96 protein-coding genes and 1 pseudogene (1 of these 97 cut by a window edge) are annotated in these 99,437 nt (G+C 74.5%); 45 read left to right on the top strand and 52 right to left on the bottom strand.

Annotated features, from left to right (window positions below; translation table 11 throughout):
• The 4 genes from AQJ30_RS02670 to AQJ30_RS02655 all read left to right on the top strand — a co-directional run.
• Nucleotides 1-566: alpha-glucosidase C-terminal domain-containing protein (locus AQJ30_RS02670; RefSeq protein WP_079083733.1), on the top strand; the 566-nt coding region annotated here is incomplete at its 5' end.
• Between the two features lie 28 nt (nt 567-594).
• On the top strand, nt 595-1,959 hold the full coding sequence (locus AQJ30_RS02665; protein WP_067228160.1) for a maltokinase N-terminal cap-like domain-containing protein: 1,365 nt from the start codon (nt 595-597) through the stop codon (nt 1,957-1,959).
• Between the two features lie 3 nt (nt 1,960-1,962).
• Complete coding sequence (gene glgB, locus AQJ30_RS02660; RefSeq protein ID WP_067228158.1) at nt 1,963-4,164, top strand: 1,4-alpha-glucan branching enzyme; 2,202 nt, start codon at nt 1,963-1,965, stop codon at nt 4,162-4,164.
• Between the two features lie 57 nt (nt 4,165-4,221).
• Nucleotides 4,222-5,373 (top strand): glutamate--cysteine ligase 2, encoded by a 1,152-nt coding sequence (locus AQJ30_RS02655; protein WP_067228157.1) that lies wholly within the window; start codon nt 4,222-4,224, stop codon nt 5,371-5,373.
• A gap of 46 nt (nt 5,374-5,419) precedes the next feature.
• Here AQJ30_RS02655 and AQJ30_RS02650 read toward each other — a convergent pair whose 3' ends face one another.
• Complete coding sequence (locus AQJ30_RS02650; protein WP_067228907.1) at nt 5,420-5,653, bottom strand: DUF6480 family protein; 234 nt, start codon at nt 5,651-5,653, stop codon at nt 5,420-5,422.
• 165 nt (nt 5,654-5,818) lie between these two features.
• On the opposite strand from AQJ30_RS02650, the gene AQJ30_RS02645 reads away from it, so the two are divergent.
• Together AQJ30_RS02645 and AQJ30_RS02640 are read left to right on the top strand one after the other, a co-directional pair.
• A complete protein-coding gene (locus tag AQJ30_RS02645) occupies nt 5,819-7,720 on the top strand; it encodes an AMP-dependent synthetase/ligase (RefSeq protein ID WP_067228155.1) in 1,902 nt (633 codons plus the stop codon).
• A 199-nt stretch (nt 7,721-7,919) separates the two neighbouring features.
• The gene (locus tag AQJ30_RS02640; RefSeq protein WP_067228154.1) at nt 7,920-8,354 is read left to right on the top strand and encodes an ATP-binding protein; all 435 of its coding nucleotides are present in this window, start codon (nt 7,920-7,922) and stop codon (nt 8,352-8,354) included.
• A gap of 47 nt (nt 8,355-8,401) precedes the next feature.
• Here the strand turns inward: AQJ30_RS02640 and AQJ30_RS02635 are convergent, their stop codons facing one another.
• Entirely contained in the window at nt 8,402-8,962 is a 561-nt protein-coding gene (locus tag AQJ30_RS02635) for an ATP-binding protein (RefSeq protein ID WP_067228152.1), read from the bottom strand.
• Nucleotides 8,959-9,324, bottom strand: a complete 366-nt coding sequence (locus AQJ30_RS02630) for a PRC-barrel domain containing protein (RefSeq protein ID WP_425424124.1) — start codon at nt 9,322-9,324, stop codon at nt 8,959-8,961. The genes AQJ30_RS02635 and AQJ30_RS02630 overlap by 4 nt, the downstream gene beginning before the upstream one ends.
• A gap of 423 nt (nt 9,325-9,747) precedes the next feature.
• Here AQJ30_RS02630 and AQJ30_RS02625 point away from each other — a divergent pair, with 423 nt between their 5' ends.
• From AQJ30_RS02625 to AQJ30_RS02615, 3 genes are all read left to right on the top strand, one after another.
• Entirely contained in the window at nt 9,748-14,034 is a 4,287-nt protein-coding gene (locus tag AQJ30_RS02625) for a HAMP domain-containing protein (RefSeq protein WP_067228149.1), read from the top strand.
• Between the two features lie 58 nt (nt 14,035-14,092).
• Entirely contained in the window at nt 14,093-16,684 is a 2,592-nt protein-coding gene (locus tag AQJ30_RS02620; RefSeq protein ID WP_245726809.1) for a SpoIIE family protein phosphatase, read from the top strand.
• Nucleotides 16,685-16,834: 150 nt separating this feature from the next.
• A complete protein-coding gene (locus AQJ30_RS02615; RefSeq protein WP_067228147.1) occupies nt 16,835-17,227 on the top strand; it encodes an STAS domain-containing protein in 393 nt (130 codons plus the stop codon).
• Nucleotides 17,228-17,415: 188 nt separating this feature from the next.
• Here the strand turns inward: AQJ30_RS02615 and AQJ30_RS02610 are convergent, their stop codons facing one another.
• The gene (locus AQJ30_RS02610) at nt 17,416-17,892 is read right to left on the bottom strand and encodes a MarR family winged helix-turn-helix transcriptional regulator (RefSeq protein WP_245726775.1); all 477 of its coding nucleotides are present in this window, start codon (nt 17,890-17,892) and stop codon (nt 17,416-17,418) included.
• A gap of 96 nt (nt 17,893-17,988) precedes the next feature.
• Between AQJ30_RS02610 and AQJ30_RS02605 the strand changes: the two genes are divergently transcribed.
• The 6 genes from AQJ30_RS02605 to AQJ30_RS02580 all read left to right on the top strand — a co-directional run bounded on the left by AQJ30_RS02605 (nt 17,989) and on the right by AQJ30_RS02580 (nt 23,898).
• Nucleotides 17,989-19,164 (top strand): PP2C family protein-serine/threonine phosphatase, encoded by a 1,176-nt coding sequence (locus AQJ30_RS02605; RefSeq protein WP_245726774.1) that lies wholly within the window; start codon nt 17,989-17,991, stop codon nt 19,162-19,164.
• 217 nt (nt 19,165-19,381) lie between these two features.
• Nucleotides 19,382-20,278: an STAS domain-containing protein gene (locus AQJ30_RS02600; RefSeq protein ID WP_067228144.1), complete on the top strand. Its 897-nt coding sequence runs from the start codon at nt 19,382-19,384 to the stop codon at nt 20,276-20,278.
• A complete protein-coding gene (locus tag AQJ30_RS02595) occupies nt 20,275-20,691 on the top strand; it encodes an STAS domain-containing protein (protein WP_067228142.1) in 417 nt (138 codons plus the stop codon). Before AQJ30_RS02600 ends, AQJ30_RS02595 begins: the two co-directional genes overlap by 4 nt.
• Nucleotides 20,688-21,134: an anti-sigma regulatory factor gene (locus AQJ30_RS02590; protein ID WP_067228140.1), complete on the top strand. Its 447-nt coding sequence runs from the start codon at nt 20,688-20,690 to the stop codon at nt 21,132-21,134. The genes AQJ30_RS02595 and AQJ30_RS02590 overlap by 4 nt, the downstream gene beginning before the upstream one ends.
• Nucleotides 21,131-22,171 (top strand): ATP-binding SpoIIE family protein phosphatase, encoded by a 1,041-nt coding sequence (locus AQJ30_RS02585; RefSeq protein WP_067228901.1) that lies wholly within the window; start codon nt 21,131-21,133, stop codon nt 22,169-22,171. The genes AQJ30_RS02590 and AQJ30_RS02585 overlap by 4 nt, the downstream gene beginning before the upstream one ends.
• A gap of 2 nt (nt 22,172-22,173) precedes the next feature.
• A complete protein-coding gene (locus AQJ30_RS02580) occupies nt 22,174-23,898 on the top strand; it encodes a PP2C family protein-serine/threonine phosphatase (protein WP_067228139.1) in 1,725 nt (574 codons plus the stop codon).
• A 24-nt stretch (nt 23,899-23,922) separates the two neighbouring features.
• On the opposite strand, the gene AQJ30_RS02575 is transcribed toward AQJ30_RS02580, so the two are convergent.
• On the bottom strand, nt 23,923-24,429 hold the full coding sequence (locus AQJ30_RS02575; RefSeq protein ID WP_067228137.1) for a MarR family winged helix-turn-helix transcriptional regulator: 507 nt from the start codon (nt 24,427-24,429) through the stop codon (nt 23,923-23,925).
• Between the two features lie 245 nt (nt 24,430-24,674).
• On the opposite strand from AQJ30_RS02575, the gene AQJ30_RS02570 reads away from it, so the two are divergent.
• Both AQJ30_RS02570 and AQJ30_RS02565 read left to right on the top strand, forming a co-directional pair.
• A complete protein-coding gene (locus AQJ30_RS02570) occupies nt 24,675-26,042 on the top strand; it encodes an NAD(P)/FAD-dependent oxidoreductase (protein WP_169808451.1) in 1,368 nt (455 codons plus the stop codon).
• 60 nt (nt 26,043-26,102) lie between these two features.
• A complete protein-coding gene (locus tag AQJ30_RS02565) occupies nt 26,103-28,352 on the top strand; it encodes an FUSC family protein (protein WP_079083730.1) in 2,250 nt (749 codons plus the stop codon).
• A gap of 52 nt (nt 28,353-28,404) precedes the next feature.
• Here AQJ30_RS02565 and AQJ30_RS02560 read toward each other — a convergent pair whose 3' ends face one another.
• The 5 genes from AQJ30_RS02560 to AQJ30_RS02540 all read right to left on the bottom strand — a co-directional run bounded on the left by AQJ30_RS02560 (nt 28,405) and on the right by AQJ30_RS02540 (nt 31,640).
• Nucleotides 28,405-28,836 (bottom strand): hypothetical protein, encoded by a 432-nt coding sequence (locus tag AQJ30_RS02560; protein WP_067228134.1) that lies wholly within the window; start codon nt 28,834-28,836, stop codon nt 28,405-28,407.
• Nucleotides 28,837-28,864: 28 nt separating this feature from the next.
• Nucleotides 28,865-29,707, bottom strand: a complete 843-nt coding sequence (locus AQJ30_RS02555; RefSeq protein ID WP_067228132.1) for a DUF1206 domain-containing protein — start codon at nt 29,705-29,707, stop codon at nt 28,865-28,867.
• Nucleotides 29,708-29,811: 104 nt separating this feature from the next.
• Nucleotides 29,812-30,063, bottom strand: coding sequence for a DUF5133 domain-containing protein (locus AQJ30_RS02550; protein ID WP_067228130.1), 252 nt, complete (start codon nt 30,061-30,063; stop codon nt 29,812-29,814).
• A 48-nt stretch (nt 30,064-30,111) separates the two neighbouring features.
• Nucleotides 30,112-30,996 carry a SigB/SigF/SigG family RNA polymerase sigma factor gene (locus AQJ30_RS02545; RefSeq protein WP_067228128.1) on the bottom strand — a complete coding sequence of 295 codons (885 nt, stop codon included), beginning with the start codon at nt 30,994-30,996 and terminating at the stop codon, nt 30,112-30,114.
• Nucleotides 30,997-31,205: 209 nt separating this feature from the next.
• A complete protein-coding gene (locus tag AQJ30_RS02540) occupies nt 31,206-31,640 on the bottom strand; it encodes an ATP-binding protein (protein WP_067228126.1) in 435 nt (144 codons plus the stop codon).
• A gap of 172 nt (nt 31,641-31,812) precedes the next feature.
• Between AQJ30_RS02540 and AQJ30_RS02535 the strand changes: the two genes are divergently transcribed.
• Together AQJ30_RS02535 and AQJ30_RS02530 are read left to right on the top strand one after the other, a co-directional pair.
• Entirely contained in the window at nt 31,813-32,061 is a 249-nt protein-coding gene (locus AQJ30_RS02535; RefSeq protein ID WP_067228125.1) for a hypothetical protein, read from the top strand.
• Nucleotides 32,062-32,400: 339 nt separating this feature from the next.
• Nucleotides 32,401-32,856 (top strand): cyclic nucleotide-binding domain-containing protein, encoded by a 456-nt coding sequence (locus AQJ30_RS02530; RefSeq protein ID WP_067228123.1) that lies wholly within the window; start codon nt 32,401-32,403, stop codon nt 32,854-32,856.
• 66 nt (nt 32,857-32,922) lie between these two features.
• On the opposite strand, the gene AQJ30_RS02525 is transcribed toward AQJ30_RS02530, so the two are convergent.
• Nucleotides 32,923-34,227, bottom strand: coding sequence for an MFS transporter (locus AQJ30_RS02525; protein WP_067228122.1), 1,305 nt, complete (start codon nt 34,225-34,227; stop codon nt 32,923-32,925).
• 73 nt (nt 34,228-34,300) lie between these two features.
• The gene (locus AQJ30_RS02520) at nt 34,301-34,915 is read right to left on the bottom strand and encodes a LysE/ArgO family amino acid transporter (protein ID WP_067228120.1); all 615 of its coding nucleotides are present in this window, start codon (nt 34,913-34,915) and stop codon (nt 34,301-34,303) included.
• A 69-nt stretch (nt 34,916-34,984) separates the two neighbouring features.
• Here AQJ30_RS02520 and AQJ30_RS02515 point away from each other — a divergent pair, with 69 nt between their 5' ends.
• Nucleotides 34,985-35,878: a LysR family transcriptional regulator ArgP gene (locus tag AQJ30_RS02515; protein WP_067228119.1), complete on the top strand. Its 894-nt coding sequence runs from the start codon at nt 34,985-34,987 to the stop codon at nt 35,876-35,878.
• Between the two features lie 137 nt (nt 35,879-36,015).
• On the opposite strand, the gene AQJ30_RS02510 is transcribed toward AQJ30_RS02515, so the two are convergent.
• The gene (locus AQJ30_RS02510; RefSeq protein WP_067228117.1) at nt 36,016-36,744 is read right to left on the bottom strand and encodes a TetR/AcrR family transcriptional regulator; all 729 of its coding nucleotides are present in this window, start codon (nt 36,742-36,744) and stop codon (nt 36,016-36,018) included.
• Nucleotides 36,745-36,890: 146 nt separating this feature from the next.
• Here AQJ30_RS02510 and AQJ30_RS02505 point away from each other — a divergent pair, with 146 nt between their 5' ends.
• Nucleotides 36,891-38,108 (top strand): saccharopine dehydrogenase family protein, encoded by a 1,218-nt coding sequence (locus tag AQJ30_RS02505; RefSeq protein ID WP_067228115.1) that lies wholly within the window; start codon nt 36,891-36,893, stop codon nt 38,106-38,108.
• 33 nt (nt 38,109-38,141) lie between these two features.
• Here the strand turns inward: AQJ30_RS02505 and AQJ30_RS02500 are convergent, their stop codons facing one another.
• From AQJ30_RS02500 to AQJ30_RS02480, 5 genes are all read right to left on the bottom strand, one after another.
• Nucleotides 38,142-38,600 (bottom strand): DUF6098 family protein, encoded by a 459-nt coding sequence (locus tag AQJ30_RS02500; protein WP_067228114.1) that lies wholly within the window; start codon nt 38,598-38,600, stop codon nt 38,142-38,144.
• Nucleotides 38,601-38,657: 57 nt separating this feature from the next.
• Nucleotides 38,658-40,460: a sensor histidine kinase gene (locus AQJ30_RS02495; protein ID WP_107119481.1), complete on the bottom strand. Its 1,803-nt coding sequence runs from the start codon at nt 40,458-40,460 to the stop codon at nt 38,658-38,660.
• A 65-nt stretch (nt 40,461-40,525) separates the two neighbouring features.
• Complete coding sequence (locus AQJ30_RS02490; protein WP_067228110.1) at nt 40,526-41,221, bottom strand: response regulator transcription factor; 696 nt, start codon at nt 41,219-41,221, stop codon at nt 40,526-40,528.
• Nucleotides 41,222-41,262: 41 nt separating this feature from the next.
• Entirely contained in the window at nt 41,263-42,000 is a 738-nt protein-coding gene (locus tag AQJ30_RS02485) for a L,D-transpeptidase family protein (protein ID WP_067228108.1), read from the bottom strand.
• 160 nt (nt 42,001-42,160) lie between these two features.
• Entirely contained in the window at nt 42,161-43,510 is a 1,350-nt protein-coding gene (locus AQJ30_RS02480; RefSeq protein ID WP_245726808.1) for a M1 family metallopeptidase, read from the bottom strand.
• A gap of 342 nt (nt 43,511-43,852) precedes the next feature.
• On the opposite strand from AQJ30_RS02480, the gene AQJ30_RS02475 reads away from it, so the two are divergent.
• Entirely contained in the window at nt 43,853-44,206 is a 354-nt protein-coding gene (locus AQJ30_RS02475; protein WP_067228105.1) for a DUF488 domain-containing protein, read from the top strand.
• A 53-nt stretch (nt 44,207-44,259) separates the two neighbouring features.
• On the opposite strand, the gene AQJ30_RS02470 is transcribed toward AQJ30_RS02475, so the two are convergent.
• Nucleotides 44,260-45,933 carry an FAD-binding dehydrogenase gene (locus tag AQJ30_RS02470; protein WP_067228103.1) on the bottom strand — a complete coding sequence of 558 codons (1,674 nt, stop codon included), beginning with the start codon at nt 45,931-45,933 and terminating at the stop codon, nt 44,260-44,262.
• 70 nt (nt 45,934-46,003) lie between these two features.
• The gene (locus AQJ30_RS02465) at nt 46,004-46,684 is read right to left on the bottom strand and encodes a TetR/AcrR family transcriptional regulator (protein WP_079083726.1); all 681 of its coding nucleotides are present in this window, start codon (nt 46,682-46,684) and stop codon (nt 46,004-46,006) included.
• Between the two features lie 157 nt (nt 46,685-46,841).
• Between AQJ30_RS02465 and AQJ30_RS02460 the strand changes: the two genes are divergently transcribed.
• The 3 genes from AQJ30_RS02460 to AQJ30_RS02450 all read left to right on the top strand — a co-directional run bounded on the left by AQJ30_RS02460 (nt 46,842) and on the right by AQJ30_RS02450 (nt 49,634).
• Nucleotides 46,842-47,474: an alpha-ketoglutarate-dependent dioxygenase AlkB gene (locus AQJ30_RS02460; RefSeq protein ID WP_067228101.1), complete on the top strand. Its 633-nt coding sequence runs from the start codon at nt 46,842-46,844 to the stop codon at nt 47,472-47,474.
• A gap of 138 nt (nt 47,475-47,612) precedes the next feature.
• Entirely contained in the window at nt 47,613-48,377 is a 765-nt protein-coding gene (locus AQJ30_RS02455; protein WP_067228099.1) for an MBL fold metallo-hydrolase, read from the top strand.
• A gap of 9 nt (nt 48,378-48,386) precedes the next feature.
• Nucleotides 48,387-49,634, top strand: coding sequence for a DUF4032 domain-containing protein (locus AQJ30_RS02450; protein ID WP_067228097.1), 1,248 nt, complete (start codon nt 48,387-48,389; stop codon nt 49,632-49,634).
• A gap of 25 nt (nt 49,635-49,659) precedes the next feature.
• On the opposite strand, the gene AQJ30_RS02445 is transcribed toward AQJ30_RS02450, so the two are convergent.
• A complete protein-coding gene (locus tag AQJ30_RS02445; RefSeq protein ID WP_067228095.1) occupies nt 49,660-50,532 on the bottom strand; it encodes a universal stress protein in 873 nt (290 codons plus the stop codon).
• Between the two features lie 103 nt (nt 50,533-50,635).
• Between AQJ30_RS02445 and AQJ30_RS02440 the strand changes: the two genes are divergently transcribed.
• The 7 genes from AQJ30_RS02440 to AQJ30_RS02410 all read left to right on the top strand — a co-directional run bounded on the left by AQJ30_RS02440 (nt 50,636) and on the right by AQJ30_RS02410 (nt 60,578).
• Complete coding sequence (locus AQJ30_RS02440) at nt 50,636-50,995, top strand: VOC family protein (RefSeq protein ID WP_067228896.1); 360 nt, start codon at nt 50,636-50,638, stop codon at nt 50,993-50,995.
• Nucleotides 50,996-51,124: 129 nt separating this feature from the next.
• Nucleotides 51,125-52,801, top strand: coding sequence for an NAD(P)/FAD-dependent oxidoreductase (locus tag AQJ30_RS02435; protein ID WP_067228093.1), 1,677 nt, complete (start codon nt 51,125-51,127; stop codon nt 52,799-52,801).
• Nucleotides 52,798-54,297, top strand: coding sequence for an ATP-binding protein (locus tag AQJ30_RS02430; protein WP_067228091.1), 1,500 nt, complete (start codon nt 52,798-52,800; stop codon nt 54,295-54,297). The genes AQJ30_RS02435 and AQJ30_RS02430 overlap by 4 nt, the downstream gene beginning before the upstream one ends.
• On the top strand, nt 54,294-54,647 hold the full coding sequence (locus AQJ30_RS02425) for a UBP-type zinc finger domain-containing protein (RefSeq protein WP_067228089.1): 354 nt from the start codon (nt 54,294-54,296) through the stop codon (nt 54,645-54,647). The genes AQJ30_RS02430 and AQJ30_RS02425 overlap by 4 nt, the downstream gene beginning before the upstream one ends.
• Nucleotides 54,648-54,739: 92 nt before the next feature.
• Nucleotides 54,740-57,700, top strand: coding sequence for a helix-turn-helix transcriptional regulator (locus AQJ30_RS02420; protein WP_067228087.1), 2,961 nt, complete (start codon nt 54,740-54,742; stop codon nt 57,698-57,700).
• Nucleotides 57,701-57,813: 113 nt separating this feature from the next.
• A complete protein-coding gene (locus AQJ30_RS02415) occupies nt 57,814-58,773 on the top strand; it encodes a threonine/serine dehydratase family protein (RefSeq protein WP_067228085.1) in 960 nt (319 codons plus the stop codon).
• 152 nt (nt 58,774-58,925) lie between these two features.
• Nucleotides 58,926-60,578 carry a serine/threonine protein kinase gene (locus AQJ30_RS02410; RefSeq protein WP_067228084.1) on the top strand — a complete coding sequence of 551 codons (1,653 nt, stop codon included), beginning with the start codon at nt 58,926-58,928 and terminating at the stop codon, nt 60,576-60,578.
• 24 nt (nt 60,579-60,602) lie between these two features.
• On the opposite strand, the gene AQJ30_RS02405 is transcribed toward AQJ30_RS02410, so the two are convergent.
• Nucleotides 60,603-62,036, bottom strand: a complete 1,434-nt coding sequence (locus AQJ30_RS02405) for a serine hydrolase domain-containing protein (protein WP_067228082.1) — start codon at nt 62,034-62,036, stop codon at nt 60,603-60,605.
• A gap of 116 nt (nt 62,037-62,152) precedes the next feature.
• Here AQJ30_RS02405 and AQJ30_RS02400 point away from each other — a divergent pair, with 116 nt between their 5' ends.
• Nucleotides 62,153-63,124 carry an LLM class F420-dependent oxidoreductase gene (locus AQJ30_RS02400; RefSeq protein WP_067228081.1) on the top strand — a complete coding sequence of 324 codons (972 nt, stop codon included), beginning with the start codon at nt 62,153-62,155 and terminating at the stop codon, nt 63,122-63,124.
• A 184-nt stretch (nt 63,125-63,308) separates the two neighbouring features.
• On the opposite strand, the gene AQJ30_RS02395 is transcribed toward AQJ30_RS02400, so the two are convergent.
• The 5 genes from AQJ30_RS02395 to AQJ30_RS02375 form a co-directional block, all read right to left on the bottom strand.
• Nucleotides 63,309-63,806, bottom strand: a complete 498-nt coding sequence (locus tag AQJ30_RS02395) for a DUF6328 family protein (RefSeq protein WP_211278913.1) — start codon at nt 63,804-63,806, stop codon at nt 63,309-63,311.
• A gap of 109 nt (nt 63,807-63,915) precedes the next feature.
• On the bottom strand, nt 63,916-64,899 hold the full coding sequence (locus tag AQJ30_RS02390; RefSeq protein WP_067228078.1) for an aldo/keto reductase: 984 nt from the start codon (nt 64,897-64,899) through the stop codon (nt 63,916-63,918).
• Nucleotides 64,900-64,911: 12 nt separating this feature from the next.
• On the bottom strand, nt 64,912-65,598 hold the full coding sequence (locus tag AQJ30_RS02385) for a TetR/AcrR family transcriptional regulator (protein ID WP_067228076.1): 687 nt from the start codon (nt 65,596-65,598) through the stop codon (nt 64,912-64,914).
• Entirely contained in the window at nt 65,595-67,079 is a 1,485-nt protein-coding gene (locus tag AQJ30_RS02380) for an MFS transporter (protein WP_067228074.1), read from the bottom strand. The genes AQJ30_RS02385 and AQJ30_RS02380 overlap by 4 nt, the downstream gene beginning before the upstream one ends.
• A gap of 79 nt (nt 67,080-67,158) precedes the next feature.
• Nucleotides 67,159-68,349 (bottom strand): FAD-dependent monooxygenase, encoded by a 1,191-nt coding sequence (locus AQJ30_RS02375; protein WP_211278912.1) that lies wholly within the window; start codon nt 68,347-68,349, stop codon nt 67,159-67,161.
• 324 nt (nt 68,350-68,673) lie between these two features.
• Here AQJ30_RS02375 and melC1 point away from each other — a divergent pair, with 324 nt between their 5' ends.
• The 3 genes from melC1 to AQJ30_RS02360 all read left to right on the top strand — a co-directional run bounded on the left by melC1 (nt 68,674) and on the right by AQJ30_RS02360 (nt 70,611).
• Complete coding sequence (gene melC1, locus AQJ30_RS02370; protein WP_067228070.1) at nt 68,674-69,093, top strand: apotyrosinase chaperone MelC1; 420 nt, start codon at nt 68,674-68,676, stop codon at nt 69,091-69,093.
• Between the two features lie 148 nt (nt 69,094-69,241).
• Entirely contained in the window at nt 69,242-70,066 is an 825-nt protein-coding gene (gene melC2 / locus AQJ30_RS02365; RefSeq protein WP_067228068.1) for a tyrosinase MelC2, read from the top strand.
• A gap of 92 nt (nt 70,067-70,158) precedes the next feature.
• The gene (locus AQJ30_RS02360) at nt 70,159-70,611 is read left to right on the top strand and encodes an SRPBCC family protein (protein WP_067228067.1); all 453 of its coding nucleotides are present in this window, start codon (nt 70,159-70,161) and stop codon (nt 70,609-70,611) included.
• A gap of 13 nt (nt 70,612-70,624) precedes the next feature.
• Here the strand turns inward: AQJ30_RS02360 and AQJ30_RS02355 are convergent, their stop codons facing one another.
• Complete coding sequence (locus AQJ30_RS02355) at nt 70,625-71,335, bottom strand: ribonuclease H family protein (protein ID WP_067228065.1); 711 nt, start codon at nt 71,333-71,335, stop codon at nt 70,625-70,627.
• 132 nt (nt 71,336-71,467) lie between these two features.
• The gene (locus AQJ30_RS02350) at nt 71,468-72,265 is read right to left on the bottom strand and encodes a VOC family protein (protein WP_067228063.1); all 798 of its coding nucleotides are present in this window, start codon (nt 72,263-72,265) and stop codon (nt 71,468-71,470) included.
• A 235-nt stretch (nt 72,266-72,500) separates the two neighbouring features.
• On the opposite strand from AQJ30_RS02350, the gene AQJ30_RS02345 reads away from it, so the two are divergent.
• Entirely contained in the window at nt 72,501-73,376 is an 876-nt protein-coding gene (locus tag AQJ30_RS02345; RefSeq protein WP_245726773.1) for an aminoglycoside phosphotransferase family protein, read from the top strand.
• 21 nt (nt 73,377-73,397) lie between these two features.
• Here AQJ30_RS02345 and AQJ30_RS02340 read toward each other — a convergent pair whose 3' ends face one another.
• Nucleotides 73,398-73,880, bottom strand: a complete 483-nt coding sequence (locus tag AQJ30_RS02340; RefSeq protein ID WP_067228062.1) for a VOC family protein — start codon at nt 73,878-73,880, stop codon at nt 73,398-73,400.
• A 234-nt stretch (nt 73,881-74,114) separates the two neighbouring features.
• On the opposite strand from AQJ30_RS02340, the gene AQJ30_RS02335 reads away from it, so the two are divergent.
• On the top strand, nt 74,115-74,768 hold the full coding sequence (locus AQJ30_RS02335) for an ATP-dependent Clp protease proteolytic subunit (protein ID WP_067228060.1): 654 nt from the start codon (nt 74,115-74,117) through the stop codon (nt 74,766-74,768).
• Between the two features lies 1 nt (nt 74,769).
• Nucleotides 74,770-75,372, top strand: coding sequence for a ClpP family protease (locus tag AQJ30_RS02330; protein WP_067228058.1), 603 nt, complete (start codon nt 74,770-74,772; stop codon nt 75,370-75,372).
• A gap of 72 nt (nt 75,373-75,444) precedes the next feature.
• Here the strand turns inward: AQJ30_RS02330 and AQJ30_RS02325 are convergent, their stop codons facing one another.
• The 3 genes and pseudogenes from AQJ30_RS02325 to AQJ30_RS02315 all read right to left on the bottom strand — a co-directional run bounded on the left by AQJ30_RS02325 (nt 75,445) and on the right by AQJ30_RS02315 (nt 77,790).
• A complete protein-coding gene (locus tag AQJ30_RS02325; RefSeq protein WP_067228057.1) occupies nt 75,445-75,822 on the bottom strand; it encodes a helix-turn-helix domain-containing protein in 378 nt (125 codons plus the stop codon).
• Between the two features lie 138 nt (nt 75,823-75,960).
• A pseudogene (locus AQJ30_RS02320) lies at nt 75,961-76,410 on the bottom strand (ATP-binding protein); the annotation flags it as partial.
• 153 nt (nt 76,411-76,563) lie between these two features.
• A complete protein-coding gene (locus AQJ30_RS02315; RefSeq protein WP_079083724.1) occupies nt 76,564-77,790 on the bottom strand; it encodes a DUF6777 domain-containing protein in 1,227 nt (408 codons plus the stop codon).
• A gap of 180 nt (nt 77,791-77,970) precedes the next feature.
• On the opposite strand from AQJ30_RS02315, the gene AQJ30_RS02310 reads away from it, so the two are divergent.
• Nucleotides 77,971-79,233 (top strand): streptophobe family protein, encoded by a 1,263-nt coding sequence (locus AQJ30_RS02310; RefSeq protein WP_067228892.1) that lies wholly within the window; start codon nt 77,971-77,973, stop codon nt 79,231-79,233.
• Nucleotides 79,234-79,250: 17 nt separating this feature from the next.
• Here the strand turns inward: AQJ30_RS02310 and AQJ30_RS02305 are convergent, their stop codons facing one another.
• The 4 genes from AQJ30_RS02305 to AQJ30_RS02290 form a co-directional block, all read right to left on the bottom strand.
• Nucleotides 79,251-80,237 (bottom strand): serine/threonine-protein kinase, encoded by a 987-nt coding sequence (locus tag AQJ30_RS02305; protein ID WP_067228054.1) that lies wholly within the window; start codon nt 80,235-80,237, stop codon nt 79,251-79,253.
• Between the two features lie 85 nt (nt 80,238-80,322).
• Complete coding sequence (locus tag AQJ30_RS02300) at nt 80,323-80,871, bottom strand: SH3 domain-containing protein (protein ID WP_067228889.1); 549 nt, start codon at nt 80,869-80,871, stop codon at nt 80,323-80,325.
• Between the two features lie 15 nt (nt 80,872-80,886).
• Entirely contained in the window at nt 80,887-83,226 is a 2,340-nt protein-coding gene (locus AQJ30_RS02295) for an ABC transporter ATP-binding protein/permease (RefSeq protein WP_067228052.1), read from the bottom strand.
• Between the two features lie 72 nt (nt 83,227-83,298).
• Nucleotides 83,299-83,709 (bottom strand): hypothetical protein, encoded by a 411-nt coding sequence (locus tag AQJ30_RS02290; RefSeq protein ID WP_067228051.1) that lies wholly within the window; start codon nt 83,707-83,709, stop codon nt 83,299-83,301.
• A 303-nt stretch (nt 83,710-84,012) separates the two neighbouring features.
• Here AQJ30_RS02290 and AQJ30_RS02285 point away from each other — a divergent pair, with 303 nt between their 5' ends.
• Nucleotides 84,013-84,426 carry a nuclear transport factor 2 family protein gene (locus AQJ30_RS02285; protein WP_067228049.1) on the top strand — a complete coding sequence of 138 codons (414 nt, stop codon included), beginning with the start codon at nt 84,013-84,015 and terminating at the stop codon, nt 84,424-84,426.
• A 102-nt stretch (nt 84,427-84,528) separates the two neighbouring features.
• Here AQJ30_RS02285 and mgrA read toward each other — a convergent pair whose 3' ends face one another.
• Nucleotides 84,529-85,521 carry an L-glyceraldehyde 3-phosphate reductase gene (gene mgrA, locus AQJ30_RS02280; RefSeq protein ID WP_067228047.1) on the bottom strand — a complete coding sequence of 331 codons (993 nt, stop codon included), beginning with the start codon at nt 85,519-85,521 and terminating at the stop codon, nt 84,529-84,531.
• A gap of 115 nt (nt 85,522-85,636) precedes the next feature.
• On the opposite strand from mgrA, the gene AQJ30_RS02275 reads away from it, so the two are divergent.
• Together AQJ30_RS02275 and AQJ30_RS02270 are read left to right on the top strand one after the other, a co-directional pair.
• Nucleotides 85,637-86,518, top strand: coding sequence for a LysR family transcriptional regulator (locus AQJ30_RS02275; protein ID WP_067228046.1), 882 nt, complete (start codon nt 85,637-85,639; stop codon nt 86,516-86,518).
• A gap of 225 nt (nt 86,519-86,743) precedes the next feature.
• The gene (locus AQJ30_RS02270) at nt 86,744-87,259 is read left to right on the top strand and encodes a mycothiol transferase (RefSeq protein ID WP_067228044.1); all 516 of its coding nucleotides are present in this window, start codon (nt 86,744-86,746) and stop codon (nt 87,257-87,259) included.
• On the opposite strand, the gene AQJ30_RS02265 is transcribed toward AQJ30_RS02270, so the two are convergent.
• From AQJ30_RS02265 to AQJ30_RS02245, 6 genes are all read right to left on the bottom strand, one after another.
• The gene (locus AQJ30_RS02265; RefSeq protein WP_067228042.1) at nt 87,241-88,311 is read right to left on the bottom strand and encodes an adenosine deaminase; all 1,071 of its coding nucleotides are present in this window, start codon (nt 88,309-88,311) and stop codon (nt 87,241-87,243) included. The two genes, AQJ30_RS02270 and AQJ30_RS02265, sit on opposite strands and share 19 nt — an antisense overlap.
• 46 nt (nt 88,312-88,357) lie before the next feature.
• Complete coding sequence (locus AQJ30_RS02260) at nt 88,358-88,756, bottom strand: VOC family protein (RefSeq protein ID WP_067228041.1); 399 nt, start codon at nt 88,754-88,756, stop codon at nt 88,358-88,360.
• Nucleotides 88,757-88,893: 137 nt separating this feature from the next.
• Nucleotides 88,894-89,760 carry a hypothetical protein gene (locus AQJ30_RS02255; protein ID WP_067228039.1) on the bottom strand — a complete coding sequence of 289 codons (867 nt, stop codon included), beginning with the start codon at nt 89,758-89,760 and terminating at the stop codon, nt 88,894-88,896.
• Nucleotides 89,757-90,260 (bottom strand): sigma-70 family RNA polymerase sigma factor, encoded by a 504-nt coding sequence (locus AQJ30_RS02250; protein ID WP_245726772.1) that lies wholly within the window; start codon nt 90,258-90,260, stop codon nt 89,757-89,759. Before AQJ30_RS02250 ends, AQJ30_RS02255 begins: the two co-directional genes overlap by 4 nt.
• Before the next feature lie 59 nt (nt 90,261-90,319).
• Nucleotides 90,320-90,484, bottom strand: coding sequence for a hypothetical protein (locus AQJ30_RS38300; protein WP_159052284.1), 165 nt, complete (start codon nt 90,482-90,484; stop codon nt 90,320-90,322).
• A gap of 386 nt (nt 90,485-90,870) precedes the next feature.
• The gene (locus AQJ30_RS02245; protein ID WP_067228038.1) at nt 90,871-91,221 is read right to left on the bottom strand and encodes a YciI family protein; all 351 of its coding nucleotides are present in this window, start codon (nt 91,219-91,221) and stop codon (nt 90,871-90,873) included.
• A gap of 99 nt (nt 91,222-91,320) precedes the next feature.
• Here AQJ30_RS02245 and AQJ30_RS02240 point away from each other — a divergent pair, with 99 nt between their 5' ends.
• Nucleotides 91,321-92,403: an acyl-CoA dehydrogenase family protein gene (locus tag AQJ30_RS02240; protein WP_079083722.1), complete on the top strand. Its 1,083-nt coding sequence runs from the start codon at nt 91,321-91,323 to the stop codon at nt 92,401-92,403.
• 57 nt (nt 92,404-92,460) lie between these two features.
• On the opposite strand, the gene AQJ30_RS02235 is transcribed toward AQJ30_RS02240, so the two are convergent.
• The 5 genes from AQJ30_RS02235 to AQJ30_RS40010 all read right to left on the bottom strand — a co-directional run bounded on the left by AQJ30_RS02235 (nt 92,461) and on the right by AQJ30_RS40010 (nt 96,861).
• On the bottom strand, nt 92,461-93,603 hold the full coding sequence (locus AQJ30_RS02235; protein WP_067228036.1) for an LLM class flavin-dependent oxidoreductase: 1,143 nt from the start codon (nt 93,601-93,603) through the stop codon (nt 92,461-92,463).
• A gap of 80 nt (nt 93,604-93,683) precedes the next feature.
• Entirely contained in the window at nt 93,684-94,868 is a 1,185-nt protein-coding gene (locus AQJ30_RS02230; protein WP_067228035.1) for an SfnB family sulfur acquisition oxidoreductase, read from the bottom strand.
• Nucleotides 94,869-94,870: 2 nt separating this feature from the next.
• The gene (gene ssuE, locus AQJ30_RS02225) at nt 94,871-95,425 is read right to left on the bottom strand and encodes an NADPH-dependent FMN reductase (protein WP_067228033.1); all 555 of its coding nucleotides are present in this window, start codon (nt 95,423-95,425) and stop codon (nt 94,871-94,873) included.
• A 59-nt stretch (nt 95,426-95,484) separates the two neighbouring features.
• Entirely contained in the window at nt 95,485-96,618 is a 1,134-nt protein-coding gene (sfnG, locus tag AQJ30_RS02220) for a dimethylsulfone monooxygenase SfnG (protein ID WP_067228031.1), read from the bottom strand.
• Between the two features lie 159 nt (nt 96,619-96,777).
• Nucleotides 96,778-96,861 carry a putative leader peptide gene (locus tag AQJ30_RS40010; RefSeq protein WP_356391390.1) on the bottom strand — a complete coding sequence of 28 codons (84 nt, stop codon included), beginning with the start codon at nt 96,859-96,861 and terminating at the stop codon, nt 96,778-96,780.
• A gap of 136 nt (nt 96,862-96,997) precedes the next feature.
• On the opposite strand from AQJ30_RS40010, the gene AQJ30_RS02215 reads away from it, so the two are divergent.
• Entirely contained in the window at nt 96,998-97,930 is a 933-nt protein-coding gene (locus tag AQJ30_RS02215; protein WP_067228029.1) for a LysR family transcriptional regulator, read from the top strand.
• Nucleotides 97,931-98,044: 114 nt separating this feature from the next.
• Here AQJ30_RS02215 and AQJ30_RS38630 read toward each other — a convergent pair whose 3' ends face one another.
• The 3 genes from AQJ30_RS38630 to AQJ30_RS02200 form a co-directional block, all read right to left on the bottom strand.
• Nucleotides 98,045-98,212 (bottom strand): hypothetical protein, encoded by a 168-nt coding sequence (locus AQJ30_RS38630; RefSeq protein ID WP_169808450.1) that lies wholly within the window; start codon nt 98,210-98,212, stop codon nt 98,045-98,047.
• Nucleotides 98,213-98,300: 88 nt separating this feature from the next.
• Nucleotides 98,301-99,134 (bottom strand): SGNH/GDSL hydrolase family protein, encoded by an 834-nt coding sequence (locus AQJ30_RS02205; protein WP_067228026.1) that lies wholly within the window; start codon nt 99,132-99,134, stop codon nt 98,301-98,303.
• Nucleotides 99,135-99,272: 138 nt separating this feature from the next.
• Nucleotides 99,273-99,437, bottom strand: the final stretch of a protein-coding gene (locus AQJ30_RS02200) for a LysR family transcriptional regulator (protein ID WP_067228025.1). It continues 774 nt past the right edge of the window; only the last 165 of its 939 coding nucleotides appear in the window; its start codon lies off the right edge, out of view; it ends in the stop codon at nt 99,273-99,275.

The raw sequence follows: 99,437 nt of genomic DNA, 5'->3' as shown, positions 1-99,437 counted from the left end.
CCCTGCCCGGCTCGCCGATCCTCTACTACGGCGACGAGATCGGCATGGGCGACAACATCTGGCTCGGCGACCGCGACGCGGTGCGCACCCCGATGCAGTGGACCCCCGACCGCAACGCCGGCTTCTCCTCGTGCGATCCCGGCCGCCTCTACCTGCCCACGATCATGGACCCGGTCCACGGCTACCAGGTCACCAACGTCGAGGCGTCCATGAGCAGCCCCTCCTCGCTGCTGCACTGGACCCGCCGCATGATCGAGATCCGCAAGCAGAACCCCGCCTTCGGCCTCGGCAGCTACACGGAACTGCACTCCTCCAACGCCGCGGTGCTGGCCTTCCTGCGCGAGTACGAGGACGACCTCGTGCTGTGCGTGCACAACTTCTCCCGCTTCGCCCAGCCCACCGAACTCGACCTGCGCCGCTTCGACGGCCGCCACCCGGTCGAGCTGTTCGGCGGGGTGCGCTTCCCCGCCATCGGTGAGCTGCCCTACCTGCTCACCCTGGCGGGCCACGGCTTCTACTGGTTCCGGCTCGCCCGAGTCGCATCCCGCACCGGCCGGCGCGTGTGAGCGTGCGCCGGGGAAAGGACGCGTCACCATGCCGAAGACCACACCGCTGATGACGAGAACGCCCGTCGGTACCCGTACCATCGGGCCGCTGGGCGCCTTGCTGCGCGAGTGGCTGCCGGGTCAGCGCTGGTTCGCCGGCAAGGACCGGCCGGTCACCGACCTGCGGCTGCTGTCCATGACGGAGCTGTACCCGGGCTGTCTGCACGTGCTGATCCAGGCCGGGCACCAGAGCGTCCCGCCGCCCGTCGGGGCCGCCCCCACCGGGGACTGCTACCAGCTGCTGCTGGGCCTGCAACAACACCTGTCGCCGCGGCTGGGGCGGGCGATGATCGGCCGCGTGGCCGAGGGACCGCTCGCCGGGTACACGGTGTACGACGCGCTCCAGGACCCGCGCTCCACCCAGCTCCTGCTGGAGCGGATGCGGCACCCGGGCGCCCTCGGCCCGCTGGTGTTCGAGGCGCACCCCGAGGCGCCGCCGGTGCCCGCCGGCCTCGCGCCGCGGCTGCTGGAGGCCGAGCAGTCCAACACCTCCCTGGTGTACGGGGACGCGTTCATCCTGAAGGTGTTCCGGCGGATCCAGGCGGGGGTGAACCCCGACCTGGAGGTGCCGGTCGCGCTGGCCGGGCAGGGCTGCGCCCAGGTGCCCGCGCCGGTCGCCTGGTTCCGCACGACGCACCCGCAGGAGGCGACGCTGGGCGTGCTCCAGCCGTTCCTGCCGGACGCCTCGGACGGGTGGACGCTGGCGCTCGACGCGCTCGGCCGCGGGGACGACTTCACCACCGAGGCGCACGCCCTCGGCCGGGCCACGGCCGAGGTGCACCTCGCGCTGGCGGCCGCCTTCCCGCTCGGCCCCGAGGGCGAGAACGGGCCGCTGGCGGCCGCGATGACCGAACGGCTGGAGGCCGCCGCGCACCACGTGGCGGCCCTGCGGCCCTACGTGCCCGGACTGAGGACCGCGTTCGCGGCGCTCGGCTCCTGCGACCCGGGCCCGCCCGCCCAGCGCATCCACGGCGACCTGCACCTGGGACAGGTGCTGCGCGCCGGACGCGAGTGGTTCGTCATCGACTTCGAGGGCGAGCCGTCCCGCCCGCTGGCCGAGCGGTGCAGCGCCCACTCCCCCGTGCGGGACATCGCCGGGATGCTGCGCTCCTTCGACTACGCGGCCCGGCAGCGGCGTCCCTGGCGCCCGGAGTGGGCCCGCCGCTGCCGGGAGGCGTTCTGCGCCGGCTACGCCGCCCGGGCCGGCTGGGACCCGCGCAAGAAGCACGCCCTGCTGCGCGCCCACGAGACCGACCGGGCGGTCTACGAAGTGCTGTACGAGGCCCGGCACCGGCCCGACTGGCTGGCGGTGCCGATGGCCGCGATCGAACGACTCGCCGTCCGAGGAGGATGACCCGTGGCTCTGCGTGACACGTCCCCGCCCGAGGGCGCCGGCCCGGTCCCGACCCGGACCGCGCCGCTTGACCCGACCGGCCGTGCCCGCCTCCTGGCGGGCGAGCACCACGATCCGCACGCCGTGCTGGGCGCCCACCCGGTGCCCGGCGGGGTCGTCTTCCGGGCGCTGCGCCCGTTCGCGCGGGCGGTGAGCGTCGTCGTCGACGGCGCGCCCGTGCCGCTCGCCTCCGAGGGCGACGGCTTCTTCTCCGTCGTCCTGCCGCTGGACGCAGTGCCCGCCTACACCCTGCGGGTGGCGTACGACGGCCCGGAGCAGGAGACGCACGACCCGTACCGCTTCCTGCCCGCACTGGGCGAGCTCGACCTGCACCTGGTCCGCGAGGGGCGGCACGAGCAGCTGTGGACGGCGCTCGGCGCCCAGCCGATGACCCACCAGGGGGTGACCGGCACCCGGTTCACCGTGTGGGCGCCCAACGCCCGCGGGGTCCGGGTCACCGGCGACTTCTGCTGCTGGGACGGGACCGCGTTCCCGATGCGCTCGATGGGCGCCTCCGGCGTCTGGGAGCTGTTCCTGCCGGGGATCGGCGAGGGCACCCGGTACAAGTTCGAGATCACCTCCCGCCACGGGGGCCGGTTCCTCAAGGCGGACCCGATGGCGCGGCGCGCGGAGGTGCCGCCGGACACGGCGTCGATCGTGCACGTCTCGCGCTACGAGTGGGGCGACGCCGACTGGCTGGCGCACCGCGGCCAGGTGCCCGTGCACGAGGCCCCGTTCTCCGTGTACGAGGTCCACCTGCCGTCCTGGCGTCCCGGTCTGACGTACCGCGAACTCGCCGAGGAGCTGCCCGCGTACGTCAGGGAACTCGGCTTCACGCACGTGGAGTTCATGCCGGTCGCCCACCACCCCTTCAGCGGCTCCTGGGGCTACCAGATCACCGGCTTCTACGCGCCGACGGCCCGCCTGGGCTCCCCGGACGACCTGAAGTTCCTGATCGACGCCCTGCACCGGGAGGGCATCGGCGTGATCATGGACTGGGTGCCGGCCCACTTCCCCAAGGACGACTGGGCGCTGGCCCGCTTCGACGGGGACCCGCTGTACGAGCCCGGGGACGAGCGGCGGGCCGAGCACCCGGACTGGGGCACCTTCGAGTTCGACTTCGGGCGCACCGAGGTGCGCAACTTCCTGGTCGCGAACGCCACGTACTGGTGCGAGGAGTTCCACATCGACGGGCTGCGCGTGGACGCGGTCGCCTCGATGCTCTACCTCGACTACTCGCGCGACTCCGGCCAGTGGTCCCCGAACGTGTTCGGCGGCCGCGAGGACCTGGACGCGGTGGCGTTCCTGCAGGAGATGAACGCCACGGTGTACCGGCGCAACCCGGGCGTGGTGACCATCGCGGAGGAGTCCACCGCGTGGGACGGGGTGACCCGGCCGACGGACGGCGGCGGGCTGGGCTTCGGGCTGAAGTGGAACATGGGCTGGATGCACGACTCGCTCCAGTACATGAGCCACGAGCCGGTGCACCGCAAGTACCACCACCACGAGATGACCTTCGCGATGGTGTACGCGTACAGCGAGAACTACGTGCTGCCCATCAGCCACGACGAGGTGGTCCACGGCAAGCAGGCCCTGGTGTCGAAGATGCCCGGCGACTGGTGGCAGCAGCGCGCCAACCACCGCGCCTACCTCGGCTTCATGTGGTCCCACCCGGGCAAGCAACTGCTTTTCATGGGGCAGGAGTTCGCCCAGGGCGCCGAGTGGTCCGAGGCGCACGGCCCGGACTGGTGGCTGCTCGACCCGGCCTACGGCGCCGAGGCCGACCACCGCGGCGTACGGGACCTGGTCCGCGACCTCAACGCGCTGTACCGGGCCACCCCGGCCCTGTGGCAGCGCGACACCGACCCGGCGGGCTTCCGCTGGGTGGCCTGCGACGCCGCCGAGGACAACGTGTACGCCTTCCTGCGCTTCGCCGCCGACGGGGCGCCGCTGCTGGCGGTCAGCAACTTCTCGCCCGTCGTGCGCCACGACTACGCCCTGCCCGTGGGGGACGAGGTCACCGCGTGGCAGGAGGTGCTGAATACCGACGCGGCCCGCTACGGCGGCGGCGACGTCACCTGCCCCGACCCGGTGAAGCCGGAGGACGGACGCATCCGGCTCACCCTGCCGCCGCTGGCGACGGTGTGGCTGGCGCCCGCCGTGTGAACGCGGCCCGGGCGGGAAGGCGGGTGCGTACGACCAGCGGGAGAAAGGCTGCAACGCGTGCGCACCGTCGGAGTGGAGGAGGAGCTCCTCCTGGTGGACCCGGACAGCGGCGATCCGAGGGCGATGTCCGCCGCCGTCCTGGCCCGGGCCGCCCGGGCAGCCGGGGACCAGGAGGAGAACGGCACCGAGGGCAACGACAGCGACAGCGGTGAGGCCGCCGGGGACGCCGACGACGTCTTCGAGAAGGAACTCCACGAGCAGATGCTGGAGTTCGCCACCCAGCCGCAGTCCTCGATGGCCGAGCTGGCGGCGGAGATCGTCCGGTGCCGCGCCGAGGCGTCCCGGCTCGCGCGGGAGACCGGGTGCGAGGTGGCCGCGCTGGCCTCGTCCCCGCTGCCGGTGCAGCCGTCGGTGGCCATGGGGCGGCGCTACCGGTGGATGGAGGAGCAGTACGGCATCGCCACCCGGGAGCAGATGGTGTGCGGCTGCCACGTCCACGTGTCCGTGGACTCCGACGAGGAGGGCGTGGCGGTCGTGGACCGCATCCGGCCCTGGCTGTCGGTGCTGACCGCGCTCAGCGCGAACTCGCCGTTCTGGCAGGGCAAGGAGACCGGCTACCAGAGCTACCGCAGCCGGGTCTGGCAGCGGTGGCCCTCGGCCGGACCGACCGAGCTGTTCGGCACGCCGGAGCGCTACCACCGCCGGGTGGCCGACATGGTGGCCACGGGCACGATCCTCGACGACGGCATGATCTACTTCGACGCCCGGCTGTCCCCGCGCTACCCCACGGTGGAGGTCCGGGTGTCCGACGTCTGCCTGGAGCCCGGCACCCCCGTGCTGATCGCCGCCCTGGTCCGGGGGCTCGTGGAGACGGCCGCGCGCGAGTGGCGGGCCGGCCGCGAGCCGGTGGACCACAGCGTGAGCCTGCTGCGCCTCGCCGGCTGGCAGGCGGCCCGCTCCGGGCTGACCGGCGAGCTGCTGCACCCGGCCACCATGCGCCGCGCCCCGGTGAAGACGGTCGTACGGGCGCTGCTGGACCACGTCGGGGAGGCACTGTCCGACCACGGCGACCTCGACCGGGTGGAGTCCTCCTGCGCCGAGCTGCTCGCGCACGGCAACGGTGCCCAGGTGCAGCGGGAGGTGTGGGAGCGCACCGGCGGCAACCTGCGCGAGGTGGTCGCCGAGTGCGTGCGGCGCACCCAGGGCTGAGCGCGCGGCACGCCCCCCGCCGGCCGGCGCGGCGGACGACGGCTGCTCAGAGGGCCAGGACGAGGGCGTAGGCGAGGAAGAACGCGGCGACCAGCACGCACAGCCCGATGATGATCACCAGCGGGCCCTTGGCCCAGCCCGTGGTCGGGTTGTGCGTCTCCAGCGGGCCCGCCTCCGGCATGCTGCTCTCGGCCGGCGGGGTCTCGCCCGGGGGCACGCCGCCACCGGGTTCCAGTCCGGTGGTGCGCTCGGGCTCGGGGTCGGGGTTGATGTGCGTCATGCGGTCCGAGTCCCCCGATCCGGGCAGGATCACCGCCCCCGGATCATCCGCTCGGATTACTTGTCCGTTCCCGGCCACAAGTGGTCCCACCTCGGCTACATTCGACCAGCGCCGACAACGGTCCAGGTCGGCCGCGTGCCACCCCGTTCCCGTCAGGAGCACCGCATGCGCGACACCGCGATGGCTCCCCCAGCCGCCCCGCCCCTGACGGCGGGTCTCGCCGACAGCGTGTTCGAGACGGCGGCCCGCACGCCCACGCTCCCGGTCCTCGCCCGCCGGCGCCCGGGGACGGCGGGGTGGCAGGAGGTGACCGCCGTCGAGCTGCGCGACGAGGTGGTCGACCTCGCCAAGGGGTTCGTCGCCTCGGGGATCTCGCCCGGCCACCGTGTCGCCATCATGGCCCGCACCCGGTACGAGTGGACGGTGCTCAGCTACGCCCTGTGGGCCCTGGGCGCCGAGATCGTGCCGATCTACCCGACGTCCTCGCGCGACCAGGTCGCCCACATCCTGCGCGACTCCGGCTGCGTCGGAGTGGTCGTGGAGGACGAGCAGAGCGTGATGACGGTCGGCTCGGTGTGCGCCTCGCTGCCCGCGCTGCGGCACGTGTGGCAGCTGGACTCCGGCGCCCTCGAGGAGCTCGCCCGGCGCGGTGAGCACATCCCGCTCACCACGGTGGACTCGCTGCGCCGGATCGTGCTGCCGGACTCCACCGCCGCGGTGGCCTACACCTCCGGCACCTCCGGCCGCCCCCTGGGCTGTGCGCTGAGCCACCGCGGACTGGCGAGCCCCTGCGACACCCTGCTCGCGGGCTGGGGGCACACCGCGGCGCCGCCCGGCGAGCAGCCGTCGGTCCTCGCCTTCCTGCCGTTCTCGCACGTCTACGGGCTGATGATCCAGGGGCTGTGCGTGCGCGGCGGCATCCTCATGGGCCACGAGCCCGACCTCGGCCAGGAGGCGCTGGTCGCGGCGCTGGCGTCGTTCCGGCCGACCTACCTGTACGCCGTGCCGTCGGTCTACGAGAAGATCTACAAGAACTTCCTGCGCGCCGCCCAGCAGGCCGGCCGGGGCGCGCTGTTCGAGCGGGCCGCGCAGACCGCGCGGGACTTCGCCACCGCCGTCGAGCGGCAGCGCCTGGGCCGCGGCTCGGGACCGGGGCTCGACCTGCGGCTGCAGCACGCCGTGTTCGAGCGGACGGTGTACCGCAAGCTGCGCGCCGCGCTCGGCGGGCGGGTGCACCGCGCCACGTCCGGCGGCTCACCGCTGCACCGGGACCTGTCCCTGTTCTACGAGGGCATCGGCATCTACGTCCATGACGGCTACGGGCTCACCGAGACCAGCGGCGGCGTCACCATGCAGCCGCTGGGCCGGGAGCGGTCCGGGACGGTCGGGCAGGCGCTGCCGGGCACGGAGATCCGGGTGGCCGACGACGGGGAGATCCTGGTGCGCGGCCCGTCGGTGTTCCAGGGCTACGTCAACGACGACGGCGCCACCCGGGCCGCACTGCGCGGCGGCTGGCTGGCCACCGGGGACCTCGGGCACCTGGACGGGGACGGCTACCTGACGATCACCGGCCGCAAGAAGGACGTCATCATCACCAGCAGCGGCAAGAGCGTCTCGCCGGCCCTGCTGGAGCAGCGGCTGCGCATGCACCCCCTGGTGCACCAGGCGGTCGTCGTGGGCGACAACCGGCCCTGCGTCGGCGCGCTGATCACCCTGGACCCGGACTTCCTGGCGCACTGGCGCGGAGGGCTGATGCTCCAGGGCGACGCGCCGAGCCGCGAGGCCCGCGAGGAGAACGCGCTGCGCGACGAGCTGGGCCGGGCCGTCGCCGCCGCCAACAGCGCGGTGTCCCGCTCGGAGTCGATCCGGGTCTTCCGGGTGCTGCCCCAGCCGTTCGACCAGGCCAACGGCCTGCTGACCCCGTCGATGAAGCTGCGCCGCGACTCGATCGTCCAGCACTACGCCGGCGAGATCGACGCGATGTACGCGGTCCGCCGTCCACTGCCCCGGCAGGGCCCGCCGGAGGAGGTCCTCGCCTGGGACGACGCGGACGACGTGTTCCGCTGAGTCCGGGCCGGTCGGTGCCCCTCACGTCCCGGGCGCACTCCGTCGGCGTACGCCCGGGTGTGGCGCCCGGGGCGGCTGGTGTACGGTGCCGCCCTCGTACAGGACGCGTAGGCCACGCGGGCCCGGGAACCCTGAAGGTGGTCACGGACAGTTCTGTAGGAGAAAGGACGCCGGCCCGCCCCGCGGGCCGCACCACGACATGGCGATCGAGCCGAACAGGGGAGACGAACTGACCTCCTGGGGACCGCAGCCCCGTACGGTACGTTTCGCGGGCGAGCCGCACGACGTGACGGGCGCGCGGATGGCCGCGGAGGAGTTCCTGCACGACCTGACGCGGGCCGTGCCGCCCTCCGCCGAGGAGTACTGGCACGACATCCTGCTGATCGTGGACGAGCTGACGTCGAACGCGGTCCAGTACGCGCCGGGTCCCTTCGAACTGCACCTGCGCCGGACGTTCGACGGGGTGCACGTCACGGTCCACGACACGAGCCCCACGCTTCCCGCGCCGCGGCCCTTCCGGCCGGACAGCGGGGCGGGCGGCATCGGCTGGCACCTGGTGCACACGCTGTGCCGGCAGGTCAGCGTGGTGCCCACCGACGGGGGCAAGGACATCCACGTGTTCCTGCCGTGGTGAGAGCCGGCCTGGGGACGGCGAGTGGGGGTGACGGCCGGGCGCGCCGCTCAGGCGTGTCCGGCCGAGGCGTCCTCGGAGGCGGACGAGGACCCGGCGGAGCCGCCGCGGGCGCGTGCCGGCCCGGTCGGGTCCTGGGCCAGGGCCGGGCGCAGCGGCACGCGCACGGTGATCGTCTTCCCGCCCCTCGGCCGGTGCCGGACGGTGACCTCTTCGGCGAGGCGGTTGATCAACGGCCAGCCGTAGCCGTTGCCACCGTGGGTGCTGGGGAAGCCGCCGACGCCGTACGCGCCGTCGGGGACGGCGTCGCTGCGGTCGCCCACCGCCAGCCGGACACCGTCCCGCTCGACCGTCACCTCGAAGTCCGTCAGTCCCCCGCCGTGGCGGACGGCGTTCGTGACCATCTCGGAGACGACGAGCGACAGGTCGATCAGGTCCTCCTCGCGGGGCCGCTCACCGGCCGCGCCCCACGCCTCCTCCACCACCGCCCGCGCGTGGGCGCGGGCGGACGCGGCGGTCGCTCCGGTCGGCGGGACGGGCGAGGGCACCCGGGCCGTGAGGTCGCCCGGGCCCCTGCCGCCCTCGTCCCGCGGACGCGTCGCGCGGGTCACGCGGGTGTGGTTCCGCGCGCCGCCAGCCGGGCGTAGTACTCACCGACCGCCGACAGGTAGTCCTGGTTCCTGGTCTCGCTGTCGGTACGGAACCGCGGGGCGTCCTTGACCTGGTCCCTGGTGCAGGCCAGGGTCACGCGCCGCTCCGCCGGGTCGACGGAGGTGACCGCGCCCACCGGCACCACGGCGCTGCGGCCGAACACCCAGACGCCGGTGTCGACGACCAGGTGGCGCATGCCGTGGGGCGCCGCCTCCCGGTCCACGTGGCCGACGGTGCCGTCGGCGGCCTCGACCGTCCAGCCCGTCAGGTCCTGCTCCTCGGTCCGGCCGCTGTCCACCGTGTACGACCACAGTGCGAGCATCGTCACGCTGCTCCCTCCTCGCGTCTCTCAGCACCAAATACCCTGACACGGCTGGCCCATTCGGCTCCGGGCGCCCGTGGCGCCCCGGGCCCGGGCGGCCCCGTGCCCAGTTCCCGCAGGGCGCGGGGCGGCTGGACGGCCCCTTCGGGTGGCTTTGTCGGGTACACGCGCGAAACCCCGTCGCATACCCTGTTCCTGTCTCCGTATGCACGGCGTCCACCTCCCGGTCCAGCGCGGTCCGGAAGGTGACGCGCGGCTTTGTTCCGGGCCCGATCCGCGGGTTAGCCTGCGGCGTATTTCTCTCATCGGCGAGGCCGTCACCGGCGGTTTCGTCACACGGCAGGCGGGCTCGTCCGTCCTCACGGGCGGCCCGGTTCCGAGTCCCCGGGGCGGGGGCTCCTGGGGAGCGGAACGAGGCTGCGCATGACCAGCAAGAGGACCGAGGTCGTCGAATCGGCACCGGGCGACCAGGAGCTCAGACAGCTCCTCGCCGGGCTGACGGCCGTACGGGACGGCGACTTCGGCATCCGGCTGCCCGAGGAGGGCGAGGGCCTGGTCCGGGACATCGCCACCGTCTTCAACGGCATGGTCGACCAGCTGTCGGTGTTCACGTCCGAGGTCACCCGCGTGGCCCGCGAGGTCGGCACCGAGGGCACTCTCGGCGGGCAGGCGGAGGTGCCCGGGGTGTCCGGCACCTGGGCCGACCTGACCGACTCGGTCAACGCGATGGCGGGCAACCTCACCACCCAGGTCCGCGACATCGCCCAGGTGGCGACGGCGGTGGCCAAGGGCGACCTGTCGCAGAAGATCGACGTGCCGGCCCGGGGCGAGATCCTGCAGCTGAAGGAGACCGTCAACACGATGGTCGACCAGCTGTCCGCCTTCGCCGACGAGGTCACCCGCGTCGCCCGCGAGGTCGGCACCGAGGGACGCCTCGGCGGCCAGGCCCAGGTGGGCGGCGTGGCCGGGGTGTGGCGCGACCTCACCGACTCGGTGAACTTCATGGCGGGCAACCTCACCGCCCAGGTCCGCAACATCGCCCAGGTGACGACGGCGGTCGCCCAGGGCGACCTCTCCCAGAAGATCACCGTCGACGCCCGCGGCGAGATCCTGGAACTGAAGAACACCATCAACACGATGGTCGACCAGCTCTCCGCCTTCGGAGACGAGGTCACCCGCGTCGCCCGCGAGGTGGGCACCGAGGGACGCCTGGGGGGCCAGGCCGACGTGAAGGGCGTCAAGGGCACCTGGCGTGACCTCACCGACTCGGTGAACTTCATGGCGGGCAACCTCACCGCCCAGGTCCGCAACGTCGCCCAGGTGGCGACCGCGGTCGCCCAGGGCGACCTCTCCCAGAAGATCACCGTCGACGCCCGCGGCGAGATCCTGGAACTGAAGAACACCATCAACACGATGGTCGACCAGCTCTCCGCCTTCGCCGACGAGGTCACCCGCGTCGCCCGCGAGGTCGGCACGGCCGGCAACCTCGGTGGCCAGGCCACCGTGCGGGGTGTCTCGGGCACCTGGAAGGACCTCACCGACAACGTCAACGTGATGGCGTCGAACCTCACGGGGCAGGTGCGGTCCATCGCCCAGGTGGCCACCGCCGTGGCCCGGGGCGACCTGTCGCAGAAGATCACCGTCGAGGCCAAGGGCGAGGTCGCCGCGCTCGCCGACGTGATCAACACGATGGTCGACACGCTGTCCGCGTTCGCCGACGAGGTCACCCGCGTGGCCCGCGAGGTCGGCACCGAGGGACGCCTCGGCGGCCAGGCGCACGTGCCCAACGTGGCCGGCACCTGGAAGGACCTCACCGACAACGTCAACTCGATGGCCAACAACCTCACCGGCCAGGTGCGCAACATCGCGCTGGTGACGACCGCCGTGGCCAAGGGTGACCTGTCGAAGAAGATCGACGTCGACGCGCGCGGCGAGATCCTGGAGCTGAAGACGACCATCAACACGATGGTCGACCAGCTCTCCGCGTTCGCCGACGAGGTGACGCGTGTGGCCCGCGAGGTCGGCACCGAGGGACGCCTGGGCGGCCAGGCCGAGGTGGAGGGCGTCTCCGGCACCTGGAAGCGCCTGACGGAGAACGTCAACGAGCTGGCCGGGAACCTGACCCGGCAGGTGCGGGCCATCGCCGAGGTGGCGAGCGCCGTGGCCGAGGGCGACCTGACCCGCTCCATCACCGTGGAGGCCTCCGGTGAGGTCGCCGAGCTCAAGGACAACATCAACTCCATGGTGGAGTCCCTGCGCGACACCACCCAGGCCAACCAGGAACAGGACTGGCTCAAGACCAACCTGGCGCGCATCGCCGGCCTGATGCAGGGCCACCGCGACCTCCCGGTGGTCGCCGAGCTGATCATGGACGAGCTGGTGCCGCTGGTGGCGGCCCAGTACGGCGCGTTCTACCTCGCCGAGGACGGGGAGAGCAGGCCGGAGCTGCGGCTGGTCGGGGCGTACGGCTACCCCGACGACGACCGCCGCCCGACCCGGATCCCGTTCGGCCGCTCGCTGGTCGGCCAGGCCGCGCGCAGCCGCCGTACGATCGTCGTCGACGAGCTGCCGGCCGGGTACGTGACCATCTCCTCCGGGCTCGGCCAGGTCGAGCCCAGCGCGCTGGTGCTGCTGCCGATCGTGTTCGAGGGACAGGTCCTCGGCGTGATCGAGCTGGCGTCGGTCACCGCGTTCACCGAGATCCACATGGACTTCCTGGAGCAGCTGCGGGAGACCATCGGGGTCAACGTCAACACCATCGTGGCCAACGCGCGCACCGACGAGCTGCTCGACGAGTCGCAGCGGCTGACCGCCGAGCTCCAGGCGCGCTCCGCCGAGCTGCAGTCGCAGCAGGAGGAGCTCCAGCGCTCCAACGCGGAGCTGGAGGAGAAGGCCTCGCTGCTGGTCGCGCAGAACCGCGACATCGAGGCGAAGAACCTCCAGATCGAGCAGGCCCGGCAGGAACTGGAGGCCCGCGCGCAGCAGCTGTCGCTGGCGTCCAAGTACAAGTCGGAGTTCCTGGCGAACATGAGCCACGAGCTGCGCACCCCGCTGAACAGCCTGCTGATCCTGGCCCAGCTGCTCGCGCAGAACCCGTCCCGCAACCTCACCCCCAAGCAGGTCGAGTACGCCGGGATCATCCACTCCGCCGGTTCCGACCTGCTCCAGCTGATCAACGACATCCTCGACCTGTCCAAGGTGGAGGCCGGCAAGATGGACATCTCGCCGGAGCGGGTGTCCCTCAAGCAGCTGATCGACTACGTCGAGGCGACGTTCCGTCCGCTGACGACGCAGAAGAGCCTCGACTTCGAGGTGCGCACCGCGCCGGGGGCGCCCGCCGACCTGCTGACCGACGACTCCCGGCTGCGGCAGATCCTGCGCAACCTGCTGTCCAACGCGGTGAAGTTCACCGAGCAGGGCGGTGTGGAGCTGATCGTGGAGCCGGTGGGCGACGACGAGGTGCCCGCGGGCGTGATCCGGGGCGGCACCATCGTGGCGTTCCGGGTGAAGGACACCGGAATCGGCATCTCCGAGCAGCACCTGGAGAGCATCTTCGGCGCCTTCCAGCAGGCGGACGGCACCACCAGCCGCAAGTACGGCGGCACCGGCCTGGGCCTGTCGATCACCAAGGAGATCGCCCACCTGCTGGGCGGCGCCGTGACGGTGGACAGCACGCCCGGGCACGGCAGCACCTTCACGCTCTACCTGCCCGTCGCCCGGCGGGACTTCGAGGAGCTGCACGCGGGCGGCCGGGTGCTGGAGCGGAGCGGGGACGGCGCGGAGAGCGCCGACAGCGCCCCGGCCGGGATCCCGGTGGGTCCGCTCCCGGTGTCCGTGGCGGCCCGGCCGCGTCCGCGCCGGCTGCTCGTGGTCGAGGAGCGGCCGCGCGGGCTGCTCACCCTGGTCTCCGAGAGCGTGGCCGCCGATCTGAGCCGCGGCCGGGACGAGGGCGCGATGCCGCTCCCGGTGGACCTGGTCACCGCGGTGGGCGCGCAGGAGGCGGCCGGGGCGCTGGCCGCCGAGCCGTGCCACTGCGTGGTCCTGGACCTGACGATGCCGGGCGGTGAGGCCTCCCGCTTCCTGGAGGCGCTGGAGGGCGACTCGGCGCTCGCGAGCGTGCCGGTGCTCGTGCACACCGGCCACCGGGTGGAGCTGGCGCAGGAGGAGACCCTGCGGGCGCGGGCCGCCGGCCGGCCGCTGGAGTTCCTGTCCAGCCTGGACGAGCTGCGCGAGCGCATCACCCTGCACCTGTCCGCCGAGGAGCCGGGCGACGTGCTCGCCCTGGTCCGCGCCGACGAGCCGCACCACATCGCCCCCGAGGTGGTCGACGACGCGGTGGTGGGGCGCACGGTGCTCGTGGTGGACGACGACGCGCGCAACCTGTACGCCCTCAGCGGCATCCTGGAGCTGCACGGGCTGCGGGTGCTGCACGCGGAGAACGGCCGCGAGGGCATCGAGACCCTGCGCAACAACCCGGAGATCGCGCTCGTGCTGATGGACGTGATGATGCCGGAGATGGACGGGTACACGGCCACGGCCGAGATCCGCAAGCTGCCCGAGTACGCGGAGCTCCCCATCGTCGCGGTCACCGCCAAGGCGATGCCCGGGGACCGGGAGAAGAGCCTCGCCTCGGGTGCGAGCGATTACGTCACCAAGCCCGTGGACACTCATGACCTGATGTCCTGCGTCCGCCGCTGGCTGACCGCCTGAGCGAGCCGTGATTCCCGGGCGACCGGGCGTCCAGGCCGAGGAGTAGCGCACTGTGACCATGTCCCGACCGCCGTACGAGGACGCGGCGTCGCCCGAGCGGCCCGCGCCGCTCGGCGACGCGCCGTCCGACGGCCCGCCCGACGACGGCCCGCCCCCCGACACCGTGTCCGTCACCGCCGCGGACACCCCCGTGGCCGCTCCCCCGCCCGCCGGCAGCGGCGGGACGGCCGGGAGCGAGCCGTCCGGCGACCTCAGTCCCGTCGGCCGGCTCGCCGCCACCGTGGAGCGCCTGCGGCGCGAGGTGCGCGCCGCGCAGGCGGAGGCGGAGGGCCGCGCCCTGGTGGAGCTGGCCAAGGGCGTCCTGGTGGAGCGGCTGGGCTGCGGCCCCGCCGCCGCGGCCCGCCACCTCACCGAACTGGCCGAGCAGGCGGGCGTGACCCCGCTCGAGCTGGCGGTGGACGTGATCAACCAGTCCGCCCAGGACCGGCTGTCCGAGGTGACGCTCGGCTTCCTCGACACCGTCGCCGGGCGGGCCCGGGCCGCGGAGGACGCCGAGGCGGCCGTACGGCTGCGCACCGCGGAGAGCGGGGCGCTGGCGGCGCAGGACACCCAGGCCGTCGCCGACTCGCTGCTCCAGCACGCGCTCGGCCCCCTCGGCGCCGTGGCCGTGGCGATCTGGGCGGCGGGACCCGACGGCTCCCTGACCCTGGCGGGCAGCGCCGGCTTCGCCCCCGGCGAGTCCGCCCGCTGGCACTACGTACCGCCGGACGTGGCGACCGTGGCCCGCCGCGGGCTGACCGAGCGCACCGGCCACTGGGTCGAGTCGCTCGCCCGGACCAGCCTGCCCTCCATCGGCCGGCACCTCTTCCCGGACGGCGGCCGGGTGGCGCTGCCCGCCGGGACCGGCGGCCGGATCCACGGCGTCCTGGAGATCGTCTGGCCCGCCCCGCTCGTCCCGCAGCCGCCCCAGGTGGTCCGGCAGATGGAGGCGCTGGCCGAGCTGTGCGCCCACACCCTGGAGACGTCACGGCCGCCGCAGGCGTCCGAGCGCCCGCCCGGCCCCCTGCCCGACGCCACCGAGCTGATGGACCTCGCGGAGGGCCTGCACGACCCGGCACTGGTGCTCGTGCCGCACCTGGACAGCGCGGGCGGGCTCGCCGACTTCCGCATCCAGCACGTCAACAGCCGCTTCCTCGACCCCGCGGGCCGGCCCCGGGCCGTCGTCAACGGCGCGCTGCTGCTGGAGGCCTACCCGATGGCCGCCGGGGAGAGCGAGCTGTTCCAGCGCGTCGAGCGCGTCTACGCCACCGGGGAGCCGTTCCGCGCCCGGCGCATGGCGCTGACCGCGCTGGTGGACGAGGTGGCGCTCGCGGCGACCGCCGACATCAGCATCAGCCGGCACGGCAGCTGCGTGCTGCTCATCTGGCGCATCGAGGACGAGACGGCCCGGCTGGCCAGCCTGCTGCAGAACGCCCAGCGCCTGGGCCGCATCGGCGGCTTCGAGGAGAACCTGCTCACGGGCGAGATCACCTGGAACGGCCAGATGTTCGCCCTGTACGGCCGTCCCGAGTCCAGCCCGCCGGTGCCGCTGGAGCGGCTGGCCGCGCACGCCCACCCCGACGACGCGGTCACCATCGGCCGCTTCCTGCGCACCCTGCTGCACCACCGGCGCCCGGCGTCGGCGGCGTTCCGGCTCCAGCGGCCCGACGGGGTGACCCGGCACATGCGGGTCGTCGCCGAGCCGGTCCTGGACACCGACGACCGCCCCGTCGCGCTGCGCGGCGCCTACCAGGACATCTCCTCCCAGCACTGGACGGAGGTGGCGCTCGCCGCGACCCGCGACCAGCTGGCGCACACCGAGCAGCAGGCGCACGAGCGCAACCGGCTCACCCTCCAGCTCCAGCACGCGATCATGCCGCCGACGCACAACACACCGCTGGAGGTCCCCGGTCTCCAGGTGGCCGTGCGCTACCGGCCCGCCGAGGAGGAGCAGCTGGTCGGCGGCGACTGGTACGACGCCGTACGGCTGCCCTCGGGGCTGGTGATGCTCTGCGTGGGCGACGTGGCCGGCCACGGCATAGAGGCGGCGACCAGCATGGTGGTGCTGCGCAACGCGCTGCGCGGGCTGGCGGTGACCGGCGCCGGACCGGGCCAGCTGCTGTCCTGGCTGAACATGGTGGCCCACCACCTCACCGGTGCCGTGACGGCGACCGCGGTGTGCGGGCTGTACGACCCCGCCCGGGGCACCCTGCGCTGGGCGCGGGCCGGGCACCTGCCGCCGGTCCTGGTCAACGGGGAGGCGGCGGTCCCGCTGCCGCTCGTGAAGGGGCTGCTGCTGGGCGCCGTACCGGAGACGCGGTACGAGGAGGGCGAGCTGGACCTGGCGACCGGGGACACGCTGCTGATGTACACCGACGGCCTGATCGAGCGGCGCGACCGGTCGGTGGAGGAGTCGCTGAGCCACCTGCTCAGCACGGCCCGGACCGTCCCGCCGACGCTGGACCAGCAGCTGGACCGGCTGCTGGTGCACAGCCGGTCGGACACGGACGACGACACCTGCATCGTCGGCATCCGGGTCGGACCGCGCACGTCGGACGACGGGGAGCCCCGCGACGAGGAGTCCCGCGCCGGGGAATCCCTGCACGCATGAGCCGCCCGTTCGGGGGTATCCGCTGGTGCGCGGTGACAGGCCGGGACCGCGGGAGGACAGAGGTGGCGTACGGCCTCCCCGTCCTCCCCCGGGTCGCATCGGAGCGACCTCCCGGGAGTCACCCGAGACCGTCTGTAATCGGAGGTTTTCGTGGCCATCGCCCACAACCCGCTGTCCGTCGAGGTGTCCCTGCCCCGTGAGGACGTCGCCCTGGTCCGGGTGGAGGGCCATCTCGATCTGGACACCGCCACCGAGTTCCAGGCCCATCTGGCCAACCAGCTCCACCACGGCCGCAAGCACTTCCTGCTGGACCTGTCGGAGGTGCCCTTCATGGACTCCTCCGGCATGAACATCATCCTGCGGGTGTACCAGGAGGCCCGTGAGCTGCCCGGCAGCGTCCACGTGATCAATCCGACAGCGCCCGTCCGGCGGGTCCTGGACCTGACCGGGGTGAGTCTGACGGTGCCGATCTCCGAGAAGGTGGACGAGGCACTGGCCCTGATCGACCAGGGGCTGCCGCAGGTCGAGGCCCCCGACAGCTGAGGTCCGGGGCGGCCCGTGCGGCCGCCCGGACACGGCGGTGCGGTGGTGGGTGGGCGCTCCGTGGTGCCCGTCGGCCCGACACTTGCCGTCCGGCAACTGTGTGGCAGGGGCAACGAAGTGAGGCGAGTCGTGCGCGAGGAAACAGGGATGTGCCGGTGGCCCGGACGGGGCCGCGCCCGGGCCGTGGGTCAGGCGGTCCGGGCGTCGGAGGCGGCGTCGCCCTCGTCGAGCTGGTCGGTCGCGGCGAGGCAGAACGCCTCCAGCCCGTGCAGCAGCGCGGCACGCCGGGCGGCCGGCAGCTGCGCGAGCACCGACTCCAGCGCACTCTCCCGGCGCCCGCGCAGGACGGTCAGGAACGACCGCCCGCGGTGGCTGAGGTACAGCTCGACCTCCCGGCGGCTGCCGGCGGCGGAGCGGCGCTCCACGAAGCCCACCGCCTGGAGCCGGTCGCACAGCCGGCTCGTGGACGACGGCGAGGACCCCAGGGTCTCGGCGAGCGTGCGCAGGTTGATGCCCCCGTGGTGTTCCAGGACGAACAGCACCCGCAGCTGCGAGGCGGAGACGGGCGCCGTGGAGGCGCGGCCCCACAGGACGCCGAGCAGCTCGGCCGCCTCCGAGGTCACACGGGCCACCTGGTCGGGTTCCGGAGAGGAGGGGGACGTCACGGTGACACTTTGGCAGGGTTCCCCGGGCCTGTCAGCCCGCACGTCCCCGCGGCCCGCGTGCCGCGCCCCGCGCGCGAGATCCGTGCGCCCGGTCTCGTGACCGGACTCGTGGCCGCCGGGCACGCACTGCGCTCCGCGGCACCGCACCGGCTCCCGGCCGCCCTGCGCGCCGTCCTGCGGGCGGAGTACGGCGCCGAGTCGGCCGACCTGCTGCTGGCCGACTACGGACTCACCGCGCTGCTGCCGGTGCCCGACGACCCGTCGTCCGCGGGGGAACCGGTGGCGCTGCACTCCGGCCCGGCCGGGCGCGCCTTCGGCGCGCAGGAGCCGCAGCGCGAGGACCTGGCCGGCGGCCGGACGCGCCTGCACCTGCCGGTGACGGTGCGAGGCGACCGGCAGGGCGTGCTGGCGGTCGTGCTGCCCCGGGAGGCCGCCACCGAGGACGCCGTGGCGGAGCTGACCGAGCTGGCGGGGATGCTGGGCCACGAGCTGGTGGTCGCCGGGCGCGACACCGACGTCTACGCGCGGGCCCGCCGCACGGACCGCCTCACCCTGGCGGCGGAGATGCAGTGGGAGCTGCTCCCGGCCCGCTCCTGCGCCAGGCCCGAGTACGCGCTGGGTGCCCAGCTGGAGCCCGCCTACTCGGTCTTCGGCGACAATTTCGACTGGTCCGCCGACGGCGGCCACCTGACGCTCTGCGTCACCAACGGCATGGGCGAGGGCATCGAGGCCGCCCTGCTCACCAACCTGGGGATCAACGCGCTGCGCAACGCCCGCCGGGCCGGTGTGCCGCTCGCCGACCAGGCGTGCCTGGCCGACCAGGCGATCCACGCCCAGTACCGCGGGGCATCCCACCTGTCCGTGCTGCTGGTGGACGTCGAGCTCGCCACCGGCCGCGCCCAGGTGGTCGACGCGGGTTCGCCGCGGCTGCTGCTCCAGCGCGACCGGACGCTGACCACCGTGGAGCTGGAGGCCCAGTTGCCCCTCGGCATGTTCGAGGAGACGGACTACGTCGCCCAGGAGCTGCTCCTGCGGCCCGGCGACCGTCTGCTGTTCGTCAGCGACGGGGTGCACGCCGTCGCCGGACCGGAAGGCGAGGCGTACGGCGAACGGGCCCTGACCCGGGCGGTCTCCTCGGCCGCGCTGCTGCCCGCCGCCGAGGTCCCGGCAGCAGTGCTGCGGGAACTCCGCGTCCACCGCGGCAGGCCCGAGGGCGACGACGACGCGGTGGTGGTGTGCCTGGACTGGTACGGCGGGCAACCGGCGCCCTAGGCGTCCGCCGGCCCGGCCCCACCGGTACCCGAACGGACGTACGACGTTCGCGCAGCCCTCCCCCACAGCCGCCCGGTGGGCCACACCACAGGGTTCACCCCGGTGGACCGGGTGCCGCCGGGTCAGGACCGGTGGTTAGGGTTGTCGCCCGGCAAAGATCGCTGATGCTCCCGCCACCGGGGGACGCAGCACCGCAACGCAGACGGAGGAACAGCAGGTGCCGGATCACGAAGCGCTGCACCAGCACGAGTCGCCGGCCCGCGAGGTCGCGGCCTTCCTGCGCCGCCGCAGGGAGCAGATCGCCCAGCGGTGGGCCGACGAGGCGCTGTTCCGCAGCGTGTTCACCGTGTCCCGGGACGAGGCGGTGGAGGCCGGCCGGGTCGTGGTCGACGCCCTCGCGCAGGTGGCCGAGACGGAGCGGGTCGAGGACCCGGACGCCGAGGCGTTCACCGTGGTGCGGGAGCAGCTCGCCGGGATGGCCGCGGCCCGCGCCCGGTACGGCCTGAGCGCGGCCCAGGTGTCGCGGGAGGTGGACGCCCTGCGGGTGCCCCCGACGGACCTCCTCGCCACCGACCTGGCGGACGCGCCCGCCGAGCACTTGCGCGCGTGCACCACCGCCCTGACCGTCCTGACGGGCACCCTGCGGCTGGTGGTGCTGGACACCGCGCTCAGCGAGGGCCAGGCGCTCATCGACCGGCAGCGGATGCAGCTGCTGGAGGTGGCCACGCCCGTGATCCGGCTGTGGGACGGCATCGTCGCCGTGCCGCTCATCGGGACCCTGGACAGCGCCCGCAGCCAGGTCGTCATGGAGACGCTGCTTGAGGCGGTCGTCGCGGAGCAGGCGCGGTACGCGATCCTCGACATCACCGGGGTGCCCACGGTCGACTCGCTGGTGGCCCAGCACCTGGTGAAGACGGTCGCGGCGGTCCGGCTGATGGGCGCGGAGTGCGTGGTGTCGGGCATCCGCCCCGCCATCGCGCAGACGATCGTCCAGCTCGGCCTCGACCTGGGCACCGTGGTGACCCGCGCCGGCCTGGCGGACGCCCTCGGGTACGCGCTGCGCGGTCTGGGCGCGGACATCGTGCAGGCGTCGGGCGGTGCGAGCAAGCGGTGAGCGACGGCTTCCTCTCCGCCGGCACCGGGGCCGTCCCGGTGCTGAAGCTGGGCGACGTCCTGCTGGTGACGCTGCCGGGCGACCTGCACGACGGGCTGGCCGAGCAGCTCCAGCAGGACATCGGCGAGGCCATCGTCCGGCACCGGGTCGGCGGGGTGGTCATCGACATCTCCGGGGTCGAGATCGTCGACTCCTTCCTCGGCCGGGTGCTGGCCGAGATCGCCGCGGGCGCCCGGCTGCTGGCCGCGCGGACGGTGGTGGCGGGCATGCGTCCCGCCGTGGCCCTCACCCTGGTCGAGCTGGGTCTGACGCTGCCGGGGCTGCGCACGGCGCTGAGCGCCGGGGCGGCCGTCGAACTGCTGGGTGGTCCGGACGTGGTGCGGCCGGCCGATCGTCGGCGGGGGGACGGATGAGCGGCACGGCCGCCCGGGTCGACGCCCGCCTGCCGATCAGGTCGGACAGGGACCTGGTGTGGCTGCGCCAGCACGTCCGGCAGGCGGCCGCCCTGCTCGGGTTCAGCCTGGTCGAGCAGACCAAGCTGGTCACGGCGGCCAGCGAACTGGCCCGCAACACCCTGGTGCACGGCGGTGGCGGCGAGCTCCGCGTCGAGCAGGTCACCGAGGGCGCCGCGCAGGGGCTGCGGCTCACGTTCAGCGACCAGGGCCCCGGCATCGCCGACCTGGAGCAGGCGCTGCGCGACGGCTTCACCTCCGGGGAGGGGCTGGGCATGGGTCTGGGCGGCGCACGGCGCCTGGTGCACGCGTTCTCCATCGACAGCACGCCGGGCGTCGGCACCGTGGTCACCGTGACCTCGTGGGCCGCGCGCCCGCCGCGGCCCCGGGAGGGAAGGTCGTGACCCGGGTGTGGGACGTGCCCGTGCGCGACGCGACCCGGGTGCGCGACGCGCGGCTGGCCGCGGAGGGCGCCGCCGCGGTGGCGGGCCTGGACGCCGAGCGCACCCAGGACGCCGTCCTGGTCGCCACGGAGCTGACCACCAACCTGCTCAAGCACGCGTACGGCGGCCACCTCCTCGTCGAGGCCGTCGCCCCCGCCGTACCCGACGAGGACGCGACCGCCGTCGTCCAGATCGCGGCCGTCGACCACGGCCCCGGCATGCCCGACGTGGCGGCCGCCCTGCGCGACGGCTTCTCCACCGCCGGGTCGCTCGGCGCGGGCCTCGGCACCTGCCGGCGGCTGGCCGACGACTTCGCCGTGCACAGCGCCGCCGGCCGGGGCACGGTCGCGCTGGCCCGGATCGGGGCCGCCCACCGGCCCGCCACCCCGTCGGCCGCCGCGCGGGCCGGCGGGATCAACCTGCCGCTGGCCGGCGCTCAGTGGTCCGGGGACGCCTGGACCTGCGTGCGCGCCGGGGACCGGCTGACCCTGCTGCTGGCCGACGGGCTCGGCCACGGCCCCGAGGCCGCCCGGGCCTCCGGCGCCGCGGTCGCCGAGGTGCGCCGCCGGGCCGACCTGCCGCCCGCCGAGGTGCTGCGCCGGCTGCACGACGCGCTGCGCGGCACCCGCGGGGCGGCCGTCGCGGTGGCCCAGCTCGACGTCCGGCAGGGCGAGCTGCGCTTCGCCGGCGTCGGCAACGTCGGCGCCCGCCTCCGCGAGGACGGCACCTGGCGCTCGCTGGTGTCCCGCCCCGGCATAGTGGGCGCCCACCGGCCGGCGACCATTCCCGAGTCCCGGGCCCCCTGGTCCGCCGACCGGCTGCTGATCCTGTACACCGACGGTCTGCCGAGCCGCTGGGCACCGCCCGACGACCCCCGGCTGGTGACGGCCGACCCGGCCGTCACCGCCGCCGTGGCCGTGCGGGACGCCAGCAGCTCCGCCCGGCCGATGCGCGACGACACCGCCGTGGCCGTCCTGGCCCCGACCCCGCCGGAGTGACGATGAGGCACGCATGGGAGATCACCTCCGTCACCGACGCCGCGCGGGCGCGGATCACCACCGCCCGGTTGGCCGCCGCCCTGGGCGTGGCGCCGCTGCCCCGCACCCGGCTGACGGTCGCGCTCAGCGCCCGGCTGCGGCAGTGCCTGACCAAGGGCGGCACCTGGCGCCTGACACTGTCGACGACCGACTCCGACGCCGGGGAGCACCTGCTGCGCGCCGAGGTGGCCGCGGTCCCGCCGGCCGGTGAGCCGCCGTGGGAGACGGCGGTGCCCTGCCCGGAGGCGGACGGCGCCGTGCGGGCCTCGTCCGGCGGGGACGACCCCGACCTGCTGGCGGAGGCGCTGCTGGGGGCCGACGAGGACACCGCGGTCGTCCTGGACCGGCTCGCCGAGCAGGAGGACCTGGTCGCCTTCCACCGGGAGGAGCTGCACCAGACCAACCAGGGCGTGCTGGCGCTGCACGCCGAGCTGGACGCCGCCGGACGGGCCCAGCGCGAGGCCTTCGCGGCGGAGCGGGCGGCCCGCCAGGAGGCGGAGAACGCCCGCCGCCGGCTGACGTTCCTGGCCGACGCCAGCGCCGTGCTGACCGCGTCGCTGAACCACGAGGAGATCGTGCGGCGGCTGCCGGAACTGCTGGTGCCCCGGTACGCCCGCCGCGTCGACGTCTGGCTGTTCGACACCGACGGGGACCACGAGCGGCCGCCCGCGCCGCACCCCGCGGCGGCCGTCCGCGCCGCCCGCACCGGCCGGCCGCAGTACGCCGCCGACCACCCCGGCGGGCTGCCCGGGGTCGACGACCACCCGCCCTCCGTGCTGGACCCGGCGCTCCCGATGCTGTGCGTGCCGCTGCCGACCCGGCGCGCCCCGCTGGGCGTCCTCACGCTGACCCCGCCGGAGGAGCGCTGGGACCCGGACGACGCGGTGATGCTGATCGAGCTGACCCGCCGGGCGAGCATCGCGCTGGACCACGCCCGCCGGTTCGAGCACAACCGGGACATCGCCGAGACGCTCCAGCGGGCCCTGCTGACCGAGCTGCCCACCCGGCCGGGGCTGCGGCTGGCCGCGCGCTACCTGCCCGCCACCTTCGGGCTGAACATCGGCGGCGACTGGTACGACGCCTTCCGCCAGCCCGACGGCGGCCTGATCACCGTCATCGGGGACGTCACCGGGCACGGGCTGCACGCGGCCGTGATGATGAGCCAGCTGCGCACCGCGCTGCGGGCGTACGCCGTCGACGGCGGCACGCCGGGCCAGCTGCTGACGCGGCTGCACCGGTTCCTGCACCACCTCCAGCCCGACCTGTACGCGACGGCGGTGATCGCCCGCTTCCACCCGGACGAGCCGGTGCTCACGTGGGCGGCCGCCGGCCACCCGCCGCCGGTGCTGCGCACCCCGGACGGCCGGGTGCACGTCCTGGACGCGCGGCCGGGCGCCATGCTGGGCATCCCGCTGCGCCAGGAGATCGCCGACCACCGGGTGCCGCTCCCGGCGGGCTCCACGCTCGCGATGTACACGGACGGCCTGGTGGAGCGGCGCGCCCAGGGCATAGACCCGGGCATCGAGCGGCTGGCGACGGCGCTGGCCGGCTTCGGCTCCGAGGAGCTGGAGGCCGACCTGGAGGGCGCGGCGGACCGCATCCTCGACCCGCTGCTGAGCGACTCCGAGCGCGACGACGACGTGTGCCTGCTGCTGTGCCACGTCACCGGGCGGGCGGCGACGGGCTGAGCCCGGCCGCCGCACGGCCGCCGCTCAGCCGTCGCCCCGCTGGGCGCCGCCGGTGCCGTACGGGGGCCGCGGGCCCGCGGTGCGGGAGTGGTGGAAGGCGGACAGGCCCTGTTCCAGGGCGGCCCGCTGACCGGGGGTCATCTGCGCGACCACGGTCACGAGCCCCCGTACGCGCCGCTCGGTGACGTCCGCGAGGACGCGTTGCCCGTACGCGGTCACCGCGAGCCGCACCTCCCGCCGGTTGCCCGGCGGCACGGTCCGCTCCAGCAGGCCCGCCGCCTCCAGCCGGTCGCACAGGCGGCTGGCGTTGGGCAGGCCGATGCCGAGCTGCCCGGCGAGCGCGGTGAGGTTGGTCTCGGGTCTGCGCCGCACGGTCCGCAGCGCGAGCAGCTGACGCGCCGGAAGCCGCGGCGTCGTCCCGTCCGCCGCCGCCAGCCACCACGCCACCAGACCCTCCATCGCGTCGACGACCCGCCGCGCGGTCGCCTCCCGCGCCTCCTGCCCGTCGTCGGCGCCCTCTGCGCAGCCCACGTCAGTACCCTCCGGCCACCACCGTTTTTGTCATGTACGTCGGGCTACCCGAGGGGCCGGGGCCTACACGGCCGACCGGCCCCGACGAGGTGTTCGAGGGTGCCGTTCGTCTGCTCGGCCCGTCCGGGTGGCGCGCGCGGTCCCGGCGCGGTGGGATCGAGGAGGTGCGAAGCCGTCCGGGGCGGGCAGGTGCAAGGCGAGGGATCAAGGCACAGACCGCAGGAGCCGCAGAAAGAGGGAACGACGTGACACGACCCAGGATTCTGGTGGTGGGCGCGGGCTTCGCGGGAGTGGAGTGCGTCCGGCGCCTGGAACGCAAGCTCTCCCCCGACGAAGCCGACGTCACCCTGGTGACCCCCTTCTCCTACCAGCTCTACCTGCCACTGCTGCCACAGGTCGCCTCCGGGGTGCTCACGCCCCAGTCGATCGCCCTGTCCCTGCGCCGCAGCGCCAGGTACCGCACCCGGATCATCCCCGGCGGTGCGATCGGCGTGGACCTGAAGGCGAAGGTGTGCGTGGTGCGCACCATCACCGACCGCATCGTCAACGAGCCGTACGACTACCTCGTGCTCGCCCCCGGCAGCGTGACCCGCACCTTCGACATCCCGGGACTGACGGACAACGCGTTCGGCATGAAGACGCTCGCGGAGGCCGCCTACATCCGCGACCACGTGATCTCCCAGCTGGACCTGGCGGACGCCAGCCAGGACCCGGCCGAGCGGGCGTCCCGGCTGCAGTTCGTGGTGGTCGGCGGCGGCTACGCCGGTACCGAGACCGCGGCCTGCCTGCAGAAGCTGACGCACAGCGCGGTCCGGCGCTACCCCCGCCTCGACCCGAAGCTGATCAAGTGGCACCTGATCGACATCGCGCCGAAGCTGATGCCGGAGCTGGGCGACAAGCTCGGCCGCAGCGCGCAGGAGGTGCTGCGCCGGCGCGGCATCGAGGTCTCGCTCGGCGTGTCCATCGCGAAGGCGGGGCCGGAGGAGGTCACCTTCACCGACGGGCGGGTGGTCCCGACCCACACGCTGATCTGGACGGCGGGCGTCGTGGCGAGCCCGCTGATCGCCACGCTCGACGCGGAGACGGTGCGCGGGCGGCTCGCGGTCACCCCGGAGATGACCCTGCCGGGCTCCGACGGGGTGTTCGCGCTCGGCGACTCCGCCGCCGTCCCGGACCTCGCCAAGGGCGAGGAGGGCGCGGTGTGCCCGCCGACCGCCCAGCACGCCATGCGGCAGGGCAAGGCGGTCGCCGACAACGTGATCGCCACGCTGCGCGGCGCGCCGCTGCAGCCGTACGAGCACAAGGACCTCGGGCTGGTCGTCGACCTCGGCGGGCGGGACGCGGTGTCCAAGCCGCTGGGTGTCGAACTGCGCGGCCTGCCGGCCCAGGTGGCGGCGCGCGGCTACCACTGGTGGGCGCTGCGCACCGGGGTGGCCAAGGTCCGGGTGGCGACGAACTGGACGCTGAACGCGCTCGCCGGGGACGACTTCGTCCGCACCGGCTTCCAGGCGCGCCGGCCGGCCAAGCTCAAGGACTTCGAGTACACCGACACCTACCTGACGCCCGAGCAGGTGCGGGCCCACGTGGAAGGGAGCCGGCCCGCCGCCGGATGACCCGGCCCGCCGTGGCATGCTGATGATCAGGTCGAGGCGCGAGGCGGAGAGTACGGCGGCGTGAGGTCAGCGGAACGGTCGGTGTGGGCTGGGGTGCGCGACCGCGTGGCGGCGTCCGACCCGGGGCTGCTGCGACTGGCCGCGGGACTGCGCACCGTCCTCTCCATCGCCCTGACCCTGGCCGTGCTGGCCGCGCTGGACGCCGGGGTGACGCACCTGGTGGCCGGTGCGATCTCGGCGATGGTCGCCACGTTCGCCATCCGGGAGAAGCAGCGCGCTCCGCAGGCGGTCACCCTGGCCCTCGGCCTGCCGGTGGCGCTGGCGTCGGTGTCGCTGAGCGCGCTGCTGACCTCCCGGGTGCTCCTGGGCGACGCCTTCTTCGTCGTGCTGATCTTCTGCGCGGTCTACGGCCGCCGGTTCGGCGACCGGGGCACCGCGCTCGGCCTGATCGGCTTCCAGACGTACTTCGCGTCGCTGTTCGTCGGGGTGACCCCGGCCAGCCTGCCGGGGTTCCTCGGCACCGTGGCGATCGCGTTCGCGTGCGGGGCGCTGGCGCGGTTCGTGCTCGTGCCGCAGACCCCGACGGGCATCCTGCACCGGCTGCGGGAGGCGTTCCGGGCCCGGCTGGCGCAGCTGCTGGAGGCCCTGGCGGACCTGCTGGACGCCGGGCCCGACGACGTGGACCGGGTCCTGGAGCAGGTGCGGGTGGGCACCGCCCGGCTGCACGAGACCGCCATGATGATCCAGGGCCGGCTGGAGGAGGGCACCCCCGACGAGGCGGTGGCGCGGCTGGTGCAGCGCCGCATCGCGGACGCGGAGATCGCCGCCGAGCGCCTCGGCCTGCTGCTGCTGACCGCGCGCAGCGCCCGCCGGGCCGACACCCTCACCCTGCACCTGCCCGGCGCCCAGCTGCCCGAGCGCGGCCGGCTCCCGGTGCGCGACGAGGCGAGCGACGCGCTGCGCCGGGACCTGACGGCCCTCGCGCTGCTCGTGCGGCGCCCGGTGGCCGCCGCCCCGGGCACCGGACTGGCGCAGGTGCGCAACCGGCTGCTGGGCTACCGGGACGACGAGAACCTGCCGAGCGCGTCGCCGGCCGTGCAGGACGTGTTCCGGGGCATCGGCGAGACGGCCCGCGCCGTCCTGGGCCTGCGCATCGCGCTGGACGGGCCGCAGGACGACTCCGACGACAGCCCGGCGACGGCCCGCTCCCGCGAGGAGCTGGACGCCGAGGACGCCGCGATCGGCGTGGCGGAGGAGACCGAGGAGCCGAGCGAGCCGGAGACGGGGCTGCGCCGGCCCACGACGCGGGCGGCCGTGCAGGTGGCGGTCGGCTCGCTGCTGGCGATCGTCGGGGGCGAGTTCCTGTCCTCGCAGCGCTGGTACTGGGCGGTGCTGACCTGCTGGATCGTCTTCATCAACACCGCCTCCACCGGGGAGATCCTGGTCAAGGGCTACCGGCGGCTGGTGGGCACCGTGCTCGGCGTCGTCGCGGGCATCGTGCTGGCCGGGCTGGTGGGGCACCACACGTGGACGGCGTTCGCGGTGGTGCTGCTGTGCGTGTTCGCGATGTTCTACACCGCTCCCCTGTCGTACACGCTGATGTCGTTCTTCGTGACGGCGGCGCTCGGCGTGCTGTACACGCTGCTGCACACCTACAGCCTGTCGGTGCTGGTGCTGCGGGTGGAGGAGACGGCGCTGGGCGCGGCCTGCGGGATCGTCGCGGCGGCGCTGGTGCTGCCGGTCCATACCGACCGGCGGACGAACGACCTGCTCACGACGGTGCTGGACCGGCTGGCCGAGGTGACCTCGACGGCCATGGACCAGCTCAGCGGCGGCCCCCCGGTCGACCTGCTGGAGCAGGCCCGGGACCTGGACCAGGCGCTCGCGGACCTGCGGGCGGCGATCCAGCCGCTGACGCATCCGGTGACGCCGCTGCGGACCCGCCGTGAGACGGCCCGGTACGTGGTCGCGCTGCTGGAGACGTGCGCCTACCACGCGCGGGCGCTGGCGGCGACGGCCGAGCTGCTGCCCACGCACCCGTCGATCGCGGCCGATCCGGGGCTGAAGGGCGCCGGGGAGCGCATCCTGCGCAATATCAGGGCGATCGCGGCGCACGTCGGCGACGAGGGCTCGGCGGAGCCGGTGCGCACCGGGCCGAGCATCGCCTCGCTGCTGGATCCGGGCGTTCCGGCGACACCGCGCTACGGGCGGGTCACCGACCGGGTGCTGCGGCACCTCCAGCGCCTCGACGAGGCGGTGCTGGGCCTGGCCCGGCCGCTGGACGTGCCGGTGGCCGCACCACGGGGGTGAGACCCCGGGCACGGGTGAGCACGGGACCGCGGCGGTCGCCGTGGTCCCGTGCTCAGAAGTCGGTGGGCAGGCCGCTCGCCTCGGCGATGCCGCGCAGTTCCTCGGTGTCCTGGTGGCGCCGGCGGATGTAGGACGCGATCTCGGCGAGCCGGTCGGGGTCGGACGCGGTCGCCGCGTCGGTGACCACGCGCACCGGTCCCGTCTCGTCGATCTCCAGCTCCACCAGCTGGTTGTCCAGCCGTCCGGTGACGGCCGTGGCGATCACCAGGGCCGCCTCGTCGCGGATCTCCTGGGGCAGGCTCTGCGTGTCGTCGGGGTCCAGGGAGAAGTCCATGGACTCCGGCGGCTGTTCGTCCAGGGCCCGCAGCGCGGGAGCGACGACCTGGAGCAGGAGCCGGTAGTCGTCGCTGTCCATGCGGACCCGCAGGAGGTCGAGGTACATGTCCACGGGCCGTCCGTCGGACGGGTGCTCGGGTTCCATCATCCGTACCGTGTTCCCTCCCTGTCCGGGCTCAGACCCGCCGCCAGCGGGCCATCGCGAACGAGAACAGGCCGAACAGCACCAGCCCGGCCGCGATGCACACCAGCAGCCCCGGTCCGGCCGGGGTCTCGGCGAAGGAGCGCAGGGTGTCGTCGAGGCCCTTGGCCTTCTGCGGCTCGTACTCGACGGCGGCCCGTACGGCGAAGACGCCGGCCGCGGCGAAGACGAGCCCGCGGGACGCGCCGCCGCCGACGCCGGTGACGTCGACGAGGCGGCGCATCCGCGGGCTGAGCTGTCCGAGGTTCATCTTCTTGCGGTAGGTGCGCATCACGGCGCGGCCGGCCAGGACCAGTCCGGCGATGACGATGCCGACGCCGGCCGCGCCCACCAGCCACTGCCCCGCGGGCAGGTCGAGGGCGCGGGCGGTGACGTCACGGGACTGCTTGTCGCTCGATCCGCCGCCGTCGCCGGAGCCGGCCGCGAAGGACAGCACCGAGTAGGCCACGAACGAGTAGAAGACGCACCGTCCCGCCGCCATCAGCCGTTTGCGGGCGCTGCGGCCGTCCTTGCCGGCCGCGCCGAACACGGCCTCGGACAGGCGCCAGAGCGCCATGCCCACGAGTCCGATGCCGAGGGCCCAGAGCAGGAACTTCCCGAAGGGCTGGTGGGATATCTCCTCCAGCGCCCCCTTGCGGTCGGCCTGCTGCTGTCCCTCACCGAAGGCGATCTTGAGGGCCAGCACGCCGACCAGCAGGTAGATCACCCCGCGGGCGGTGAGGCCGGCCCGTGCCGCGCCCTTCATCACCGAACCCCGGGCGGCCCGCTCGGCCCCCGTGCGCCCGTTGCGCGCCAAGGCGCTCGCACTCGTGTTCATGACGCCCTCCCCCTTCACCGCAGCGCCCTGTCAGGCGTGTCTTCGTCTGGTTGTCGTAGGACTCACCTTGCCTTTGTCCGCGATCCGGCCGCTCATACCTGGGGTCACACCAGGACGTGCGTGCCGGGGCCGGTCTGCTGCTCGGGCGGCACGGCCGCCGCGGCCAGCCACCGGCGCGCCGTCTCCAGCGCGTCCACCACGTCGCGGGTACCGGTCGACACGCACAAGGTGTAGGCCAGGTCCTGCTCCCGGGTACTGCGCGTGGCCGACTCCGCGCCGGCCGCCCCGGCCGTCTTCGTCAGCGCCTGGTACTCGTCGACGAGCCGGCGCAGGACGGCGGGATGGGGCATCAACATCGGTCGTTCGCTCCTCGTGCGTGTCGGGTCGGTACGTGGTGCGGGTGGTCAGGCGACGGGGCCGGAGCCGGCGCCCCGGCGGCCGAGGACCTCTTCGCGCACCCGGGCGCAGCTGCGGCTGATCAGCCGGGAGACGTGCATCTGGGAGATGCCGAGCTTGTCGGCGATGCGGCTCTGGGTCATGTCCTCGAAGAAGCGCATGTAGAGGATGGCCCGCTCGCGCTCGGGCAGGCGGCGCAGCCCCTCCTTCGCGGACTCGCGGTCGATGACGATGTCGAAGGAGGCGTCGGGCCCGCCGAGGGTGTCGGACAGGCTGTAGCCGTCGTCGCCGGCCGGGAGTTCGGCGTCCAGGGAGAGCGTGCTGAAGCTCTCCAGCGCCTCCAGGCCCGCGGCGACCTCCTCCTCGGTGAGGCCGGTGTGCCCGGCGATGTCGGCGACCGAGGGCTCCGGCGCGCCGGGGTTCTGGATGAGCTCGCGGCGGGCGACGCGCACCTTGTTGCGCAGCTCCTGCACGCGGCGCGGCACCCGCAGGGCCCACATGCGGTCCCGGAAGTGGCGCTTGATCTCGCCGGTGATGGTCGGCACGGCGTAGCTCTCGAAGGCGCCGCGCGAGGGGTCGAAGCGGTCGACGGCCTTGACCAGTCCGAGGGCGGCGACCTGGCGCAGGTCCTCGAGGGACTCGCCGCGGTCGCGGAAACGGCCCGCGATGCGGTGGGCCATGGGCAGCCATGCGGTGACGAGTTCGTCGCGCACCGCGTCCCGCTGGGGGCCGGGCGGCAGCTCGGCCAGGCGCTGGAACCGGCCGAGGGTGTCGGGGGCGTCGTCGTGGTTGCGCCGCGGGGCGGTGCGGGTGGGTGTGGCGGTCGGTGCGGGGGTGTCGGCCGTCTCGGGCAGAGCGGCGTCAGAACGGCTTGTCGACATGTCGATAGGCATGCGGTTTTCGCTCCCGAACGGTGGTTTCTGGGGGGTTGACCACGGGAGGGGCGCTGCCGACCGGGACCAGAGGCCCCGGGCGGTCATACCGCTCCCGCTGGCGCGCCTCCGGTCCGAAGCACGAAATTGCGTCTGCCCCCCTCCCGGAAGAACAAACTCCGCGAGTCGGGAATCGCCCTCCGGGGGCGGTGGGGGGCCGGGACAGGGCGTCAGGACAGGGGCACGACGGCTGTGATGCGCTTGCCGCCCGAGGGCAGGTCCGCGACGCGGACGTCCTGGGACAGCCGGCAGACGATGGGCCAGCCCCGCCCTCCGACGCGACGCCGGCCGCGCTCGTCGAAGTCGTGGAGGACCGGCAGCCGGTCGCTGTGGTCGCTCACGGACACGCGCACGGCCGGGCCGTCGAGGTCGACGTCGAACTCGGTGACGCCGCCGCCGTGGAGGATGGCGTTGGTCGTCAGTTCCGACGCGACGAGGAGGGCGTCGGAGAGCGCGGCGTCGTCGTGGAAGGCCCCGGGGGTGTGGCAGGCGCACACGCGCCGTACGGCGCTGCGGACGTCGGCGGGGCGGCAGGGTCCGTCCCCGTGCAGCCGGTCGGGGCGGTCGGGTGCACCGAGGGAATCGGTGCCGTGATCGATGGGCATCCTTTCGCTCCTTGAGTGGTACCGGCTGGTGGCGGGCCTCTCTGCTGGACCCTCAGTGATGCGGCTGGCCCCCATCCGGCGTCGCAAACGTGGCAAACTCAGGGAAAGCGGTCATTCCGCCGGTGCGGACGGGTGAGGTCATCGACGGCGCGCTTCGGGGTACGCGCACCGCATGGCGGAAGTTGTGGACTCGGACGAACTGCTGCGGCGCATCCAGCGGGCACGCCGCTACGCACACGAGGAACTGCGCACCTGGGAGGCCCGCGCCCGCGAGCCGGCACCGTCCGGCGGTCCGCGCGACGGCGACGACGCGGCACGGGAGGCCCGGGGCCGGCAGCTGGCCTACGAGGCCGTGGTGCGGGTGCTGGACGAGATCGTGTCGCCGGGGTGCCACGGCGCGGAGCCGGGGACGGACGACTGACCGACGACTGAGGCTGTGCGGAGGCTGTGCGAACCGGCTTCCGCATGGCACAGTGGAGTGAAACGGGTCACGTGACCGGCTTCTGGCTACGCATCGCGCCCGCGAATGGTTTACGGTTCATCCATACGTGGTGACGGGGTCGAGTTCCCCCCTCCCCCGACATCACCCGTAACGGCCCTGGCTGGCTTCCCCCGTCCAGCCAGGGCTCTTTCCTGTCCGGGCGCGGCCGGGCCAGGTCGCGGGAACCCCGGTCGCCGAGGTGCCCGGTGCGACGGCAGCGGCTGAAATGGGCATAGGGAAAGCACCCCCACCCGATCACCCGGCGAGGAGCCCCGCGCCATGACCAAAGCGACCAAACTCCTGACCGCCCTGCCCCCGCCCCAGCGGCAGCACCTGATGACCCTGGCCCGGGAGGTGTCCTTCCCGGAGGACACCCGCGTCTTCGAGGCGGGCGGCCGGGCCGACCGGTTCTGGGTCATCCGCTCCGGCTCCGTCTCCCTGGACCAGCAGGTCACCACCCACCAGCGGGTCACCGTCGCGAGCCTGTCCGCGGGCGACCTGCTCGGCTGGTCGTGGCTGTTCCCGCCGTACCGGTGGGACTTCGGCGCGGAGGCGTTCAGCCCGGTGCGGGCGTACGAGTTCGAGGCGCAGCCGGTGCTCAAGCTGTGCGAGGAGGACCCGGCGCTCGGGCTGTCGCTGGTGCGCATCGTCGCCGAGATCCTCGCCCACCGGCTGGAGATGACCCGGGGCAAGCTGATGGAGCAGTACGCGATCAAACGCCGGGGCGCGTTCTAGGGGGTGTCTCGGCGCCCGGACCTTCGGCACTTCCCTCCGGCACCGCGACACCGCGCTCCGGGCGCTTCAGACGCGGTAGCGGCGCAGCGCCGGGACCGTCGCGGCCAGGCCCAGCATGAGCACCACGACGAGCAGGCCGCCGCCCGCCACGGCCGCCCGGGGGCCGAGGACCGAGCCCGCCGTGCCGTGCAGGACGTCCGCGAGGCGGGGCCCGCCCGCGACCACCACCGTGAAGACGCCCTGCATCCGGCCGCGCATCTCGTCGGTGGCCGCCGACAGCAGGATCGCCCCGCGGAAGACCATCGACACCATGTCGGCGACGCCGGCCGCCGCCAGGAAGGCCACCGCCCACCACAGGCTGCCGCTGAGCCCGCAGCCGGCGACGGCGGCGCCCCAGGCGACGACCGCGCCGATCACCATCCAGCCGTGCCGGCGGGCCCGGGAGAAGGTTCCGGAGAACAGCCCGCCGAGCACTGCGCCGACGGGGATCGCCGCGTAGAGCAGACCGAGGGCCGGGCCCTCGCCGTAGGAGGCGTAGGTCTCGGCGGCGAGCTGCGGGAACAGGGCGCGGGGCATGCCGCACACCATCGCGATGACATCGGCCAGGAAGGACAGCAGCAGCACCTTGCGCCCGGCGATGTAGCGGAAGCCCTCGGCGATCTCCCGAACCCCGGCACGCCGGGACCCGGCGCCGCCCAGCGGGGGCAGGGCGGGCAGCCGCGCCACCGCCCAGACGGTCACGCACAGCGCGAGCGCGTCGATCAGGTAGAGCTCGGGCAGCCCGATGACGGGGATCAGCGCACCGGCCAGCAGCGGGCCCGCGACCAGGCCGGTCTGGGTGACCGTCGAGCCCAGCGCGTTGGCCGCGGGCAACTGGTCGGCGGGCACCAGGCGGGCGATGGAGGCCGTGCGGGCGGGCGCGTTCAGGCCGAAGAAGGCCTGCTGGAGCGCGAGCAGCACCATCAGCACCGGCACCGAGTCCAGCGAGGTGACGGCCTGGACCCAGAACAGCACCGAGGTGACGGCGATGCCGGTGTTGGTGACCAGCAGCAGCTTGCGGCGGTCCACGGTGTCCGCGACGGCCCCGCCCCACAGGGCGAACAGCACCATGGGCACGAGGCCCGCCAGGCTGGCGTAGCCGACCCAGGCCGAGGAGCCGGTGATGTCGTAGATCTGCTTGGGCACGGCGACGGCGGTGAGCTGGCTGCCGACGGCCGTGACGATGGTGGAGGTCCACAGGCGGCGGTAGGCCGGGATGCGCAGGGGCCGGGTGTCCATCGCCCAGCGGCGCCAGCCGCGCCGGGGCGGCGCCTCGGGCGCGTGCGCGGAAGAGGGCTCCGTACCGGTGGTGGTGCTGTCGCTGGTGTCCACGGACTTCCTGGTTGCTCGCTACATCTATCCGGACCGGGGTTCACTATGTCACCGCGCCGGCCCTCGGAGTCGGTCAGGCCCCGAGGAGGAGCAGGACGCCCAGCGTGATCATCGTGGCGGCCACCAGTCCGTCCAGCACCCGCCAGGCCGACGGGCGGGCCAGGAAGCGGCCGAGCAGCCGGGCGCCGAAACCGAGGACGGCGAACCAGCACAGGCTGGCCAGGGCGGCGCCCAGGCCGAACGTCCAGCGCAGCGGGCCGCGGTCGGCGGCGATCGAGCCGAGCAGGAACACCGTGTCGAGGTACACGTGCGGGTTGAGCCAGGTCAGGGCGAGGCAGGTGAGCACGGCCCGGCGCCGGGAGCCCGCCGCGTCACCGGCCGCCCGCAGCCCCTCGCCCGGCCGCAGCACCCGGCGGGCGGCGAGGGCGCCGTACCCCAGCAGGAAGGCGCCGCCGACCCAGCCGACCACGGTGAGCGCGCCGGGCCAGGCCACCACCAACGCGCCCACGCCGCCCACACCGAGCGCGATGAGCACCGCGTCGGACAGGGCGCAGATCCCGACGACGGCGAGGACGGCGTCGCGCCGGACAGCCTGACGCAGGACGAAGGCGTTCTGGGCGCCGATGGCGACGATCAGCGACAGGCCGGTGCCGAAACCGGCCGCGGCGGCGGCGAGGGCGGGGGACATGCGCTCCACGCTAGGGAGCCGATCACTGCCGGTCCAGCTAAGGATTCTTACGTATCATTAGCGGCCGTGATGACCGACCTGCCCCTCGACCAGGTGCGGACCCTGCTCGCGGTGGTCGACGAGGGCACCTTCGACGCGGCGGCGGCCGCCCTGCACGTGACGCCGTCGGCGGTCAGCCAGCGGGTCAAGGCACTGGAGCAGCGCACGGGCCGGGTGCTGCTGCTGCGCACCAAGCCGGTGCGTCCCACGGAGTCCGGCGACATCGTCGTACGGTTCGCCCGGCAGCTGGCCCGGCTGGAGCGCGACACCCGGGCGGAGCTGGGCCTGAGCGCCGAGGGCGAGCCCGCCCGGGTGTCGGTCGCGGTGAACGCCGACTCCCTGGCGACCTGGTTCCTGCCCGCGCTCACCCACGTGGCGCCGGAACCGCGCCTGTGCTTCGAGCTGCACCGCGAGGACGAGACCCGCACCGCGGAACTGCTGCGCGAGGGCCTGGTGATGGCGGCGGTGACGTCCGCGCCGGACGCGGTGACCGGCTGTTCCGTGCGGCGCCTGGGCACCATGCGCTACCTCGCCGCGGCCACGCCCGGCTTCGTCCGGCGCCACCTCGACGGCCCCCTGCCCGACGTCCTGGTCCACGCGTCCGTGGTCACCTTCGACCGCCGCGACGACCTCCAGGACGCCTTCGTACGACGGCTGCGGCGCGGGGCCGGCGGCGCGAGCGCGGTACGGCACGCCGTGCCCACGTCGGAGGGCTTCCTGGACGCGGTCGCCGCCGGGCTCGGCTGGGGCATGGTGCCCGAGATCCAGGCGGACGGGCTGCTGCGCTCGGGGCGCCTGGTGCCCCTGGCGCCGGACCTGCCGCTGGACGTGCCGCTGTACTGGCAGCAGTGGAAGCTCGACTCACCGGCCCTGGCGGCGCTGGCGGAGGCAGTGGCGGGGGCGGCGGCCGGGGCGCTGGGCTAGGGGGTGTCTTGCCGATCAGGCCGGGCTCGCGGCCCTGATCCGGCCTGATCGACAAGACACCCCCTAGCAGCGGAAACGCTCGATGGGGACGGCCGCTCGCTTTCGTCCGCCGCACACCCGCTCGCCCGGGTCCGCCGTCAGTTCCCTCCCCCGCCGTCGCCCCCGCCCAGCGCTTCCAGGCGGGTCTGCGCGCTGTCCAGCAGCATCTCCAGTGCCGTCGGGTACGCGCTGGTCACCATGCGGGTGGCGAGCAGCGGGGCGGCCTCGGCGATGCGGGGGTGGGTGGTGGCGGGCAGGCGGGCGTAGGTGGAGCGCCACATCGCCTCGTCGGCGTGCTGGGAGGCGCGCGGCAGGGTGAGGGAGGCCGCGTCGAGGGCGGCGAAGGCCAGGGTCTGGTCGATGAACGCGTGGTAGACGCGCACGGTCTCGGGCAGCGGGAAGCCGGCCCGGCGCAGCACGTCCAGCACGGCCTCGTCGGCGGCCAGTTCGTTGGCCCGTCCGGTGACCCGGCTGGCGGTCAGCTGGGCCGCCTGCGGGTGGGCGACGTAGGCGGCGTGGATGCGCAGTCCTACGGCGTGCAGGTCGGCCCGCCACCGGCCGGTCGGCCGCCAGCCGCTGAGCGCCTGCCCGATCAGGGCGTCGCCGATGGCGAGGGTCAGCTCGTCCATGCCCCGGAAGTACCGGTACAGCGTGCTGGGGTCGCAGTCGAGGGCCAGGCCGAGCCGGCGGGCGGTGAGCCCGGTGCTGCCGTGCTCGCGCAGCAGCCGCAGCGCCGTGTCGACGATCAGCTTCTCGGACAGCACGGTGCCGGCGCGGGTGGGCCGGCGGCGGCGCCGCTTCTCCTCGGGGACGACGGGCTTCGGCATGACCGGCCCTCCCTTCTGCCGCGGATCCCCTTATGCCAACGCCATTGACCTTAAGTGAGCGCGACGGGTTGTATCCAGGGCGGGGCGCGCCACCACAACGAACGACAAACCGAGAAGTCGACAGATCGACTCAGGGAGTGCTTGTCATGCGTGTACTGCTCGTGGGAGCCGGCGGCGTCGGCACCGCCGTCACCCGGATCGCGGCCCGCCGCACGTTCTTCGAGGCCATGGTGGTCGCCGACTACGACCCGGCCCGCTCGGCCGCGGCGGTGGCGGCCCTCGACGGCGACGGCCGCTTCGTGGCCGAGCGCGTCGACGCGAGCGACGAGGGGGCCGTGACCGCGCTGCTCGCCCGGCACGGCTGCGACGTGCTGCTCAACGCGACCGACCCGCGGTTCGTGATGCCGCTGTTCCGGGCGGCGCGCGCGGCCGGCGCCACCTATGTCGACATGGCGATGTCCCTGTCCCGGCCGCACGGGGAGCGGCCGTACGAGGAGTGCGGGGTGAAGCTCGGCGACGAGCAGTTCGCCGAGGCCGCCGCGTGGGAGGAGGCCGGGGCGCTCGCGCTGGTGGGCATGGGCGTCGAGCCGGGCCTGTCGGACGTCTTCGCCCGGCACGCCGCCGACGAGCTGTTCGACGAGATCGAGGAGATCGGCGTCCGCGACGGCGCCAACCTCACCGTGGACGGCCTGGACTTCGCGCCGTCCTTCAGCATCTGGACCACCATCGAGGAGTGCCTGAACCCGCCGGTCGTCTACGAGGCGGAGCGGGGCTGGTACACCACCGAGCCGTTCAGCGAGCCCGAGGTCTTCGACTTCCCCGAGGGCATCGGACCCGTCGAGTGCGTGAACGTCGAGCACGAGGAGGTGCTGCTCGTGCCCCGCTGGGTGGGGGCCCGGCGCGTCACCTTCAAGTACGGCCTCGGGCAGGAGTTCATCGACACGCTGCGTACCCTGCACCGGCTGGGCCTGGACGGCACCGCGCCGGTGACCGTGCCGAGCGCCGACGGGCCGGTCCGGGTCTCGCCCCGGGACGTGGTCGCCGCCTGTCTGCCCGACCCGGCGACCCTGGGCGAGCGGATGCACGGCAAGACCTGCGCGGGCACCTGGGTGCGGGGCGTGAAGGACGGCGCCCCGCGCGAGGTGTACCTGTACCACGTGGTCGACAACCAGTGGTCGATGGCGGAGTACGGCAGCCAGGCCGTGGTGTGGCAGACGGCGGTCAACCCGGTCGTCGCCCTGGAGCTGCTCGCCACGCGCGCGTGGCAGGGCGCCGGCGTGCTGGGCCCCGAGGCGTTCCCGGCCCGCCCCTTCCTGGACCTGCTGACCGCGTACGGCTCCCCCTGGGGGATGCGGGAGCAGTAGCGGGGCCGCGGCCGTCGCGGTCCCCGGGCCCGCTCAGCTCCCCCCGCGGCGCAGCGGGCCCCACGCGTGCTCCTGGGCGGCGACCTGTGCGCGGGCCTCGTCGATCACCGCGTCGTCGATCCAGCACAGCGGCTCGACCTCCGCCACGAGCGGCTCGTTGTCGGGGCCCCGGCCCCGCTCGCGCCCGGCGAGGACCCAGGGGCGCACGCCGGGGCCCTTCTCGTGGGGCAGGTGGGCGTAGTCGTACAGCCGGCGGGCCGCCCACAGGACGAGCGGCCGGTCGCCCCACCAGTCCTCCACGTCCAGCGGGTTGGCCGACAGGCCGGGCATCCGCACGCCGGTCAGCTCGTCGACGCTGGACGTGCGGCCGAGGTCGACCCCGGGACCCCGCGACCAGCGGACGTACAGTCCCCGCCGCCGCTCCATCAGGCGGGTCAGCTCCTCCAGGCCGTGCGCCACCGGCAGGTCGGCCGTGCCGGTCGACGGGCTCATCGCGTCACCTCCTGTGCGCCGTACGGCCACCGGGGTACCCCGCGGCGGCGTGCGGAATCAGGGGTCCCGCGGGGCCGTCGCCGCAGGCAGGCGCAGGGTGAAGGCGCTGCCCCGGCCCGGTGTGCTGCGCGCCTCGGCGGTGCCGCCGTGCGCCGCGACGAGGTGCCGCACGATGGACAGGCCGAGCCCGCTGCCCCCGGTGCGGCGGCTGCGGGACTTCTCGGCCCGCCAGAAGCGCTCGAAGACGTGCGGCAGGTCCTCGGGCGCGATGCCGGAGCCGGTGTCGGCGACCTCCAGCACCACCCGGTCCCCCTCGCGGCCCGCGGTCAGGGTGACCGTGCCGCCCCGGGGGGTGTGCCGTACGGCGTTGGTGACGAGGTTGCCGAGGGCCTGGCGCAGCCGTACCGGGTCGGCGTCCAGCCAGGGGGTGCCGTCCGCCCGGGTGCGCAGGGTGACGCCGGCGGTGTCGGCGGCGACGCGGTGGGCCGCGGCGACCTGGGCGATCAGCTCGTCGGCGGGCACGGGCTCGGGGTGCAGGCGCAGGGTCCCGGCATCGGCGTCGGCGAGGTCGCGCAGGTCGTCGATGACCCGCTGGAGCACGAGTGCCTCCTCGTGCAGCGCGGACAGCAGCTGCGGGTCGGGGTCGACGAGGCCGTCGCGGGTGACCTCCAGCCAGCCGCGGATGTTGGTCAGCGGGCTGCGCAGCTCGTGGGCGATGTCGCTGACCAGGGCCTTGCGCTGGGCCTCCAGGCGCTCGCGGCGCTCGGCGAGGTCGTTGAACGCCTCGGCGAGGATGCCGGTCTCGTCGCGGGTGGTGACGGGTACGCGTGCGTGCGCCTCGGGCGGCTGCTGGGCGGCCTCGGTCAGGGCGCGCAGCGGGCGGACGAGGCGGGTGGCGACCACGGCGGTCACCGCGACGGTCACGGCGAGGACCAGGCCCGCGGCCCCGGCGACCTTCGCCTTGTTGGCCGGGGACATGTCGAAGCGGGGCGGCGCGTCGCCCGCGCCGCCGCCGAGGAACAGCTCGGCGACCGGGGCGACGTAGGGGTCGAGCTGGGCGCGGCGGGCGGCGTCGACGCAGGCCTGCACGGTGTGCAGGGCCCGGGTGTCGCGGGCCGAGGAGAACTTCGCGGCGAAGGCGGGGACGAGGCCCTCGGTGACGTCCACGACGAGGTACAGCGGGGTGCCGGCGCTCAGGCCGAGCCTGGTCAGACAGCTGCCGGCCTGGTCCTGGAGGGCGCGCAGGGCCTTCGCCTCGGTCGGCGTCGGGGTGTTGAGCCGGCCGTCGGCGCAGTCGGTGGCGTCGAGGTCGGCTCCGGCGGCCCCGGTCGTCCCGGTGTCCTCGGTGACGACCGGGCGCCCGCTCGGGACGCGGGTGAGGGTGGTGGCGAGGCCGTAGCGGGTGAGGCAGCGCTGCCGGACCCGGGCGAGGTCGTCGAGCGCGGTGCGCTCCGCGGTGGTGAGCCGGTACGGGCCGACCGCGCGCGGGTCGATGCCGGTGCGCTGTGCGCCGCGCTCGGAGTAGGTGTCGGTGTGCAGCGGGTCGACGGTGGCGGCTGCGCGGGGCGGCAGGGAGGTGCCGGGCGGGGCGGAGTCGGCGAGCGGGGTGCGGTCGGCGGTGGTCAGGGCGATGCGGCGGCCGGTCCGCGCGGACAGGGCCCGTACGGTGGCCCGGACGTCCCGCCAGTCGGGGTGGGTGGCGGCGTAGCCGCTGAGCCGGGCGAGGATGTCCATGTCGTCGGCGAGGGCCTGGCCCTGTTCCTCCTTCAGGGCGCGGGTGGTGGTCTCGATGGCCAGCCAGGTGGTGGCGGCCACCGAGCAGACCGCGATCAGCACCGAGGCGATCAGCAGCCGCACCAGCAGGCGCTTGCGGACCGGTATCCGGGCCCGGCGGGGACGTCGGGCCCGACCGCGGGGCCACCGGGTCACCCGGGGCCGCCGCTGAGCTTGTAGCCGACGCCGAAGACGGTGAGCAGCCGGGCCGGGCGGCGCGGGTCGGCCTCGGTCTTCTTGCGCAGGTTCATGATGTGCACGTCGATGGCCCGCTCCGTGGACGCCCGGTCGAAGCCGCTGGTGCACTGGAGCAACTGGCGCCGGGTGAAGACCCGTTCGGGTTCGCCGACCAGGGCCAGCAGGATCTGGAACTCGGCCGGGGTGCACTCCACGGGCACGCCGTCGCACCGCACCTCGTGGCGGGCGGGGTCGACGACCAGGCCCGCCGCCCGCAGCACGGGGTCCTCGCGCCGTCCCGCGGCCCGGCCGCCGCGCCGCAGCACCGTGCGGATCCGCGCCATCAGCTCGCGCGGGCTGTACGGCTTGGTCATGTAGTCGTCGGCGCCGAGGTCCAGGCCGAGCAGGACGTCGTCCTCGGCGGTGCGGGCGGTGAGCATCAGCACGGGCACGTCGCCCTCGCGGCGCAGCGTCCGGCACACCTCGAAGCCGTCGAGGCCGGGCAGCATCAGGTCGAGCACCACGAGGTCGGGGCCGAGGCGGCGGGCGGTGTCCAGCGCGGCGGGCCCGTCGTGGACGACGGTGGCGGTGTGCCCCTCGGCCAGGAGGGTGCGGCGGATGAGTTCGGCCTGCATCGCGTCGTCCTCGGCGACGAGTACGTGGGCGCACACGGGACGGTCCCCTTCGGTCGGCGGACGGGGTGCTCGTCCGCTCAGCGGGCGAGGAAGGCATGGTCGCCCATCACGACGACCGGGTGGAGGGCGGGGTCGAGTGCGCGCAGCAGGTCCTTCATCGGTGCCTCGCCGAGGCTGACGCAGCCGTGGGTGGGGCCGCCGTGGTCGACGTGGAACCAGATGCCGCCGCCGCGGCGCGCCCCGAGCGGCCGGGTCCAGTCGAGGGGTGAGGTGCCGGGCCGGCGGTTGTAGTCGATGGCGACGACGTAGTCGAAGGAGCCTTCCAGGGACTCCCCTTCGAAGCCGGTGCCGTGCGGGGTGAAACCGCGCGAGCGGTGGTAGGGCAGCCGGGTGCCGGGGTCGGGGCGCCGTCCGCCCGCGTCGCTGAGGGTGAACACGCCCAGGGGGCTGCGCAGGTCGCCGCCGGTGTGGTGGGCGCTCCAGCCGCGCAGGGCGTTGTGCGCGGGCCAGGCGGGTCCCGGCTGCCAGCCGTCCGGGGTGCGCCGGTACAGGACGACCGTGGACAGCGGCGAGTCCCGGCCGCGCCCGGTGACCACGACGACCTGCCCGGCCGTCCCCGGTACGCGGGCCCAGGTCGAGGGCCCGAGGCCGGGTATCCGCGCCGGCGCCGCGCGCACCGTCGCGGTGGGCGCGGGCGGGGTGCCGGGCCGGGCCGGCGCGGCGGCGGGCCCCGGGGAGGCCGCCGCGCCGCCGCCGCACCCGGTGAGCAGGAAGAGGACGGCGAGCAGGGCGGCCCGGGGTCGGTGCGCGATCATGTCTCGACCTTGGCCGACGGATGTGAGGAACTGGTCAGCTTCGCGGGACCGGTCGGCCCGGCGGGTCCGGTCGGCTTCCGCGGGACCGGTCGATTTCCGCGCAACCCGTGCAACCCGTCGGCATCCGCGGCGCCTTCGGCCCACGCCGGGCCGAACGGCCCTACGGGCGGCTCGGCTTGCCCCGGGTGTGGAGCCAGGTCGTGAACACGGCGTCCAGGTCCTTGCCGGAGACGCGCTCGGCCAGCCGCTCGAAGTCGGCGGTGGTGCCGTGGCCGTACCGGTGCTCGCTCGCCCAGGCGCGCAGGACGCGGTAGAAGGCCCGGTCGCCCACGGCGGTGCGCAGGGCGTGCAGGACCATGGCACCGCGGGCGTAGACGGGGGTGCCGAACAGGTTCGCACCATCGCCGGGGTCGCCGGGCGGGTAGGCCCACAGGGGGTCGCCGGCCGGGCGGGCGTACAGCGCGTCGAAGGTCTTCTGCGCGCTGTCGCCGCCGTGCTGCTCCTCGTAGAGCCACTCGGCGTAGGTGGCGAAGCCCTCGTTGAGCCAGATGTCCTTCCACGAGGTGAGGGACACGGAGTCGCCGAACCACTGGTGGGCGTTCTCGTGCACCAGGGTGTCCACGTCGGGCGCGCTGTCGTAGACGGGCCGCCCCTGGGTCTCCAGGGCGTAGCCGACGTCGGGCGCGTGGTCGACGATCGAGCCGGCGCTGCGGAAGGGGTACGGGCCGAAGAGGCGGCTCTCCCACTCCAGCACGGACGGCAGCTTCTTCAGCACCGGCGCGGCGGCGGTGGCCTCGCGGGGGTCGACGGCGTCGTAGACGCGGATGCCGTCGCGGGTGGTGTACTGCCGGACCTGGAAGGTGCCGACGGTGGCGGTGGCCAGGTAGGCGGCCATCGGCTCGCTCTGGCGCCAGTGGAACGTGGTCCGGCCCTGGTGGGTGCGCCGGCCGACCAGGACGCCGTTGGCGACGGCGGTGCGTCCCTGCGGGACGGTCACCGTGATGTCGTACGACGACTTGTCGGTGGGGTGGTTGTTGGCGGGGAACCACGTCATCGCGCCCTGGGGCTCGCCCGCGACGAAGGCGCCGTCGTCGGTGGCGATCCAGCCGTCCGTGGAGCCGTCCGGGTCGGTGACCGGCTTCGGGGTCCCCCGGTAGGTGACGGTCACCCGGAAGGTCTGGCCCTTGCGCAGGGCCCGGCGCGGGGTGACGACGAGTTCCTGGCCGTCGCGCCGGTGCGCGGCCGGGGCGTGGTCGACGGTGAGGCCGGTGATCTTCAGGCCGCTGAGGTCGAGGTCGAAGCGGGTGAGCCGCCGGGTGGCGCGGGCGGTGAGGACGGCGGTGCCGTCGAGGTGCCGCGTCGCCGTGTCGTAGCGCAGGTCGAGGTCGTAGTGCGCCACGTGGTAGCCGCCGTTCCCGGCGAGCGGGAAGTACGGGTCGCCGGCCCCGGCGCCGCCCGTCGTGGTGGCCCCCGCGGGACTCGCGGAGGCGAGCAGCGCGGTGAGGGCCAGGGGGACGGTCGCCGTGAGGGCCCGGCGGCGCGCGCCGTGCGCGGGACGGTGGCTGGGCCTCGGGGGCCGGGATCGGGTCACAAGCTCTCCTGAACGGGTCGGCAGGGGCGCTCCACCCGGGGTGGAGGGTCGCTCCGTCGGGGGTGGCGGTGATCAATTCGTCCCACAGCGTAGGGCCGGCAAGCCGCGCCCTCACCCATGATCGGGTCAAGTCACGCCGCGTCACGCCCGGCGCGCGCGGACGGCCGGCAGTACGCTCCGGACGGTCCCGCGACCCCGCTGTCCCTCCCCCGTCCGCTGCGTCGACCGTCCGCTGCGTCGAACCCGTCGAAAGGCCCGCCGGTGAGCGTACGAGTGCGCCGTGTGTACGACGATCCCGAACCCGCCGACGGCCTGCGCGTCCTGGTGGACCGGCTGTGGCCGCGCGGCGTGTCCAAGGACGCCGCCCACGTCGACGAGTGGCCCAAGGGCCTGACCCCGTCCGCGGAGCTGCGCCGCTGGTACCACGCGGGCGAGGGCTCCTACGAGGAGTTCGCCGCCCGCTACGAGGACGAGCTCGCCGCGCCCGGGGCGGCCGAACTCCTGGACGGGCTGCGGGAGTCGGTCCGCGAGGGGCCGGTGACGCTGCTGACGTCGGCGAAGGACCCGGGGCGCAGCCACGCCGCGGTGCTGGTCCGCCTGCTGGAGGAGGCCTGAGGGCGCGCCCCGCCCGGCATCCGGGGCACTGCCTCGTTCCCCGCCCGCTCGGCTCACGCCGTCTGCTGTGCCGCCGCCCGGCCCGCCGCGCGCCCCGAGAACAAGCAGCCGCCGAGGAAGGTGCCCTCCAGGGCGTTGTAGCCGTGCACGCCGCCGCCGCCGAAGCCGGCCACCTCGCCGGCCGCGTAGAGCCCGTCCACCGGGGTGCCGTCGGCGCCGAGGGCGCGTGAGTCGAGGTCGGTCTGGATGCCGCCGAGCGTCTTGCGGGTGAGGACGTGCAGCTTGACGCCGATGAGCGGTCCGGCGGCCGGGTCGAGGATGCGGTGCGGGGCGGCGACGCGGCCGAGGCGGTCGCCGATGTAGCGGCGGGCGTTGCGGATGCCCTGCACCTGGGCGTCCTTGGCGTAGGGGTTGTCCATCTGCAGGTCGCGGGCCCGGATCTGGCGCCGCATCAGGTCGGCGTCGAGGAGCGGCTCGTCGGTGAGGCCGTTCATCTTCTCCACCAGCCGGTCCAGGGTGTCGGCGACGACGAAGTCCGCGCCCCGGTCGAGGAACGCCTGCACGGGGCCCGGGGCGCCCTTGCCGAGGACCCGGTCGCGCAGGAACGCCCGGCGGTCCTTGGCGGTGATGTCCGGGTTCTGCTCGGAGCCGGACAGCGCGAACTCCTTCTCGACGATCCGCCGGCTCAGGACGAACCAGGAGTGGTCGTACCCGGCGATGTCCTCGGTGGTGCGCAGGTGGCGCAGGGTGCCGAGGGTGTCGTAGCCGGGCAGGCACGGGTCGGGCAGCCGGCGGCCGAGGGCGTCGAACCACATCGAGGACGGGCCGGGCAGGATGCGGATGCCGTGGCCGGGCCAGACCGGGTCCCAGTTGCGCACGCCCTCGGTGTAGTGCCACATGCGGTCGCGGTTGACGAGGCGGGCGCCGGCCCGGGCGCTGATGTCGAGCATGCGCCCGTCGACGTAGGCGGGCACGCCGGTGACCATCCGGGCGGGCGGGGTGCCGAGCCGGGCGGGCCAGTGGCGGCGCACGATGTCGTGGTCGGCGCCGATCCCGCCGGAGGTGACGATCACGGCCTGGGCGGTCAGTTCGAACGCGCCGACCGCCTCGCGACTGGAGGCGACGCCGCGCGGTGCGTCGTCCGGGGCCAGGAGGGTGCCGCGCACACCGCGCGCCGCGCCCTGCTCGACCACCAGCTCGTCCACCCGGTGGCGGTGGAGGAAGGTGAGCAGCCCGTCGCGGGCGGCCTGCCGGGCGTGGTGGACGAACGGCTCCACGACACCGGTTCCCGTGCCCCAGGCGATGTGGAAGCGGGGCACGGAGTTGCCGTGGCCGTCGGCGCGCAGGTCGCCGCGCTCGGCCCAGCCGACCGTGGGCAGCAGCTTGATGCCGTGCCGCTCCAGCCAGACGCGCTTCTCCCCCGCCGCGAACTCCACGTAGGCCCGCGCCCAGCGCACGGCCCAGGAGTCCTCGTCGTCCAGGCGGTCGAACCCGGCGCTGCCCTGCCAGTCGCTCCACGCGAGGTCCAGGGAGTCCTTCACACCGAGGCGGCGCTGCTCCGGGGAGTCGACGAGGAAGAGCCCGCCGAAGGACCAGAAGGCCTGGCCGCCGAGGTTGGCGGCGTTCTCCTGGTCGACCAGGGCGACCCGGCGGCCCCGGCTGGTGAGTTCGTGCGCCGCGACCAGGCCGGCGAGGCCCGCTCCGACGACGATGACGTCCGCGTCCATGGGCGTCCGTTCCTTCCTGGGGTTCTCGGGGTCCTTACCCCTGGGGTGCTTCCCGGGTTCGACCCGGGGTTCATCGACCGTGCGTCGACGGTGCGTGGGCGGGGGCCTGGGCGGGGTCCTGGGCCTGGGTGTCCGGTGGCGGCACGGGGGGCGCGGCCAGCAGGGCCGTGAGGAGCTGCTTGAGCCACGCGCGCGCGGCCTCCACGTCCTTGTCCAGCAGCAGTTGGGTGGTCACGCCGTCGTAGGCGGCGACCACGGCCCGGGCGGCGCCCTCGGCGTCGCCGAGCGCGGCGGGCAGCGGGGTGGGGCCCTGCGCGCGGGCGAGCCGGTCCGCGACGGCCCGGCGCAGTAGCGCGCGGTGGTCGAGGAGCGACCGGGCGACGGCGGGCTCGCGCGCCGCGCGCACCAGGAAGTCGGTCTTGACCAGCAGCCAGTCCACGTCCAGGAGGAGCACCTCGGTGACCCGGTCCACGGCGGCGGGCACGTCGAGGCCCGGCCCGTCCTGGGCGAGGGCGTCGGCGACCTGCCGGGCGATGAGGTCGGCGCGCTCCTGGTAGAGGGCGAAGAACAGCTCGTCGAGGGTCGTGAAGTTGGAGTAGAAGGCGCCCCGGCTGAAGCCGGCGGCCTCGCAGACCTCCTCGATCGACACCCGTCCGAACCCCTTGGCGGCGAACACCGCGAACGCCGCGTCGAGCAGCCGGGCGCGGGTGCGGACCCGGCGCCGGGTGACGCGCCTGGCGCCGTCGTCCATGGGCTCACCTCCGCGGGCGTCGGGTCGTCGGATCTCAGGTCGTCGGATACGGGAACGTATCCGATACACCGGTGTATCGAACAGCCCCCGGAGCGGGGAAAACGGCTGCGACACCAGCGAAGGGAACACATTTTCGATTAAGGAGTACGCTGGATCCATGACCAGGCACCACCTCCAGGGCTCCCTCTTCGACCAGGCCGAGGACCTGCGGCTCGGCACGCTCGACGGCATCCGCCGCACCGTGCTCGGCGCGGGCGCCTGGATCGACGTGCTGCCCGGCTGGCTCACCGGTTCCGACGTCCTGTTCGAGGAGCTGGCCGAGGGCGTCCCGTGGCGCGAGGAGCGCCGCCAGATGTACGACAACGTCGTGGCCGTCCCGCGCCTGCTGGCCTTCTACGGCGCCGAGGACCCGCTCCCCCACCCGGTGCTCGACGAGGCCCGCGCCGCGCTCAGCGCGCACTACGCCGAGGAGCTGGGCGAGCCGTTCGTCACGGCGGGCCTGTGCCACTACCGCGACGGCCGGGACAGCGTGGCCTGGCACGGCGACCGCATCGGCCGCGGCGCCCGGCAGGACACCATGGTCGCGATCCTCTCCGTCGGCGCCCCGCGCGACCTGCTGCTGCGCCCCGCGCACGGCGGCGGGCAGACGGTGCGGCGCCCGCTGGGCCACGGCGACCTGATCGTCATGGGCGGCTCCTGCCAGCGCACCTGGGAGCACTGCGTCCCCAAGAGCACCCGGGCGAGCGGCCCGCGCATCAGCGTCCAGTTCCGCCCGCGGGGCGTGCGCTGAGCCCGGGGCAGCCCCCCGGGAGCGGTGCCGCGGACGACTCTGCTTTGCTGTCCCCCGCACGTCCGCAACTCCGCAACGCTCCACCCCCTTCCACGCTCCACCCCCTTCCACGCTCCACCCACTTCCGACGGGACGGCCATGGGCGCAGACATCCGGCAGGTCGGCGACGGCATCCACCTGGTGCACGGCAGCAACACCAACTGGGTGATCCTCGGCGAGGGCGACGCCGTCACCCTCATCGACACCGGGTATCCCGGTGACCGCGCGCTGCTCCTGGAGTCCCTGGCGGCGGTGGGCAGTTCACCGGAGGCGGTGGCCGCCGTGCTGATCACCCACGCGCACACCGACCACCTCGGCTCGGCCGAGTACCTGCGCGCCGCCCACGGCACCCCCGTCCTCCTGCACGAGGCCGAAGTGCCGCACGCCCGGCGGGACTTCCTGCACCAGGTGAGCGTCGGGACGGTGCTCAGGAACGGCTGGCGGCCCGGGGTGCTCCCCTGGGCCGTGCACGCGATCCGCTCGGGCGGGACCGCGCACGTGCCGGTGACCGAACCGGCGCCGTTCCCGTCCGACAGCACGCAGGGCTCGCCCGGCCCGCTCGACCTGCCCAGGCGCCCCGTGCCGGTGCACACACCCGGCCACACCCTGGGCCACTGCGCCTACCACCTGCCCGAGGCGGGCGTGGTGGTCTCCGGAGACGCCCTGGTCAGCGGGCACCCGACGTCCCGCGTCCAGGGGCCGCAGCTGCTGCCCGACATGTTCCACCACGAGCGGGAGCGCTCCGTGGCCTCCCTCGCGGTGTTCGAGGACCTGGACGCCGACGTCCTGCTCCCCGGCCACGGCCCGGTCCACCGTGGCTCCGTGCGCGACGCCGCGCTCCAAGCCCGGGAACGCGCCCTTTAGGGTCGGGCCATGGCCTTGCAGATCAGCGCGACCAACCCGGAGCACCCGGCCGTCCTCCTGGAACTGCCCTGGCAGCTCCCGCTGGAGGAGTGGCCGGAGGACGTCCTGGTCCCCCTGCCCCGCGGCATCTCCCGCCACGTCGTGCGCTACGCCCGCGCCGGCGAGGAGGTCATCGCCGTCAAGGAGCTCGCCGAGCGGCCCGCGCTGCGCGAGTACGAGCTGCTGCGCGACCTCGACCGGCTCGGCATCCCCGCCGTGGACCCGCTCGCCGTGGTCACCGGCCGCACCGACAGGTCCGGCGAGCCCCTGGAACCGGTGCTCGTCACCCGGCACCTGGGCGGCTCCATGCCGTACCGCTCGATGTTCGAGACGACCATGCGGCCCGCGACCATGCACCGGCTGATGGACGCCCTCGCGGTGCTGCTGGTGCGCCTGCACCTGGCGGGGTTCGCGTGGGGCGACTGCTCCCTGTCCAACACGCTGTTCCGGCGCGACGCGGGCGCCTACGCCGCCTACCTCGTGGACGCCGAGACCGGCGACCTGCACCCCCGGCTGAGCCCCGGCCAGCGCGACTACGACCTCGACCTGGCCCGGGTGAACATCAGCGGGGAACTGCTCGACCTGGAGGCGTCCGGCGCGCTGCACCCGTCGGTCGACCCGGTCGAGTTCGGCCGGGAGATCTGCGCCCGCTACCAGGGCCTGTGGGAGGAGCTGACCCGCACCTCGGTCTACCCGGCGGGCAAGTACCACTACATCGAGCGCCGGATCCGCCGGCTCAACGACCTCGGCTTCGACGTGGCCGAGATGCAGATCGAGCACTCCTCCCGCGGCGACACGGTCACCTTCGTGCCGAAGGTCGTCGACGCCGGCCACCACCAGCGCCAGCTGTTGCGGCTGACCGGCCTGGACGCCGAGGAGAACCAGGCGCGGCGGCTGCTGAACGACCTGGAGAGCTGGATGGCCACCCAGGACGACCACGCCCCGGGCGACCCGCTCGCCGCCCGCCCCGAGGTGCTGGCTCACCGGTGGGTGCGGGACGTGTTCCGCCCCACCGTGCGCGCCGTGCCGGTCGAGCTGCGCGGCTCGATGGACCCGGCGGAGATCTACCACGAGCTGCTGGAGCACCGCTGGTACCTGTCCGAGCGCGCCCAGCACGACATCGGGCTGGACACGGCCGTCGAGGACTACATCACCAAGATCCTGCCCAAGGCCCGCGAGACCCTGCAGACCCTGGAGCCGGCCGTCCCCGAGGACTGAGCCGCGGCCGCGCCGACGCCCCGGGTCACCGCGGCGGGACGACCGCCACCGGGCAGTCGGCGTGGTGCAGCATCCCGTGCGCCACGGAGCCGATCCGGGCGCCGATGGCGGTGCGGTGCGCGCGGCGGCCGACGACCAGCAGCTGGGCCCGCCCGGACACCGACAGCAGCACCTCGGCCGCGCTGCCCATCTCCACGTGCTCGACGACCGGCACGTCCGGGAACCGCTCCCGCCAGGGCGCCAGCACCGCCCCGAGCGCCTGCCGCTCGAACGGCTCCAGGCCGCCCGCCTCGTCGAGCAGCCGCAGCGAGCCGGGGCTGTAGGCGAACACCGGCGGCAGCGTCCAGGCCCGGACGGCCCGCACCGACGCGCCGCGCGCGGCGGCCGTCTCGAAGGCGAACCGCAGGGCGGCCGCGCTGTCCTCGGGCCCGCCCTGCTGGCCGACGACGACCTCGTGCCCGGCCACCTCGTCGGACGCCTTGTCGCCGGAGCGCACCGACACCACGGGGCAGGCGGCCTCGGTGATCGCCTGTTGGCCGACCGAGCCCAGCAGGAACCCGACGACCGGGCCGTGGCCGCGCGAGCCGAGGACCAGCATCCCGGCGTCCCGGGCGGCCTCCAGGAGCGTGTCGGCGGGCGGTCCCTCCAGCACGTCGGTGGTCACCTCCAGCGCGGGGTGCCGCTCGGCGACCGTGCGCACGGCCCCGGCGACGCCCTCGCGGACCCAGCTCTCCTGGGAGGCGCGGTCCGCGACGTCGGGCGCCGCGTGCGGCTGGAACTCCCAGACGTGCACCACGCGCAGCGCCGCGTCCCGTCGTACGGCCTCCCGGGCCGCCCAGGCGAGCGCGGCGAGGCTCTCGTCCGTCCCGTCGACTCCCGCGGTGATGGGGCCCGTCATGCGGCTGCTCCTCGTGTTCGTGTGCACGTGTGCGTGCGTGTCATGGGTGGCGTGATCGAAAACGTCTCGCACAGTGTTCCCCACCGTGCCTACGCTGACCGTCATGACGCTGGAATGGGAGCAGGTCGTCGTCGACGCGCACGATCCGCGGGCGCTGGGCCGCTGGTGGGCCGAGGCGCTCGGCTGGGCGGTGGTCGACGACAGCCCCGACGAATACGAGATCCGGCCCGCGCCCGACCGGCTGCCCGGCCTGCTGTTCGGCCGCAGCACCGACGGCAAGGCGGGCAAGAACCGGCTGCACCTGGACTTCCGGCCGGTCGACCAGCGGGCGGAGGTCGAGCGGCTGCTGGCGCTGGGCGCCCGGCACGCCGACGTCGGCCAGAGCGGCGACGAGCCCTGGGTGGTGCTCGCCGACCCCGAGGGCAACGAGTTCTGCGTGCTGGGACCCCGCCGGCCGTCCTGAGCACGGCGACGGTACGACACGGCACCGCACGGCACGAAAGAACGATCGAACATACGATGGGCAGCGAGCCGGCACGGCGACCCGGGCGGGTCACCGGCCGCACTGCCGATCACTCGGGGTGGGAGACGTATGGCACAGGCCGCCGAGACCGCGCGGACCGTCATCCTGACCGTGGACGACGACCCGGGTGTCTCCCGTGCCGTCGCCCGTGACCTCAGGCGGCGCTACGGCGCCTCGTACCGCGTCGTGCGCGCGGAGTCCGGCGAGTCGGCGCTGGACGCGCTGCGCGAGCTGAAGCTGCGCGGCGACCTGGTCGCCGTGATCCTCGCCGACTACCGGATGCCGCAGATGAACGGCATCGAGTTCCTGGAGCAGGCGCTGGACGTCTACCCGGGCGCGCGCCGGGTGCTGCTGACCGCGTACGCGGACACCAACGCGGCGATCGACGCGATCAACGTCGTCGACCTCGACCACTACCTGCTCAAGCCGTGGGACCCGCCGGAGGAGAAGCTCTACCCGGTGGTGGACGACCTGCTGGAGGCGTGGCGCACCAGCGACCACCGGCCGGTGCCCAGCACCAAGGTGGTCGGGCACCGCTGGTCGGCGCGGTCCTCGGAGGTCCGCGAGTTCCTGGCCCGCAACCAGGTGCCGTACCGCTGGTACTCCTCCGACGAGCCCGAGGGGCAGCGGCTGCTGAAGGCGGCCGGGCAGGACGGACGGCGGCTGCCGCTGGTCGTCACCCCCGACGGCGGCGCCCTCGTCGAGCCGGACCCGCCCGAGCTGGCCGCGCACGTCGGCCTGGCGACCACGCCGACCGCCGAGTTCTACGACCTGGTCGTGATCGGCGGCGGCCCGGCGGGCCTCGGCTCGGCCGTGTACGGGGCGTCGGAAGGCCTGCGCACGGTGCTGGTGGAGCGGTCGGCCACCGGCGGGCAGGCGGGGCAGAGCTCCCGCATCGAGAACTACCTCGGCTTCCCCGACGGCGTCTCGGGCGCCCAGCTCACCGACCGGGCGCGGCGGCAGGCCGCCAAGTTCGGCGCCGAGATCCTCACCGCGCGCGAGGTGACCGGTCTGGAGGTCAACGGCTCCGCCCGGGTGGTCCGGTTCTCCGACGGATCGGCGATCGCCGCGCACAGCGTGATCCTCGCGACCGGCGTGTCCTACCGCCAGCTGACGGCGCCCGGCTGCGACACCCTCACCGGCTGCGGGGTGTACTACGGCTCGGCGCTCACCGAGGCGCCCGCCTGCCAGGGCCAGGACGTCTACATCGTGGGCGGCGCCAACTCGGCCGGGCAGGCGGCGATGTACCTCGCCAGGGGCGCCAAGTCGGTGACACTGCTGGTGCGCGGGGCCGACCTGTCGGCGTCCATGTCGCACTACCTGATCCAGCAGATCGAGGAGGCGCCGAACATCTCGGTGCGCGCCCGGACCGTCGTCGAGTCCGCCCACGGGCCCGAGCGGCTGGAGCAGCTGACGCTGCGCGACGTGGAGACGGGGGAGAGCGAACTGGTCGACGCCCAGTGGCTGTTCGTGTTCATCGGCGCCGCGCCGCTGACCGACTGGCTGGACGGCACGGTGCTGCGCGACCCGCGCGGGTTCATCCTGGCCGGGCCCGACCTGACCACCGACGGGCGCCCGCCGGCCGGCTGGGAGCTGGACCGGCCGCCGTACCACCTGGAGACCAACGTCCCCGGCGTGTTCGTGGCGGGCGACGCGCGGGCGGAGTCCGCCAAGCGCGTGGCGTCCGCCGTAGGAGAGGGAGCCATGGCCGTGATGCTCGTCCACCGCTACCTGGAGCAGTCATGAGCGGGCAGCCGATGCCGTGCAGCCCGGGTGAGGTCGGCTCCCTGTTCCTGTTCGAGAAGCTGTCCCCCGAGCAGCTGGGCCGACTGTGCGCCGAGGGCCGGGTGGAGCGGTTCGAGCCGGGGCCCGTCTACACCGAGGGCGACCCGGCGACCTGCTTCTACGTGATGATCGAGGGCACCGTGGTGCTCTCCCGCCGGGTGGGCGGCGACGACGTCGAGGTCAGCCGCACCTCGCAGCGCGGGGTGTACGCGGGCGCCATGCAGGCCTACCTCGGGGACCGGGTGCCGCAGGTCTACAACAACTCGATGCGGGTGACCGAGCCGACACGGTTCTTCGTGCTGCCCGCCGAGTCGTTCGCGGCGGTCATGCAGGAGTGGTTCCCGATGGCCGCGCACCTGCTGGAGGGCCTGTTCTTCGGGTCGAAGAACACCCAGCGGGCCATCGGGCAGCGCGAACGGCTGCTCGCGCTCGGCTCGTTGTCGGCCGGGCTCACCCACGAGCTGAACAACCCGGCGGCCGCCGCCGTCCGTGCCACGGCCACGCTGCGCGAGCGGGTGGCGAAGATGCGGCACAAGCTCGGCGTCATCGCCTCCGGGGCGTACGACCCCGAGGCGCTGGCCCGGCTCATCGAGATCCAGGAGCGCACGGCCGAACGGGTCGCCAAGGCCCCGACGTTGAGCCCGCTGGAGGCGTCCGACCGGGAGGACACCCTCACCGACTGGCTCGACGACCACGACATCGCCGAGGGCTGGCGGATCGCGCCGACCTTCGTGCAGGCCGGTCTCGACGTGGACTGGCTGGAGCAGGTCGCCGCCACGGTGGACGCGGAGATCCTGCCCGGGGCCGTCGGGTGGCTCAACTACACCGTCGAGACCGAGCTGTTGATGGACGAGATCGCGGACTCCACCACCCGCATCTCGCACCTCGTGGACGCCGCCAAGCAGTACTCGCAGCTCGACCGCGCCCCCTACCGGGTGGTCGACGTCCACGAACTGCTCGACAGCACCCTGGTGATGCTCTCCGGGAAGATCGGGCAGCGCATCCAGGTGGTCAAGGACTACGACCGCACGCTCCCGCCGGTGCCCGCCTACCCGGCGGAGCTCAACCAGGTGTGGACGAACCTCGTCGACAACGCGGTCTTCGCCATGGACGGCGACGGGGACGGCGGCACGCTCACCGTGCGCACCGCGCGCGACGGCGACCGGGTCCTGGTCGAGTTCCGCGACACCGGGCCCGGCGTGCCGCCCGACATCCGCGGCCGGATCTTCGACCCGTTCTTCACCACCAAGCCGGTCGGCGAGGGCACCGGCCTCGGCCTGGACATCTCCTGGCGGATCGTCGTCAACAAGCACCACGGCAGCATCCAGGTCGAGTCGGTGCCCGGCGACACCCGCTTCCAGGTGCTGCTGCCGCTGACCGCGCCGGAGCCCGGGACCGAAGCCACGCCCGGGACCGGGACCACGCCCGAGACCGAGACCACCGAGGAGCCGGTATGACCCAGCCCGACGCGATCGACCCCGCCGTCCCGCCGAGCGGTGACGGCTGCGTGGAGTGCGACGCCGACGGCGGCTGGTGGTTCCACCTGCGGCGCTGCGCCCGGTGCGGGCACGTCGGCTGCTGCGACTCCTCCCCCGCGCAGCACGCCACGGCGCACTTCCGGGCCACCGGGCACCCCGTCGTGCAGAGCTTCGAGCCGGGCGAGGAGTGGTTCTGGGACTACTCCACCGAGGAGCTGTACGACTCCGGGCCGGAGTTGGCCGGGCCCGCGAGCCACCCCGCCGACCAGCCCGCCCCGGGCCCCGCGGGACGGGTTCCGGCGGACTGGGCCGGCGCGCTGCATCGGTGACCCCCGCCTCCCGCACGGCGCCGCGCCCGCCGGAGGGCGGCGGCCCCGGCTCGCCCCCGGGCGCTGTCGGTGCCGCGTGCCAGGATGGGGACGTGGCACGGACGTTCGGCACCCCGCTCATCGGCCGGGACGAGGAAGTGGCCCGGCTGTCCCGCGTACTGGAGCGCGCGCGGGCCGGGGAGGCCCGGGCCGTCCTGGTCGCCGGGGACGCGGGCGTGGGCAAGACCCGGATGCTCGGTGAGATGGCCGGCCGGGCCGCGCGCGCCGGGGTGACCGTGCTGACCGGGCACTGCGTCGACCTCGGCGACGTGGGCCTGCCGTACCTGCCGTTCACCGAGGTGCTGGGCGCGGTCGCCGCCGACGAGCGGCTGGCCCCGGTGCTCGCCGCGCACCCCGAGGCCGAGCGGATGCTGGGCGGCGGCCCCGACGCCGTGCGGGACGTGGGCGGGCGGCTGCGGCTGTTCGAGGGGATGGCCGCGCTGCTCGCCGACCTGGCGGAGGCGGCGCCGGTCCTGCTGGTGCTGGAGGACCTGCACTGGGCGGACCAGTCCTCGCGGGACCTGCTGCGGTTCCTGCTCAGCCGGGGCGTGCTCCAGCCGGCGACCGGCCGCACGGCGGGCCACCGGCTGGCGGTGCTCGCCTCCTACCGCGCGGACGACCTGCACCGGCGCCACCCCCTGCGGCCGCTGCTGGCCGAGCTGGTGCGGCTGCCGGCCGTCGAGCGCCTGGAGCTGCGGCCGCTGGCCGACGCCGAGGTGGCGCGGCTGGTGCGGTCGGTGGAGGACCGGCCGCTGCCGGACGCCACCGTGCGCCGGATCGTCGAGCGCGCCGAGGGCAACGCGTTCTACGCCGAGGAGCTGGTCGCGGCGACCGGCTCCGAGGGCGGCGGGGTGCCGAGCGGGCTCGCCGACGTGCTGCTGATCCGCGTGGAGCAACTCTCCGACACCGCCCAGCAGGTGCTGCGCACGGCGGCCGTGGCGGGCCGGCGGGTGGAGCACGACCTGCTGCGGGAGGCGGTCGGACTGCCCGACGACGCGCTGGAGTCGGCGCTGCGCGAGGCCGTCGGCCACCAACTGCTGGTCGCCGGGGAGCGCGACACGTACAGCTTCCGGCACGCCCTCGCGCGCGAGGCGGTCTACGGCGACCTGCTGCCGGGCGAACGGGCGCGCCTGCACGGCGCGTTCGCGCGGCTGCTGGCCGGGCGGGGCCCTACGGCGGAGACCGCGGCCGAGCGCGCCCACCACTACCGCGAGAGCCACGACCCGGCCGCGGCGCTCGCCGCCTCCCTGGAGGCCGCGGGCCACGCCCAGCGGGTCGGCGCGCCCGCCGAGGAGCTGCGGCACCTGGAGGCGGCGCTGGACCTGTGGGAGGCGGTGGGCGCGGCCGAGCGGCCGGCGGGCGACGGCGTCGACCGGGTCACGCTGATGCTGCGGGCCTCGGCCGCGGCCGCGCACGCCGGGGAGTCGCACCGCGCGGTGTCGCTGACCCGGGCCGCGCTGGCGGGCGTCGGGCAGGACGCCGACTCCGAACTCGCCGCCCGGGTGCGCTACACGCTCGCCGGCAACCTCCTCGGCGTCGACAGCCTGAGGGCCGCCTACGCCTACAGCAGCGAGGCGCTGGAGATGATCCCCGCCGAGCCGCCGTCACCGACGTGGGTGTGGGCGGCGGCCACGCACGTGCTGGCGGCGCGGCAGGTCGGCGACGACGACACCGCCCTGCGGGTCGGCCGGCGCGCGCTGGCCGTCGCGGAGCGGCTGCGGGTGACCGACGCGCAGGCGGACCTGCTGGTCTCGCTCGCCAACCTGGAGGGCGACGGCCGCCGTTCGCCCGAGGGCCGGGCCCGGCTGACCGAGGCCCGGGAGCTGGCCCGGCGCGCGGGCAACGCTCCCGTGGAGCTGCGGGCGCTGTACAACCTGGCGGTCGGCGCCTACGAGTCCGGGGAGCTGGAGGAGAGCCTGCCGTGGCTCGCCGAGGGGCTCGACCGGGCCCGCCGGGCGGGACTGCTGTCATCGCCGTACCCGATGGAGATGCGGTACCTGCAGCTGGTGGTGCTGTACACGCTGGGCCGCTGGGACGCGTGCGTCGAGGCGGCGGAGGCGGACGCGGCGGTGCTGCCCGCGTCGGGCGGGTACACCGTGGCCCCGGCGCTGCACGTGGGGCTGGCGCGCGGGGAGCTGGACGGCGCCGCCGACCGGGCGCGCGCGCTGCTCGAGGGGCCGTTCGACTGGATGGCCACGCTGGTCGCGGGCATCGCGCTGACCGACGCGGCCGCGCTGCGCGGGGACGCCGGGGCGGCGGTGGCCCAGGTGCGTACGACGGTGGACGCCCTGACCGACGTCAGGGGCACCGGCCCGGACGTGGCGGTGCGGCTGGCGGCGCTCGCCCTCGCGGCGGTCGCCGACGCGGCGGTGGAGGCGCGCCTGACCGGTGACGAGGACGCGGCGAGCCGGTGGGCGGGCACGGCGCGGGAGCTGGCCGACCTGGCCCGCGAGCGTGCGCTGCGCGGCGTGACGGGCCGGCCGCAGGGCCCGGAGGGCATGGCCTGGCTGGCCCGCGCCGAGGCGGAGGAGGCCCGTGCGGTGACCGGCCCGGACCCGGCACTGTGGGAGGAGGCGGTCGCCGCGTTCGCCTACGGCGACGCCTACGAGCGGGCGCGCTGTCGGCTGCGGTACGCGGAGGCGCTGCTGGTGGCCGAGCGGCGCGCGGAGGCGGCCCGGGAGGCCCGCGCCGTGCGGGAGACGGCCGTACGGCTGGGCGCGGGGCCGCTGCTGGAGCGGGTGGACGCGCTGGTCCGCCGGGGGCGGCTGGGCGAGGGCGCGGGCGCGCCGGAGCGGGCGTCGGTGCTCACGGCCCGGGAGGGCGACGTGCTGCGGTTGCTGGCGCTCGGGCGCAGCAACCGGCAGATCGGCGAGGAGCTGTTCATCAGCGGCAAGACCGCCAGCGTCCACGTCTCCAACATCCTGGCGAAGCTGGGCGCGGGCAGCCGCACGGAGGCGGTCGCGATCGCCTACCGGGACGGGCTGATCACGCCCGGGGTGGGCGCGTCAGGCTGAGCCGGGGCGCCGGGGGCGGGGCGGTCACGGACCACGGTTGACCTGGGCCCCCGCCCGGGGTGAGGGTGCCCTGGGGCGCGGATCTCCGTTCCGCGCCGGAAGGGTGAACCGCCTTGATCGGCATCTCCGACATCGAAGCCGCCGCCGACCTGATCGCCGGACACGTGATCCGCACGCCCACCGTGCCGAGCCCCGGGCTCACGGCGCTGCTCGGCGCCCCCGTCACCGCGAAGCTCGAACTGCTCCAGCGCACCGGCTCGTTCAAGTCGCGCGGCGCGACGGCCAAGCTGCTCTCGCTGAGCGAGGCCGAGCGGGCCGCGGGCGTCGTCGCGGTCAGCGGCGGCAACCACGGGATCGCCGTGGCCCACATGGCCGGGGCGCTCCACGTGAAGGCCACGATCGTCATGCCGCGTTCGGCGCCGGCTCGCGCCGTGCGGATCGCCGAGGAGGCGGGCGCCTCGGTGCGGCTGACCGACACCATGGACGGCGCCTTCGAGCTCGTGGGCCGGCTCCGCGACGAGGGGCTCACGCTGGTGCACCCGTTCGACGATCCGCTGGTCGTCGCGGGCCAGGGCACGGTGGGCCTGGAGTTCGCCGAGGACGCCGGTGACCTCACCGACGTCCTGGTCAGCATCGGGGGCGGTGGGCTGATCTCCGGTGTCGCCGCCGCGCTGCGCGCCCGGCGGCCCGGGGTGCGGATCTGGGGCGTGGAGACCGAGGGCGCCGAGGCCATGTCGCGGGCGCTGGCGGAGGGCGGCCCGGTGCCGGTCGGGCTGTCGTCGGTGGTGTCCACGCTCAGCGCCCCGACGGTCTCCGAGCTGACCTACGCGCACGTCTCGGCGCTGGTCGACGAGGTGCTGGTGGTGCCCGACCGGGAGGCGGTGGCGGGCACGCTCGACTTCGCGGAGCACGCGAAGCTGTGGACCGAGCCGGCGGCGGGCTGTCTGCTGCCGGCGGCCCGCCGGGTCCTGGAGCGGGTCGGCGAGGGGGCGCGGCTCGGCCTGGTGGTCTGCGGCGGCAACGCCACGACCGGCGACGTCCTGGCCTGGGCGGAGCGCTTCGGGCTGCGCTGACCGGGCTGCCGGGGGCTACGGGCTACCGGGCTCCTGGCGTCCGAACTGACTGAACAAAAGACAGGAATCGCGCCGGATGTGTGGTTCCTTTGAACGCTCGCCGTCCCGGCCGTCGTACCACTGGGCAAGCAGAGTCCGGGGTTCAGCGAGGGATGACCATGGCCGAGGCGCACGGCTCCACCCACGAGGTGGTCGCCGGGAAGTACCGGCTCCTCGACGTCGTGCACCAGGAGACGCACCGCGTCAGCTGGTACGGCGAGGACACCGACGGCGGGGAGCGGGGCCGCCCCTGTCTGGTGACCTGGACCCGGCTGCCCCCGGACACCGGCGAGGAGGACATGCGCCGGGCCGCCGAGCGGGTGGTGCGCATGTCGCGGACGATGGCCCGGCTGTGCCCCGGCCGGATCGCCGCCGTGCTCGACGCGGTCGTGGAGCGCACCGCGCTGTGGACCGTCACCGAGTGGATCGACGGCCGGCCGCTGGGCCAGCTGATGGAGCAGGAGGGCGCGTTCCACCCGGTCCGGGCGGCGGCCGTCGGGCTGGAGGTCCTCGAGGTGCTGGAGGCCGCCCACGCCCAGGGCATCACCCACGGCGAGCTGAGTCCCGGTCAGGTGTTCGTGCGGGACCGGGGTCCCGTGGTGCTGACCGGCTTCGGCCTCGCCGGGGCGGGGCTCGTGCCGCGGGTCGCCGCGCCGTCGTACGCCTCGCCCGAGCAGGCCCGCGACGAGCGGATCGGGCCCGCCGCCGACCTGTGGGCCCTCGGCGCGATGCTGTACGCGATGGTCGAGGGCCGGCCCGCGTACCGGGACCGCGACCGGCCCGAGGCGACCCTGCGGGGCGTCGACCGGCTGCCGTTGCGCACCCCGCTGCGCGCGGGTCCGCTCGGCCCGACGGTGCAGGGCCTGCTGCGCAAGGACTCCCGGGAGCGGCCGAACCGGGCCGAGGTGCGCGCGGCGCTGGCCCGCGTCCTGGACGCCGACCCGCACGCGCTGTCCGCGCGCGGGCTGCGGCGGGCGTACGTGGCGGCGCGCCGGGCGGGCCCGCGCCGCGGTGGCCGGGTGATGGCGGTGGGCACCGTGCTGGCCGTCGTGACCGTGGCGGTGGCCGCGCTGGCCGTGACGCGGCAGCTGCCGGGCACCGCAGACCGGGCGTCCGGCGGCGGCCCGGGCCGGGCGTCGGCCTCGTCGCCCCCTTCCCCCGCCCCGTCGCCCTCCGCCCCATCGCCCTCCGCTCCGGACCCGTCCGGGTCGGCCCCGTCCGCCACGGCCGCCCCGGCCACGCCCTCCTCAGGGCCGTTCGCGTCCACCGGCCCGGCCCCGGCGCCCTCGGGCGGCGCCCTCCCGGCCGGCTTCACGCTGTACCGCGCCCCCGAGGGCTTCGCGGTCGCGTTGCCCGACGGCTGGCGGCGCCTGGACACCGCGCGCCAAGACGGCCTCGCCTACCGGGTCACCTTCGGCGCGCCGGACGACCCGCGCACGCTCGCGGTCACCTACAGCGAGCGCGTCGGGCCGGACCCGGTCGCCGTGTGGCGGGAGGACGTCGAGCCCGGGCTCCGGCAGCTCGCCGGGTTCCGGCGCCTCGGGGAGATCCGGGCGACGACGTACCAGGGGTACCGGGCCGCCGACATGGAGTGGCTGACGGACGTCGGCGGGACCCGGGTGCGGACCTTCGGCCGGGGGTTCCTGCTCGGCGGCAACCGCGGCTTCTCGCTGCGCTGGACCACGCCCGCCGGGGACTGGGACCGCCCGGGGAACGAGCGGGCCCTCGCCACCGTCCTGCGGACGTTCCGGCCGGGCGGGACCTGAGAACAGCGGGCGCGTGCCCCGTGCTCAGCTCGGCGCAGCCATCCGGTGCAGCGCCGGGCCGTGCAGCGGGGTGGTGTCCCAGCGGGCGCTGAGCGTGCGGTCGGGCAGGGTGCAGGTCAGGCGCAACCGGTGCGGGGTCTCCAGGAACACCACGTCCACGGCGAGGCGGTCGCCGTCGCTCCAGCCACCGCTGACCGCGAGGGGCAACGGCCGTTCGGACACGGACCAGCCGCCCGCGCCGAGCCCCAGCTCCAACGGCCGGCCGGCCTCGGTGAGGGTCACCGTCCAGCCGTCAGGACCCGGCGCGACCACGGCGCCGGTCAGGCCGGGCACGTCGGCGCACCCCCCGTCGCCCGGGGTGAACGCGGCGCCCGACCAGGCCTCGGCCCGGTCCGGCGGTGCGGTCTTGCCGGACACGGGTGCCAGGGCGAGTCCGGCCAGGCGCTCGGCCAGGGCGGCCTCGGCGTCCTCGCGCCCCGTGACGGGGGCGGTCCGGAAGGCGGGCAGCAGGTGGTCCCAGACCAGCCGCAGCAGGCCCTGGGTGTCCACGGCCGCCGCGGTCAGCGCGACCACGGCGTCGTGCTCGGGCAGCACCAGCGCGAACTGGCCGTAGGCGCCGTCGGCGCGGTAGCCGTGCCGGGAGCGCCAGAACTGGAAGCCGTAGCCCCGGTCCCAGTCCTGCCGGTCGCCCTCGCCGTCGCCCATCGCCCCGGCCGTCGCGACGTGTTCCCGCGTGGCCTCGGCGACCCACCGCTCGGACAGCAGCCGCCGTCCCCGCCACTCCCCCCGGCCCAGGTACAGCTGGCCGAGCCGGGCGAGCGCGTCGGTCGGGGCGTGCAGGCCGCTGAAGCCCAGCTCGCGGCCGGAGCGGTCGCGCAGCCAGGCGACGTCGCCGATGCCCAGCGGGTCGAGCAGCCGGGGGCGCAGGTACGCGGTGAGGGGTTGTCCGGTGACGCGCTGGACGATCGCGGCGAGCGCGTAGGTGGCGGGCTGGTTGTAGGCGAAGACCGTGCCCGGGTCGTGGTCGGGCGGCAGCAGCAGGAAGCCGCGCACGAGGTCCCCGGGGTCCAGGGCGCGAGCCCGGTCCAGGGTCTCGTCGGCGTGCCCGCTGGCCATCGCCGCCACGTGCCGGACGCGCAGCGCGCGGCTGCGCGGGTCGGTGATCCCGGCGTCCAGCTCGGGGAAGTACGACAGGACCGGGTCGTCGAGGCGGACCAGTCCCTCGTCGACGGCGAGACCGGCGGCCGTGGCGGTGAAGCTCTTGCTGACCGAGTACAGCAGCTGTCGGCGCTCCGGCGTGTACGGCGCCCACCAGCCGGCGGCGACGAGGTGCCCGTGACGCAGGACCATCAGGCTGTGCGGCTCGATGCCGGGGGCCGTCTCGACCGCGTCGAGGAAGGCGAGGACACCCGAGGCGTCGACGCCCTGGGCGCCGGGGGTGCTCTGGGGGAGTGTCATGCCCACATCCTCACGCGGACGGCGGGGCGGTTTCGACGGGGGTGCCGTGTGAGATGCGCCGGATCCGCGCCGGGCCGGGCCGTTTTCCCCCGCCCCGGTCCGGGGACTCGGGGCCCATGGTGCGAATCGGATACACGATGATGACCGAGCAGGCGGGCCCCCGTGAGCTCGTCGGGCACGTGGTGCGGGCCGAGGAGGTCGGGTACGACTTCTCGGTGACCTCGGACCACTACTTCCCGTGGCTGCGCGCGCAGGGCCACGCGCCGTACGCCTGGAGCGTCCTGGGGGCCGCCGCGCAGGCGACCACGCGCATCCCGCTGATGACCTACGTGACCTGTCCGAGCGTCCGCTACCACCCGGCCGTCGTCGCGCAGAAGGCGGCGACCATGCAGCTGCTGTCCGGCGGCCGGTTCCGGCTGGGCCTCGGCAGTGGGGAGAACCTCAACGAGCACGTGGTGGGCGGCGGCTGGCCGGCCGTGGACGTGCGGCACGAGATGCTCGAGGAGGCCGTGGAAATCATCCAGGCGCTCTTCAAGGGCGGCCACGTGACGCGGCACGGCACCCACTTCGACGTCGAGTCGGCCCGGCTGTGGGACCTGCCGGACGAGCCGCCGCCCATCGGGATCGCGGTCTCCGGCGAGCAGTCCTGCCGACTGGCCGGGCGCTTCGCGGACCTGGTCATCGCCACCGAGCCCAAGGCGGGGCTGCTGGAGGCGTTCGACCGGCACGGCGGCGCGGGCAAGCCCCGGGTGGGCCAGCTCCCGGTCAGCTTCGACACCGACCGGGAGACGGCCGTGAAGCGGGCGCACGCGCAGTTCCGCTGGTTCGGCAGCGGCTGGAAGGTGAACGCCGAACTGCCCCACCCCGACTCGTTCGAGGCGGCCACGCAGTTCGTGACGCCCGACGACGTGGCCGCGTCCATCCCGTGCGGCGACGACCCGGACGCGTTCGTGGAGGCCGTACGGCCCTACGTGGAGGCGGGGTTCGACGAGGTCGCGCTGGTGCAGATCGGCGGGGACGCGCAGGAGCCGTTCCTGGACTGGTCGGAGAAGACCCTGCTGCCCGCGCTGCGTGAGGCCTTCGCCTGAGGGACGGCCGGGCACGGGGGGGGTGCGGCGGCGGGGGCCGGCTGAGTAGCCGTACTCATGCCGCCACCGCGGCGCCGCCGTCTCGGTGCTGGTCCTCGGGCGGCTGCACGACCGGCAGCTCGCCGCGCTGGACCGCTGACCGAGGCGCCGCCGCGTCCGCACCGGGCGCGGCGGCGCCGGCGGGTCACTGCGAGGTGTAGCGGCGCCGGGTCCACAGCGGCAGGATGAACCAGCACAGGCCGTACCAGGCGACCACGGCGGCCACCAGGTAGGGCACGAAGGCGTCGTGGGTGGCGACGCGCAGGATGAGCAGCAGCGAGGCGGTCATGGTGGCCAGCAGCAGGAGCAGGCCGACCACGGTCAGCCGGGACGCCCACTGCACCGCCTGCGGCTTGACGCGGCGGCCGGAGACCAGGCGGTGCAGCGACACCGGGCCGATCAGGGCGCCGGTCGCACAGGCGCCGAGGACCACGGTGACGATGTAGATGACCTGGTCCACGTCCTCCAGGCGGGCGTAGCGCGGGGTGAACACGACGGTCAGCAGGAAGCCGAAGAGGATCTGCACACCGGTCTGGGCGACGCGGATCTCCTGGATGAGTTCGCCCCACATCCGGTCGGCGCGCTCCTCCTCGGTCTCGTTGCGCCCTCTTCTTCGTTCGGCGTCGTTGCCTATGACCGTCACGGTGCGTCCTCCCCGGGTTCAGAGCCTGTTCATCTGCCCTACCGCCTACCCCGTGGACGCGGTTCCTCTCGTCGGCCGGCGGCCGTTCCCGGCGAGCTGCCGGGGCCGGCTACCAGCGGCCCTCGACCTGGTCCTTGATGCGCCGCTCGTACAGGTCCCGCACGGCGGCGAGGGTCTCCTCGGACAGCTCGGGCAGCCGGGCGGCGGCCGCGTTGGCGCGGGCCTGCTCGGGCGAGCGGGCACCGGGGATCACGGTGGTGACCCCGGGCTGGTCGATGATCCACCGCAGGGCGAGCTGGGCCGGCGTGTACCCCTCGGGGGCGAGGGCGGAGAACTCGACGGCGGCCTCGACGCCGGTCTCGTAGTCGACGCCGGAGAAGGTCTCGCCCTGGTCGAAGGACTCGCCGTGCCGGTTGTAGGTGCGGTGGTCGTTCTCCGGGAAGACGGTGTCCTTGGTGTACTTGCCGGACAGCAGCCCGGAGGCCAGCGGCACGCGCGCGATGATGCCGACGCCGGCCGCGCGGGCCGCGGGGAGCACCTCGTACAGGGGCTTCATGCGGAACGGGTTGAGGATGATCTGCACGCTGGCGACGCCGGGCCGGGCGATCGCGGTGAGCGCCTCGGCGGCGGTCTCGACGCTCACGCCGTAGTGGGCGATGCGCTCCTCCTCGACGAGGGTGTCGAGGGCGTCGAAGACCTCGTCGGAGGAGTAGACGGCGGTGGGCGGGCAGTGCAGCTGGACCAGGTCGATGCGGTCGACCCCGAGGTTGCGGCGGGAACGGTCGTTCCAGGCGCGGAAGTTGTCCAGCACGTAGTTCTCGGGGACCTGCTCGACGCGGCGGCCCATCTTGGTGGCCACCATCACGTGCAGGTCGGGGCGGCCGCTGAGGAACGCGGCGATGGTCTGCTCGCTGCGCCCGTCGCCGTAGACGTCGGCGGTGTCGAAGAAGGTCACCCCCGACTCGGCCGCCGCCTCCAGGACGGACAGGGCCTCCTTGTCGTCGACGTCGCCCCAGTCGGCGCCCAGCTGCCAGGTGCCGAGGCCGACGACGGACGCATGCTGACCGGACCTACCGAATGCGCGCTCTTCCATGGCGCCAGTCTGTCACCCGCGGGGTGGCGGCGCGGCACCGGCCGGTCCGCCCGCGGGCCCGCCCGTGAGGTGGGCCTGCACCGTCGGGCCGTAGCGGTCGACGATCGACTCGGTCGGCAGGGCGCGCAGCTCGTCGCCGCGGGCGAGGCCGTACATCACGCCGAGACCGAGGACGGCGGCCACGGCGAGTTCGGCGCGTACGGCCGCGTCGGCGCCGTCCAGCCGGGCGGTCAGCCGCTCGGTGACCTGGGTGCGGAAGTTGGCGCGCAGGATGTCGCCCTGCTCGCCGTGGAGCGGGGCGAAGGCGATGCGCAGCAGCGGGTCGGCGCCGCGCTCGCGCTGGCTCGACACGACGTGCCGCACCATGTGGCGGCCGAGCTCCGCCACGGGGGCGTCCAGCAGCGCGTCGGCGTCGGCCTCGAAGGACATCACCCGGGCGAACAGGGCGTCCTTGTTGCCGAAGTACTTCAGGATCAGCGGCGGGCTCACCCCGGCCCGCTCGGCGACCGCCTTCAGGGTGATGTCGGCGTGCGCGTGCCGGGCGAGGAGGTACCGGACGGCGCGCAGGATGGCCGCCTTGGTCGCCTCGGCGTCCCGGCGGGCGGAGGCGGGAGCGGGCGGGGAGGCGGCGGTCGGCGCGCCGGACGCGGCGGGGCCGTCCGCCCGCGCCGTGGGGGGTGGGGTGCTCACGGCACTCATGCTCCCTCCCTCACGTCCTCCGCGACGGCCGGGGTGGCGCTCCGCTTCCGGCGGGGCTCCTCGGGCCGCGCGTCCCCGGGGATGGTCAGCGCCACCGCCGAGGCCACGAGGGCGACCGCGCCCGCGATGCCGAAGGCGAGCAGGTAGCCGCGCAGGGTCGGCACCGGCAGTCCGCCGACGGGGCTGGTGTGGTGGACGAGCACCGCCGCGACGACGGCGCTGGAGGCGGCCTGGCCGATGGTGCGCATCAGGACGTTGACGCCGTTGGCGGAGGCCGTCTGGCCGGCCGGGACGGCCTTGAGGATCAGGGACGGCAGGGCCGAGTAGGCCAGTGAGGTGCCGGTCGCGACGACGGTCGCCCCGACGATGATCATCACCAGGTCGCGGCTGTCGGCGATGCGCACCGCGTACCCGGCGGCGATGACGGCCGCGCCGAGCGCGAGGGTGACGCGGGGGCCGCGCACCGCGGAGATGCGGGCGGACAGCGGGGCGAGCAGCAGCATGCACAGGCCGCTGGGCAGCAGGCACAGTCCGGTCTCCACGATGGACAGGCCCAGGCCGTACCCGCTGGCCTCGGGCGCCTGCACCAGCTGGGCCGTCGCCAGGGTGTTGGCGTAGAAGGCGAAGCCGGTGAACAAGGCGGCCAGGTGGGACAGGCCGACGCGCGGCCGGGACACCAGCCGCAGGTCCACCAGGGGCTGAGCGGCGCGCAGTTGCTGCCACGCCCAGAGGGCGAGGACGGTGACGGCCGCGACGACGAGACCGAGGATCCGGGTGCTGGTCCAGCCCCACTGGCCGCCCTGGGAGACGGCGAGGAGCAGGCAGATCAGTCCGGCGGCCAGGCCGAGCGCGCCGGTGACGTCGAAGCGGCCGGGCTCGCGCACGGGTGACTCGGGCACCGCCCAGCGGATGAGGGCGACGCCGGAGGCGCCCAGTGCGGCCGTCATCCAGAACATCACGTGCCAGTTGCTGTACTGCACCACGACGGCCGCCGCGGGCAGTCCGAGCGCGGCGCCGATGCCGACGGTGGAACTCATCATGGCGACGGCCGAGCCCCGGCGCTCGGGGGGCAGTTCGTCGCGCAGGATGCTGATGGACAGCGGGACGACGGAGGCGGCCGCGCCCTGCAGGGTGCGGGCGGCGATCAGCACGCCGATGTCCGAGGTGAGCGCGCAGGTCACCGAGCCGGCGGTCATCAGGGCGAAGGAGGCGAGCAGCACGCGCCGCTTGCCGTACATGTCGCCGGCGCGCCCGAGGACCGGGGTGAGGACGGCGGCCGACAGCAGCTGGGCGGTGACCATCCAGGACACGGTCGCGGCCGTCGAACCGGTCAGCCTCGGCAGGTCCGGCAGCAGGGGCACGACGACCGTCTGCATGACGGCCATGAGGGTGCCGCAGTAGGCCAGCACCGGGACGGTGAGCCGGGCCCGCAGCCCGCCGGTGGCGGCGGGCGGGGCGGATATCGGGGCGGGCGACGCCATGCGCACTCCAGCGGCCGGGGCGGGGAAAACAGGTGAATGGTGATTCACCAAGGTTTTCACCCTATCGGTGAATCGTCATTCACCCAAGCGGGGTGCGGGCCAGGCGGGGTCCCAGCCAGCGCTTCAGGCGGCGCAGGGACTCCAGCTGTCCGGCCGCCCGGTCGAGGCGGTAGTACAGCTGGGGCGGGACGTGGGGCAGCAGCGGCGAGTGGCGCTGGCCGAGCAGGGCGAACATCCGCTCCGGCGGGAGGTCGATGTAGCGGGTGAGGTTCTCGTACCACTGGGCGCTGTGGCGGGCGGCGCTCTGGGCGGGCAGCAGGGCGGCCTTGCGGACGCGCTCGTAGGCGGCGAGCGCCTCGGGCAGTCCGTCGTGCGTGCGCACCGCGTCGGCCAGGGCCATGGCGTCCTCCAGGGCGAGCGTGGTGCCGGCGCCGATGGAGTAGTGGGTGGTGTGGGCGGCGTCGCCGAGCAGGACCAGGTTGCCGTGGTGCCAGGTGCGGTTGGTCAGGGTGCGGAAGGTCGGCCACTGGGCGGCGCCCCCGCCCGAGGAGCGACCGACGAGGGGGCGGCCGTCGAGGACGTGCGCGAACAGCTTCTCCAGGGTGGCGAGCCCCTCCGCCTCGTCGGCCCGGTCGAGGCCGAGCCCGGTCCAGGTCTCGGGGGCGCACTCGATCACGCAGGTGCTCCGCTCGGGGCTGTAGGCGTAGCCGTAGCACCAGATCCAGCCGTGGTCGCTCTCCACGAAGGCGAAGGTGAAGGAGTCGAACACGTGGGGGGTGCCGAGCCAGAGGTAGCGGTTGCGGCCGGGGGTGAGGCGGGCGCCGAAGTGGTCGGCGTGCGCGGTGCGCAGGGCGCTGTGGACGCCGTCCGCGGCGACGACCAGGTCGGCGTCGGGGACTGTGTCCGGGGTGATCCCGTCCTCGTACCGCAGGTGCACGCCGAGGGAGCGGGCGCGGGCGGCGAGGATCTCCAGCAGGCGGTGGCGGCCGATGCCGTGCCCGGTGTCGCCGGGTTGCCGGGTGGCCAGGTCGCGCACGTGGGCGACGCCCTCGCTCCAGCGCACGGAGCTCTCGGCGACGGCCCGCGCGGACACGGGGTCGTGGGCGTGGAGCTTGTCGAGCAGCTCGCGCCAGTAGGTGACGCCCCAGCCGTACGTCGAGCCCTCCGGGTCGCGTTCGTGGACGGTGATCTCGTAGGCGGGGTCCTGCAGCTTGAGCAGGATCGAGAGATACAGGCCGGCGGGCCCGCCGCCGACGCAGGCGACCTTCACGCGCACCCCTTGCATTACCTGACGTGGTCGATTGACGACGCAGGGTAGCAGGCGGATCGCGTCACTTTCCGCGCGTGACCCACGCCACCGGCGCCTGCGGGGCGGACGAAAGATCATCGGGGACAGCGCTTGCGCCGGAAGGAATTGCCCGCTCCGCATCCCCGCGACCCCCGCGCACGCCAAGATCATCTTCATTCAAGGTTGCACTGGTTGTGGGTGATTGTCCTGATCGCAGCCAACCGGTTCCGGGAGATTTCTCCCGCCCTCCACCCGGCCGGTAGGCAGACGGGGTCGCTGTTCCCACCGCACCCCAGGAGGTCCCGCATGTCCGGACTCACCCGCCGCCGCGCGCTCGGCGCCGCGGCCGCGCTCACCTCGGCCGCGGCCGTCACCGCCGCCGTCGTCACCCCGGCCTCGGCCGCCGGGCGGGGCCACGGCCACGACACGTCCACCGGTCCGGCGGGCGGCCACGACCACGGCGCGCCCGCGCCGTTCGACGAGGTCTACCGGGGGCGCCGCATACAGGGCCGGCCGGTCGCCGCGGGCGAGCACCACGGCGGTCACCACGGCGCCGGGTACGCCGTGTTCGTCGACGGCGCCGAGCTGCACGTGATGCGCAACGCCGACGGCAGCTGGATCAGCGTGGTCAGCCACTACGACCCGGTGCCCACCCCGCGGGCCGCCGCCCGGGCCGCGGTCGACGAGCTCCAGGGCGCCCCGCTGCTGCCGTTCCCCGCCAACTGACCGCCGTAGCGGCCGAAGTGACCCCGAACCGGCCGTACGGGCCATACGAGCCCTCCGCCGCACCGGCCCCGCACCAGCCGCACGACCCGTATGACCCGTCCGGCCCGTCCGATCCGTCCGCCCCCTCCGCACCTCGGGAGCACCGCACATGACCGTCCGCAAGAACCAGGCGACCCTGACCGCCGACGAGAAGCGCCGCTTCGTCGCGGCCGTCCTGGAGCTCAAGCGCAGCGGCCGTTACGACGCCTTCGTCACGACGCACAACGCCTTCATCATGGGCGACACCGACAACGGCGAGCGCACGGGCCACCGTTCGCCGTCGTTCCTGCCCTGGCACCGCAGGTTCCTGCTGGAGTTCGAACGGGCGCTGCAGTCCTTCGACGCCTCCGTGGCGCTGCCCTACTGGGACTGGACCGCCGACCGCTCCCCGCGGTCCTCGCTGTGGGCGCCGGACTTCCTCGGCGGCACCGGACGCAGCCTCGACGGGCGGGTGACGGACGGTCCGTTCGCCGCCGCCACCGGCAACTGGCCCGTGTCCGTGCGGGTGGACGGCCGCACCTACCTGCGGCGGGCGCTCGGCGCCGGGGTGCGGGAGCTGCCGACCGGGTCCGAGGTGGAGTCGGTGCTGGCGATGGCGACGTACGACAGCGCGCCGTGGAACAGCGCCTCGGACGGGTTCCGCAACCACCTGGAGGGCTGGCGGGGCGTCAACCTGCACAACCGGGTCCACGTCTGGGTGGGCGGCCAGATGGCCACCGGGGTCTCCCCCAACGACCCGGTGTTCTGGCTCCACCACGCCTACGTCGACAAGCTCTGGGCCCGGTGGCAGCGCCGGCACCCCGGTGTCGGGTACGCCCCGACCGCCGGCACGCCGCAGGTCGTCGACCTGCACGAGACGATGAAGCCGTGGGACGACACGACCCCGGCCGACCTGCTCGACCACACCCCGCACTACACCTTCGACACCGACTGACACCGACTGGCGTACGGGAAAGCGGGGTTGGGCCGCGGCACGTCGGGTACCCGCCCCGGACCACACTCGAGACGAAGGAGGGGACGACCCACATGTCACAGGTCGAGGAATCCATCGAGGTCGACGTGCCGGTGCACACCGCGTACAACCAGTGGACGCAGTTCGAGACGTTCCCCGAGTTCATGAGCGGCGTGGAACGCATCGAGCAGCGCACCGACACCCTGACGCACTGGGTGACCAGTGTGAACGGGGTGCACCGCGAGTTCGACGCCGAGATCACCGAGCAGATCCCGGACGAGCGGGTCGCCTGGACCACGGTCTCCGGCGACGCCCGTCAGGCCGGCGTCGTGACGTTCCACCGGCTCGACGACGCCCACACCAAGGTGATGCTGCAGATGCAGTTCCAGCCGGAGGGCGTCACCGAGTCCGTCGGCGACAAGCTGGGGTTCGTGAAGCGGCAGACCAAGGGCGACCTGGAGCGCTTCAAGAAGTTCATCGAGTCCCGCGGCAGCGAGACGGGCGGCTGGCGCGGCGCCGTGATCTGACCGGCGCCACGGGTCACCCGGCGGCCGCGGTGCGGCACTCCGGGTGGCCCCAGCCCTGGTCGTTCTTGGCGATCGGCTCACCGGCCGCGTACGGGCGGCCGCACACGCAACGGCCGGGGAACTTTGCCTTGATGGTGCGCGCCGACGCCCCGCCGCCGCGCTGCCGGGCCGCCCCCGCCTTGGCGGGCCGGCGCTTGGCGGCGCCCGCGGCGGGGGTGTCCGGTGACGGCGGCGGCTCCGGGGAGCCGAGGTCGCTGCCCGCGGGCTCCTGCACCACGGCGGCCTGGCTGGCGGCCCGGTCGGCGAAGTCGTTGAGCCGGTCGCCGTCGACCTGGTGGGCGGGGACGTAGCGGAAGTCGACCGAGCGGCCCTGGAGCAGCTCGTCGATGCGCACCACCAGCTCCTGGTTGGCGACCGGCTTGCCGCCGGAGGTCCGCCAGCCGTTGCGCTTCCAGCCGGGCAGCCAGGTGGTGACGGCCTTCATGGCGTACTGGGAGTCCATCCGGACCTCCAGCGGCACCGCCGGGTCGGTGGCCGCCAACAGGCGTTCCAGCGCGGTCAGTTCGGCCACGTTGTTGGTGGCCCGGCCGAGCGGCCCGGCCTCCCAGCGGTCCGGGACCTCGGCGTCGTCGGCGACCACCCAGGCCCAGCCGGCCGGTCCCGGATTGCCCTTCGACGCCCCGTCGCAGGCGGCCACAACACGTTCAACCATGCGCACGATCATGCCACGGCCAGGGCGGGCGCCCGGCCGTGCGGAGCGGGCCCGGCCAGCCCCGGACCACGAGCGGGGCCGGCCGGGCCTGAGGCATTCCCGCCCCGACGCGCGGGCGCCCTGGGGCAAGTTCGGGAGCGGGACCTAGGAGACCTCGGTCATCTTCGGCATCTCGCCCTCGGTGGCCGTGACGTCGATCACCGAGAAGCTCGCGCCCTGCGGATCGCTCAGGGCCGCGAACCGTCCGAAGGGGCTGTCGACCGGACCGAACCGCAGCACACCGCCGAGTTCGGTGGCGCGGGCGACGGCGTCGTCGACGTCCGGGACGGTGAAGTACACGTTGACGTACGGCGGCACCTCGGGCGGGAACTCCTCGGTCATCGCCATCCGGCCGAGCACGCTGTTCTCGCCCAGGTCGTAGATCCGGAAGTCCATGGCCTCGTCCTCGATGCGCTTGGTCCGGTACGGGAAGACCGCCGGGAAGAACGCGTCGGCCTTCTCGGGCTCCCGGGTGAAGACCTCGGCCCAGCAGTAGGCGCCGGGCACCGCCGTCGCCTCGAAGCCCTCGTGGCGGCCGCCCTGCCAGATCCCGAAGGCCACGCCGCCGGGGTCGCGGGCCAGGCACATGGTGCCGAAGTCGCCGACGCGCATCGGTTCCATCAGCACCTCGCCGCCGTTCTCGCGGATCTTCGCCGCGGTGGCGGCGGCGTCCGGCGAGGCGAGGTACAGGCACCACTGCGACTGCCCCTCCTGCCCCGGCATCGGCGGGACGACGGCGGCGACGGCCTTGCCGTCGGCGTAGGCCTGGGTGTAGTTCCCGTACTCCGACGTCGACTCCCCGAAGGTCCAGCCGAGCACCTCACCGTAGAAGCGCTTGGCGCCCTCCAGGTCGGTGAACATCGCGTCGGCCCAGCACGGGGTTCCCTCTGGTTGCACGGCCATGGCGGCGGCCCTTCCACTGAGACGGGTGGTCCGCTTCCTCACGCGGTCCGCTTCCTCACGCTAGCCACGCCCGCGCGGGACCGCGCGCCGAGCACGCGGACCGTCGCGGACGCGGGGACGCCGACCCCGGGCGCCGCTGCCGGGCCGGAGCCGGCGGACGGCCGCGATGCGGGGCGAAATCCGTTCGACAGCAAGGGAGTTCCGGGCTGGAATGGGCCGGATGTGTGCTGTGAGGATGCGTCCCGACGAGATCGACCTGGACGCCGCGCTGGTCCGTCGGCTGGTCGCCGCGCAGTTCCCGCGGTGGGCGTCGCTGCCCGTGTCGCGGGTGACGTCGTCGGGCACCGAGAACGCCATGTTCCGCCTCGGCGACGACAAGGTCGTCCGGCTGCCCCGGTACCCCGGCGCGGTCGACGGCGTGGCGCACGAACGGCACTGGCTGGCCCGGCTGGGGCCGCGGCTGGCCGTGCCCACGCCGACGCCGCTGGCCCTGGGGGAGCCGGGCGAGGGGTTCCCGTGGCCGTGGTGCGTCTACGGCTGGCTGGACGGCCGCAATCCGGTCGCGGGCGCGCTGGAGCGCCCCGGGGAGCTGGCCGCCGACCTCGGGGCGTTCGTGGCCGGGCTGCGGCGGCTCGACCCGGCCGGGGGCCCGGCGAACCACCGGGGCGTTCCGCTCGCGCGACGGGACGGCGACACCCGGGCGGCCCTCGCTCAGCTGGCGGGGCGGATCGACACCGCCGCGGTGACCGCCCGGTGGGAGGAGGCGCTGCGGGCGCCCGGGCACACCGGCGCTCCGGTCTGGGCGCACGCCGACCTCTCCCCCGGCAACGTGCTGGTCGCCGGGGGCCGGCTGGCGGCGGTCCTGGACTTCGGCTGCGTGGGCGTGGGGGACCCGGCCGTCGATCTGATCGTGGCCTGGAACCTGCTGCCCGCTGCGGCGCGGGGCGCCTTCCGGGAGGCGGTCGGCGCGGACGACGCCGAGTGGGCCCGGGGCCGGGGCTGGGCGCTGTCGATCTCGCTGGTCCAGCTGCCGTTCTACTGGGAGACCAATCCGCCGCTGGCGGAGAACTCCCGGCACGTGATCAGGGAGGTCCTGGCCGAGCCCCGGTGAGGCGGAGCGCCGCCCGGACGGTCACTCGCCGTCGTAGGCCCGCTGGAGGGCGGCGATGTCCAGCTTGCCCATCGTCATCATGGCGTTCATCGCGCGGGTGGTCTTCTCCCGGTCGGGGCCGGCGATCATCTCGCTGAGGACCTTCGGCGTGACCTGCCAGGACACTCCGAAGCGGTCCTTGAGCCAGCCACAGGGGCCGGGCTGCCCGCCGCCCTCGGTGAGCTTGCTCCAGTAGTAGTCGATCTCCTCCTGGTCGTCGCAGTCGATCTGGAAGGAGACGGCCTCGCTGAACGTGAACTCGGGGCCGCCGTTGAGCGCCACGAACCTCTGGCCGTTGGCCGTGAAGTCGACCGTCAGGACGGTCCCGGCGGGCCGGGGGGCTCCCTCGGTGTAGTACGTGGTGGTGCCGGTGCTGGAGTTCTTGAAGACCGAGACGTAGAACTGCGCGGCCTCCTCGGCCTGGGTGTCGAACCAGAGACACGTGGTGAAGCCGTCGGCGGTCATGGGCTGCCTCCTGGGTGCGGGACGCGGAACGCGGTCATCTGTGTCGACCGGTCCGGGCGGCGGAACTCATCGGCCGGACGCCGGTCTCCTCCGGCGCCGCCCGGCCGGGCCGGGCGCTCTGCCGTCGGCGAATCTGCCGACGGCAGGGAAGTCCCCGCGGCGGCCGGGTCCGGCCCGAGAGTGGGGCGCACGGCGACCACCCGCCGTGTCCGACCCGCGACCCGAGGAGCTTCCATGTCCCCACTCTCCGCCGGCCGGCCGCCGGCCGCGCCGCCCCGCGCCGAGGAGGGCGACACCGCGCCCACCCGCTTCGACGACCAGCTCGCCGCGCAGCTCCTGGGCCAGCGCATCGTGCTGCTGGGCACCCAGGTCGACGAGGTCTCCGCCAACCGGGTCTGCGCCCAGCTGCTGATCCTGTCCGCGGAGGACCCGCGCACCGACATCAGCCTGTACGTCAACAGCCCGGGCGGCTCGGTCCACGCGGGCCTGGCCATCTACGACACCATGCAGCTCATCCCCAACGACGTGTCGACCCTCGCCATGGGCTTCGCCGCGAGCATGGGCCAGTTCCTGCTGAGCGTCGGCGCGCCCGGGAAGCGCTACGCGCTCCCCCACGCGCGGATCATGATGCACCAGCCGTCGGCGGGGATCGGCGGCACCACCGCGGACATCGAGATCCAGGCGGAGAACCTGGAGTTCACCAAGCGGACCATCGAGCGGATCACCGCGGAGCACACCGGGCAGAGCCCGGAGACCATCGCCCGCGACGGCGACCGCGACCGCTGGTTCACGGCCGAGGAGGCCAAGGAGTACGGCATGGTGGACCACGTCGTCACGTCGCTCGCCGACGTGCGCCCGGCGGCCACCCGACGACGGACGGGGCTGTGACATGGGGAGCTACACGATCCCGAACGTCATCGAGCGCACCCCGCAGGGCGAGCGGTCCTTCGACGTGTTCAGCCGGCTGCTGAACGAGCGCATCATCTTCCTCGGCACCGACATCGACGACGGCGTCGCCAACGTGGTGATCGCGCAGCTGCTGCACCTGGAGTCGGCGGCGCCGGAGCACGAGATCGCGATCTACATCAACTCGCCCGGCGGCTCGTTCACCTCACTGATGGCGATCTACGACACGATGACCTTCGTGCAGGCGCCGATCTCGACGTTCTGCGTCGGGCAGGCGGCCTCGACGGCGGCCGTGCTGCTGGCCGGCGGGGACCCCGGGCGGCGGTTCGTGCTGGAGCACGCGCGCGTGCTGCTCGGCCAGCCCGCGAGCGGCGGCAGCCGGGGCACGGTCGCCGATCTCTCCCTGCAGGCCAAGGAGATGGTGCGAATCCGCGCGCAGGTGGAGGAGGTGCTGTCCCGGCACACCCACCACGACGTGGCGACGCTGCGGGCCGACATGGACCGCGACAAGGTGTTCACCGCGCAGGAGGCCGTGGCCTACGGGCTGGCCGACGAGGTCCTGAGCCGGCGTCTGGTGACGGTCTGACCCACGGCCCGACCGGCCCCCCGGAACACGGCACCGGCCGCCCGCATCCACTGCCGGGCGGCCGTACCCGCGTCAGGCGGCCAGGCAGAGCCCGCCGTGCGGCGTCCGGTTCGCGGTGCGACCGCGGGCCGGGCGGCGGGCGAGGTCGCCCTGCACCCGGGTGAGCAGGTCGGAGAGGGTGAGGCCGAGGGCGTGCGCGGCGGCGGCGAGGACCTCCGAGGACGCCTCCTTGCGGCCGCGCTCGACCTCCGAGAGGTACGGCATGGAGATCCGGGCCGCGTCGGCGACGTCCTTCAGGGTGCGTTCCTGGGCCTGGCGTTCACGGCGCAGCGCGTCTCCCACCAGGTCGCGCCACAGGGGCTCCCTGGCGGGGGGCGTGCCGGTCCCCGGGCGCCCGGCGGGCGGGCGCAGCGGGATCACTCGGGCTTCGTCGGTCGCTCGCTCGGTCATTGCTCCAGCCTAGGAGCGGTCACCCTGAGGGGAAGCCCCTGACATTCCGCCCTCGGTGGAACCGGACGAATCGCCCGCCGTGGCGGGGTCGGCCACCGCGGCGGCCGGCTGCTTCGCGGCGCCGCCGAGGGCGGCGCGGTCACCGAGGCGGAGCAGCGCGCGGACCCGCTTGCCGACCGGGACCCGCTCGGCGCTCACCTCGGCCGCCAGGGCGTGCACGATCTCCAGACCGTGCCGGCCGATCCGCCGGGGGTCCTTGGGGTAGCGCATGGGCAGGGCGTCGCTGCTGTCGTACACGGACACCGTGAGGGTGCTGTCGGTGCCCTCCAGCTCCAGGATGTACGGACCGTTGCTGTGCCGGTCGGCGTTGGTGACCAGTTCGCTGACGACGAGCATGACCTCGCCGTCGGTGCGCTCGTCGATCCCGGCGCACCACTCCTGCCGCAGCTGCTCGACGAAGCGCGCCGCGAAGGCGCGGGCTTCGGCGATGCAGCCGGGCTCACCGGTGTAGTGCGCGGCGCGCCGCAGGGGTTCCACGGGCACGTCGAAACCAGTCGGTATCACTGCCCCGTCCAGTTGCTCGGTCATGCTGTTCTCTCTGGGAGGCCTCACCTGGCCGGATGCTGTTGCACCTGAGCTGGTACCCCGTGCCGCGCATTGCACTCCCGTGCACTTCACGTGCGCTGCGTCACGTCGCCCGGGAGACGCGGGACACCCTGCGCACGGTACCGTCCGGTCCCGTCAGGACGCCGGTGGGGGCTCGGCGGAGGAGCCCGGGGCGGCCGGGGAGACCGGGGCCTCGGGGGCCGACTGGGGTGAGCTGCCGCCCTGCGACGGGGGCTTCTCGGGCGGGGAGACGACGGAGTCGCCCGTCTTGGGCTCGCTCGACGACGAGTCCGGGGGCGGCGGGGGCTCGGGCGGCGCCGGGGGCTTGCTGCTCGGGGACGAGGAGGACGCGCCGGGCGAGGTGGACCCGGACGTCGAGGGACTGCTGCTCGACGAGGACGGGCCGCTCGACTCGCCGGACGGGGAGACGCTCACCGGGGGCGAGGGGTGCGTCGGGGGCGGTGCCGGCCGGTCGTGGCGCCCGGTGTCCCCACGGGGCCGGGCGATCCACCCGTGGTGCTCGGGGTCGTAGAGCACGAAGACGTCCACGGCCCGGGGTGCGGGGGTCACCACGACGACGTTCGCCGGGCTGTACGACGGCCAGGAGTCACCGGTGGGCCTGGGCGTGGTGCTCTGCGGCACGGGCGGGGTCAGCGGGTTGCCGCAGGCGCAGCGCACGCGGGGCAGGCCGCGGGCGTCGACGAGCACGGCGGTGCCGGCCTGGAGGACGGCCTGGTAGCCGGTGGCGGCGCCGTCGCGGTAGCCGTGGTTGGTGACGCGGGTGTCCATGCGCAGCTGCACCGGGGTCAGGCCGCGCAGGTAGGCGGGGACGCCGGAGGGCGTGACACCGGCCACCGAGGCGAAGGCCTCGTTCTTGGTGGCGTCGGCGCCCAGGGAGCGGATCTGCTTCTCGACGTCGCAGGCGGAGAGGTGGCGGGTGCCGCCGTAGAGACCGGCGGAGCCGCCGTCGACGCCCCGGACCTCGTTGGTGGGGGCGGTCGCGGCGGTCGGCGGGACGGAGACGGGCGGGGCGGAGTTGTCCTCGGCGGTGGACTCGGTGAACGGGTCCGGGCCGGTCTTGCCCGCGGCCTGGAGGAAGACCTCGCCGCCGCTGCCCGAGCCGCCGCCGGAGCGGCCGAGGACCAGCGCCACGGCGACCGCGGCCACCACGACGGCGGTCAGCACGGCGACGCGGGGTGCGGACCTCCACCACGGCCGGTGCGGCGGGGTGCCGCCGGAGTCGCCGCCCGGGGGGCCGCCGGGGGGCTGGGAGGGCGGGCCCGACGGTGGCTGGGAGGGACCCGACAGGGGGCCCGAGGGTGGTCCGGTGGGGCGGCCGGAGAACGGCGGTTCGGCGCTCACGAGCTTCTCCCGGCGTGGTCTCCTGCGGGAAAGTCCCGAGGACGTTCCGGGGGATTCACCCGCCTTTGTTCCGCTTCATTCCATTGTGTGCTCCGGTGGAGTGGTGCCCGCAAGCGGACGGGGCGCCCGGACGCCTCTCCCGGCGGGCGGGCGGGCGAGGTGCTGCCTAGCGTGGCTGACGTGAGTCACCCCCGCTCCCCCGCACCGGCGGTCGCACCGGCCGCCGCCCGCCACGGCTGGGTCCACGCGCTCGTCACCGCCCTGGCGTGTCTGCTCTCCATGCTCGGGGTGGCCGCGCTCGGGCTGTGGGCGGCCGGGGCGGCCGACCTGCCGGACGGCGCCTTCCCGCGCGTGGTCGCGGCGACCGTCGTCACGTCCGTCGGCGGGAGCGTCGAGCTGTCCGGGAGCGCGGGCGACCTGGCGGGCAGCAAGGGCGGGCTGACCGTGGTCCCGCTGTCCGTGACGCTCACGGGGGCGTTGGTGCTGGCCGCCGGATTCCTGCGCCCGCTGCGTCACCGGGCGGTCGCCGGCGCCGGGGAACTGGCCGGGTGGGCGCTGCGCGTCGCCGTGCTGTGGCTGCTCGGCCTGCTGGCCCTCGCCCTGGCGGCACGGCAGACGTTCTCGGTGTCCCTGGGCCGCAGTGAACTGGACGACCTCGGCGAGCTGTTCGGCGTCACCCCGAGGGTCGGCTTCACCACGGACGTGCCGCTCAGCCTGTTCGTCGGGCTGGTGTGGTGCGCCGGGGTGCTCGTGCTGGCGCTGCTGGTGGCGCCCGGGGCCCCGCTGCCGCGGCGGCTGCTGCGGTTCCAGCAGTCGGTGCGTCCGGCCGCGTACGCGATGGTGGCGCTGCTGCTGGCGTACGTCGCGCTGGGCGTCGTCGTCGGCGTCGTCGTGCTCCTCACCCGCGGGCATCCGGCGCAGACGCTGGCGGTGCTCCTGCTGGGCCTGCCCAACCTGGTGTGGCTCGCGCTCACCCTGGGGCTCGGCGTCACCTGGGAGGGGCGCGTGGACGGCCCGTTCGGGCTGCCGATGCCGCACGTGCTGGACGAGGTGCTGCGCGGCCCGGACACCGCCACCCTGAACCTGCGCACGCTCGCCGAGCACGACGGCCGGACCTGGTGGCTCCTGGTCGTCGCGGCCGTGCTGGTGCTGACCGCCGCGTTCCTGATGGCGTCCCGGTCACCCACCCGGACCCGGCTGTGGCAGCACGCGCTGCACATGGCGGTGGCACTGGTGCTCACGGTCCTCGCGGTCTGCCTGCTGGGTCGGCTGTCCGCGCACTTCGGCCTGTCGGTGCTCGGCATCGGCGACCTGGGCGGCGGCCTGTCCGGACGGCTCTTCCTGCGTCCGCACCTGTGGACGGCCCTGGGTCTGGCCGCCCTGTGGGGGCTGGTCACCGGCTGCCTGGGCGGCCTGCTGGCACGCGGGGTCCGGCGGCGGTAGCGGCCGGGGTCCGCAGGTCAGGGGTACCGGCCGACCACCGGCTGCGCCCAGCGCGGCGGGGGTCTCGGACCGTTCCGGGGCACGGGCCGGCCGGCCGGTTCGGTGAGGGGGTGGCGCCGGGCCCGGTCGTCGCGTCCGGCGGCCCGCAGCTCGGCGACGAAGGCCAGGCAGGTGTCGTGGCGGGCCTCGGGGGTCTTGGCCAGGGCCCGGGCGAACACCGCGTCGATCCCGGCGGGCAGTCCGGGCCGGGACGCGCTGGGCGGGGGCGGGTCGTCGTACTGGTGGGCCCACAGCAGGGCCATGTCGTCGTCGCGGCGGAACGGCGGGTGGCCGGTGAGGCACTCGTGGACCACACAGGCGAAGCCGTACACGTCGCAGCGGGCGTCGACCGGCTTGCCGGAGATCTGCTCGGGGGCGACGTAGTCGAGGGTGCCGACGAACTGACCGACCGTGGTGAAGCCGGTCAGCGACAGGGACTTCTTGGTCAGGCCGAAGTCGGTGAGGTAGACGTGCTCGGGGTGGTCGCTGTCGGTGCCGCGCGCGACGAGGATGTTGCCGGGCTTGACGTCCCGGTGCACCAGGCCGTGCTCGTGGGCCGCGTCCAGCGCGGAGGCGACCTGGGCGGCGATGCGCACCGCCGTCGGCAGCGGCAGCGGGCCCTGGCGGTCCAGGAGGTGGCGCAGGTCGCTGCCCTCCACGTAGCGCATGGCGATGTACAGCACGCCGTCGGTCTCGCCCGCCTCGAAGATCGGCACGATGTGCGGGTGGTCGATCGCCGCGGCCACCCGGGACTCGTGGGTGAAGCGCCGACGGAAGGTGTCGTTGCGGGCGAGTTCGGGCGCGAGCAGCTTCAGCGCGACGGTGCGGTCCAGGCGCAGGTCGCGGGCCCGGTAGACGACGGCCATGCCGCCGCGGCCCAGTTCGCCCTCGATGCGGTAGCCCGCGACCTGCCGGCCGACCAGTTCGGAGGGCCGCCCGGAGAACAGGTCCGACTCGTGGGCCATCAGGGCCCCTCCGCACGGGCGGCCGTCCCGGCTCCGGCGGCCCGTCGGCGTGGACCGGCCGCCGTGGCACCCCCGCGGCGCGCGGTCACGGCTCCCCGTCCGGGGTGACGACGCGGGTCGGGGCGTAGCCAGGGGCGGCGGGGCGCTCGCCCGGCTCCTCGTCGGTGGCGTAGGTGCTCAGCGCGGTGCCGTCGCCGTACGCCCAGCGGCCCTGGACGGCGTCGTAGAGCCAGACCGACTCGCCGTCGACGACCACGCCGATCCGCACGCCCTGGGTGCGGCGGCGGAAGTCCTCCCCGTCGAGGGTGCCGCGGGCCACCTCCTCGACGGCGGCCCGGTACCGGGCGAGGGCCTGCTCGGCGCGGGCCAGCAGCGGGCGCGGGTCCTCGGTGGCGGTGAGCGGGCCGCCGGGGGCGGGCGGGTCCTGCGGTACGGCGATCAGGTGGCGGCCGTCGACCCAGGCGGACCAGCCGTTGGAGCACAGCACCTGGGCCCAGTCGCCGCGCCGTTGGAGGAGCTGGACCGGCAGCAACGGGTCCAGGGGCACCGTCGGCCGGGCGGGGTCGGGTGCCTCCCAGGCGGGCGTGCCACGCCCGGGCACGACGTGCGTCGGCCGGAATCCGGGGGTCGGCAGCGTCATGGGGGCGGCCTACTTCCGCATGATCGCGGGCTCGTGGCGGCGCAGCAGCCGCGAGACGACGAAGCCGAACACGAGGGAGAGCACCACGAGCATCCCGACGTCGAGCAGCCAGACCGCCGCCCGGTGCTCGAACAGCGGGTCGTCGGTCAGCTTGCCGGGCACGATCCGGGCCAGGCCGAGGGTGCCGGCCATGGCGCCGAGCGCCCAGCGGGCGGGCACCAGCCAGGACAGCTGCTCCAGGCCGGGCACGCCGTGCAGCTGCAACAGGGCGCCGCAGAACACCACTTGGACGATCGCCAGCAGCACAAGCAGCGGCATGGTGACCTCCTCCTTGGTCACCAGCGCGGACACCACCAGGCCGAGCATCATCGCCGTGAACGCCAGCAGGGCGACGGCCACGGTGATCTCGACGAGCGGCGGCATCAACACGCCTTCGCCGCCCGGTGCGTTGAGGTCCACGCCGAGCAGGGCGACCAGGGTGAGGACGACGGCCTGCACCACCGTGACCGTGCCGAGCACCACCACCTTCGACAGCAGGTACGCCGACCGGGACAGCCCCACGGCCCGCTCCCGCCGGTAGATGACGCGCTCCTTGACCAGCTCGCGCACGGCGTTGGCGGCCCCGGTCAGGACACCGCCGACGCACAGGATCAGCAGCGCGTTCATCACGCTCTCGCGGGTGAGCGCGCTGCCGGCCAGGGCGCGGGCCATCGCGCCCATCACGAACGGCAGGGCGATCATGATGACGAGGAAGGTGCGGTCGGCGCTCAGGGCGGAGGCGTAGCGGCGCACGAGCGTGCCGAGCTGGGCGCCCCGGCTGCGCGGGCGCGGCGGCGGCAGCATGATCACCGGGCCCTCGCGGGGCAGCGGCGGCTGGGCGCTGGCGTCGACGACGTACTGCCGGCGCAGCGGCGAGGCGCGGTACTCCCCCGCCCAGTCGCGGTCCCGGTCGCGCTCGAACGCTTCGAACGCCTCGGGCCACTCGGCGAACCCGAAGAAGCGCAGGGCGTCCTCGGGCGGGCCGTAGTAGGCGGTGCGGCCGCCTGGCGCGAGGACCAGCAGGCGGTCGCACACGTCGAGGCTGAGGACGCTGTGGGTCACCACGATGACGGTGCGGCCGTCGTCGGCGAGGCCCCGCAGCATGTGCATCACCGAGCGGTCCATCCCCGGGTCCAGGCCGGAGGTCGGCTCGTCGAGGAAGAGCAGCGAGGGCTTGGTGAGCAGCTCCAGGGCGACGCTGACGCGCTTGCGCTGGCCGCCGGAGAGGCTGTGCACGGGCTGGTCGGCGCGCTGTTCCAGGCCCAGTTCGCGGATGACCTCCTCGACCCGCGCCCGGCGTTCGGCCTTGGCGGTGTCCTGCGGGAAGCGCAGCTCGGCGGCGTAGCCGAGGGCGGCGCGCACGGTGAGCTGGGCGTGCAGGATGTCGTCCTGCGGGACCAGTCCGATGCGCTGGCGCAGCTCGGCGTAGTCGCGGTAGAGGTCGCGGCCGTCGTAGACGACGGTGCCGTGGTCGGCGGGGCGCTGGCCGGTGAGGGCGCCCAGCAGGGTCGACTTGCCGGCGCCGCTCGGCCCGACCACGGCGAGCAGGCACTTCTCGCCCACGGGGAAGGACACGTGGTCGAGGAGGGTCTTGCGGCCACGGTCGACGGCGACGGTGAGGTCCTGCACGTCCAGGGAGACCTCGCCGGTGTCGACGTACTCCTGGAGGGTGTCGCCGACCAGGCTGAACGCGGAGTGGCCGATGCCGACGACGTCGCCTGCGCGGACCGGGGCGCGCTCGACCGGGCTGCCGTTGAGGTAGGTGCCGTTGTGGCTGCCCAGGTCGACGATCTCGTAGGTGCCGTCGGGCCCGGCGCGCAGTTCGGCGTGCCTGCGCGAGACCACGAGGTCGTCGATGACGAGGTCGTTGTCGGCGGCGCGGCCGATGCGCACGGTGCGGGCGGGCAGCGGCCGGACGGTGGTCGGCTGCCGGAAGGTGCCGGTGAGCTCGGGCATCGAGACGGCCGAGGGGCGTTCGGCGGGCGGCGGGGTCCGGCCGAGGAGCGTGGCGCGGGGGCCGTCGCCCGGGCTGCCGAAGCGGATCTCGCAGCCGGGTCCGACGTCCCACTCGTGGACGCGCCGGCCGTCGGCGTAGGTGCCGTTGGTGCTGTGCTCGTCCAGCAGCGTCCAGTGGTCGCCGTCGGGGCGCAGCACGGCGTGGTGCCAGGAGACGCGGGCGTCGTCGAGGACGACGTCGCTGAGCGGGTCACGGCCCACGTGGTAGGCGTGGCCCGGGGTCATCACGGTGGAGCCCGACTCGGTCTCCAGGACCAGTTCGGGCGCCGTCGAGGCGACCGGCCGCTCCGCCATGCCCGAATTCTATCGATTCGTACGTCCGTGCGCCTTTCGGCGAACACCGCTCCGGTGGCCGGGCCGCGGGGCTCAGGCGACCGGTACGACCAGGGCCGGGAGGGTGCGCTGCATGCGCAGCGCGTCGACCGACTCGGCGAGCAGCTCGTATTCGGTGGTGTCGTCGCTGGCGGCGATCCGCACCAGGCGCCCGCCGGCGAGTTCGTCGGCCACCAGCTCCTGCCCGGCCACGTCCGCGCACCAGGCCCGCAGGACGCCCGGCACGTCGGGCACCGTGTCCGCGACCGGCACCAGGGCGTACGGGGGGATGTGCTCGCTGTCCGGGCTGGGGTCGAGCCGTTCGGCGATCCAGGAGGCCCGGTCGCGCAGCCACCACAGGGCGAGCGCGAGCGTAGGCGCCCGGTAGGTGCCGAGCGGTACGCCGATGCGGCGACCGTCGCACCAGCCGTATGCGGTGACATGGCACAGGAATTCGTCGTGCACGTCTCACTCCCCCGTCCGTCGTCTGCCGGCTGGGCCTCGCTTTCCGTGCGGCTCCCGAGGCTGAACTGCCCCTGCAGCCGAGTATGTTCACGACTGAAACACTGTCACCACGCTTTTCCGGCCAGTCTGTTGGCATATTCCGGTCCGCCGCTGGCCGAAATCCGCCACCCCCGCGCGAGAGCCATGACCTCCGGGGTAATCGACCCCGTCACCGCCCGGCGGGCACAGTGGTCGCACCGGGTCGGGAACGACTCCGAACCGGTTCCCGACCAGCGACTTCGACCTCACAGGGGGCTGATTCCCATGTCCGCGACCGACCGTCACGACACCGACCGCCGCGAGCCCGCCGACCGCTACCGGGGCGCGGTCGCCCGCTACTTCGAGGCGTGGAACGCCCGCGAGCCGCAGGCCCTCGCCAAGGCGGTGGCGGCCGCCTGGGCCGTGGACGGGACCTACACCGACCCGCTGGCCGACGTGCGGGGGCACGAGCAGATCGGCGCGGCCGTCGCGGCCGCCCACGCCGCCTTCCCGGGGTTCGCCTTCCGGCTCAGCGGGGCGGTCGACGGGCACCACGACACCGCGCGGTTCTCCTGGGAGCTGGTGAGCGAAGCCGACGGGAGCGCGCCGGTCGCCGGGTTCGACGTGATCACCCTGGACGGGGAGGACCGCATCACGTCCGTCCTCGGCTTCCTCGACCGGGTGCCCGCGACGGACTGAGCACCCGCGCCCCACGACGCTCGCGGGGGCCCGCACGGAGCGGGCCCCCGCGAGCGGAGGACGGGGCCGCGGGCGACCGCAGGGTGCCCGCGCCGCGGCGTGTCAGCCGTTGATCACCGCGTCGATCCGGGCGAGCTCCTCCGGCTCGAAGTCCAGGTTGGCCAGGGCGCCGACGCTGTCCTCGAGCTGGCGGGCGCTGCTCGCGCCGACCAGCGCGGAGGTGACCCGGCCGCCGCGCAGCACCCAGGCCAGGGCCAGCTGGGCCAGCGACTGGCCCCGGGCCTTGGCGAGTTCGTCGAGGGCGCGGAGCCTGGCCACCAGGTCCTCGGTCAGGGCGTCCGAGTTGAGGAACGGGCTGTCGCTCGCCGCGCGCGAGTCCTCGGGGATGCCGTCGAGGTAGCGGGCGGTGAGCACGCCCTGCTCCAGCGGGGAGTAGGCGATGGAGCCGACGCGGAGCTCGTCGAGGGCGTCGAGCAGGCCCTCGGTCTCCGGGCGGCGGTCGAGCATCGAGTAGCGCGGCTGGTGGATGAGCAGCGGGGTGCCCAGCTCACCGAGGATGCGGGCGGCCTCCCGGGTCTGCTCGGCCGAGTAGTTGGAGACGCCGACGTAGAGGGCCTTGCCCTGCTGCACCGCAGAGTGCAGCGCGCCCATGGTCTCCTCCAGGGGCGTCTTAGGGTCGGGGCGGTGCGAGTAGAAGACGTCCACGTACTCCAGGCCCATCCGCCGCAGGCTCTGGTCCAGCGAGGACAGCACGTACTTGCGCGAGCCCCACTCGCCGTACGGGCCGGGCCACATCAGGTAGCCGGCCTTGGTGGAGATCACCAGCTCGTCGCGGTAGCGCGCGAAGTCGGTCTTCAGGAACCCGCCCAGCGCGGACTCGGCGGCGCCGGGCGGCGGGCCGTAGTTGTTCGCCAGGTCGAAGTGGGTGATGCCGAGGTCGAAGGCGCGGCGCAGGATGGCCCGCTGGGTCTCGGCGGGGCGGTCCGGGCCGAAGTTGTGCCACAGCCCGAGCGACAGCGCGGGGAGCTTCAGGCCGCTGTGGCCGGTGCGCCGGTAGGGCATGTCCGCGTAACGGTCGGAATGTGCGGTGTACAACGCGACTCCATGGCTCTTCGGGGAGGGGTGGGACTGCCTACCCACTCTCGCGCGACCTGCGGGCAGTGGTCCAACAGGAGAATCCGATGGGATTCAGCGGATAGGCTTCTCAATCATGGAACTGCGCCACCTCCAGCACTTCGTCGCGGTCGCCGAGGACCAGCACTTCACCCGGGCCGCCGAACGCCTGATGGTCTCCCAGTCGGGCCTGTCGGCGTCGATCCGCGCGCTCGAGCGCGAGCTGCGGGCGCCGCTGTTCGTGCGCACCACCCGCCGGGTGACGCTGACGGAGGCGGGCCGGGCGCTGCTCGGCGAGGCCGAGCGCATCCTGGCGCAGGTGCGCGCGGCGCACGAAGCGGTGGCCGCGGTGCAGGGCGTGCTGCGCGGGACGCTCGCGCTCGGCACCGAGCAGTGCATCGCGGGCGTGCACGTGGCGGGCCTGCTGGCGGCGTTCCGCCGGCGCCACCCGGACGTGGAGGTCCGGCTGCGGCAGTACGGCTCGGGGACGCTCGCCGAGGAAGTCGCGGCCGGACGCCTCGACCTGGCGTTCGCCTACCGCACCCAGGCGGACACCGACCAGCTGCGCTCGGCGTCGCTGACGACCGAGCCGATGTACGTGCTGTGCCACCCCGAGCACCACCTGGCGGGGGCGGCGGCGCTCACCCCGGAGGACATCGCCGGGGAGGTGTTCGTGGACTTCCACCCGGACTTCGGGCCGCGCCGCGCGACCGACGCGGCGTTCGCCGAGACGGGCGTACGGCGCACGGTCGCCCTGGAGGTCAACGACGTGCACAGCCTGCTCGACCTGGTGGACGAGAACCTCGGCATCGCCGTCGTCCCGCGCCACTTCCGGCACAAGCGGGAGGCGCTGACCGCGCTGCCCCTGAAGGGCACCGCCGAGGCGGCCTACGAGACGGTCGCCCTGCTGCCGCCGCACCGGTCCACCAGCCCGGCGGCCCGAGCCCTGATGACCCTGCTGGAGACGGGCGGCGAGTGACCCGGGGCCCGGGGGGCGGGCGGAGGAGGCCGGGCCGCGGAGGCCGGACCGGGAGGCGGGGCGGAGGAGGCCGGGCCTGGGAGGCCGGGCCGAGGGGTCGGCACCGGACGCGGGTCCGGTGTCCGGTTACCGCCCTGACGCCGGGGCGCCCCGGGCGCCGCGTCCCGTCCCCCGGTCCGTCCGGAAGAGGCGGCGCGGGAGCGACGGCTGCGCCATGGTGGACGCATGCATGCGAAGGACATCCTCATCGACGGCTACGGCCGCATCCGGGAAGAAGTCCATGCGGCGGTCGACGGCCTCGACCCCGAGGACCTCAACGCCCGCCCGACCCCCGAGACCAACTCGATCGCCTGGCTGGTCTGGCACCTCACCCGCGTCCAGGACGACCACCTCGCCGACGCCTTTGGGCTCGACCAGGTGTGGCTGGCCCAGGACTGGCAGAAGCGGTTCGGCCTCGACCTGCCGCCCCGGGACATCGGCTACGGCCACAGCCCGGACCGGGTCGCCGAGGTGCGGGTCGACTCGGCCGACCTGCTCACCGGCTACCACGACGCCGTCCACGCGCAGTCGCTCCAGGCGCTGCGCGGGGTCGGCGCGGCGGACCTCGACCGGGTCGTGGACCGGCGCTGGGACCCGCCGGTCACCCTCGGGGTGCGGCTGGTGAGCGTCCTGTCCGACGCCCTCCAGCACGTCGGACAGGCGGCCTACGTCCGCGGACTGCTTCAGAGCGCCGCGGAGTAACCCGGCAGCACGACGTCCTCGATGAGGGACCTGCGCTCGTCGAACGGGAGGAAGGCGCTCTTGACGGCGTTCACCGTGACCGTGCGCAGGTCCTCCACCGTCCAGCCGGCCTCCTCGACCAGCAGGGACATCTCCCGGGTCATCGTCGTGCCGGAGACCAGCCGGTTGTCGGTGTTGAGGGTGACCCGGAAGCCGAGGTCCTTCAGCGCGGTGATCGGGTGGGTGGCGATGGAGTCGGCCGCACCGGTCTGCAGGTTGGAGGTCGGGCACATCTCCAGCGCGATCCGGCGGTCGCGGACCCAGCCGGCCAGGCGGCCGAGCTTGCCGTCCACGATGTCCTCGGTCAGGCGCACGCCGTGGCCGATGCGCTGGGCTCCGCACACCTGGATCGCCTGGTGGATGCTGGGCAGGCCGTGCGCCTCGCCGGCGTGGATGGTGAAGGGCACGCTCTCGCGGCGCAGGTGCTCGAACGCCGCGAGGTGGTCGGCGGGCGGGAAGCCGTCCTCGGCGCCCGCGATGTCGAAGCCGACGACACCCGCGTCGCGGAAGGCGACGGCCAGGTCGGCGGCCTCCCGGACCCGGTCGAACATCCGCATGCCGCACAGCAGGGTGCCGACCCGGACGGGCGTGCCGGCGGCGGCCGCCTTGGCCATGCCCGCCGCGAGGCCCTCCTGGACGGTCTCGACGACCTCGCCGAGGGTCAGGCCGCCGTTCAGCATCAGCTCGGGGGCGTAGCGGACCTCGCCGTAGACGACGCCGTCGGCGGCCAGGTCGAGGACGTACTCCTCGGCGGTGCGCAGCAGGCCTTCGCGGGTCTGCATCACGGCGAGGGTGTGCTCGAAGGTGGCGATGTAGCGGACCAGGTCGCCGGAGGTGGCGGCCTCGACGTACCAGGCGGCCAGCTCGTCGGGGTCGGTGGTGGGCAGGGTGTGCCCGGCCTCGGCGGCCAGCTCGACGACCGTGGCGGGGCGCAGGCCGCCGTCGAGGTGGTCGTGCAGGACGGCCTTGGGGAGCCGGCGGAGGGTGTCGGTGTCGACGCGGGGCGCGGTCATGGCTGTGGTTCCTCGGCGCAGGGGTGGATCGGGAAGCGGGTGGGTCTCAGGCGGCGGCCGGCTGGAGGAGGTCCCAGCGGTTGCCGTACAGGTCCTGGAAGACGGCGACCGAGCCGTAGGGCTCGTGGCGCGGCTCCTCCAGGAAGGTCACGCCCGCGGCGAGCATCCGGGCGTGGTCGCGGGCGAAGTCGTCGGTGTGCAGGAAGAAGCCGACCCGGCCGCCGGTCTGGTCGCCGACGCGGGCGCGCTGGGCGTCGCCCTTGGCGCGGGCCAGCAGCAGTCCGGTGCCCGGGGACCCGGGGGTGCCCGGCTCGACGACGACCCAGCGGGAGCCGTCGGGGCGCGGTGCGTCCTCGGCGAGCCGGAAGCCGAGGGCCTCGGTGTAGAAGCGGATCGCCTCGTCGTAGTCGTCGACGACGAGGGTGACCAGGGCGACGCGTCTCATCGGAGCCTTTCGCGGGGGCGGATTGGTCGGAGAGGTTATACGTAAAACGTACGTGACGCCAATCCCTCCCCGGGGCGCCGTCCCCGGAGGTCCGCCACCCGCCCCCGGAGGACCGGGGGCGGGCCCGTCCGCCCGGTTCAGCAGGCCACCGTCTCCTCGCACTCGCGCAGGGCCTCCTGGACGTCGCGGCTCCAGTGCCGGGCGGGGCGGGGGGAGGCGGCGGAGAAGGTGTGCACGGCCGGTTCGCGGCGGGCGGGCAGGCCGGTGCCGCCGCGGGCGCGGCGCCGCTTGCGGGCGGGCGGTGCGCCGTGCGCAGCGGCCTCCTCGACGATCTCGGCCAGGTCCCCGTCCGGCAGGGGCAGCTCCAGGTCGTCGTCGACGAAGCCGACCACGGCCGGGACGTACTCGACCAGCGCGCGCAGCGCCTCGGGCAGCCCGTGCCGGCCGCGCCGCAGCGCGGTGAGCACGTGCAGGGCGGTGGCGACCTCCACTTCGGTGGCCTCCCGGCTCAGGGTGGCCGGGGTCAGCTCGGTGTGCCGCAGCCACCAGTCGGCCTCCTGGTCCTCGCCCAGGGAGCGGTGGTGGAGGTAGAGGCAGTACGACGAGACCGGGTCCGCGGCGCCGGCGGCGTACTGCCACCAGAAGCGGGCGCTGTCCTCGCAGCCCGCGAGGTGGAGGATGCCGCCGAGGATGCGCGCCCCGGACGGCTCGGGGAGCTGGCTGCCGAGGAAGGCGCCGAGCCCCTGCAGGGCACCCGGCCGGCTCAGCAGCGCCTCGCACAGGGCCCGCAGGTCCCGGGCGGCGGGGTGGCTCTCGCGCGGGAGCGGGAGCGGGGCGGGGCGCGGCCGGGAGCGGGCCGCGGGGTCCCCGGCCCGCCGGGCCGCGACCCGGGCGGCCACACGGGCCTCGGCGGCCTCGACGTCCGCACGGGTGTAGGGCGCGGTCGGCCGCAGCCGGGCGCGGGCCAGCACGTCGTCCAGGTCGCTCGCGGTGTCGAAGGTCATGACCGCTCCTCCTCGGCGCTCGTCGTGTAGATCTCCCGCAGTCGCCGTCGGGCATAGCGTTCGTGGGAGCGCACGCCGGCTTCGCTGATGCCGAGGTGGTCCGCCACCTCGGCGATGGTGTAGCCCTCGCAGTAGCGCAGCCGGACGATGTCCCGCTGGCGCTCGGGCAGGGCCTCGATGGCGTGGAACAGGCGCAGGTTCTGCTCGATCACCTCGAAGGCGTCCTCGGCCCCGGTCAGGGTCACGGTCTCGAAGACCGCGGTGTCCATCAGCGTGGCCCGGCGCCCGCGCGCCCGGGCGTGGTCGATGACCCGGTGCTTGACGACCCGCCAGGCGTAGGCGGCGGGGTTCTCGGCGCGGAGTATGTGCGGCCACTCCTCGGCGAGCTGGACGAACGCGTCGTCGACGGCGTCCTCGGCGTCCGCGCGGCTGCGCAGCCAGCGTTCGGCCTCGCGGACGTAGCCCGGCCGGTGCATCTGGTGGAAGGCGGCGAAGTCCAAGGGAAGTTTCTCCGGCGCCCGGGGATGGCCGGCCGGGCCTGGCGCCGACTCCTCGCGCGTCACCCCTCGCCGCCCGGGAGACGGTGGTGCATCTCGCGGAAGCCCACCCGCACGAGTGCGGCCACGACCCGGCGCGCGAGGGCGACGACGCCGGGTCCGAAGACCCGCAGGGCGATCAAGGACAGCGCCGCGTCGCGGGCGAACTGTTCGAACTGGTCGGTCACGGACCCTTCGGTCCTCTCACTGGCTGGTCGGGGCCCAGGAGCCCCGGAAGGCGACGGTTGCACCCTCTGCCCCCACGGCGTCCGGCAGCGGCGATTCGTGCAGACCCGATTCGAAAGTCAGACTGATTTGGCCGATTCTGACTACGGGCCGCACCTTCCCGGACCAGGTGCCGTGGGTTTCCCGTCACTCGAAGGACTACTCATGACCGTTCGGCGGCTGCCCCGCTCCCTCGGCGGCCCCGAGGCACCGAACCAGCCGCACGCGGTACGGGATGCGGGCGTCGCGGATCCCCGCTTTGGCGTGAACCAGTCGCCGCGCCGGGGCCGGGTGGCAGCACGGGAAGGTCAGGCCGCCACGCCGACGGGGTCGCGGGCGGGGACGGTCGTCACCGGTCGGCGGTGAAGGAGCGCACCTCGATGGGCAGGGTGGTGGCCAGGGCGGCCTTCCGGCCCCACTCCAGGGCCGCGTCCAGGTCGGGCGCCTGGATCAGGCAGAGCCCGCCCAGGTACTCCTCGCCCTCCGCGTAGGGCCCGTCGGTCCTCAGCACGTCGCCGTCCTCGGGTCGCAGTGTCGTGGCCGACTCGGGTCCGGCCAGTCCGCCGGCGAACACCCAGGCCCCGGCGTCGCGCAGCTCCTGGTTGAACGCCTCGACGTCGGCGACGATCCCGGCGAGCGCCTCGGGGGCGGGCGGCTGTCCTCCGGTCGGCTGGACCACACTGAGCAGGTAGTACGTCATGACGGCCTCCTCGGCCTCGTGGGGGTGGTCCCACCTCCTACACGAACGGCACTGCCCCGGATCGACCCCCACGCCCCGGAACCGGGAAAAATCTCCTCCATGACCCCACCGCCACCCCCGGCGCCCCCGGGACCCACGGCACCCGCCGGCCCCGCTGAGCCGCCGCCCCATCCCCTCGTCACCCGGGCCCGCCGCCTCGCCGACGACCTCCTGGCACCCGCGGCCGAGCGCGTCGACGCGGAGGGCGTCCCGGCCGGCCACCTCCAGGAGATCAAGCGGTCCGGGCTGCTCGGGGTGAGCGCCCCGCGCGCGTACGGCGGCGCCGAGGCGCCCGCGGCGGTGGCGCGCGAGACGGCGGAGATCCTGTCCGGGGCCTGCGCCGCCACCTGGTTCGTGCAGACCCAGCACCACACGCCGGTGCGGATGCTGGCCCGCAGCGACGGCCCGGTCCGGGAGCGGCTGCTCGGCCCGCTGTCCCGGGGCGAGCTGCTGTCCGGGGTGGCGTACGCCCACCTGCGCGCCCACCCCCGCACTCCGGTCCGCGCCGTCCGCGACCGGGGCGGCTGGCGTTTCGCCGGGACGGTGCCCTGGTACACGGGCTGGGGCCTGAACGACGTGCTGCTGCTGGCCGGGACCACCGACGGCGACGAGGCCCTGTTCGCGTTCGCCGAGGCCCGGGACCAGCCGGGCCTCGGCGCGTCCGAGCCGCTGCGCCTGGCGGCCCTCGGCGGTGCCCGTACCGTGTCGCTGGAGCTGGACGGCCTGTGGCTGCCCGACGAGGCGGTGGTGCTGCGCACGCCGTACGACCGCTGGGCGGCGGACGACCGGCTCCGGACGCTCGACACCAACCCGGCGGTGTTCGGGCTGACGCGGGCGGCGCTCACCCTCCTGGACGAGGAGACGGCCGCCGCGTTCCGCGCCCGGCTCACGCGGCTGCGCACGGCGGCCTACGCCCTCGCCGACACGGCCCCCGGCCTGCGGGTCCAGGAGCGGCTGGACCTCAGGACGGAGGCGTTCGGGCTGCTGCAGGCGGCCACCACCGCCGCGGTGGTCGCGGGCGGGGGCCGCACGATGCTGCTGACGCACCGGGCCCAGCGCCTGGCCCGGGAGGCACTGTTCCTGCAGGTGCAGGGCCAGACGCGGGAGACGCGCGCGGCGCAGCTCAGCGCGCTGAGGGGCTGACCCGACCTGGGGGCATCGTCCGTGTGGGCCTCCCCTCGTTCATCACCTCCCGGCGGTTCAGCTCGCGAACGGCACCTGCGCCGAGGGCGCCGCCTCCGGGAGGAACGGGTGCCGCCACAGCCCCTCGGCGGCCAGCCGGGGCAGCACGCCCTCGCCGAACCAGTACGCCTCCTCCAGGTGCGGGTAACCGGAGAGCACGAACTCCTCGATGCCCAGGGCCGCGTACTCCCGGATCCGCTCGGCGACCTCCTCGTGGCTGCCGACCAGCGCGGTCCCGGCGCCGCCGCGCACCAGGCCGATGCCCGCCCACAGGTTGGGGTGGATCTCCAGCCCGTCCCGGCTGCCGCCGTGCAGCGCGAGCATCCGCCGCTGCCCCTCCGACTCGCTGCGCGCGAGCCCGGCCTGCACGGACGCCACGGTCTGCGGGTCGAACCCGGCGAGCAGCCGCTCCGCCTCCGCCCAGGCCTGCGCGGAGGTGTCCCGGGTGATCACGTGCAGCCGGATGCCGAACCGCAGCGTGCGCCCGTGCCGGGCCGCCAGTCCCCTGATCCACTCGATCTTCTCGGCGACCTGGGCGGGCGGCTCGCCCCAGGTGAGGTAGACGTCGACGTGCCGGGCCGCGATCTCCCCGGCGATCGGCGAGGACCCCCCGAAGTACACCTCGGGCACCGGATCGGGCACCCGCGCCAGCCGCGCGTCCTCCACCCGCAGGTGCTCGCCCACCAGGTCGACGCTCTTGCCGTCCCACAACTCCCTTACGACCTCGAGGAATTCGCCCGTACGACGGTAGCGGTCGTCCTTGTCCAGGAAGTCGCCGTAGGCCCGCTGCTCGTGGCTCTCGCCGCCGGTGACGACGTTGAGCAGCAGCCGTCCGCCGGTCTGCCGCTGGAAGGTCGAGGCCATCTGGGCGGCGAGCGTCGGGGAGACGAAGCCGGGGCGGAAGGCGACGAGGAACTTCAGCCGCTCGGAGTTCTGGCTGACCATGGCGGTGGTGAGCCAGGCGTCCTCGCACCAGGCGCCGGTCGGCGTGAGCGCGCCGACGAAGCCGAGGTCCTCGGCGGCGCGGGCGATCTGGCTGAGGTAGGCGACCGTCGGCGGCCGGTCCCGGCCCGAGGCGGTGGCCGGCGTGCCGTGGCCGCCGCCGACCACGTGGCGGCTGTCGCCGTTGGTGGGCAGGAACCAGTGGAAGGTGAGGGACACGGGGGTCTCCGTTCCTGGGGGGCGCCCCGGCGGGCGGGGACGGGGGGCGGGGCGGGTGCAGTACCGGCGGCGGGACCGCGCTACAGCAGGCCGTGGCGGGGCGGACGGGCCCCGGTGAGGACGTGGCGGCCGAGGTGCTGGAGCTTCCAGCGGGGCGGGTCGTGCAGGGTGTGGGTGCGCGCGTCGCGCCAGTACCGGTGCAGGTTCAGGGAGTCGAGCGCGGAGCGGGTGCCGGACACCTCGAACAGGGCGCTCGCCACCTCCACGGCCGTCTCGGCGGCCTGCACCTTGGCGGCGGCGACCGCGAGGGACGCCTCGGCCGCGCTGTCGTCGGTCAGGCCGGCCCGGGCCGCGTCGACCGCGCGGGCGGCCTCCTTCAGCAGCGCCTCCGACGCCCGCACGCGCAGGGCGAGTTCACCGAACCGCTGGACCAGCAGCGGGTCCTCGACGGCGGTGTCCGCGCCGCTCTCGAACCAGGGCCTGCTGCGGGTCCGCACGAACGCGGCGGCCTCCGTCAGCGCGCCCGAGGCGATGCCCGCGTCGATCGCGGCGTGCAGCAACTGGGCTACCGCACCGTGCAGTTGCGGTCCCCGGAAGGTCAGGTGGTGGGGCAGCACCCGGTCGGCGGGGACCTCGACGCCCTCCAGGTGGACGGTGCCGCTGGCCGTGGTGCGCTGGCCCATGCCGTCCCAGTCGTCGACGACGGTCAGGCCCGGGGCGTCGCGCGGGACGTAGGCGACGTGCAGATCGTCGTCGTCGGCGCGGGCGAGGACCGGGATCCAGTCGGCGAAGAGGGCGCCGGTGGAGTAGTGCTTGACGCCGTCCAGCCGGTAGGAGCCGTCGGGGCGCGGGGTCAGGCGGGTGCGGATGTCCTGGACGTGCTTGGTGCCCGCCTCGGACTGGGCGTTGCCGAAGCGCCGCCCGGCCAGCACCTCGGCGAAGAAGAACGTCCGCTGCTCGGTGGTTCCCTGGCGGCGGATCACGTTGACGTAGACGAAGTGGCTCTGCGGGATCTGAGCCAGGCTCGGGTCGGCGGCGCCCAGCAGGCGGAAGACCTCCGCGAGCGTGGCCGCGCCGACGTCGGCGCCGCCGTGCTCGGCGGGGACGGTGACGGCGAGCAGGCCCGAGGCGGACAGCCGGTCCAGCTCCGCGCGGGGCAGGACGCGCTCGGCGTCGCGCCGCGCGGCACCCGCGCGGAACGCGTCGGCGAGCTCGGCGGCGACGGCGAGGGCCTCGGCGTCGTCGGCGATGACGTGCGCGGTCACCGTCAGCTCGCCGCGGCCAGGAACGGGGTGCGGCCCAGGGCGGCGGAGAACTGGTCGACGACCTGGCCGAGCGCCTCGGCGGTGGCCGGGGCGACCGTGACGGTGCCGTCCTCGTGGGCGGTGATGTCCTTGTCGAGGGTGAACCAGCCCTGCACGATGTGCGCGGCGCCCATGGAGTTCAGGACGGGCCGCAGCGCGTAGTCGATGGCGAGGACGTGGGCGGTGGAGCCGCCGGTGGCCAGCGGCAGCACGGTCTTGCCGGTGAGCGCGTACTGCGGCAGCAGGTCCAGGAGCGCCTTGAGCACGCCGGAGTACGACGCCTTGTAGACGGGGGTGCCCACGACCACTCCGTCGGCGCGCGCGAACAGCTCGGCGGCCTCGACGATCGCCGGGTGCCGGAAGTCCGCGCCGAGCAGGGCCTCGGCGGGGATGGTGCGGACGTCGAGCGGGATCACCTGGTGTCCCTGCGCGGCGATGCGCTGGTCGAGGTGGCGCAGCAGGCGGCCGGTGCGGGAGGAGGCGGAGGGGCTGCCGGAGACGGACAGGACGGTGGCCATGGGTCCTCTTTCGAAGGTGTTCCGAGGGTGCGGGTCCGGGGGCGGGCCCCGGGGAGCGGTCAGGCGTGGGCGGGGACGGAGGCGGGCGCGGTGCCGGTGTCGGTGTCCGGCAGCCGGGCCTCCAGTTCGCGGACGAGCGGCAGGACCCGCCGGCCGAAGTACTCGACCTCCTCGTGGTAGTGGAGGAAGCCGAGCAGGAAGAGGTCGACGCCGAGCCGCTTGTAGGCGACGATCCGCTGGGCGATCTGCTCGGGGGTGCCGATGAGCCCGGTGCGGAAGCCGTCGTTGTACTGGACGAGGTCCTCGAAGGTGGAGTCCTGCCACATGCCCTTGCGGTCGGCGGTGGACCGTCCCGCCTGCCGCACGGCCGCGCCGAATCCCTCGACGGCCTCGGTGTCGGCCTGGGCGACGATCTCGCGCAGGGTGTCGCGGGCCTCGGCCTCGGTGTCGCGGGCGATGAGGAAGCCGTTGAGCCCGAACCGGGGTGCGGGGCGGCCGGCTTCGGCGGCGGAGGCGCGGACGTCCGCGATCTGCTCGGTCACGCCGTCGAAGTCCTTGCCGTTGGAGAAGTACCAGTCGGAGACGCGGCCGGCCATCCGGCGGGCGGCGGTGGAGTTGCCGCCCTGGAAGATCTCCGGGTGCGGGCGTTCGGGGGTGTTGAGCGGCTTGGGCTTGAGGGAGAAGTCGCGCACCCGGTAGAAGTCACCGGCGAGTTCGGCGTGGTCCTCGGTCCAGATGCGCCGCAGGGCGGTGATGAACTCCTCGGAGCGGCGGTAGCGCTCGTCGTGCTCCAGCCAGGGCTCGCCGAGCGCGGTGAACTCGTCCTTGAACCAGCCGGAGACGACGTTCACGGCGAACCGGCCGTGCGAGAGGTGGTCGGCGGTCGCGCCGAGCTTCGCCAGCACCCCGGGGTGCCACAGACCGGGGTGGACGGCGGCGATGACCTTCAGCCGCTCGGTGGCGAGGAGCAGGGCGAGGCTGAAGCTGGTGGACTCGTGCTGGTACTCGGCGCCGTAGCTCGCCATGTAGCGGACCTGGCTGAGGGCGTACTCGAACCCGTTGTTCTCGGCGAGGACGGCGAGCTCGCGGTTGTAGTCGTATCCCCAGTCGGTGCGCTGCTCGATGCGGCTGGTGACGAGTCCCCCGCTGACGTTGGGGACCCAGTACGCGAATTTCAGGGGTGCGGCGGGCATGCGGAACTCCAGGCGTGGAATTGCTCTCCGGCGACGCCGAATTCACCGGCGGTCGCGGCCGGGCGCGGGAATGCGGGCGGAGAGAAAAGGCGGGAACACGGCACGGCACCGCTCGGGCGAGGAGCGGGCGGGTGGCGTGGGAAGAGGGGCGCGGGCCGGTCAGGCGGCGGCGCGACAGGAGGCGCTGGAGACGCGCGCGAGGTCGACGTGGCGTCGCCGCGTGAGGTCCAGTCGCGAAGTCATGTCGTCGATCGTGGCAGCCGCCGGTGAGGACCGTCAAGGAAAACCCGACCGTTCTCGCATCGCGGACCATTGAATTTCACGAGGGTGTGACAGGGAAACCCTTGAACCGCCCGCCGCGGGACCGCATTCTCCTGTCGTGCGAACGGAACAGCTGGAATACATCGCGGCCGTCACCCGGCTCGGTTCGCTGCGCCGGGCCGCCGAGGAACTGCGCCTGTCCCAGCCCGCGTTGAGCGAGACGGTGCGCAACCTGGAGCGCGAGCTGGGGGTCGAGCTGCTGGAGCGCAAGCGCTCCGGCGCGACGATGAGCGCGCCCGGCCGGGAGCTGCTGCCGCACATCGTGGACGTCCTGGACGCGGTGGACCGGCTGCGCGCGGCGGCGGGCGAGCAGCACCGCATCCGGCGCATGGTGCGCGTCGGCACGGTGAACGCGGCGACCGTGCCGCTGCTGCTGCCGGTGCTGCGGAAGTTCCGGGGGGCGCGCCCGCACACCCAGGTGGAGGTGGTGGGGGCGCAGCAGACCGACATCCACCGGGCGCTGCTGGAGGGCGGGTTCGACCTGGGGCTGGTCAATCACCTCGAAGGCGACGACGTGCCCGCCGAGTTCGAGTCGGCGGAACTGCTGCGCGGCCGGCCGGTGGTGTGCCTGCGCCCGGACAGCCCGCTGGCCGCCCGGCCGGCGGTGACCGTGGAGGACCTGCTCGGTGTGCCGCTCATCGGCATGCGCTCGGGCTACGTGATGCACCGGTACGTGCACCGGCTGCTCGACGGGCGGGATCCGTCCTTCGCGTATTCCACGGACGGGGCGGAGATGGGCAAGCTGATGGTCGCCGAGGGGCTCGGGGCGACGGTCCTGCCGGACTTCAGCGTGGTCGGGGACCCGCTGGTGCGGTGCGGTGCGCTCACCCACCGGCCGCTCGCGGGGGACACCCCGCAGGTGCTGCTGATGCTGCAGCGGCGCCGGGCGGAGTCGGTGCCGCAGGCGGCGCGCGAACTGCACGAGGTGTTCGTGCGCACGGCCCGCGCCCTGGGCGGCACGCTCACCGCACCGGACTCACCGGGACGGTGAGCGCGGAGCCCACGGGGGGTCGGTACTGCCGGGCTCGCCGGGCCACGTCCCCGGCCTGCCCTGGGTCGTGCTCGGTCGTTCCGGTCTTCTCCGGTCTTCTCCGGTCTTCCTTCTCTACTCTTCCTCGTTCGCCGGGACCACCACGAGGAAGGCGTCCGACTGCAGGTCCATCACCACGGTTGCGGGTTCGCCCTCGGCACGCCGAGCCGCCGCGAACTCCTCAGCCGGCCACGCACCCCGCGGAGCCCCAGCCGGAAAACGCTCCAACACCTTCGCGCTCATAGCGATCGACACCTCCACTTTGTCCGTCCGGCGACCGAAACGGTCCGTTCTCGTAGCATTCGCTTGCCCCGGATCTGCGCATACATGTTCACCCGCCCGCAACCGACCGGTTGTCGACGCCGACCGCCCCCTCCGCCCGACCCGGACCCACGGGGAGGACGGGCAGCAGACCGGGCCGCTTGGCCGTACGGCCGTCTCCCGAAGAGCGGCCGCGCACCCGGCGGCCGATCCAGGGCCCGAGGAACCCGGCGGCCCAGCGCAGCTCGCCGAGCGCGGTGGGCCGGACGGGCGGCCCGGGCAGCGGGTCGGCCCAGGAGCCGTCGCTGCCGGGCAGCGCGAGGGCGTGGGCCACGGCGGCGGCGATACGGGCGTGGCCGAGCGGGGAGGCGTGCAGCCGGTCGGCGCTCCACAGGCGTGGATCGGTGACGACAGGGTGGTCGGCGGTCTCGGCGACGACGACACCGTGCCGCCGGGCCGCTTCCCTGATGCGGGAGTTGAGGGCGTGGACGCGGGGGCCGAGCGGTCGGGCGAGCGGGGTGACCCGGGCGACGTCCGGGAACGTGAGCGTGGCGACCCGGGCGCCCTGGGCGGTGAGCGCGGCGAAGACGGCGTCGAGGTGTCCGGCGACCTCGTCGGCGTCGAAGCGGGGCCGCAGCAGGTCGTTGACCCCGGCGACGACGGTGGCGAGGTCGGGCCGCAACGCCAGAGCGGGGTCGAGCTGTTCGGCGCGCACTTGGCCGGCGAGCCGGCCGCGCACGGCCAGGTTGGCGTAGTGCAGACCGGGGTGGTGGACGGCCAGCAGCTCGGCGAGCCGGTCGGCCCAGCCGCGCAGCCCGGTGCTGTCGTCCCCGTCGCCCACCCCTTCGGTCTGGCTGTCACCGAGGGCGACGTAACGCGTGCGGCTCAGTGCGGTGCCGGTCATGGGCGGGCCCCCGTCGAGACGTCATCGGTCCGGCCCGGGCGGGACGGCCGTACGGTGGCACCCTACTCACTTTTTTGAATAGTCAGCACAGTCAGACTGTTTCCCACGCCGGGGCGGCCCGCTCCCCCGCCCGGCCGGTCACCAGTCGCGGGCGCTGCGCAGCAGTACCTCCCGTACGCGGGCCACGTCCGGGTTCTCCGGCGCGCCGGGCCGCTGGACCAGGAAGCCGGTGTTGATCGGCGGGTCGTCCGGTTCGTGCAGCGGCACGACGGCCCCGGACGCCAGGGCGTCGCGGCACAGGTA

This window comes from Streptomyces longwoodensis (genome assembly GCF_001514125.1).
GTDB lineage: Bacteria > Actinomycetota > Actinomycetes > Streptomycetales > Streptomycetaceae > Streptomyces > Streptomyces longwoodensis.
This window is presented reverse-complemented; position numbering and strand designations above follow the sequence as displayed.

Bases quoted from the DNA above. Each gene is read 5' to 3' on its own strand.
- AQJ30_RS02665 (WP_067228160.1), top strand. From the start codon at position 595: ATGCCGAAGACCACACCGCTGATGACGAGAACGCCCGTCGGTACCCGT.
- AQJ30_RS02650 (WP_067228907.1), bottom strand. From the start codon at position 5,653: ATGACGCACATCAACCCCGACCCCGAGCCCGAGCGCACCACCGGACTG.
- AQJ30_RS02645 (WP_067228155.1), top strand. From the start codon at position 5,819: ATGCGCGACACCGCGATGGCTCCCCCAGCCGCCCCGCCCCTGACGGCG.
- AQJ30_RS02640 (WP_067228154.1), top strand. From the start codon at position 7,920: ATGGCGATCGAGCCGAACAGGGGAGACGAACTGACCTCCTGGGGACCG.
- AQJ30_RS02630 (WP_425424124.1), bottom strand. From the start codon at position 9,324: ATGCTCGCACTGTGGTCGTACACGGTGGACAGCGGCCGGACCGAGGAG.
- AQJ30_RS02625 (WP_067228149.1), top strand. From the start codon at position 9,748: ATGACCAGCAAGAGGACCGAGGTCGTCGAATCGGCACCGGGCGACCAG.
- AQJ30_RS02620 (WP_245726809.1), top strand. From the start codon at position 14,093: ATGTCCCGACCGCCGTACGAGGACGCGGCGTCGCCCGAGCGGCCCGCG.
- AQJ30_RS02590 (WP_067228140.1), top strand. From the start codon at position 20,688: ATGAGCGGCACGGCCGCCCGGGTCGACGCCCGCCTGCCGATCAGGTCG.
- AQJ30_RS02580 (WP_067228139.1), top strand. From the start codon at position 22,174: ATGAGGCACGCATGGGAGATCACCTCCGTCACCGACGCCGCGCGGGCG.
- AQJ30_RS02560 (WP_067228134.1), bottom strand. From the start codon at position 28,836: ATGATGGAACCCGAGCACCCGTCCGACGGACGGCCCGTGGACATGTAC.
- AQJ30_RS02555 (WP_067228132.1), bottom strand. From the start codon at position 29,707: ATGAACACGAGTGCGAGCGCCTTGGCGCGCAACGGGCGCACGGGGGCC.
- AQJ30_RS02550 (WP_067228130.1), bottom strand. From the start codon at position 30,063: ATGTTGATGCCCCATCCCGCCGTCCTGCGCCGGCTCGTCGACGAGTAC.
- AQJ30_RS02545 (WP_067228128.1), bottom strand. From the start codon at position 30,996: ATGCCTATCGACATGTCGACAAGCCGTTCTGACGCCGCTCTGCCCGAG.
- AQJ30_RS02540 (WP_067228126.1), bottom strand. From the start codon at position 31,640: ATGCCCATCGATCACGGCACCGATTCCCTCGGTGCACCCGACCGCCCC.
- AQJ30_RS02535 (WP_067228125.1), top strand. From the start codon at position 31,813: ATGGCGGAAGTTGTGGACTCGGACGAACTGCTGCGGCGCATCCAGCGG.
- AQJ30_RS02530 (WP_067228123.1), top strand. From the start codon at position 32,401: ATGACCAAAGCGACCAAACTCCTGACCGCCCTGCCCCCGCCCCAGCGG.
- AQJ30_RS02520 (WP_067228120.1), bottom strand. From the start codon at position 34,915: ATGTCCCCCGCCCTCGCCGCCGCCGCGGCCGGTTTCGGCACCGGCCTG.
- AQJ30_RS02515 (WP_067228119.1), top strand. From the start codon at position 34,985: ATGACCGACCTGCCCCTCGACCAGGTGCGGACCCTGCTCGCGGTGGTC.
- AQJ30_RS02510 (WP_067228117.1), bottom strand. From the start codon at position 36,744: ATGCCGAAGCCCGTCGTCCCCGAGGAGAAGCGGCGCCGCCGCCGGCCC.
- AQJ30_RS02505 (WP_067228115.1), top strand. From the start codon at position 36,891: ATGCGTGTACTGCTCGTGGGAGCCGGCGGCGTCGGCACCGCCGTCACC.
- AQJ30_RS02500 (WP_067228114.1), bottom strand. From the start codon at position 38,600: ATGAGCCCGTCGACCGGCACGGCCGACCTGCCGGTGGCGCACGGCCTG.
- AQJ30_RS02485 (WP_067228108.1), bottom strand. From the start codon at position 42,000: ATGATCGCGCACCGACCCCGGGCCGCCCTGCTCGCCGTCCTCTTCCTG.
- AQJ30_RS02470 (WP_067228103.1), bottom strand. From the start codon at position 45,933: ATGGACGCGGACGTCATCGTCGTCGGAGCGGGCCTCGCCGGCCTGGTC.
- AQJ30_RS02465 (WP_079083726.1), bottom strand. From the start codon at position 46,684: ATGGACGACGGCGCCAGGCGCGTCACCCGGCGCCGGGTCCGCACCCGC.
- AQJ30_RS02460 (WP_067228101.1), top strand. From the start codon at position 46,842: ATGACCAGGCACCACCTCCAGGGCTCCCTCTTCGACCAGGCCGAGGAC.
- AQJ30_RS02455 (WP_067228099.1), top strand. From the start codon at position 47,613: ATGGGCGCAGACATCCGGCAGGTCGGCGACGGCATCCACCTGGTGCAC.
- AQJ30_RS02450 (WP_067228097.1), top strand. From the start codon at position 48,387: ATGGCCTTGCAGATCAGCGCGACCAACCCGGAGCACCCGGCCGTCCTC.
- AQJ30_RS02445 (WP_067228095.1), bottom strand. From the start codon at position 50,532: ATGACGGGCCCCATCACCGCGGGAGTCGACGGGACGGACGAGAGCCTC.
- AQJ30_RS02440 (WP_067228896.1), top strand. From the start codon at position 50,636: ATGACGCTGGAATGGGAGCAGGTCGTCGTCGACGCGCACGATCCGCGG.
- AQJ30_RS02435 (WP_067228093.1), top strand. From the start codon at position 51,125: ATGGCACAGGCCGCCGAGACCGCGCGGACCGTCATCCTGACCGTGGAC.
- AQJ30_RS02430 (WP_067228091.1), top strand. From the start codon at position 52,798: ATGAGCGGGCAGCCGATGCCGTGCAGCCCGGGTGAGGTCGGCTCCCTG.
- AQJ30_RS02425 (WP_067228089.1), top strand. From the start codon at position 54,294: ATGACCCAGCCCGACGCGATCGACCCCGCCGTCCCGCCGAGCGGTGAC.
- AQJ30_RS02410 (WP_067228084.1), top strand. From the start codon at position 58,926: ATGACCATGGCCGAGGCGCACGGCTCCACCCACGAGGTGGTCGCCGGG.
- AQJ30_RS02405 (WP_067228082.1), bottom strand. From the start codon at position 62,036: ATGACACTCCCCCAGAGCACCCCCGGCGCCCAGGGCGTCGACGCCTCG.
- AQJ30_RS02400 (WP_067228081.1), top strand. From the start codon at position 62,153: ATGGTGCGAATCGGATACACGATGATGACCGAGCAGGCGGGCCCCCGT.
- AQJ30_RS02390 (WP_067228078.1), bottom strand. From the start codon at position 64,899: ATGGAAGAGCGCGCATTCGGTAGGTCCGGTCAGCATGCGTCCGTCGTC.
- AQJ30_RS02385 (WP_067228076.1), bottom strand. From the start codon at position 65,598: ATGAGTGCCGTGAGCACCCCACCCCCCACGGCGCGGGCGGACGGCCCC.
- AQJ30_RS02380 (WP_067228074.1), bottom strand. From the start codon at position 67,079: ATGGCGTCGCCCGCCCCGATATCCGCCCCGCCCGCCGCCACCGGCGGG.
- melC1 (WP_067228070.1), top strand. From the start codon at position 68,674: ATGTCCGGACTCACCCGCCGCCGCGCGCTCGGCGCCGCGGCCGCGCTC.
- melC2 (WP_067228068.1), top strand. From the start codon at position 69,242: ATGACCGTCCGCAAGAACCAGGCGACCCTGACCGCCGACGAGAAGCGC.
- AQJ30_RS02360 (WP_067228067.1), top strand. From the start codon at position 70,159: ATGTCACAGGTCGAGGAATCCATCGAGGTCGACGTGCCGGTGCACACC.
- AQJ30_RS02355 (WP_067228065.1), bottom strand. From the start codon at position 71,335: ATGATCGTGCGCATGGTTGAACGTGTTGTGGCCGCCTGCGACGGGGCG.
- AQJ30_RS02350 (WP_067228063.1), bottom strand. From the start codon at position 72,265: ATGGCCGTGCAACCAGAGGGAACCCCGTGCTGGGCCGACGCGATGTTC.
- AQJ30_RS02345 (WP_245726773.1), top strand. From the start codon at position 72,501: ATGCGTCCCGACGAGATCGACCTGGACGCCGCGCTGGTCCGTCGGCTG.
- AQJ30_RS02340 (WP_067228062.1), bottom strand. From the start codon at position 73,880: ATGACCGCCGACGGCTTCACCACGTGTCTCTGGTTCGACACCCAGGCC.
- AQJ30_RS02335 (WP_067228060.1), top strand. From the start codon at position 74,115: ATGTCCCCACTCTCCGCCGGCCGGCCGCCGGCCGCGCCGCCCCGCGCC.
- AQJ30_RS02330 (WP_067228058.1), top strand. From the start codon at position 74,770: ATGGGGAGCTACACGATCCCGAACGTCATCGAGCGCACCCCGCAGGGC.
- AQJ30_RS02325 (WP_067228057.1), bottom strand. From the start codon at position 75,822: ATGACCGAGCGAGCGACCGACGAAGCCCGAGTGATCCCGCTGCGCCCG.
- AQJ30_RS02305 (WP_067228054.1), bottom strand. From the start codon at position 80,237: ATGGCCCACGAGTCGGACCTGTTCTCCGGGCGGCCCTCCGAACTGGTC.
- AQJ30_RS02295 (WP_067228052.1), bottom strand. From the start codon at position 83,226: ATGGCGGAGCGGCCGGTCGCCTCGACGGCGCCCGAACTGGTCCTGGAG.
- AQJ30_RS02285 (WP_067228049.1), top strand. From the start codon at position 84,013: ATGTCCGCGACCGACCGTCACGACACCGACCGCCGCGAGCCCGCCGAC.
- AQJ30_RS02275 (WP_067228046.1), top strand. From the start codon at position 85,637: ATGGAACTGCGCCACCTCCAGCACTTCGTCGCGGTCGCCGAGGACCAG.
- AQJ30_RS02270 (WP_067228044.1), top strand. From the start codon at position 86,744: ATGCATGCGAAGGACATCCTCATCGACGGCTACGGCCGCATCCGGGAA.
- AQJ30_RS02265 (WP_067228042.1), bottom strand. From the start codon at position 88,311: ATGACCGCGCCCCGCGTCGACACCGACACCCTCCGCCGGCTCCCCAAG.
- AQJ30_RS02260 (WP_067228041.1), bottom strand. From the start codon at position 88,756: ATGAGACGCGTCGCCCTGGTCACCCTCGTCGTCGACGACTACGACGAG.
- AQJ30_RS02255 (WP_067228039.1), bottom strand. From the start codon at position 89,760: ATGACCTTCGACACCGCGAGCGACCTGGACGACGTGCTGGCCCGCGCC.
- AQJ30_RS02245 (WP_067228038.1), bottom strand. From the start codon at position 91,221: ATGACGTACTACCTGCTCAGTGTGGTCCAGCCGACCGGAGGACAGCCG.
- AQJ30_RS02240 (WP_079083722.1), top strand. From the start codon at position 91,321: ATGACCCCACCGCCACCCCCGGCGCCCCCGGGACCCACGGCACCCGCC.
- ssuE (WP_067228033.1), bottom strand. From the start codon at position 95,425: ATGGCCACCGTCCTGTCCGTCTCCGGCAGCCCCTCCGCCTCCTCCCGC.
- sfnG (WP_067228031.1), bottom strand. From the start codon at position 96,618: ATGCCCGCCGCACCCCTGAAATTCGCGTACTGGGTCCCCAACGTCAGC.
- AQJ30_RS40010 (WP_356391390.1), bottom strand. From the start codon at position 96,861: ATGACTTCGCGACTGGACCTCACGCGGCGACGCCACGTCGACCTCGCG.
- AQJ30_RS38630 (WP_169808450.1), bottom strand. From the start codon at position 98,212: ATGAGCGCGAAGGTGTTGGAGCGTTTTCCGGCTGGGGCTCCGCGGGGT.
- AQJ30_RS02205 (WP_067228026.1), bottom strand. From the start codon at position 99,134: ATGACCGGCACCGCACTGAGCCGCACGCGTTACGTCGCCCTCGGTGAC.